The sequence below is a fragment of the Rosenbergiella epipactidis genome (assembly GCF_018494055.1).
GTDB classification, from domain to species: Bacteria; Pseudomonadota; Gammaproteobacteria; order Enterobacterales; family Enterobacteriaceae; genus Rosenbergiella; species Rosenbergiella epipactidis.
In genome coordinates this window covers 1-115,343 of the sequence record NZ_JABBFQ010000004.1, presented here as the reverse complement: position 1 = coordinate 115,343, position 115,343 = coordinate 1, and the positions used below count along the sequence as shown (strand labels likewise).

Genomic DNA, 115,343 nt, shown 5'->3' with positions numbered 1-115,343 from the left:
GTTACTGGCGATGAGTGATGTGGTCAGCTTACACGTTCCAGAAACCGCGAATACCCAAGATATGATCAGCAAAGATCAATTGGCAGCGATGAAACCCGGCGCATTATTAATTAATGCCTCACGCGGAACTGTTATCGACATTCCTGCGCTCTGTGATGCCTTGGAGAGTAAACACTTAAGTGGTGCAGCCATCGACGTATTCCCGGTTGAACCGGCTTCTAACAGCGATCCGTTCGACTCGCCGCTCTGCAAGTTTGATAATGTTATCTTAACCCCACATATCGGTGGTTCGACCCAAGAAGCCCAAGAGAACATCGGGATTGAGGTAGCAGGTAAACTGGCGAAATACTCAGACAATGGTTCAACCCTTTCTGCAGTCAACTTCCCTGAAGTCTCACTGCCGACACACAGTGCCTCGGCGAGTCGTATTCTTCACATTCACGAGAACCGCCCAGGTATTCTGACCGCGATTAACAATATCTTTGGCGATCAAAATATTAATATCGTTGGCCAGTACCTACAGACCTCGCCTCACTTAGGTTATGTCGTGATTGATGTTGATGCTGAGCAAGAAGTGGCAGATAAAGCGTTACAGCTGATGAAGGAAATTCCAGGCACCATCCGTGCTCGACTTCTCTACTAATGCTGAGACCAAAGAGGCCGTTAGGCCTCTTTATTGTTCCATTGCCATAACCGATTAGGCGTAATCACTGCAGGTAATGGGATGTCCCAAGATTCAATAGGTAGCGCTTCCTGAAGCTGGCAATCATGTGCCACCCCAATCGGAAAAACTGATGTCTTCTGCCAATCGGCGAGTAGGCGATCATAAAACCCTCCGCCCATCCCTAAACGCTGGCCAGTGCTATCAAACGCTACCAAAGGCACAATTACCACATCCAACTCAGTCAAGGCACAGATCTCCTCGCTATTTTCCTCAGGCTCCAACATCCCTAAGCGATGCTTTATCAAATTAGTGTGTGGAGTATATCGCTGGAAGATCAGGGAAGTAGGACTTGTGGGATCGATACGAGGGAGATAAACACTTTTCCCTAAATGCCATAACCGTGCAATAAGCGGTCGAGTATTAATTTCACCGTCCGTTGAGAGAAACAGCGCAATACGGTGTGACTGTTCAATCGGAGAGAAAAGAATAGCGTGTTCAGCGAGTTGCTGGCTGGCTTGGAATTGCTGAGTATCACTCAGTGAACGTCTGAGGCGACGCATATGCTGGCGTAAAGCTTGGCGCTGTTGAGCTAGAGATGAGTCCATGACATAACATCCTTGTGAGGGCACTCAAGGATAATAGGGCGATACATTAAGACAGTAAAGGAAAACTAAAAGGGAGAAGGGGGGATCTCCGAGATGCCGCTGCGAGCTGTAACCCTTGAACCCTTGGTTCAAGGTGAACATGTCGTCATACCTATCAGGCTTCTCGGACGAACCGAGCATGCACACAAGATATGAGGCGCCACGTTCTAGTAGTACTAAATATCGGCTCAGGGGACTGGCCCGCTTGCAAACATCTCAGAGAATACGTTGTTCAGGGATAATTATAGCACAGGATCCCTAAAACTATTATTCGAATTTACTTTCTGGGCGATCGCTGATACGCCCTTGTTCGACTAAAGCCTGTTCAATAGTCTGCTGCAGAACACGAATACGTTGTTCCATATTGCTCGCATAATCACGGGTCTTGTTCTTTTCTTGCGCAAGTTCGTGACAAATATTCAAAGCTGCAATGAACACTAATTGTTCAGTATTCGTAACGCGTGTTCTGTGTTTTAAATCCTGCAGGCGCTGGTCAAGATCTTCAGCCGCGGAAAGTAGAGCTTCTTTTTGTTCTGGAGGACAATTCACTCGCAGTGAACGACCAAAAATATGAATATCTACCGGTTGCGCAGACATGTTACCTTCCTGATAATTACGTTGTCCGCTCCCAAAGTCACTTGCTCTGGAAGGGCGCCACTATATCTACCTGAGGCAGAAGTTACAACCCCTTTTCTGGAATCGATGAGGGAGCTAATGGTAGCATAGACCTCACTTCACTTTCCTAAGACTATGGATAATTATGACTTCACCGAACTATAACACGCTTAATAGCGAACTCACGACACAAGGTGTCGGTATGACCGCCGCTGAGATGCATGGTTTACTCAGCGGAATTCTTTGCGGTGGGACTAAAGATCATAGCTGGAAAGCACTGGTTCATGACCTCACCAATGAAGGTATAGCCTTCTCCGTCCAACTCAATCAATCCTTGCAAGCGGTATACGATAATACATTGCACTCGCTAGAGGAAGACGGATTCAATTTTCAACTCTATTTACCGGATGACCAAGGTGATAACGTCTTTGAGCGCGCCGATGCACTCGCCGGCTGGGTAAACCATTTTCTACTAGGCTTAGGGGTTACACAGCCGAAATTAGATAAAGTGAAGGGAGAAGCCGGGGAAGCGATCGACGATCTGCGCACTATCGCTCAATTAGGCTACGACGAAGATGAAAATCCGGAAGAACTTGCACAATCTTTGGAGGAAGTCATTGAATATGTCAGAGTCGCTGCTTTACTCTGTCATGAAACCTTTAATACACCTCAATCGGATGCCTCAGCCGTCACACAGGGTCCAACATTACATTGATCCTCTCACGGTAAAATGGGTAACAGGGAGCTTAGGGTATGATTTCTCAGAAAAATTACTGTCAACGCCGTCAGGCCTTGCTTAAACAGATGGTACCGGGTAGCGCGGCATTAATTTTTGCTGCGCCAGAGGTTACCCGAAGTCGAGATACCGAATATCTCTTTCGCCAAAATAGTGACTTCTGGTACTTCACCGGCTTTAACGAGCCTGAGGCACTACTCATTCTGATTAAGAGTGACGAACAGCATAACCACAGTATTCTCTTTAACCGTTACCGTGATCCCCATGCCGAGATCTGGTTTGGTCGCCGCCTTGGTCAAGAAGCCGCAATCGATAAGCTTGGCGTTGACCGTGCGCTCCCATGGGGAGAAATAGACGAGCAACTGGCGCAGGTGCTTAATGGGTTAACCACGATTTATCATGCCAGTGGCGAATACGACTTTGCGGATAAAAAAGTTGCCGCTGCATTAAAAACCTTGCGTGAAGGATCGCGGCAAAATCTTAGCGCGCCGACCACTGTCATCGATTGGCGACCCATCGTCCATGAAATGCGCGTGATTAAAGATGAAGAAGAACTGGCGATCTTACGTGAGGCTGGGCGCATCAGTGCGCTCGCCCACCAGCGCGCAATGCAGCAATGTCAGCCCGGCATGCATGAGTATCAGTTGGAAGGCGAAATCCATCATGAATTCTCTAGACACGGGTCTCGATTCACCTCCTACAATACGATTGTCGGAGGGGGCGATAATGCTTGCATTCTTCATTACACTGAAAATGAATCTCAACTTAAACAGGGTGACTTAGTCCTGATCGATGCGGGCTGCGAGCGACATGGCTACGCAGGGGATATCACCCGAACATTTCCTGTCGACGGAAAATTTACCGCACCACAACGCCAACTCTACGAGATTGTTTTGCAAGCCTTAACGACTGCCTTATCCCTGTATCGTCCTGGCGTAACCATCGCTGAGGTGACAGAAGCGGTTGTGCGTATCAAGGTTGAAGGCTTAGTGCGCTTAGGGATTTTAGAAGGCGAGATAACGCAATTGATCGAAGAGAAAGCGTATCGTCCCTATTTTATGCATGGTTTAAGCCACTGGCTTGGTCTGGATGTGCATGATGTCGGCCATTATGGCGGCGCGGATCGTAGCCGAGTCCTAGAACCGGGCATGGTATTAACCGTTGAACCGGGTCTTTATATTGCCCCCGATGCCAAGGTGCCTGAATGCTATCGTGGCATTGGGATTCGTATTGAAGACGATATCGTGATCACCGAAACCGGGCATGAAAATTTAACCGAGCAGGTCGTGAAAGATCCTGATGCCATTGAGCAGTTAATGCAATCGGCGCAGGCACTTCGTCAAGGTGAAAATAAGCCACTATGAGCGTAATTATTGTCGGCGGTGGGATGGCTGGGGCAACGCTTGCGCTTGCGCTTTCCACCTTATCGCAGGGTCACATTCCGGTCACTCTCATCGAGGGGAGCTCCCCGCAGGATACCGCCCACCCCGGGTTTGATAGCCGAGCGATAGCGCTGGCGGCGGGAACCTGCCAGCAACTTGCGCGTATCGGTGTCTGGTCGGCACTGAAGCCTTACGCAACGCCTATTACCGACATCCATGTCTCTGACCGCGGTCATCTTGGCCAAGTCGAACTCTGTCGAGAAGATTACCATTTACCTGCCTTGGGTAACGTGATCGAACTGCAAGCGGCAGGGAAAGTTCTGTTTAAACAGTTACAACAGGCACCCGGTGTCACGCTGCTTTGCCCGGAAAAAGTGGTCGAGATGACCCGTACGGTACAGCAGGTATCGGTCACACTGGAAAGCGGTCAAACGCTAGACGCACAGACGTTAGTCATCGCCAGCGGCAGTCGATCTGCTTTGGCGACTCAAGCTGGCTTTACTTGGCAACGTGATGATTACCAGCAAGTTGCCATTATCGCGAATGTGAGTACTTCAACGCCACATAATGGCCGAGCGTACGAACGTTTCACTCAGCATGGGCCTATTGCCCTACTGCCGATGTCAGATAACCGTTTATCCTTGGTGTGGTGCGTATCAGCATCGACCAGTGAAAGGCTATTAGCGGCTGATAAGTCGTCATTCCTGCAGCAATTACAACGAGAGTTTGGCTGGCGGCTTGGGCAATTTACACAAGTTGGCCAGTGTGAATCCTATCCACTAAGCTTGCATCAAGCGCAGTCGTTGATCACACACCGCGCCGTAGTGATTGGTAATGCTGCGCAATCTCTTCATCCTATTGCAGGCCAGGGCTTTAACCTTGGGCTGAGGGATGTGATGAGTTTGGCCGAAACCCTAGCAGAAGCTGATAAACAGCAGCAGGATATGGGGCAGTTTAGTGTATTGAATCGCTACCAACAGCGAAGAGCACAAGACCGTGCAACAACCATTGCCATCACCGATGGTTTAGTCCGACTCTTTGCCAATGATAACCTGCCTCTCATTATTGGCCGTAACCTAGGATTACTCGCGATGGAACGCGTTACCGGGTTAAAGCACCACCTCGCTAGCCGAACCTTAGGCTGGGTTAAACGTTAAATTAAGAGAATATTCATGCAAAGCTACGATATTATTATTGCTGGTGGGGGAATGGTCGGCCTCGCAGTCGCGTGTGGTCTTAAAGAGTCAGGACTTAGCGTTGCGGTCCTCGAACAAGGGGCGGCGCCACACTTCAGCCCACAGGATCCCCTATCGGTGCGGGTGTCGGCAATTAACCGAGCAAGCCAACGTCTCTTAGAAAAATTGGGGGTGTGGCAAGATATTCTGCAAATGCGTGCCAGCTGTTATCACGGCATGAAAGTCTGGGAAAAAGATAGCTTCGGACATATCGCCTTCGATGACGGCGAGCTGGGTGGCCACGGCTTAGGGTATATCATCGAAAATTCTGTACTGCATGCAGCCCTATGGCGTCAGGCAGAAAAACTGTCGCATATTACGCTTATCCCTAATGCCGCCCTAGTCCAGACCGCCTTCGGTGACAACGAGACCTTTGTCAGCTTACAAGATGGCAGCATGATGACCGCCCGCTTGATGGTGGCAGCAGATGGCGCCCAGTCTTGGCTCAGAGCAAAAGCCGATATACCTCTAACCTTCTGGGATTACAAGCATCACGCGTTAGTCGCGAATATCCGTACCGAACAGCCTCACCAAGGTGTCGCCCGCCAAGTTTTCCACGGCGAAGGCATTCTCGCCTTTCTTCCTTTTGAAGACCCGCACCATTGTTCAATTGTCTGGTCCACAGAGCCGCAAACCGCGAAAAAGCTGAGCCTAATGGACGAATCATTATTCTGTCAGCAACTGGCTGTCACATTTGATATGCAGTTAGGACCTTGTACGCTGAACAGTGAACGTAGAACATTCCCGTTAACGGCGCGTTACGCCCGACAATTTGCCAGCCATCGACTTGTGTTAGTGGGTGATGCGGCACATACCATTCACCCGCTGGCGGGGCAGGGAGTGAACCTCGGCTTTATGGATGCTGCAGAGCTTATCGGCCAACTTCTTCGTCTACAGCAAGAGGGTAAAGATATTGGTCAACACCTCTATCTTCGCCGCTATGAACGCCTAAGAAAGCTCAGTGCAGCCAAAATGCTGGCGAGTATGCAAAGCTTCCAAGACCTCTTTGCAGGGCAACATCCACTGAAAAAAATGGTGCGTGATATCGGCTTAACCCTTGCGGATAAGCTACCTGGGATTAAACCACAGCTAATTAAGCAAGCCTTGGGTGAACACGATTTACCCGAGTGGCTGCGTAAATAGAAGGAGGGGAGATGGCTGATCGTTCGATTGCGATAGGCAATAATACGGCACTGCTTGTCGTCGATGTTCAAAACGATTTTCTGCCGCAGGGAGCGTTAGCGGTGCCTCGGGGAGATGAAGTGATCCCGGCCATTAACCAGATTGCACCGTTATTTCAGCAGGTGGTTATTACCCAAGATTGGCATCCTGCTGGCCATTCCTCCTTTAGTTCCTCTCATCCGGGGTATCAAGATTACCAAGTGATTGATATGCCCTATGGCCCGCAATGCTTATGGCCGGACCACTGTATACAGGGGAGTGTCGGGGCCGAGTTATCAAATGATTTATCCCTTCCTCATGCCAGATTGATTCTCCGTAAAGGGGTCCATCAATCCATCGACAGCTACTCTGCCTTTTTAGAGGCCGATCGCAGTACCTCAACCGGGCTTCTCGCTTGGCTGCAAGCGCAGGGGGTCGATCAGGTGGTGATAACCGGACTTGCCACAGATTTCTGTGTTGCATGGACGGCTATAGACGCAGCTCAAGCGGGATTAGCCACTTGGGTAGTAGAGGATGCTTGCCGAGCGATCGATATTGACGGGTCACTGCAACGCGCCAAGCTGGCGATGCAAGATGCTGGTGTGATTTTCCTCACATCTCAGCAATTGCACCAAGGTTGTGAAAGCTGATTTATTCTAATTATTGACCATTTCTACCCTTAGAAAAACTAATCCGAAAGCTAGTAAAATAGTCGGATTAAGATAAGTCAGTCTAAGAGTCTGTCTTAGCATTCTCTCTAGATGTCGGCTTTTGTCGCCATTTTCCTACTTATTCCCGCCCTATCTTATCAATCACCTCTGGTTAAGCGTATCTGCTCCATTTTGGTGCATCACGGGTTTGCCCCTATTTCACCTTATGGCTAAGCGATGGAATGAATGATAACGTGCAGTAAGGATAACGTTTGTGTTTCTAGTCCTAAAGCCCGACCTAAGCAAGCTAACTCACCGCGATGTTACGCGGCAGAAGGAGTGTTATGAGTCAACAAACCCCTCTCTTTGCACAACACCAAGCCTGTGGTGCACGCATGGTCGACTTCCACGGATGGCTAATGCCACAGCATTATGGTTCCCAGCTTGATGAGCATCATGCCGTGCGCCGTGCAGCAGGCATGTTTGATGTATCCCATATGACCATTGTCGACCTGGCTGGCGCTCGTACCCGAGAATTTCTACGTTATCTGTTAGCCAATGATGTGGCTAAATTGACGCAGCCTGGTAAGGCGCTCTATAGCGCCATGCTAAATGCCTCGGCAGGCGTTATCGATGACTTAATTGTCTATTTTATCGACGAGCAACACTTCCGATTAGTGGTCAACTCTGCAACACGCGAAAACGATTTAGCGTGGATCTCAGAACAGTCTAAAGAATATGGTATTCAAATTGAGGAGCGACGAGACTTAGCGCTTATCGCAATACAAGGCCCTGAGGCAATAGAGAAAAGCCAATCGGTGATGAGTGCTGAACAGCGAGCCGCCGTAGCGGAACTAAAGCCCTTCTTCTCAGTGGAAAGCGGCGGCTGGTTTATCGCGACCACTGGCTATACCGGTGAGCGCGGCTATGAAATCGCACTCCCTGCCGAGCAGGCTGCATCGCTATGGCAAGCGTTACTTGCGGTAGGCGTCAAACCTGCTGGCTTAGGGGCGCGAGATACCTTGCGCCTCGAAGCGGGATTAAATCTTTATGGGCAAGAGATGGATGAGTCGATTAACCCGCTTGCCGCGAATATGGCTTGGACGGTGGCTTGGCAACCGGAAGAACGAGAGTTTATCGGCAGAGCGGCGCTCGAACGTTTACAAGAGCAAGGCACTGAAAAACTGGTTGGTTTGGTACTGCATGAGAAAGGCGTCCTTCGCAATGCCTTACCTGTCTCGTTTACCGATATCAATGGAAATCCTCAGCAAGGCGTTATCACCAGTGGTTCTTTCTCCCCGACCTTGGGCTGCAGTGTCGCGCTTGCACGGGTGCCGGCAACGGTAGGGGATAAGGCTGTCGTATTGATCCGCCAGCGTGAACTGCCAGTGTCTGTTACTCAACCCTGCTTTGTCCGTGCAGGCAAATCATTGATTTAATTATGGAGAATAAAATGAGCAATGTACCGCAACACTTAAAATACCGTGATAGCCACGAATGGGTACGTCAAGAAGAGGATGGCTCGGTCACTGTGGGAATCACCGAACATGCACAAAGTTTACTTGGCGACATGGTGTTTGTTGATCTGCCTGAAGTCGGTCGTGAAGTCAGCGTTGGCGATGACTGCGCGGTTGCCGAATCGGTTAAAGCGGCCTCCGATATTTATGCGCCGGTCAGCGGCGATATCGTCGCAGTCAATGACGAACTTAATGACAGTCCTGAGCTTGTAAACACCTCCCCTTACGAGGCGGGCTGGTTATTTAAAATTAAGATCACTAACGAAAACGAGCTTAACCAATTACTTGACGCCGATGCCTACCAAACCTTGATCAATAAGTGAGTAAGACGATGACGCAAACACTCAGCCAGTTAGAACATCCCGATGCCTTTATTCGTCGCCATATTGGCCCGGATATCGATCAACAACAACAGATGTTGCAGCAGATTGGCGCAACGGATTTGCCGACGTTGATTGCGTCTATCGTACCCGAAAATATCCAATTATCCTCTTCGCCCCTGCAACTGCCTTCGGCCAGTGAGCACCAAGCGTTGGCAGAGTTGAAAGCCATTGCGGCAAAAAACCCTCGCTATAAATCTTGGATTGGTATGGGCTACAGCGCGGTGTTAACTCCACCGGTAATACTGCGCAACTTACTTGAGAACCCCGGATGGTACACGGCTTATACCCCTTATCAACCGGAAGTGTCACAAGGGCGGCTGGAAGCCTTACTCAATTTCCAACAGGTTACGCTAGATCTTACGGGAATGGACGTTGCCTCCGCCTCGCTGCTTGACGAAGCAACGGCTGCGGCTGAGGCCATGGCGATGGCTAAGCGGGTGAGCAAACGTAAAAATGCCAACACGTTTTTCGTCGCCGAGGATATTCATCCACAGACCCTCGATGTGATTAAAACCCGCGCAGAGACCTTTGGCTTTGAGCTGGTGGTCGATAGCGCTGAGAAGGCGCTAGACCACCAAGATCTCTTTGGTGTCTGCCTACAATATTGTGGCTCGCAGGGGGAGTTGCACGACTATCGTCAACTGATTGCAGCGTTAACGGAGCAGGGCGTAATCATTGCTGTCGCCGCTGAATTTATGGCCCTAGTGCTTCTTGAATCACCGGGGAAATTAGGGGCCGATATCGTTTTTGGTTCTTCGCAACGTTTTGGCGTTCCTATGGGGTACGGTGGCCCGCATGCGGCATTCTTTGCCACCAAAGAGACGTATAAGCGAGCCATGCCGGGCCGGATTATCGGCGTTTCACGTGATGTCCAAGGCAATATCGCGCTGCGAATGGCGATGCAAACGCGAGAGCAGCATATCCGCCGTGAGAAAGCCAACTCTAATATCTGTACTTCCCAAGTCCTGTTGGCGAATATCGCCGGTATGTACGCCGTGTGGCATGGTCCTAAAGGATTAACACGTATCGCCCAGCGTATTCATCGTTATACGCAAATCCTCGCAAAAATCGTGCAAGATAATGGTTTAACTCTGCGCTACGCGCAGTGGTTTGATACCTTAACGGTTGAGGTGCCCGATAAAGCCGAGGTGCTTAAGCGCGCAAAGCAGCAGCAGACTAATCTGCGCAGCGACCTCCACCATGCGGTGGGGATTACGCTAGATGAAACCACGCAACGCCAAGATCTTCTCGTTTTAATCGAGGTGCTGCTTGGACGTAAAATCACCGTTGATCTTGACCAAGAAGACAGTCTTGTCAGCGCACAAGCCATTATTCCAGCAGCATTACACCGTGAAGACGCTATTCTGACGCACCCTGTCTTTAATCAGTATCACAGCGAAACGGAGATGTTACGCTATCTTCACAAACTTGAACGTAAGGACTTAGCACTCAATCAAGCGATGATCCCCCTTGGCTCCTGCACGATGAAGCTTAATGCCGTCGCCGAAATGTTACCTATTACCTGGCCAGAATTTGCCGATCTTCATCCGTTCTGCCCGACGAATCAAGCCGCGGGATACTTGCAGATGATTGAACAGCTTTCTGAATGGCTGATCACCCTGACCGGTTATGACGCGCTCTGTATGCAGCCTAACTCGGGTGCACAAGGCGAATATGCGGGGCTGCTAGCTATCCGTCGTTACCATGAAAGCCGTCATCAAGCACAACGCCACATCTGCCTTATTCCTGCCTCGGCCCATGGCACTAACCCTGCCTCCGCGCAAATGGCCGGTATGGACGTGGTAGTGGTTGCCTGTGACAAACAAGGTAATATCGATCTTGAAGACCTCCGTACCAAGGCAAGCCAAGCAGGTGACCATCTCTCCTGCATCATGGTGACCTATCCCTCTACGCATGGGGTTTACGAGCAGACCATTCGTGAAGTCTGCGAAATTGTCCATCAGCACGGTGGGCAAGTCTATCTGGATGGCGCCAACATGAATGCACAAGTGGGGATCACCACACCAGGCCATATTGGTGCCGATGTCTCCCACCTTAATCTGCATAAAACATTCTGTATTCCCCACGGCGGTGGTGGGCCAGGAATGGGACCGATAGGGGTTAAAGCCCATCTCGCGCCGTTCGTGCCAGGACACAGTATCGTCCAGTCGACCTTACTCACCGAGCAAGGCGCAGTCACTGCAGCCCCTTTTGGAAGTGCGTCGATCCTGCCAATCAGTTGGATGTATATCAGAATGATGGGAGGCGAGGGCCTGAAGCAAGCTAGCTCCCTCGCGATATTGAATGCTAACTATATTGCTAGCCGGTTATCGTCAGACTACGACATTCTCTATACCGGACCAGAGGGTCGTGTGGCACATGAATGTATTCTCGATATCCGGCCCCTCAAAGAACGTACCGGCATCAGTGAGATGGATATCGCTAAGCGGTTAATCGACTATGGCTTTCATGCACCGACCATGTCGTTCCCTGTCGCCGGGACCTTAATGGTGGAGCCAACGGAATCAGAAAGCTTGATTGAATTGGATCGATTCGTCAATGCGATGTTGGCTATCCGTCGCGAGATTCAGCAAGTCGCAGAAGGTAAGTGGCCCTTGGACGATAACCCTCTGGTCAATGCCCCCCATATCCAGCAAGAACTGGTTAGCGACTGGCAACATGCCTACACCCGTGAAACAGCGGTCTTCCCTGAAGGCGTCGAGAATAAATACTGGCCAACGGTCAAGAGAGTGGATGATGTTTACGGCGACCGTAATTTATCTTGCTCCTGTGTACCGATCACGGATTATCAATAACGTTTATAACAGCCCTCTATCGCGAGGGGGCTGTTACACCTCCTCACAGTTTTATTTAAACTTACAAGTGTACTCTGAATTTATTCTCAGCTAGTCTACGTATTCATTCATCGGACGATAATGGAGTTAACACACCTGTTATGGCTAAGACACAAACTCATTCTCCCGGATACTCATTGGCGGAAGAAATAGCAAACAGTGTAAGCCATGGCCTAGGTTGTCTTTTTGGCGTTGTCGGCTTAGTCCTATTACTCGTTCAAGCAGTTGAGCGTGATGCCGACGTTATCACCTTCGTCAGCTATAGCCTGTATGGTGGCAGCATGATTTTGCTGTTTCTTGCCTCGACCCTCTATCATGCTATCCCCAATCAACAGGCTAAACCTTGGTTGAAGAAAGTCGATCACTGTGCGATTTATCTGCTTATTGCCGGGACTTATACGCCATTCCTGCTTGTCGGGCTGCGTTCGCCGTTGGCGGAAGGCCTGATGGTGGTGATATGGTCACTGGCTCTATTGGGGATTCTTTTTAAACTGGTGTTCGCTCATCGATTTAAAGTGTTATCGGTGGTGACCTATCTACTTATGGGCTGGCTCTCCTTAGTCGTGATCTACCAAATGGCGACTAAACTCTCGGCGGCAAGTGTATGGCTGTTGGCGATTGGTGGAATCGTCTACTCATTAGGGGTGATTTTTTACGTCAATCGACGGATACCTTTCAACCACGCGATATGGCACGCCTTTGTCTTAGGCGGCGCAATTTGCCATTTTTGCGCGATCTACTTCTATATTCGGTGAGTCGACCCACCGATAGACATTCTCGTTAGTACCCCCTCAACGTTTTAGCTTCGAATTGAGGGGGTAGGGGTTAAGGCATTAAGCTTCGTCGAGTGAATAAGGTAGTGGCTGGATCTGTAGCGCACTGGCCTCATCACCATCAAGACGAAATCTATCCTCTGTCCCCAAATCGTTATTCAGCACGACTTGTACCCACAGCGTAGTCGGGGCAACCATTACCGAACAGAGAACGGTTCCGGTTTTACGCCAATTCTCACCCATTTGTAATGCGACGGCGCTACCGGCTTCAACCGCTTGCTGCGCCGTACCGGCTAACCAATAGAGTGCGCGTTTGTTTGCCCCGCGATACTTGGCGCGAGCAACCATCTCTTGGCCGCTATAGCACCCTTTTTTAAAGCTTATCGCGTTCAATGCCTGAAGGTTGGTAGCTTGTGGAATAAATTGCGCAGTATTCGCCGCGTCAATCACCGGAATACCCGCGGCAATATCGGCGGCCAGCCAGTGCTGGGCATCACATACCGCCTCGGAGTGATCCTTAAGTAATACTTCTGCCTGAGAAGGCTCAGTAATGACGATGTAGCGGGCTTGCGGGGTGGGCAGCCACAATAGCAATGTATTGCCGACCTTAACCCGTGGTTGATCGGCATCCGGAAGCTGAGAAAAATATTGGCTTAGGCACTCAGCCGCTTTGCTGCCCATTACCCCCACTAGCGCCCGGCTATCATCGGCGGTAAAGGTAATCTTAGAGAACACGGCATATTTTTTTATTTCAGTCAGCTGTTGCTCACGCACGTCACGGCGTAATAGATAGCTATAGCCTTCGCCATCATGGAATATACGCAGATTACTCCACATCTTACCTTTGGCATCGCAATGTGCCGCGAGTTGGTGATCATTCTCGGCTAATTGGCTGAGATCTGCGGTAAGTTGGCCCTGCAGATAGGCGGTGGCATCGGCACCTTGAGCGGATACCAGCGCCCAATCGCTAAGCGAGCAAAGAGCCAGCGCTGAGTGATAGGCGGTAGTGGTGGGTTGAGAATTCATGACATCTCCTGTCGACCAACAGTGAAGGTGAAAGCGACCTAAGCCGCTTTACGAAATTGGTTTCATTATTCATTAAAGCGTAAAGCCTGAAAAGAGATTAGCAAGTACAAAAGTGCGAGCGCTGCCGAAGAGGTGGTGATTTGTACTGCCGTTCATCCGGGCTCTGCGGTACACTCTCCTTCTCTGGTTAAGGGTATTATTAAGGAAAAGCGTGTGGACTTAGCAGAAATAGGTATTGAAGACACTTCTCGTATTCACTGGGCGTGCCGCCGAGGCATGTTAGAACTGGACATCGCCGTACGTCCTTTTTTCGAACACGAATATCACACCTTAACTGACGCGCAAAAGCGGACCTTTATTGCGCTACTTAAGGCCGACGATCCCGACTTATTCAATTGGTTGATGGGGCATGGTCAACCCGCGAGCGACGAGCTCAAAGGGATGGTCGAACTGATTCGGACGCGAAACAGTGCGCGTGGACCTGTGGCAAACTGAGATCGGCCCCTCACGTAATGCCGTGATCCTGGTCAATGGCTGGGTGCTATTAACGCTAGCCGCGCTTGTGGCGACACCCTGGTTTGGGGCTTTTTATTTACTGAAGCCTTTAGCGATTATTGCGGTGATAATTGAAAGGTCGCGCAGCCTGAAAAGGCTCGCCTCACGGATTGGCCTACTGGCGATGGATGATCAAGAGACTTGGTTTTGGCAGCAGCAACAGTGGCGACTTAGCGCGCCGCTCTGTTGGCTACCCTGGGGAGTAATGATTCGCTGGCGATCGGCACAACAAACCCAGCATTTCTGGTTAATGGCAGACACCATGTCTGAAGAAGCGTGGCGTAACCTACGCTTCTATTGGCTAAAAGGACGTAATCGACAGTGGGAGTAGGGATTACAACAAATCCGCGACTTCTCCCAGAATCTGTTCACACCAGTTGGCAATGCGCTCATCCGTCTCTTCAAATTGATTCGCATCATCTAAGGCCAACCCGACGAAATGTTGTCCATCGGCAGTGAGGGGCTTCTGACTGATAAACTCATAACCGGTAATAGGCCAATAGCCGACGAAAGAGACGCCTTTTGGTAGCAATAAATCGTGCAGCATACCGAGGGCATCTAAAAACCATTCACTGTACCCGGCCTGGTCGCCCAGCCCATAGAGTGCGATGATTTTTCCTGAAAGATCGAGATCAGCCAGCGTTTGCCACTGAGCTTCCCAATCCTCCTGCAGTTCACCAAAGTCCCAAGTGGGCATACCCAAAATCAGCAGGTCGTACTGGTGCATGGTAGAGAGCGGCTCATCCTTAACATTATGTAAGGTCACCATCTCTTGGCCGATAAACTCTTGGATCTTCTCGGCGGCCATCTCGGTATAACAGGTGCTTGAACCGTAAAATAACCCTATTTTCATACTTGATTGACTCTTAGGTTCCTACTCTGCGTTGAGTGTATCAGAAAGCATACAGCGAGGCGTAGTTGATGCATAATAGTCTGCGTTTAGCGCAGGTAATCGGAAAACAAAGCAATGAAGAAATCGACGTCACTTCCGTCAATGGATCCCCTTCTCGAAGGCTTTATTGACCAATTGTGGATTGAGCGCAACTTAGCAGAAAACACCTTAGAGGCTTATCGCCGCGACCTCAAACAGCTGGTGGAGTGGCTTGAGGCGCATCATCTAGCGCTGCTTACTGTGAGCGCACCCGAATTACAAAGCTTCTTAGCAGAGAAACTCGAAGGGGGCTATCGAGCAACCAGTTCCGCCCGACAGCTCAGTGCAATGCGCCAGCTCTTTCAATATCTTTATCGGGAACAGCTGCGACTTGATGACCCGAGCGCATTACTCTCCTCGCCGAAATTACCGCAGCGGCTGCCAAAAGATCTCAGTGAAGCCCAAGTTGCTCGCCTACTTGAGGCGCCTTCCACCGAAATCCCGCTTGAGTTACGCGATAAAGCGATGATCGAACTGCTTTATGCGACGGGATTACGGGTATCAGAGCTAACGGGGCTGACCCTCAGTGATCTCAGTTTACGCCAAGGCGTGGTCAGGATTTTAGGTAAGGGCAACAAGGAGCGATTAGTCCCGCTGGGGGAAGAGGCGATCCATTGGCTAGAAAATTATCTGGAACATGGCCGGCCTTGGCTGATTAATGGCGCAAAAATTGATATAGTCTTTCCCAGTAATCGTGGGCAGCAAATGACTCGACAAACATTTTGGCATCGAATCAAACACTACGCCCTTATCGCTGGGATTGATAGCGCTAAGCTCTCGCCCCATGTGCTGCGCCATGCCTTTGCGACGCACTTGCTCAATCACGGCGCCGATTTACGCGTCGTACAAATGCTACTCGGTCACAGTGACCTATCAACCACACAAATTTATACGCATGTTGCCAATGAAAGACTCCGTCAACTGCATCAACAGCATCACCCACGCGCCTAGCGGGGTGGTTAATAAGGATAAGGAAATGCTGAAGAAATTATTACTCTCAATGGTCGCGTCATGCGCAATCTTTTCCAGCGCCAGCTATGCGAACAATGCTGCAATTATTCAATCCTTGACAAAATTAGGCGTCAATATCAGTGATATCCAGCCTTCACCCTTATCCGGTGTCAGCACGGTATTAACCGACAACGGCGTGCTCTACGTCACTGACGATGGTAAACAAATGATCCAAGGGCCGCTTTACGATATCAGCGGTAAAACGCCAGTAAACGTCACTTTCCAAACGCTAGACAAGAAAGTGGAAGCGCTAGCGCCAGAAATGATTGTCTATAAAGCGCCGAAAGAGCAGCACGTTGTGACAGTGTTTACCGATATTACTTGTGGCTACTGTCATAAGTTACACCAACAAATTTCAGACTATAACGCTCTGGGTATCACCGTCCGTTATCTTGCTTTCCCACGTGAAGGGTTGCAGGGCGATGTAGCGAAAGCGATGAAGAATGTATGGTGCGCCAAGGATGGTAAAGCAGCGTTCGATGCGGCGATGGGGGGTAAAACTCCCGCAGCGGCGAGCTGTAATATCGATATTGGTAAACAGTATCAGCTAGGGCTGTTATACGGTATTCAAGGCACTCCGGCGATCCTCACTAAAAATGGTGTAATGATCCCCGGCTATCAAGGTCCTAATGAGTTAAAACAGTATCTGGATCGTATCAACGCAGGATAATCCTTTGTCTTCACGCGCTATCCCTGAACTACAACGACGTCAGCAGCACGCTGACGTCGAGCTTTCGGCTACCCTTCCCCCTTTACTGCAACAACTGTATCGACAGCGTGGGATCACCGATGCCACGCAATTGGAGCGGGGCGCAAATCATTTACTGCCGCCACAGGGCTTAACCGGCATCGACCAAGCTGTACAGTTATTACATCAGGCGATGTGCGATAACCGCCATATCATGGTGGTGGGGGATTTCGATGCGGACGGCGCCACCAGTACTGCGCTCTCTGTGTTAGCACTGCAACAGTTTGGCGCGCAACGGGTCAGCTATCTGGTCCCCAATCGGTTTGAGCAAGGCTATGGACTTAGCCCGGAGGTCGTCGACTTGGCTCATGCCCGTCAAGCGGAGCTGATTTTTACCGTTGATAACGGCATCTCCTCCTTGAGTGGGGTAGAGCACGCCACGCAGTTAGGCATTCCGGTCATTATTACCGATCACCATCTTCCTGGTGAGGTCTTACCGGCGGCGGCGGCAATAGTTAACCCGAATCTCGCCCAAGCCACCTTTCCGTCGAAGAACTTGGCTGGGGTCGGTGTGGCCTTTTATGTCATGCTCGCACTCAGGGCTTATTTACGCCAGCAAGGATGGTTTAGCGGGTCGCCGCCCAATCTTGCTGACTTGTTGGATCTGGTGGCACTCGGTACGGTCGCCGATGTGGTCCCCCTCGATGCCAATAACCGAATTTTGGTGTGGCAGGGGCTGCAACGTATTCGTGCCGGGAAATGTCGTCCCGGTATCCGGGCATTACTCGATGTCAGCCAACGGCAAGGGCATCGTCTTAATGCCAGCGATCTCGGTTTTGCATTAGGTCCACGACTCAACGCGGCGGGGCGACTCGACGATATGTCCCACGGCGTCGAGTTACTGGTGACCGAGAGCGAGCCACAAGCGCGGATGTTAGCGAATGAACTCGATGCCTTAAACCAGACCCGTAAAGAGATCGAACAGGGGATGCAACAAGAGGCGCTGTTAATCTGCGAGCAGCTGGAAACGCAGCAACATCTTCCAAGCGGCCTAGCGTTCTACCATCCAGAGTGGCACCAAGGGGTGGTGGGGATCGTCGCATCACGCCTAAAAGAGCGTTTCCATCGGCCGGTGATTGCGTTTGCACCGGCGGGCGATGGCACCCTAAAAGGGTCGGGCCGCTCAATTACCGGCCTGCATCTGCGCGATGTCTTAGAACGTCTGGATAGCCAATATCCGGGACTCATTCTTAAGTTCGGCGGCCATGCGATGGCGGCGGGCTTGAGCCTTGCGGAAGAACAGTTCCCGCGCTTTCGTGACTGTTTTGCGCAATTGGTCACAGAGTGGCTGGATAACGACGCCCTGCAAGGGGTGGTCTGGTCTGATGGCGAGCTCGGCGCGCAGCATCTAAACGTGGAGACGGCGGAGATGCTGAGAAACGCAGGGCCTTGGGGACAAAGTTTTCCTGAGCCAATGTTTGATGGCGAATTTAAGCTCTTACAACAGCGACTCGTCGGGCAAAAGCATTTAAAACTGCTGCTCGAGCCGGTAAACGGTGGTCCACTGATTGATGGCATCGCCTTTAACGTCGATTTACGCCAATGGCCCGATCCCAGCATTCAACGGGCAACCTTAGCCTATAAATTGGATGTGAATGAGTATCGTGGGCAACGCAGCGCACAATTATTAGTCGAATACCTCTGGCCGAAAGCCTAAAAAGAGGTTACACGCCGAGGGGAGTTTCGGGTAGAATCTCCACCCTCTGTGTTACTTTTTTATCTTCAACTTAAGACAACAAACCATGTTTGAAATCAATCCGATAAAAAATCGTATTCAAGACCTTACCGAGCGCAGCGATGTTCTTCGGGGGTACCTTTGACTATGATGCAAAAAATGAGCGTTTAGAAGAAGTTAACGCTGAACTTGAACAATCTGACGTCTGGAACGAACCCGATCGCGCGCAAGCGCTAGGAAAAGAGCGTTCTTCTTTGGAAGCGATCGTCGAAACCTTCGACCTGCTTGCTCAAGGACTTGACGATGTCAGCGGGTTAGTCGAATTAGCGGTCGAGGCCGATGACGAAGAAACCTTTAATGAGGCGGTCGTTGAGCTGGAAGCGCTCGATAAGAAACTGGCTGAATTAGAGTTCCGTCGCATGTTCTCTGGCGAATACGACAGTGCCGATTGTTATATTGACCTGCAAGCAGGTTCAGGCGGAACTGAGGCTCAGGATTGGGCAAACATGTTGTTACGGATGTACCTGCGCTGGGCGGAAGCGAAAGGCTTTAAAACCGAAATCATCGAAGTCTCGGACGGCGATGTGGCAGGGATTAAATCCGCAACGGTGAAAATTATCGGTGACTATGCCTTCGGCTGGTTAAGAACCGAAACAGGCGTTCACCGTCTAGTCCGTAAAAGTCCGTTCGATTCCGGAGGTCGTCGTCATACCTCCTTTAGCTCGGCCTTTATCTATCCTGAAGTGGATGATGATATCGATATTGAGATCAATCCCGCCGATCTGCGCATCGATGTCTATCGTGCCTCTGGGGCAGGGGGACAGCACGTTAACCGGACCGAGTCCGCGGTACGGATCACGCACCTTCCTAGCGGTATCGTCACACAGTGTCAGAATGATCGCTCTCAGCATAAAAACAAAGACCAAGCGATGAAGCAGATGAAAGCGAAGCTGTACGAGCTGGAAATGCAAAAGAAAAATGCTGAGAAACAGGTGATGGAAGATAACAAATCCGATATCGGCTGGGGCAGTCAGATTCGTTCTTACGTGCTCGACGATTCGCGAATTAAAGATCTTCGTACCAGTGTAGAAACTCGTAATACGCAGGCCGTCCTCGATGGCGATTTAGACCGATTTATCGAAGCTAGCTTGAAAGCTGGCCTATAAGGAACCTTTATGTCAGAACAAACCCCCGCGCCGGCGGATCTCGCCCTCGAACTGAATAATGAATTGAGCGCACGCCGTGAAAAGTTAGACGCCCTGCGTGAGAAAGGAAACCCTTTCCCGAATGACTTCCGCCCAACCGATCGCTCTGATGTGTTACACCAGCGCCATGACGAGCAGAGTCAAGAAGAGTTAGAAGATCTCGGTATTGAAGTGACGGTAGCCGGCCGGATGATGACGCGCCGTATCATGGGTAAAGCTTCTTTTGCCACGCTGCAAGATGTTGGGGGGCGTATTCAGCTTTACGTTTCCCGCGATGATCTGCCAGAAGGCTACTATAACGAACAATTCAAAAAATGGGACCTTGGCGATATTCTTGGTGCGCGTGGCAAGCTATTCAAAACCAAAACTGGCGAGCTTTCTATCCACTGCAGCGAACTGCGCCTGCTGACCAAAGCACTGCGTCCGCTCCCTGATAAGTTCCATGGCTTGGCAGACCAAGAGACCCGCTATCGTCAGCGCTACTTGGACCTGATTGCCAACGAAGAGTCACGTCATACCTTCCAGATTCGCTCTAAGATTATGGCTGGCGTGCGTCAATTTATGGTCGACCGTAACTTTATGGAAGTGGAAACCCCGATGATGCAAGTCATCCCGGGGGGGGCTTCTGCGCGTCCATTTATCACACATCATAATGCGCTCGATATCGATATGTATCTGCGTATTGCCCCAGAGCTTTATCTGAAGCGTTTAGTGGTGGGCGGCTTTGACCGCGTCTTCGAGATCAACCGTAACTTCCGTAACGAAGGCATCTCACCACGCCATAACCCAGAGTTCACCATGATGGAACTCTATATGGCTTATGCCGATTACCGTGATCTGATCGAGCTGACCGAAAGTCTGTTCCGTACCTTGGCGCAAGATGTATTGGGTACCACAGAAGTAGCGTACGGCGAGCAAACGTTCGACTTCGGCAAGCCATTCGATAAGTTAACGATGCGTGAAGCGATCAAGAAATATCGCCCAGAGACAGAGCTAGCCGATCTGGATGATTTCGATAAGGCGGTCGCCATCGCACAATCCATCGGTATCAAGATTGAGAAAAGTTGGGGCTTAGGCCGCGTGGTCACCGAAATCTTTGAAGAGACCGCTGAAGCCCAACTAATCCAACCCACCTTTATCACCGAATACCCGGCAGAGGTCTCACCGCTGGCTCGTCGTAACGACGATAATCCAGAAATCACCGATCGCTTCGAGTTCTTTATTGGCGGGCGTGAGATCGGTAACGGCTTCTCCGAGCTTAACGATGCACAAGACCAAGCCGAACGCTTCTTACAGCAAGTTAATGCTAAAGATGCCGGCGACGACGAAGCGATGTTCTATGACGAAGATTATGTCACCGCATTGGAACACGGTTTACCGCCAACGGCAGGTCTAGGTATCGGTATCGACCGTATGGTGATGTTGTTCACCAATAGCCACACCATCCGCGATGTGATTCTGTTCCCAGCTCTTCGTCCAGGCAGCAAATAAGCCCTAACGTTGAGCCACTCTGTTAAACCCGCTTCGGCGGGTTTTTTTATGTCTATTGATAACCAAAATTTATAAAAAAAGTGTAAATTTTTAGAAATTAGGAATTAATCTGTATTAATCCCCGCCAACACCCTTTAATGTCATGACAAATTTTGACAAAAGTCACCTTTTAACGAAGAATAGGTTGACTTAAATCAAGTTAAATTTTTGGTAATTTACTGATTTACTGACAGAAAGGCATCCACTCACTACGTAATTAACTGTAATTATCGATATTACTTAATATTAACTATCGATGAATATTTTTCATTACGTAAAGTAAAATGGCTTTTCAAACGTCGACAAGAAACTGTTAGGATAAATCTCTAATTGAAACAAGATGTTGTAAAGGTACTCTGGTCGCCACACGCCAGGGGCGGCAGCGTGCCTAAAACGCTTGCTATAGAATTTTCGTCGGTAGTGTAATTTTTGTTAAATTTACCTTATTTAAAAGGTAAACTCCCCCACCGATAGCGCAATAACAATGCTAATAAAAATAATAAATTAAAAATAATTATATTTTCACCTTGGTCACCCGATACACCCGTCCCTCAGCCTTGACGTTGAGTGGTGGACTAACTTTATGGATGTTACGGAGAAACAGCAGATGCAGCGAGCGTCAGGTGGTAAACGTTTTAATCGACACTCTTTATTAGCCTTAGTGATTGGGCTTTCCCTTTATCCTTCCCTGAACGCCACTGCCGCTGGCCTGATCTTGCCTGATAGCGATTTACGCTCGGATCTCAGCTGGTTGGCCGATCGCGGCGTGATTAAATTAAGTTTAAGCACTTGGCCACTTAGCCAAGAAGCGATTGAACATGCGTTGGATAAGGCTCATCCTTCTTACGCCTCCGAACAGTTAGCAGTTGAACGCGTGCAGGAGCGCTTACAAAGTTTAAAATCGGATGTCCGGGTCAACGCCTATGCCGCTACCGACAATACCGGGCAGCCACGTAGCTTCGCGAACTCCGCAACAGCCGATACCAAACTTTCTGTCACCGCCAGCAATAGCGGCGAATGGTGGGATGTTAATCTACAAGGTAATCTCGAGGGAAATCGTCAGATCCAATCCCCATCCCACGCCAACCTAAATAACAGCTACGGTGCGGTGAAACTCTGGGGACAGTGGCTCTCTTTCGGTGAAACGCCACAGTGGTGGGGACCTGGCTACGAAGGCAGCTTAATTCGCTCCGATAACGCCCGCCCGCTAACCGGTTTTATGCTGTCACGCTCCAAACAGACCGCTCCCGAAACCTGGTGGCTTAACTGGATCGGTCCATGGCAGTACCAAATTTCTGCTGCGCAAGAGTCACAATATAGCGCCGTGCCGCACACCAAAATTATCGGCATGCGCCTAACGGTATCGCCGTTCGACTCCCTAGAGCTGGGTGCCAGCCGTATTATTCAATGGGGCGGCAAAGGCCGTCCACAGTCCCTAGGTAACTTCTGGGACGCCTTCTCCGGTAATGATAATACTGGTTATAACGATCCTAATGAACCCGGCAACCAGCTGGCAGGCTTCGACGGTAAGTTAAAACTCGAACCAACCTTAGGTATTCCAATTAGCCTTTATGGGCAGCTAGTCGGCGAAGATGAAGCGGGTAAATTACCTTCTTCCAATATGTATCTTGCGGGGATTGAAGGACACCACAGTGTTGGCCGAAATGCCCTAAACTGGTATATCGAAGGGCACGACACCCGTACCGACTTTAAAAATAAAAACTACAGCTACCAACACCATATCTATACCGATGGTTATTACCAACAAGGTTACGCCTTAGGGGATACGCTGGGCGGTGATGGTCGGATGCTGGTTGGCAAAACTGAATTGGTGACCGAAGATAACCAGCGCTGGAGCGCGCGGTTATTCTGGGCGAAGGTCAATCCAAATGACCAAACGCAAAACCGCACCTTCCCGCGCGCCGATACCCTTAAAGGCGTGACCTTGGGCTGGGGCGGCGATATCTATAAATCGGTACGCCTTAACCTCGCCACTTGGTATACCGATGCCAATCATAATGATAGTGATGACCTCGGGGCTAGCGCAGCAATCGAGATCCCTTTCCAACTATAAAATAACGGCTGCTAGCTAACTGGAATCGGTTCTGGCAGCGATTTACCCACTTTATTGAATATATTCTGATGAAAAAATTAGCACTTAAACTCTCTGCAGCCGCAGTGCTGACCGCACTGCTGAGTGGCTGTACCATTGTTCCTGGCCAAAGCCTTAATAGCTTACGTAAAAATACCGTTGAATTGCCGGATAGCGACTACGATTGGGACAAACTGGTTAACGTCTACCCGATGACGCCTGGATTAATCGATAAGCTGCGCCCAGCGCCGGTAATCTCGCAAGCTAATCCACAGCTGGATAAGCAATTACAAAACTATCAATACCGTATTGGCCCAGGCGATGTATTGATGGTGACGGTCTATGACCACCCAGAATTGACCAACCCAGCAGGGACCTATCGCTCTGCTAGTGATACCGGAAACTGGGTCGGCGCCGATGGCACCATCTTTTACCCTTATATTGGTAAGGTCTATGTAGCAGGTAAGACCCTAGCCGAGGTAAGACAACAGATAGCCTCCCGTTTAGCACAGTATGTTGAGAGCCCGCAGGTGGATATTTCGGTTGCCGCTTTCCGATCACAAAAAGCCTATGTGACGGGAGAAGTGAGCAAGTCGGGTCAACTACCAATTACCAATATTCCCTTAACAGTAGTCGATGCGATTAATGCTGCCGGTGGATTTGCCGAGAATGCCGATTGGCGCCATGTCGTGTTAACCCATAACGGTAAAGATACCGTGTTATCGATGCAGGCCTTAATGCAACGAGGTGACCTACAGCAGAACCGCTTGATGTACCCTGGCGATATTTTGTTTGTGCCGCGCAATGACGATCAGAAAGTCTTTGTGATGGGTGAAGTCGGCCAGCAATCAACCCTGAAGATGGATCGTAGCGGCATGACCCTCGCCGAAGCGCTTGGCAGTGCACAGGGCGTTAGCCAACAATATGCTGATGCGTCGGGAATTTTTGTTATTCGTCAAATTCCAAAAGATAAGAACGGTCGTATCGCCAATATTTATCAGCTTAATGCGAAAGATGCTTCGACCATGGTGATGTCTACCGAATTTGAGTTACAGCCCTACGATATCGTCTATGTCACTACCGCACCGCTGGTCCGTTGGAACCGTGTTATCTCGCAAATTGTCCCAACTATTACCGGCGTACACGATCTGACCGAGACAGTGAACTATTACAAGGACCTGAAATAATTATGTTTAACTCAATTCTTGTGGTCTGTACCGGTAATATTTGCCGTTCTCCTACAGGAGAACGGTTGTTACGCCAATTACTGCCGAATAAGAAAATCGATTCTGCGGGGACAGGGGCATTAAAAGGGCATGCCGCCGACGCTACCGCATGCTTGGTGGCAGAAAAAAATAACCTCTCCTTGGCCGATCATCAAGGTCAGCAGTTTACCCGACAGCTAGCTCAACAATACGATCTGATTCTAGTGATGGAGAAACATCACCAAGAAGAGGTCTCGGCTATTGCACCGGAAGCACGAGGTAAAACTATGCTATTTGCTCACTGGATCAATAATAAGCAGATCCCAGATCCCTACCGTAAAAGCGAAGAAGCTTTCGAGCATGTCTATCAATTAATCGAGCAAGCGGCACAGGCTTGGGCGACAAAACTGGGTACTAAATAGGAAGCGTTATGTCATCAGTGATTCAACATAAACCCACTAACCCCGATTCTGACGAGATCGACTTAGGACGTTTAATCGGCGAGCTGCTCGATCATAAGAAATTAATTATTGCCGTTACGGGGTTATTTACCTTTCTAGCGATTTTTTATGCGCTATTTGCCACGCCGATCTACCAAGCGGATGCCTTAATTCAGGTTGAGCAGAAACAGGGTAATTCGATTCTTAATAACCTTAGTCAGATGCTACCCAATAGCCAACCAGTGTCAGCTCCTGAAATTGCCTTACTGCAGTCGAGAATGATTTTAGGTAAGACGGTAGATGACTTAACCCTTCAAGCACAGGTGCAGCAAAAATATTTCCCCATTTTTGGCCGTGGTTGGGCGCGATTAACTGGGCAGCAACCAGGCCAGCTCACTATCAGTAGAATTTATGTCGCCAAGCAAGAAGGTAAAGTTCCAGTGCTGACGATTACAACAATCGATCAGCTGCATTACCTAGTAGAAGGTGGTGGTTATAAAATCGAAGGAGAAATTGGACAATCTATATCAGCCAAAGGACTTTCATTACAGATTGATAAGATCGATGCAGAACCTGAAACACAGTTTACACTAAACTATATCACTCGCCTTGATGCCATTAATGGTCTGCAGCAAATATTTACAGCAGCTGACCAAGGTAAAGACACGGGTATGCTTAATCTTACGCTCACAGATCCTAATCCCCTGTTAGCACAAAGTGAACTACAAAGTATTAGTGAGAATTATTTATCGCAGAATATTGCGCGCCAAGCCGCGCAAGACAGCAAAAGCTTGGAGTTTTTAGAGCGTCAATTACCGCAGGTGCGTAGTCAACTTGACGATGCAGAGAATAAGTTTAGTTCTTATCGTAAACAAAGCGACTCAGTAGATCTTAATTTACAGGCTCGTTCTGCTTTAGACCAGATTGTAAATGTTGATAACCAATTAAATCAATTGACATTTCGTGAGGCAGAGGTTTCACAGCTTTATACCAAAGACCATCCAACCTATATTGCATTATTAGCAAAACGTAAAACGTTAGAGCAGGAAAAAGCTAAGCTAAATAAGCAAGTTTCTGCAATGCCTGCCACTCAGCAGCAGGTACTGAAATTGAGCCGTGATGTAGAATCCGGTCGCGCAGTATATATGCAGCTACTGAATCGCCAGCAAGAGTTAAGTATCGCTAAAAATAGTGCAATCGGAAATGTAAGAATCATTGATGATGCAGTTACCGCACCAAAACCAGTTAAACCTAAGAAAGTAATTATAGTTCTTATAGGCGCAATTTTGGGGGGAGCTATTTCAATTGGATTAGTTTTATTAAGAGTACTGCTACGTAGAGGAATTGAGTCTCCTGAACAATTGGAAGAGTTAGGAATAAATGTTTATGCAAGTGTGCCGGTTTCGGAGTGGATGGCTAAGCAACAGCCTAAAGGAATAAAATCCAGAAAGAATAAACAGAAAGAGAATCTTAGTTTTCTCGCCATTGATAATCCTGCTGACCTCGCTATCGAAGCAATACGCAGCTTACGAACCAGTTTACATTTCGCAATGATGGAAGCATCGAATAATATCTTAATGATTTCTGGTGCTAGCCCCAATGCTGGTAAAACCTTTATTACCACTAACCTCGCAGTAGTATTGGCGCAGGGTGAGCAAAAAGTACTGTTTATCGATGCTGATATGCGTAAAGGTTATTCACATCAGATCTTTAATCAATCCTTAGAGCATGGTTTATCCGATATTCTTTCCGGTAAATCCAGTATCGAGCGGGGGATAAAATCAGTTAGCGGAGCTAATTTCGATTTTATCGCTCGTGGCAAGACTCCCCCTAATCCATCTGAGCTCTTGATGCATAGTCGTTTCCAGCAACTTTTGAATTGGGCGAGCGAAAATTACGATATTGTTTTAGTGGATACACCACCGATATTAGCGGTGACAGATGCGGCAGTGATAGGTCGCTATGTTGGCTCTACATTACTCGTAGCGCGCTTTGAAGAGAATACGGCTAAAGAGATGCAAGTCAGTATTAAACGCTTCGAACAGAGCGGAATTGAAGTGAAAGGTTGTATTCTTAACGGTGTAGTGAAAAAAGCCAGTTCCTATTATGGCTATGGCTATAGTCATTATGGGTATAGCTACGACGATAAAAAATAACTCTCCTGCCCCCCGTATAAGTGGGGGCTTAACAACTGTCGCTACAGCTCTGTGGTGAGGAATCTATGACACGGTTATCCCGAAATCTGCTAGCTAGCAGCGGATTAATTTTATCTGATTTATTCAGTTTACTAGTTAGCCTATATGTGGCTGAAGGGATTTTTGGAGATGATTCAGTATCACCAAAAAATCTTAATAATTGGTATCATCTACATTGGCTAATATCATTATGCTGTGTCGGTTGGTATGGTATGAGGTTACGCCACTATTTTTATCGCAAAACATTTTGGTTCGAATTAAAGGAAGTACTCAGAACTATAATTATTTTTTCAATTTTTGAAATTGCGATCATTGCGTTTACACAATGGTATCTATCGAGAATTACTGGGGTAATAACCTGGTTATTGATTGCTTTTTTTGTGCCGGTTATGCGATGTATTACTAAGTTTATTCTTGACAAAATTGGTGCATGGCAGCGCGACACTATTATCATTGGTTCTGGCCACAACGCTCAAGAGGCATTTAAGGCAATTGCTAGTGAAAAGAATCTTGGATTTAGAACGATAAGATTCATTGGGAGTGCTGATGATAATACTAACTATATAGGTAATATTCCTGTTAGTCATGAGATACCAAGTGAACTAACAAAAAAAATAGATAAACGTATGCAGTTTATTATTGCAGTAGAAAGCGATGAAAGTGAGTTACGTAATACTTGGCTACAGCAATTAATGCTTAATGGTTATCGCTACGTTTCAGTTATTCCAACTTTACGTGGTATGCCTGTAGACAGTACTGATATGTCGTTTATTTTTAGTCATGAAGTAATGATATTTAGGGTTCATCAAAGTTTAGCAAAATGGCCATCAAGGATCCTAAAGCGTAGCTTTGATATATTAGCATCGATTTTTATTATTGCGATGCTATCGCCAATCCTTCTTTATATAAGTCGTAAAGTGAAGAAAGATGGTGGACCAGCGATTTATGGGCATGAACGAATTGGGAAAAATGGCGTACCATTTAAGTGTTTAAAATTCCGTTCAATGTCAGTGAACTCTAAAGAACTACTCGCTGATCTATTAGCTAAAGATCCAGATGCTAAAGCTGAATGGGATGAAACCTTTAAGTTAAAAAATGATCCTCGCATTACTCAGATTGGTAATTTTTTACGTCGTACCAGTATGGATGAATTACCTCAATTATTTAATGTACTAAAAGGTGAGATGAGCTTGGTGGGCCCTAGGCCGATTATTCATGAAGAGCTTGAACGATATCATGACCAAGTCGATTACTATTTGATGAGTAAACCTGGGATGACTGGCTTATGGCAGGTGAGCGGACGCTCAGATGTGGATTATGAAACTCGTGTCTATTTTGATGCATGGTATGTTAAAAACTGGTCGATGTGGAATGACATAGCCATTTTATTTAAGACTTGTTCTGTTGTTCTTAAAAGGGATGGAGCATACTGATGAAAATAACAAGATTTTTTGTAAAAACACTTAAGAAAATTTCACAAATTTCTAAGTTAAGAACGCTTAACAAATTTGCGAATAATATTATGATGTGGCGTATTTATAATAAATATAATGATAAGAATTTAGATTACTCTAACTATTTGGAAAAAAAAGAATCTAAATATATTTGGATATGTTGGTTACAGGGGGTCGATAGAGCCCCAGAAATAGTTAAGCAGTGCATTAGTAGTGTGGAAAGGGAATTGGGTTGTGATTATAAGATAAACTATATTTGTGAAAAAAACTTTAAGCAGTTTATCAAAATCGATTCCAATATACTAGATAAGTACAAGAAGGGGGTCATATCTCAAGCGCAACTTAGTGATATTATGAGGCTAGAGTTATTACATACATACGGAGGGTTATGGATAGATGCGACTATATTTATAAGGAATGGTGGTTTTATAAAAAATATAAATCCTTTAGAGATATCGAGTTTCAAAAATACTAATTCAAAAATAGATTCCATATCGGAAGGTAAATGGTCTATATATTTCCTCTACGCACCTAAAAATAGTATTCATATTAAATATATGAGAGATTTGATATTTAGTTACTGGAGAAGAGAGGATTATTTATTTGACTACTTCTTGATCGACTATGTATTTGGTTCTACGAAGTACTTCGATAAATCATTTAATGAAAAAATAGATAATAATTTTATAAAAAATAATGAAAGATTTTTACTGGATGAGGTTTTAGAAAGTTCATCATTAGTTGAATTGAATGATGCTGAAATTATTGGTTGCTACAAATTATCTCATAAAAAAGAATACCTTAAATCGCCTAATGATCTTTTTTTAATCAGGGGGAGTGAGGTATGATAAAAGACTACAGGTTGAATTTTCGTAACTTTATATCATTTATCTTGTTTTGTATTAATCCTTTTATCTGTTATGTATATTCTACTTTATCCTATATAAAGGGAAGGGGTAAAAATAGTGTATTCTTTTTATCATTATCTTTAGCTATAATATTTATTTACCTACCAATAATGTACGACACTTCTGCCAACTTTTATAAAGTACATTATCTTATGGATGGGGAAATTCCAAACTTATACAATTGGTTTGCGGTTAAAATGAGAAGCTATATAACAATAGATTTCTATTATTTTATCTTCTTATATGTATTTGTGATTTTATACTCTTGGTTTAAATGTGTAGGTTATCAGTACGATACCTCAGAAAAATATAAAACCATATATCTGTTAATTGTGGCATTATTTAGTCTAAATTACAGAGATATTATGGATATAAACAGGAACTGTTATGCATATTCAGTTTTCTTGATTTACTATTACTATTTGAAAGATAGATTCCCTAATTTTAAAATATTTTTTCTACTTTTAACTTTATCAATTAGTATATCAATTCATATTTCAGCTATATTATTATGGTTGATATTTTTGATCACAAACATCAGGAAGTTTAAAGGAAGAGCTTTAGATATTGCTTTTTATATGTCTGTTGTTCTCGCCTTTGTTATGCCTATAATTCTAAATTTATCTCAAGGGATACTGGGTTCAATTGGTGGCGCATTTACCAGTCGGCTAATGTATTATTTATACGACAGTGGCTTTGCTGTTCAAGATTTCACCATCTCAACGTTAATGAAAAAAATACTTAATTTTATATTGATTTTTTTCATTGGTATACTCTGCATCCTAGATAGAAAAAGAAATAATGATTCACGTATTAATCTAATACTAATACTGTGTACATTATCACTGCTATTCTCATCTTATGTTACATTATTCGAGAGGATCTCATTGGCAGTGACTCTTTTATATTTTTATGCAATTTTTAAAATAAATGGTTTTCCAAACCTTAAAAAAATAATATTATTGCTAATAGTTAGTAGAACGGTAATACTAAACCTTTTGGTTTATTTTCCAATATTTATAGGTGATTATAGCAATGTTCTACCTAATTATAATAATAAGCTAGAGTTAGAGGCTAAGCCATTTTATTTAAATACTTTTTACTTGCTCGATATAGATAATGGTTATTCAGATAAGTATTTAATAAGAAACGATATTTGGGGTAAATAAATTGAAGAAGATTGCAGTTTTAATTCAAGCCCACAATAACATCGAAAGTATCATCTCATTCTCGAAAAGATTTAAAGAGATTAATTTTTATCTACATTACGACAAGAAGTCAATTATTGATAACAATCAATTATTGAAGATAGCCTCTAGTAATATATTGTTCATACAAGAAAGGATTGATGTGCATTGGGGGGGGTTCAGTCAAGTAAGAGCTACTCTAACTCTTTTAGAGCATGCTTTTTCAAATCCAGATAATCAATACTTCCATCTTATCAGCGGGGATTGTTTGCCTCTAATTTCGTTTGAGGAAATGAGTGATATATGGGATGGATATGGAGATGTAGCATGTATAGAAATTATGGATAGGCCGGATATATATTGGCGGTTAAATATCAAAGTACCGTTTTCTGATAACGGTAATTTGAGAAAACCTTTTTTTAGATGTTTAAATAAATTTTATAAATTTCTAGGGAGTATTTATAAGTTTACTTGTCTACCAAAAAAATATTATTGTTATGGTTCACAATGGTTCTCGTTGAAGAGAAGTCATGTCGCAATTGTCTTAAATGATGATAATAGGGAGTTTATTAATAACTTCGTAAATATATCTTGTGCTGATGAACATGTTTTTCAAATGATTTCAATTAAAGAGAATTTTCGAACAATTGGAAACCAGAGATTTATTAATTTTGAAAAAAAATCTAATAGCCCTAGTTTTCTGAGCTTAGAGCAACTCAATTTAGCTAAAAGTAATAATTTCTGGTTTGCAAGAAAAGTAAATATTTTTAATAAAGAAAGGTTTGAACGTGAGCGAAATTAAATTTTCAGTTTTAATGTCTTTATATAATAAAGAATTATCTAAAAACTTATTTCAGTGTTTAGATAGTTTAAATAGACAGACGCTTAAAGCAGATGAAGTAATCATAGTATACGATGGATTAATCGATTACGAACTAGATAGCCAGGTGCTAGCATTCAAGGATATCTTGAATATAAAAATAGTAAAGCTGAGTGAGAATCAAGGTCTCGGTAATGCTTTAAATCATGGATTAAAGTATGTTAGTCATAATATTGTAGCAAGGATGGATACTGATGATATATGTCTTGCCGAACGATTTGAAAAACAACTACAAGTCATACAAAAATTTCCTGATATTGATATTTTAGGATCTAGTGTTATTGAGTTCGATGACGAGAATAATACTTCTCGAACTAAAAATTTACCAATAGATAATTTGAGTATTGTGAAGTATGCGCTGTTCAAGAATCCAATCAACCACATGAGCGTAGTTTTTAAAAAAGATAAGGTTGAAAAAATAGGTGGTTATAAGCACCATTTATTTATGGAGGATTATAATTTATGGCTCAGAGGAATAAAAGCTGGTCTTGTGTTCGCGAATACCGATGAAAACCTCCTTCATGTTAGAGTCAATAGTGAAATGGTAAAAAGGAGAAAAGGCTCTAAGTATATCAGGAGTGAATTTCAGCTATTGAAAATTAAACTTAGTTTAAAAATATATCCAATTCATAAGGTTCTTATTTCTTTCATTATTAGAACATCAACTAGATTTTTACCAAATTTTCTTCTTAAAAAAATTTATTCAATGGATAGGAAATGATTTCGAATAAAAATCAGCCCGACATAACTGTTTACATAATTACTAAAAATAGGTTAAATTTATTAAAAAGATGCGTTAATTCAATTTTGGAACAAGACTTTAGTGATTTCGAAATTATTATTGTTGACGATGCATCTACAGATAAAACTCCAGATTATTTAAAGGAGTTAGAGATTAACAATGTTAAAGTAAGATGCTTTTTTAATGATGTTAGTAGGGGAGCTTGTTATAGTAGGAATATTGCTATTCAAGCAGCAAAAGGTAAATATATTACTGGTAGCGATGACGATGATTATTTTTTACCAAATAGACTGAGTGTTTTCTTCGGTAAACGACACCTTCTTGATGATTATATTTTCCTTCATAGCCATAATTTATTTTTAACTAAAAGTGGAATGAAGAAGTCAATACCAAATATGTTATCTCCGAAAGTAATTACTCATAGGCATTTGCTATCTTATAATTCCATCGGGAATCAGGTATTTACAAAGACAGATGTGTTAAAAAAATATCTATTCAATGAACTTCTACCCGCTTGGCAAGATTTTGAAATATGGTATCGAATTATGTTCAACGAGAATAGACACTCTATTTATCTAGAAAACTACTCGTATATTCAAGATGTTTTACATGACTCAATAAGAATAAGTGATTCTAAATTATCTAGAATATTATCAGCAATGGAAATTTTCAAAAATAATAACGATTTGAATGATTTAGAACTGAATGTTCTGAGCAATCATCTCAGAAGCTATGAAAATAATTCGAAATTAAGGAAGGAAAGCCTTATTGCATTAGCTAAATATTTCCCTAATTTATTTAATATTTTCCTAATAGCATTTTATACTTTGAAGTTTATATTCAATAAATTTCGCTAGGAGGTGCCGTGAAAAATTTGTTAATTATTACCTCATACATTTCGGGCCATGGTGGGATGGAGAGGATAATAAATAAAATAACTAATATTATCGAAAGCTCGCCATTGTTTACAGATGTTAAGATCAGTGTTGTTTCATTAAGTGACGGAGTGTATTTGAATAAAAAATTCTATTCCAAAGCAGATAGAAGTACTGATTGGATAGAGTGCAGTTCAAAAAAAATTATTGATGGTAAGTTTTCCATAACGAAGTTAAACAAACTTTATCATGTTTATCATATAGTTAAAGTTTTAAAAAAAGAAAAGTTTTCTCATGTTATATCTACTGGACCGGGGCTGTGTTATTTATTAAGTAAGGTAAGGTGGGCATTGAAGCAAGATTTCACTATTTTTGGTTGGCCCCACTTTTCATCGAGTTCTGGTAATGGAGAATTTAAGTTCTTTGGGTACTCAGATAGGAATCTATGTATAAGTAAGGGCATTATGCATGAACTGGATATACTGTTACCTCAAAGTAAAAATATACTTTTCCCTAACCCAGTAGATCATAATGAAATTAAAATTCAACATGATAAACCTGATGGTGTGAATTTTTGTTACATAGGAAGATTTATTTTTGAGGGGCAGAAGAGAATAAAGGATTTACTCGATGCCTGTTTACTATCAAAGACCAATTTTACTTTACATCTTATAGGTGATGGTCCTGATTATAAATTGATTGTAGATTATATCGATAAGTTTAAATTAAAAAATAAAGTAGTTATTCATAGAGGTTGGCACGATGATCCTTGGAGGATTTTGGAAAAAATTGATGCCTTGATACTTACTTCTGCTTATGAAGGACTTCCGACCGTTATAGGTGAGGCGCTATCTCGCGGAATACCATGTATTTCATCAGATTGTCCAACTGGTCCTTCTGATTTCATCAATGATCCAATAAATGGAAAACTCTTCAAGATTGGAGCTACTTTAGTTCTATCAAAAATACTTGATGATATCGTAAACAAGGAATTAAATTTCGACCCAATTGAGACTCAAAAAAGCATTGAATATTTCTATATAGATAATTTCGTTAATCGGCTACAATCAATATTATCTTAGGTCTGAATATGTCGTTATTTCGTTATAAAGTATTATTATTGGTTTTATTTTTTTTAAGATCAATTCCATCTATAGCATTAGTAAAACCTCCTGAATTTGATGATTCCAAAAAATATATTTCAGCTCATGCGGGTGGTGTCATAAAATTCAAGGGGCATTACTTTCTATATGGAGAGAATAGAAGTGATCATGAACAAGGAGTTTCAATCTACCAAAGTTCTAATATTTCAAATTGGAAATATAAGGGATTAGCCTTGGACATCAATGATGTTAACAAATTTGGTAAGGGTGATTACTTCGTTGAAAGACCAAAGATAATATACAATAAAAAATATGATGATTTTGTCATGTGGTTTCATGTTGAGGAAAAAAATCAGGGTTATAAAGCTGCATTAGTTGGAGTGGCTAGATCCAAGAATATTTTAGGGCCTTATTCTTTAGTTAGTATTTCAAGAATCAATAAATTGTTTCGTCCTATCAATGGTAATTTAGTAGGTGAAAGGAAAGCTAACTTAATTAATAGAAGGGATTTCGCGTCAGGTCAGATGTCCAGAGATATTGGCGTTTTTATCGATGATGATGATAAAGGTTATTTGATCTCTACTACAGAAGATAATGCGACAATAGCCATTTCGCAAATGGGTGATGATTATACTAGCTTAACGGGAAAATATATTCGAGTTCAACCGGGAAGATACGAAGAGGCTCCTGTTATGTTTAAGATACAAGGAAAGTATTATTTAATCACATCTGGAACAACAGGCTGGAAGCCCAATGGCGCCACACTTTATGAGTCTAATAAAGTTTTTGGTGCATGGAAAAGATTAGGTAGCCCCATAATCAGTAAAGATCCTCATGATATTAAGACTACTTTTCATTCGCAAGGAAGCAATGTGTTTAAATATAATGGTATATTAATATTTATGGCTGATAATTGGAATACAAATAATTTAGCAAAAAGTAGATATATTTGGAAATTAGTTCAATTAGACTCTTCCGGAAAACCAAGAATTTATGAATAGTAACTCGCGTGAAATGAAATTAAACTCATATTGTATATTAGCCCATAGAATTACAAATTCTTTAAAATTCACCTGTGAGTATCTGAGTAAGAGTGGAAATTGTTCGGTTTATATTCACGTAGATAGTAAATCTAATTTGGACGATTTTTTATTTCTCAAAAGTAGTTGCGTCCACTTAATTAAGGAAAGGGTTGATGTTAAGTGGGGGGATATTTCAATGGTGCTTGCAACCCTTAATTTATTAAGAAATCATACTGGGGATGGTTACGTTACTTTATTATCAGCAGATGACTTTCCCTTAGTTGATGTAAGCATTTTAAAAGATTTCTTGTTCCGATTGAATGGTCGTAATTTGATTCATTTCCAAGATAATCGTAATAATAATGTTGATGTCTTGAAACGATTTAAATTTATCTATCCAGTTATTTTTTTTCGTAAAGAAAATAATTTCTTCACAAAGGTTTTAAAAAAAATATATTCTCTTTATCCTTTTATGATTAATGATGAGGGTATGGTTTTTATTAAAAATCATGATATTAATATTTATAAAGGTACTCAATGGTTTTCTTTGTCTAGTGAGTCTGTTTCTCTTATTCTTGATTATTTAAAGAATAACCCAGGTTTTTTAAAATCTTTCGAAGGGACTTATTGCCCGGATGAAATGTTTTTCCATACATTAATAATGCATCTAAAATTACCTTTATATCATGATAAAAAAAGATTTAATGATTGCTTGCGATATATTGATTGGGATTCTGGTCCTCAATATCCTAAAATTTTAGATATGACAGATTATCCTCTACTAAAAAAATCCAAGTGTCTATTTGCTCGTAAAGCTTCAGATTCGCTCAATAGAGATGATTTTATACAGTTCACTAAGGCGGTCAAGAATGAATCATTATACTAATATCTTGATTTTAAGGTCGAATAATTATTCAAATAAATGGCATGGTATTTTAGATGGTTTGAATTCTAGTATATTACCATTAATTGTTTTGGATGAAAAAAATGATAATGTTAATTATGGCAATATTAAAACACTGATTTTCAGTAAAACTATTGTGGAAGACTTAAAGTTAGCTCATACCAACGATATGCAATGGCGATTCGGTGATTACTGCCTATATATAGTTAATGATTTTTTATCTAAAAATCATATAAGTTTTGACTATTTGTGGATGGTTGAACCTGATGTGCTAGTCACTGAGGAGTTCAGTGAGTTAATAAAACTATTTTCCGAAAACGATACTGATTTCTTATGTAGTTACTTAGATAAGGCTACAAGCGATTGGATGTGGTACAAATATAAAAAGGATTTCTCCAACTCAATAATTTATAGAACTTTCTTTCCTCTAATTAGAGTCAGCGCTCGAACTGTTGATTTTTTATATAATAGTAGGGTCAATAACCCAACGTTGGCTAATGATGAGGTTTTTGTAGCAACTACAATATCAAATAATAATTTTAAAACTTCCTGCTTCAATTCTTCGTCAAAAATAATCTACGATAGAAATTCTTTTTCATACATGTTACCTCATTATGTTCCATTTGTAGATCTATACAGAAAAAAAGCAACAATATACCATCCTGCATTTGACGATTTCTCTCAATATTTGTCACATCTGAAAAGGAGGGGGTCGTGGAAACATGTGATTAAAAGTATATTTGGGAAAAAAAATAAAGATTAAATATGAATATTAAAAACAAAATCATAAAGAATACTTTCTGGTTATTGGGTGAGAGGATTATAAATATATTAGGCTTGATTTTTGTCACTTCGTACGTGGCAAAATATCTAGGTCCAGATAATTTCGGTAAGCTCAGTTTGGCTACGTATATTTATTCTTTAATTCAAACAATCGCAATATGGGGTTCCGATACAATATCATTTAAAAGAATAAGTAGAAATAAATCCTCAGGTTTATCAATGCTTATGTCTTTAAGAATGATTAGGGTTCCTATATTTATTATTGCATTTATACCTACAGAGATATATATTTATATCACTTCCGATAAGCTGACGCTATACTATTCTCTGGCTGTGGCTTTATCTTCACTTATCGCTATACAAGATTTCTTTGTTATTGCTAATGATGCTACTTATAACTCTAAGTATAATGTTATTACGAATGTTATCGGTGTATTTATTAGTTTTCTTGTAAGGTATCTAATTGTTTTATATCAATTAGATATTGTATTTTTTTGTTTATCAATAGTCCTACTAAATCTTGTTCCTTACATGCTAAGATATTTTAATTTTAGAGTGAATAATAAAATAACCCTTAAGCTTGATAAATCAAGGCGTAAATTTTATTTTAAATATGTACTAGCTTCAGGTCTTCCGATAGTTATTTCAAGTGTTTCCGTGGCTATATATTTTAATACATCTAGATTAATGTTAGGCGCAGTAGAGTCGGTAAAGTCTTTAGGGATTTACTCTGTTGCTATTACCTTAGGCTCTTCTTGGGGATTCGTTAATAACGCGTTCATTACATCAATAACTCCAAAGCTTTATTCTAAGGATTCAGTTGATAAAATATGTTTCATTGCTGCTTTCATGTCCCAGTTCGTTATTGTGATTACTTTCTTATACGCTGTATTCTTTTTTTTATTAGGTAATTTTATCATTAACTCACTCTACGGTTATGAATATTTGAGCTCCTTCTACGTAACGTTCCCATTAATTTTATCAACGGGGTTGTCTGGTTTAGGTATGGTAACTACTCGATATATTATTAATTATGATGGTTACTCTTTTTTAGGAAGGAAAGCAACTTGTGTTTGTGTTCTTGGATTATTTATATCGTATTTTTTTATAAAGATTTGGGGCATGTTAGGTGCTGCAATCTCAACTTTAGCTATAGAGTTTATTTCTCTAACTGTAATGAATTACTTTTTCAAGGGCTGTTCTGTTTTTAAAATGCATTTAAGTGTCTTTAAGTTATTTAATTATAAAAATTTATAGTTGATTAATTTAAGTTTTTGATGGGTTTTAAGTTGGCCAACTCATTTTTTAATTGCAATCGGAGTTGGTTTTTTTTATTTTAATTCATATTTTTTATTTTAATAATTTCGTATGAAGTATGGCTTCCATACTTTTCAATGCTATTTTTTAGATACAATCTTAAATCCCAACCTAATATTTTTCAAGTTTTGAAGCTAAAAGTAATTACATTAAATCTTGTTAATTAATTGGTGTACCGAGAAAGAATGGTTCAAATGGCAACAAGGTTTTTAATGCATGGGTATTTAGTGAATACGGTAATAACTTTGTCAAAACCATGCTGCGTTTAGCGAAAGACCGTCCAGAGCTAGGCATTGTCGGCGATCAACTCGGTTGTCCTACCTATGCAGGGGACATTGCCAAGGCGATTCTTGCTACCTTGGAAAATTCCGCGCCAGGCGGTATCTACCATTTTTGTGGTGATGATCAAGTGAGTTGGGCAGAGTTTGCGTCGGCGATCTTCGAACAGGCGGAACAACAAGGTAAATTAGCGAAACAGCCAAAGGTGAATGCAATCACTACCGCCGATTTTCCAACACCAGCTAAGCGTCCTGCTTACTCGGTAATGTCTACGGCTAAGATTGGTGAGTTCACCGCCGCTTCTCCATGGCGGGAATCCTTATCCACTGTGTTATCGCGTTTAGATTAAGTATACCAAGACCACCTTCGGGTGGTCTCCTTCAGACTCTCCCCGAAATCCTCTCATCACCCTGAATTTCACTGATATTCCTCCTACACCTTATCTTTTAAGCTGGTTACTTTGCGACTTTGGAGGTGACTATGCCATGGATTTATCAGCAATCGACGGGACGTTTATATCACAATCAACAGTTTATCGAGCAAGGTTACAGTGGCTTCCCGCCTCATGTTAATCGTGCCGACTCTCAACATATCCCTAACTCAGGGCCTATCCCGATAGGGGACTATCGCATTGGAAAAGTTACCACTTCCCGCGGTCCTCTCACCCTCGTTTTACATCCCGCACCCCATACTATTATGTTTGGCCGGCACAGCTTTCGTATTCACGGCGACAGTTTGACTACGCCAGGTTATGCCTCACAGGGCTGTATTATCTTATCGGCTCGCACACGCCAACTTATCGCTAACTCAGCCGATCGACTCCTGAGGGTAATAAAATGAAAGCGTTTCTATTAGGTCTATTCAGTCTTTATTTTCTCTCAACGGCTTATGCGGCGCCGAGTATTGATTATTGTGCGACACCGCAAGCCTGGGCTGCACAAGTTACGCTGGCAACGCTTCGTCATCAAGGTTACGAGCCACAACCCTTACCAAAAGTCGAATTGCTGTCGCAACATAAACTCAGTGGTACGTCTGTGCTTCCCACCTCTAAAGTATTTGGCGAGCTCTATAGTCAAACGCTATTAATCACAGTGATCTCTGCTCGTGCGGATCGACCTAACAAACGCTTTATTGTTAATACGATAGTCTCTGATCAAGAGTGCTCAATGGCGAATCCCGTCCTTATCGATACCTCGCTAATTGGCGAAGCCCAGCCTTAAACAGATATGCGTGATGGTGTTCAACCTACGCTACGTAAGCCAATACCTTGAATAAGCTTTTTAATAACTCATCGTCACCGTAATGGTATCGCTATAACTGCCCGCCGGTTGGTTACTCTGGTTAGGATTGACGATGGCGGTATAGCTTAGCGTTTGTGTGCTACCCGTGCCAACTTAACATCCGAGCTTGTAAGTGGACCTCAGTAGTGCCGCGATTCTCTAACCACAGGGCGCTTCCTTGCTGATCGGCTTCGATTACCTGCAGGATCGGCCAGACCAGCAAAACATTCCCAGCGTGACCGAATGCCGAAACACATAATAGGGAAATTAGTAGCGAGAGTTTTTTTATTAGTTTCATGATTCAATACGCCAAAGTCACCGTAACGGTATCTGTGTAAGTCCCTGCGGCAGGAACGGTACTACTCGAAAATAGACGGCCATATACGGGATAAGTTTGAGTGGTTTGCGGAAAGGCGCTGATACTGTAGGCCAAAGAACCATTCCCCCAAACCGTACTGTGTGCGGCATCCTGGTAGAGCTGATACCCTAGTAACTGTGAGCCATTGGATAGATAACGCTTGGTCGCACTGCCACCGTTGACGCCATAATCCAATGAAATCGTTACCGCCGTTCCGGGTGTACAGGTCACCACAATCGACCCTGCCCCAGCGCTGCTGGTGGCATCAACATTATCGGATAGCGCTGCCTGGGTACCGAAGCTCAGTGTGCCAAGATCCGTTGTGTTACTTGCCGAGCTTACTCCTAGCGCACAACCGCTGGTAATGACCACCGATACCGTAAAGGTATCGGTGGTGGTGCTCGCCATAGCATTACGCACGCACATCACACCGATCATCAGGATCCATCCCCTTATGTCAGGCGCTCGGGGTTGGGACATTACCAGCTAAGCGTCGCGGTAACCGTATCGGTATAAGTACCGGCGGTTGGGGCGGTGGACGACTGATCAGCTGGAATAATTCGACCATAGATAGGGATATTTTGTGCAGTACCATCGGCCGTGAGGGCAATACTGCCATCTACCGCGATTTCGCTACTGTAAGACGAATCAGAATAGAGGCGATAAGGAATGGTGGTGCTGCCCGAAATCATGGCACGTAATGAGTCGGTTTCATTCACGCCACCATCGAGTTTAAGCGTTGGCGAAAGCCCCGAGGTACAGGTGACAGTAACGGTATCGGTACCATTTGAACCGAGTACAGTGCCGTTAATATATTTGATAAATCAGCATAGGTACCGAAATTAATACTGCCCCATTCGTTTACCGTACCACTGGAATTATTATTACCAACCGTACAGCCTTCACTGATCGTCACTTGGACACCAATCTGCCCGCTAAGTGTTCCTTCTGCCGCAAAAGCAGTAGGCGACAACGTCGCGACAGGAAATAGCGCGCATAGCAATAAAGCGGGTCTTAAATTCATTTAACACCTCATAGTATTAATTATATTTTTTTATTTTTTAAGAACGTCATAATTAGTAATTAAGAATAATTTTAGCTTGAGGGAATTAAGTCAATAAGAGGGGGGGGATAATTAATGAAAGTATTTTGTTAGGATTTGGTAAATTTCAAAATAAGATTATTAAGTTATAACTAAAAGCATTATCAGATTAACCATGATCAGGGGGTAGTGTTGGTGTTAATGAACATTTATTAAGATAATTAACTCGATAAAACAATGGTTTATTGAGATGTGCAATCATATAAAGTATGGCTTAGTTGTAGGTAAGAGAATAGTGGCTTGTACTGATCAGCAAGAAAAAGGTTATATCTTCACAGCTAATACCATGAAAAATTTTGCTCAAAATTTAGGGTGACAAATATAATTTAAACGATTCTTTGATCGGTTCACCATTCCAATAAAATTATATTTGAATAAATATCCCCCATAAAAAATGACTCAGCGGTTGTTTACAGGGTGAGTTCTCCATCAATTTGATCAAATTTTAATAACACTATCCCGACTCTGTCTATTTTATCTCATTCTGGCATCGCTAAACCGATAAATTAATTCTATCCATCCTTGGGTTAAGGCAGTAACAACCTTTGATGAATGCTGCAAAAATATCCGTGTAGAGGCTTAGTCGCGCAGAGGCTTGCACGCAAATGCCGCGCAAGAAGGGAGTGTCTGTCATTGACGCTTTCCCACATCGACAGCTATCGGGCCTGAAGTAGCCCTGATTAAAGGTACAGTAGTGGTCTATCCTCACGCTTCGGCTGCGAAGTCCCTCATTGATCATCGATGCGATACTCATGATTGCTTGTGATACTAGGGGGGCCAGCATTGTGACGAGTATCCGGTTTCTCGTCTTTCAGCCTATTTTCGAAGTATAAATTAGCCATGGTTCACAGTTTCATTCAGCCAACTGGCGTAGCAATAAGGTGGTCAAACTCGTAAGGGAAGTCCCGTCATCAGGAGGATACTGTGCCAAGCTATTATGTTAATACAGGACAACTATTTCCCTGTTTAATCAGCGCTCATCCAGAAAGGATTAAACAATCTATCTCGCTTAAACTTTGTGTAAGCCCAGTCTCTTCACCATCGCTATTTTGGATGGCACGCCATGTATAAATTGCAAAATTACGTACAGCGCTATGCATGGGGCTCGCCGACCGCGCTGACCGAGCGTTTTGGTTTCGCCAACCCTGATCGATTACCGATGGCTGAAGTGTGGATGGGGGCGCACCCTAGTGCCAGTTCTAAGGTCGTTATCCGAGGAAATTGGCAGAGCTTAGCGGCTGAAATTGCGGCGCATCCACTGTCGATGCTGGGACAAACTACCTATCAAACCTTTCAACAACTGCCTTTTTTGGTCAAATTGTTGGCAGCAGATCGGCCCTTATCGATTCAAGTTCATCCTATCCGATACGCCGCTCAGCAGGGATTTAGACGTGAAAACGAGGCACAGATCCCGCCCGATGCCTCGACACGAAACTATCGTGATGCGAATCATAAACCAGAGGTGATTTACGCGTTAACGCCTTTCAAGGCGCTAAAAGGCTTCAAACCTTTCGACGAGATCGCTAGAGCTTTTCAGCGGCTCAAGTGGGATCATCGCGCCGTTGAAGTATTTATCGACAATCCAACCAGTGACTCACTGCAACAGCTGTTTACTACCTGTCTGCGGCTTGCTGAGGATGACAAACAGCGAGTCTTAACACACCTACTGCACAGCGTAGCGCAGCAAGAGCAGCCCATTGGGCAGACTGTAAGAATGATGGCGGAGGTGTGGCCCACCGATCTTGGGCTATTAATGCCCTTATTCCTGAATATTATCGATCTGCAGCCGGGAGAGGCTCTCTATTTAGCCGCCGGTACCCCCCATACCTATCTACAGGGCGTCGGCATGAAAGTTATGGCTAATTCCGATAATGTGCTGCGGGCAGGGTTGACGACTAAACATATTGATATCGAAGAATTGGTGGCTAATGTGCAGTTTCAAGAAGATAAGGCCGAGCAGCGTCTTTTAGCTCCCACAATTAGCGTTAACCAGTACCATTACCAAGTACCCGAGACAGACTTCAGCCTATCAATTATTACCATTACCTCGCCATGTAGCATTTTGACCCTAGGCCTACCTCAACTGATACTGTGCATGGAGGGCGTTCTTAACTTGAGTTCGGCGCAGCAAGCCTTAACGCTATCGCTCGGTGAATCGCTCTTTATACCGGCAGATCAAGAGGCTTATACAATTAAAGGGGAGGGGCAGATTGCGTTAACAACGGTGGGATCATGCCAGGCGCCGATCACTATTACACCAATCGATGGTAGCTGCTAAATGTGATCGATCACAAATATATGGCTCGACCTTATTGAGTTTATAGAGCAATAGACGGTTCAAATCACATCTTTACGCTTGATTAGTGCATACACTGCTTTAGTTTTCTAGGCGTTAGGATTTATCGATCCTTTCCCCACTGACCGATGAACGGACTACAGAACAGGGGGGCTCTTGACGATAGCAATTATCATCGCAACGCACGGACGAGCAGCCGCTGAAGACAACGGAAATGTTATTAGGTGAACAAGACAATGTTGGCTTTATCGATTTTATTCCCGGCGAAAATACGGAGACATTGATTGATAAATACAACAGCCAGCTATTACGTCTTGCGACCACACAGGGCGTGATCTTTCTTACCGATACTTGGGGAGGAAGCCCGTTCAATGCTGCTACCCGCTTAGCCAGTGAGCATCCCGATTATAGGGTGTTGGCCGGCGTCAATATTCCCATGTTAATTGAAACCTTAATGGCCCGCGATGACGATCCTAGCCTTGAACAGCTGGTCGACATTGGTTTGGAAGCCGGAAGAGAGGGGGTTAAAGCCTATCAACATCCCGCATCATTCGCCGCCAAACCGTCATCTGCGATGCCCGCGCCTCCGGTCAGCTCGCCCATACCGTCACAGCACGGCGTGATGCAATTTGGCTTAGTACGAATCGACGATCGACTCATTCACGGTCAAGTCGCCACGCGCTGGACTAAGGAGACGGGGGTCTCACGAATTATCGTTGTGAGCGATGCGGTGGCGGCCGATGACGTCCGTAAAACATTGCTAAAACAGGTTGCTCTTCCGGGTGTCACGGCGCATGTCGTGGATATCGCTAAGATGCTACGTGTCTATGTGAATCCCAAATATGCCGGTGAACGTGTCATGTTGTTATTTACCAATCCTACGGACGTATTACGCGTTGTCGAAGGTGGGGTAAAGATTGACTCGGTCAACATTGGCGGTATTGCGTATCGAGAAGGTAAAACCATGGTGACTAATGCCGTTTCTGTCGATCAGCAGGATATCGACGCATTTCATCAACTGGCTGCCAAGGGCATCGAGCTTGAGGTGCGTGAAGTCTCTTCCGATACCCGAGTAGGGATGATGGATTTACTTAAAAAACGTTGAATATAAGGCGTTACGGCACATTAGCCTTAGGGGTAATTATAGAGGAGAAGCTCAATGGAGATTAGCACGCTTCAGATCGTACTGGTATTTATCGTTGCTTGTATTGCTGGAATGGAATCCATACTCGATGAGTTCCAATTTCATCGTCCGCTGGTGGCCTGTATGCTTATAGGTCTCGTGTTAGGAGATATTAAGTCGGGTATCATCATTGGCGGGACGCTAGAGATGATTGCCTTAGGTTGGATGAATATCGGGGCAGCGGTTGCGCCCGATGCGGCCCTTGCCTCCATTATATCGACGATTTTGGTTATTGCGGGTCAACAGAGTATTGGTGCAGGCATCGCCTTGGCTATTCCTTTGGCCGCAGCAGGCCAGGTCTTTACCATTATCGTCCGTACCCTGACAGTGGGCTTTCAACATGCGGCTGACCGTGCGGCAAATAAAGGCCAGTTAACCTCGCTCTCTTGGATTCATATCTCGGCGCTCTTTCTACAAGCCATGCGGATTGCGATCCCCGCTTTGATTGTCGCCATCTCTGTAGGGACCAGCGAAGTCCAGTTGTTATTAAGTAAAATCCCGGAAGTGGTGACGAATGGGCTGAATATTGCCGGAGGGATGATCGTGGTGGTCGGTTACGCCATGGTCATTAATATGATGCGAGCCGGTTATCTCATGCCGTTCTTCTACCTAGGCTTTGTGACGGCAGCCTTTACTAATTTTAACCTAGTGGCCTTGGGGGTAGGTAATAGGTGCGGTGATGGCGATACTCTATATCCAACTTAGCCCTAAATATAATCGTTCAGTAGCCACTTCCCCTGCCACGTCGCAGGACATCGATAACGAATTGGATTAGGGGTAAAGATATGGTCGAAAACACTCAGCAAACTGAAAAAAAACTGACGAAAAGTGATATTCGCGGCGTCTTTATACGTTCTAATTTATTTCAAGGTTCGTGGAATTTCGAACGGATGCAAGCCCTAGGATTTTGTTTCTCAATGATCCCGGCGATAAAACGGCTTTATCCTGAAAATAATGATGCTCGGCGCCAAGCGATTAAACGCCACCTTGAGTTCTTTAACACCCATCCTTATGTCGCCGCACCGATTTTAGGGGTCACCCTCGCGATGGAAGAACAGCGAGCCAATGGCGCACCGATTGATGATGGGGCAATTAATGGAATTAAAGTGGGGCTAATGGGCCCTTTAGCTGGAGTGGGCGATCCCATCTACTGGGGAACGGTTCGCCCAGTTTTTGCCGCATTAGGAGCAGGAATTGCCATGAGTGGTAGCCTTCTCGGCCCAATACTGTTTTTTGTCCTGTTCAATGCGGTGCGTTTACTCACCCGATATTATGGGATTGCCTATGGGTATCAAAAAGGCATTGATATCGTGAAGGATATGGGAGGCGGTTTCCTACAAAAATTGACGGAAGGCGCATCGATCCTCGGCTTATTTGTATTAGGTGCGTTGGTGAATAAGTGGACGCATGTCAATATACCCTTGGTGGTGTCAAGAGTGCCTGACGCCGCGGGCGGCGAAACTGTCACCACAGTACAAAATATTCTCGATCAACTTATGCCGGGGCTGGTTCCTCTCCTCCTCACCTTCGGCTGTATGTGGTTGTTACGCCATAAAGTGAATGCGCTATGGATTATCATGGGGTTCTTTATTATCGGTATTCTTGGCTATTGGTCTGGATTACTGGGCGTTTAAGGTATTGCCTCAGCGGAAAGCTGAGGCAAAGTTTGGGGAGGCATTATGGCACTGCAGACAGTTATTCTCGGTATTATCGTGATCCTCTGTTTAGCCTTAGCGGTCTATAGCGAGTGGCTAAGACCGTTGCGGTATCCGCTGACGCAATGGACCATCCCATTACGTCGATTATCACGTAAAGATTGGGGAATAGTCACTGTGCTGCTGCTGGTGGTATTTATTCAGCAGCGGTTGCGTGCAGAGGGCTATCTGAATAGCGGATTACTGTTAGGGTTGATTTTGCTGACGCTTTGGTATGGCTGGATACGCCAGCCCATCGCGCGGGTCAGCGCTGAGGGGATAGTGATTAATGGACAATTTATTCGGTGGGCCCACATTAAGCGTTACCACCTTACCGCAGAAGGAGCGTTAATTCTGACACTGGCACAGCAGAAGGTCACACTCTGCGCCCAACACGCCGATGATTTGCAACGTCTTTATCAGCATATTATTGCGCAGCCTAATCAATAACCTTCACTAAGGATCACACTAGGTAAGATTTTTCCCCGCAATCACCTCAATACTCTCACTTAATTGCTGTATGACTCGCTGTGCAGCACGGGACAATTGACGAGAAGGCGCAACACATAATGCTAGGGTGAGTGGTGACGTCGGATTATTGTGCAGCGGAATAAAGGCCAAGTTATTCTGCTCTACATCATACTGAACATCGATTCGGCTAAGCATCGCAACGCCACTGTTTTTCATTAGAAAGCGGCGAATCAAGGCAATATCGTTACAGACTATCGCATTTTCTATGGATAATGCCGCCCGCTGATACAGTGCGAGGACCCTACCATGTACCACAAGATCTTCACCCGGCAAGATATGCCGCTGCGCATGCAGATCACTGACCCGTAATGTCTTTTCATTAGCCAACGGATGCTGAGGCGAGAGGGCGACCCCGACCTCTAACTCACAAAAACTTCTCACCTCTAAACCGGCCACTTCGCCAGGATCGAGTAGTAGCCCAACATCCAGATTCGCTGCACGAAGCTGCTCGCCGATCGCTTGGCTGCTATCGATCACAATCTCTAACGTCAGTGAGGGGTATTGCTCGACTAAGCGTGCCAAACAGTCGGCAATCTCCCCTTGGTTAAGGGCTTGCACCAAACCGATCTTAACCTTACCTCGTTGTAAGCCTTGAATTTCATCGAATCGTTGCCGAGTAACCTCGAATTCCCGTTGCCAGCGCAGTAGGTCGGCATAAAGCAGTTCGCCCGCGGTGGTCATCCTTAGGCCTTCGGCCAACCGCTCGAACAGCGGCGTGCCTAACGATTCCTCTGCCTGCAAAATCTGCCGATTAATGGCCGAGGCAGAGATATGTAACTGCTCAGCGGCCTTACGCAGACTGCCATGACGCACCACGGCGAGATAATAGAGGGCAAAGCGTGAAAATGGACTCATGATTACTGTTCTCTTTTTTGCAACACTGGTCTGAATTCTTGCTGATGGATTAGAACAGTTAAAAGGTTTATCACTAATTGCATAACAAAAACAGCTTTACGTACGAGTAAGGAATTGATTATGAGCAAAGTCACCCCTCCCGCACACTGTACTTTCGAGCCAGACGATTGGCTGAAACTGGCCGCCCAATGGCATCCGGTCGCGCGAGCGATGGATATTGCTGGTGCACCCGTCAAAGCGGTTCTCCTCGACGAACAGCTGGTGCTATACCGTATTGGCGGAGAGGTGGTCGCGGCACGAGATGTCTGTCCTCATCGCGGGGTTCCCTTAACCTTGGGCTTTCATGATGAAGCAGGTATCGTCTGCCCCTATCACGGCCTGCGCTTCGGCGAGGGGGGAAAGTGTAATCGTATCCCATCGAGTCCCGGTCAGCCCATTCCGGCCAAACTTAACCTCTCGACCTTTGCGGTGGAAGAGCGTTATGGCCTGATCTGGGTCTGCCTAGCGCCAGATAGCGAGCGGCCGGCTAAACTGCCCGTGATGCCTCACTGGCAAACGGCGGGTTTTCAGCAGATCAACTGCCCAGGCTTCGAGGTCAATGGCTTTGCCGGTCGACAAGTCGAAGGCTTCCTCGATGTTGCCCATTTCGCCTGGATCCATACCGAGACCTTTGCCGACGCCAATAACCAACAGGTCCCTGACTATCAAGCGGTAGAACGAGAATACGGTTTCGAGGCCGATTACTGGAGTACCGTTGGTAATTATCCGGCCAGTAGCGAGTTTCGTGCGCCTGAAGGGTTTAAGTGGTTGCGCCATTTCGAAATGCATCTGCCTTTCACCGCCACCTTGACCATTCACTTCCCGGGTGAGGCCCGATTAGTGATTATGAATGCGGCTTCGCCAGTATCGGCGCGTAAAACGCGAATGTTTGCGCCGATAGCGCGTAATTTTGATCTCGATATTCCGGTAGAAGATGTCTATGCCTTTAACCAGCGCGTCTTTGAAGAAGATCGGCTGATGGTGGAAACCCAGATGCCAGAACGTCTGCCTCTCGATCTCAGTCTAGAGGCGCATATTCCTGCCGACCGTAGCTCCATCGCTTATCGCCGTGGACTAAAAAAGATGGGCTTTGGTGACTTCTTCTTAGTATGAGGTGTGAAATGGAACAGTTATCGGTCATCGTAGAGAGTCTGTGTTTGCAGGGAACGGGTAACTTAGCCGTCAGCTTTGTACCGGACACAGCGAATACCTTATTACCTGCATGGGAGGCGGGGGCACATATCGATGTGCACCTTGCTCCCGGACTGATTCGCCAATATTCATTGACCGGATCTTGCAACGATCGCCGGCGCTACGAGATTTGTGTGGCCCATGACGCGGCCTCTCGGGGGGGATCGCGTTATGTGCATCAACAATTACGGCCCGGCGATCGCCTCACCCTCTCTGCGCCACGTAATCTCTTCGCACTGCAGCCCGCGCAGCGAGTACTGCTAATCGCTGCGGGAATCGGTATTACCCCCCTCTATGCGATGGCCCTACAATTGGAGCAGCAAGGTATTGCCTTCAGCCTACACTACTATTGTCGCCATGCTCAGCAGGCTGCTTACCAATCGGTATTGTCTGCACCTTGGCAATATGGGAAATGTCATCTGTGGTTAAGCGAGGAGGGTAACAGTCCTCGACACCATCAGCCCGCTGAATTGGCGCAGCCAGATACCGACACATTGATCTATCTCTGTGGCCCTGAAGCTTTTATGCAGCATCAACGAGAATCCGCGCGGGCTTTAGGCTGGGCTGACGAGGCAATCTATACCGAAGCCTTTAAACCGCCAGTGGCTAGCCGTGAGGTGGGAGATGACGAGACGTTTATCATTACTCTGGCATCGACTGGCCAACAATGGCCAGTGAGTGCACAGCAAACCATCGCCCAAGTCTTGGAAGAGCAAGGCGTATCAATACCGCTTTCCTGCGAAATGGGCATGTGTGGGGCCTGTTTAACCAATGTTATTTCGGGAGAAGTTGACCATCGCGATACGGTACAGAGTGAGCAAGAGAAGAGTGGAGCGCAGCAGCAGGTGGCCCTGTGCTGTTCACGCAGTCGCAGTGAAGTGTTGGTCTTGGATCTTTGACAGGGCAGGTCCTATCCAAGGATAGGACCCAGACCCTATCGACTAGGGTGAAATATCGTTTTTCAGATCTTCTGCACTTTCTTTGGTTTTATCCCAGCCTTTCTCGGCACCTTGCTTAGTGCTGTGCCAGGCTTTTTGCGAGCCTTCAGAAATTTTACTGCCGGTGGAGTTCGCTTTCCCCTCAGCGGCATGCTTCGCTTTAAGTTTCTGCTGTGCGCCAGTATTTTGCGCTTGATGCAGTTTCTCTTTAGCGGTATCCGCCCCTTTATGTGCAGTGGCTAATGTCTCTTCACTTGCCTGCGTCGCAGCAAAGGCGCCAAAAGAAAGGGTCAAGGCTGAAGCAAGAATCACTATTTTTTTCATTCTCATTCTCCATAAGGGATATATCGTTTTTAATTATAGTTCAGACATCATCTCGTGTGGTGCACTAATGATAAAAAGAGATTACTCTGACCGGCTTGCCAAGCCTTCATTCGGCCGATGTGCGTTTTTGCCAACCGATCTCAATAGCGCAACGGCACTTTTTCTCTTCAGTAGAGCATTAAAGGCTTTTAACATTTTACACCTCGACCTTTTACGGAAGAAAGGAACCAAAAGAGATGGAAAATCTTCTTTCAATCTGAAAATTAACGAGTTAGGCAATTTGTTTTCGCAGAAAATAAATAATGCAGGCATACTATCGGCCTAAAAAAATTAAATATATTAATTATTCGACCCCAAATACAGGAAATCAGGTAATGAAGATTGCTATTGCTGGCACTGGTTATGTTGGACTTTCGAACGGCCTCTTACTTGCACAACATAATGAAGTGGTGGCGTTGGATATAGATCAGCAGAAGGTTGAAAAATTAAATAATAAACAATCGCCGATTGTCGATAAAGAAATTGAGTTTTACCTCGCAAATAAGCCGCTCAATTTTACCGCGACCACCGATAAACATTTTGCTTATCAGGATGCTGACTACGTCATTGTGGCGACACCTACCGATTACGATGTGGAGTCCAGCTACTTCAATACGCACAGTGTCGAATCGGTCATCAACGACGTCTTAGCCATCAATCCGCAGGCGACCATTATCATTAAATCTACCATTCCGGTAGGATTTACCCGCGCGCTAAAAGATAAATTAGGCGTTGAAAATATTATTTTCTCACCCGAGTTTTTACGTGAAGGTAAGGCCCTGTACGATAATTTACACCCTTCGCGCATCGTGGTTGGCAGCCAAAGCGCAGAGGCTAAGAAATTTGCACAGTTATTAGCGGATGGGGCAGAGAAGCAAGATATTCCAGTACTCTTCACCGATGACACTGAAGCGGAAGCAATTAAACTCTTCGCTAACACTTATCTTGCCCTACGTATCGCCTATTTTAATGAGTTGGATAGCTATGCTGAACACCATGGCTTGGATGCTCGCCAAATCATTGAAGGGGTAAGTCACGACCCACGTATTGGTAATCACTACAATAATCCATCCTTCGGTTACGGTGGTTACTGCCTACCGAAAGACACCAAACAGCTTCGTGCAAACTACGAACAGGTGCCTAACAATATTATCAATGCGATTGTCGATGCCAACCGTACCCGTAAAGATTTTATTGCTGAAAGTATTCTGAAAAAGCAGCCGAAACGCGTGGGAATTTATCGTTTGGTGATGAAAGCAGGATCCGATAACTTCCGTGCTTCCGCCGTCCAAGGCATTATGAAACGCCTTAAAGCTAAGGGCATCGAGGTTATGGTTTACGAACCGGTATTAAATGAAGAAACCTTCTTTAACTCACCGGTTACCCATGATCTGCAACAGTTAACACAGCAGTGCGATATCATCATTGCAAACCGTCTGGTTGAAGCGTTGCAGGATGTTCGGGATAAAGTTTATACCCGTGATCTGTTTGGCAACGACTGATTTTTAAGACGAAAAAAGGCTGACTTTTGTCAGCCTTTTTTATTTTGTACGGTACAATACACGCTGTTAATGAATTGAACCCATCACAGGGAAGAAAAATGAGAATAGCGGTTACGGGCGGGGCGGGGTTTATCGGCTCTGAAGTTGTCAGGCAAATTATTGAACAGACTGAACATCAGGTGTTAGTCATTGACGCCTTAAGTTATGCAGGTAATCTCCAATCGCTGGCGCCAGTCAGTTCCCATCCCCGCTATCGTTTTAGTCATACTTCCGTGTGTGACCGGCAGGCACTCAGCCAGCTATTCACTGAGTTCCAGCCTCAGGTGGTGATGCATCTTGCTGCAGAAAGCCACGTCGATCGGTCCATATCCGGACCCGATAACTTTATGGAAGCGAACATTATCGGTACCTTCCAGCTGTTAGAGGCTACGCGCGCTTATTACCAGCAACTGCCTGCCGCGGAACAAGCCCTATTTCGCTTTCACCATATCTCAACCGATGAAGTTTTTGGTGATTTAGCTGAGACTAATGACTTTTTTACTGAACAAACGCCTTATGCGCCGAGCAGCCCTTACTCCGCCTCGAAAGCTGCAAGCGATCATTTAGTGCGTGCATGGCATCGTACCTACCAGCTGCCAATCGTTGTAACCAATTGCTCGAACAATTATGGTCCTTATCAGTTCCCGGAAAAACTTATCCCACTGGTCATCCTCAATGCCTTACAGGGCAAGCCCCTGCCTATTTATGGCAAGGGGGAACAGATCCGCGATTGGTTATATGTGGCCGATCATGCCAGAGCATTATTGCGCGTGGCGTTTGAGGGGGAAATTGGTGAAACCTATAACATCGGTGGGCATAATGAAAAACGTAATATCGATGTGGTCAACACTATCTGTCAAATTTTAGATGAACGTTTCTCAACCAAACCGCAAGGGTTGACGAGTTTCTCGCAACTTATCCAATTTGTGACCGACCGCCCTGGCCATGATAAGCGCTATGCCATCGATGCCAGTAAAATTGCTCAGCAACTCGGTTGGCAGCCACTGGAAACCTTTGAATCCGGATTACGAAAAACGGTTGAATGGTATCTGGACAATCAGAGCTGGTGGCAGGCGGTGCAGGACGGTAGCTATGCAGTGATCGATACCCCCTCTTATCAACAACAAGGCGATAAGTCATGAAAGGAATTGTACTTGCGGGTGGCTCCGGCACACGTCTTTACCCGATCACTCAAGGGATTTCCAAACAGTTACTCCCTGTTTACGATAAACCGATGATCTACTACCCGCTGTCGGTATTAATGATCGCAGGGATCCGCGATATCCTGATCATCACAACACTCGACGATTTGACCTCATTTCAACGTTTGTTGGGGGATGGGCAACAGTTTGGTTTACGTTTGACTTATGAAGTGCAGCCGAAACCAGAAGGACTCGCGCAAGCTTTTCTTATTGGTGAGGATTTTATAGCCGGTGAGGATTGCGCGCTGGTACTGGGGGATAACGTCTTTTTCGGGCAAGGATTTGGCAGTAAGTTGGTATCGGTTGCTGAAAATTTATCCGGTGCGACGGTTTTCGGCTATCAAGTTCGTGACCCTGAGCGCTATGGGGTGGTGGAATTTGATCAACAGTTTAAAGCGCTTTCTCTAGAAGAAAAGCCGACGCTGCCACGATCTAACTGGGCGGTCACCGGTCTCTATTTTTATGATCACCAAGTCACCGAGATGGCCAGACAGGTTAAACCTTCTTCACGGGGTGAATTAGAAATTACGGCGATTAACCAGATGTATTTGGAAAAAGGCCAGTTAAATGTCGAAAGACTCGGCCGAGGGTTTGCGTGGTTAGATACTGGAACACACGAAAGTTTACTCGATGCCTCTCAGTTTATTCATACGATTGAAGAACGCCAAGGTTTCAAGGTCGCGTGTTTGGAGGAAATCGCTTACCGTCAGGGGTGGCTGAGCCGAGAACAGGTATTGGCGCAAAGCCAACGTCTAGCTAAAACACGTTACGGCGAATACCTGGCGACAGTGATTGAGCTAATATAATGATATAGAAGGGGCGATAGTTTTGCCTCTTCTATTTATCGGATTATAAATCTATCACTGTGTTGAGAGTGATAAGGTTTGAATAATATCTATCCTTTTTCGTATCCAGATAGCAGTTTACGGCATAACTATCTTTATAGGTTTTTTAATAAAAACAAATCCTCTCTAGAAATAATCCCAGTTATAAATTCCCAACTTAGCCTAAAAATTCTGATGGTAAAACCAATAATAGATCCTTTTATCACGTTTTACGGATTATTACTGAAAGAACAATCTATATTCTTAATAAGCAAATAGTGAAGCTAATAACCGCTTTCTCTTTATTGTGATAAAGCACAAGGAACAGGAGTAAAGTTTCTATTTTCGATAAATAGCCCTGTATTTATATCGTGCGACCTTGTTATCGTGATGCTGAATCGATGAAGTGATGTAGTAAACAATAAAACGTGTAACAGGATGGTTACGCGCTCAACACGAAAGGGAATCTCGTGGCCTATCACTCAATTTATCCCCGCTACCGATTAATCGTGGCATTAGGTCTACTCTGTGCGCCAGTTCAGAGTGAAGCCTCTTCTTATCCATTGCAGCCCGATGCGCTGCATCTAGGGCAGCAGGTATCGAGTTTTTCACCCCCTGACGATGACCAGCAACGTATTCATCAGCAAGCCCAGCAGCGGGCGTTAGAACAGCGCTTAGCACCAGAACAACAGACCGTTCATCTCAAGCTGCCCACTTCCCAGCCTCTGCCCACAGGCTTTCCGCAAGAAACGCCCTGTTTTCCGGTCGATCAAGTCACCCTTAAGGGGATAGAGGCTTTACCGAGCTGGCTGACTTTACAGCCACTCGCCAATACGGCGGTAGGGCACTGCTTAGGAGGAGAAGGGATTAATCTTCTTATGCGTCGCCTGCAGAATCGGCTGATGCAGCATGGCTATGTGACTACGCGCGTACTCGCTCCAGAGCAGGATCTGACCGAACGGCATCTTCAGCTAATGATCGTGGCGGGTAAGCTTGGTCTGCTAACGCGCACCACGCAATCCGCTCAAGGCGTCTCCCTTAGCAGCGCCTTTCCGCTGCACGCGGGTAGTCTGCTCGATCTTCGCGCCTTGGAGCAGGGATTAGAAAATCTACAGCGTCTGCCGACCGTGCAAGCGAATATGGAGATCGTGCCCACCGAACGGCCAGGGCAGAGCGATGTTATCGTGACGTGGCAGCAGTCGCGTAAGTGGCGGTTCGGACTGTCCCTCGATGACTCAGGAACGCGTAGCACGGGTCGCTATCAGGGCGGAACTACACTCTATCTCGATAACCCCCTGACACTGAGCGACAGTCTTTACCTTTACGCTGGCAGATCCTTGTTACCCGGTGCAGGGAAGGGGACGCATAACTATACCGGACAGTATTCGCTGCCTTATGGCTACTGGCTGGTCAGCGTGACAGGCAGTTATAACGACTACACGCAGACCATTGCGGGGCTAAATGCTGATTACCGTTATCGTGGTCAAAGCCAGCAGGTTGCGTTGCAACTGGGGCGGGTTATTCATCGCGGGGCCGATCATAAAACTCGCTTGACGGCAGAGATCGCACTGCGTGAAGCCAAGAATTTTATCGATGATACGACTATTGATGCCCAGCATCGTAAAACTACCTCATGGAAAGCGACGCTGCAACATCAACAGTTCATCCATCGTGCCATACTGAATCTTGGTATCAGTTACCAGCAGGGAACGCGGTGGTTTGGCGCATTGGCGGCCAGCGAAGAGGCCTTTGACGACGGGACGGCACTCAGCCGTATCGTTCAGCTTACTGCCGACCTGACTGTCCCCTTTACTCTCGCCAACCAGCCGTTCCGCTACCAGCTGCTGTATCAACAGCAATTTACCGCAACCAAGTTGACCCCCTCCGAGCAATTCTCGCTGGGCAGCCGCTGGACGGTGCGTGGTTTTAATGGCGAGCGCTCACTTAGCGCTGACCGTGGGCTATTGGTTCGTAACGAATGGAGTTGGACCACGCCCCTTAGCGGACAGCAGCTCTATCTGGGCGTCGACTATGGAACGCTTAGCGGGCGACGCACCTCCCCGCAATTGGGACGTTCTCTCGCCGGCGGGGTGGTAGGGGTTCGAGGACAGCTCTGGTCGACTGGCTACGATACCTTTATCGGCACGCCACTATTGGCCCCAAAAGGGTTTATGCCGGATCGTTTTACCCTCGGCTTCACGGTGAATTGGCACTATTAAGGATTCAAGGATGAATAAACATTGCTATCGTATAGTCTATAACCACGCCCGCGGGATGGCGATGGTCGTCGCCGATATTACTGTCTCGGCTTCTGCGCTCACCGCACCCTGCGCCGCGCCGCCCCTTATCCCCTCTTCGAAGGCTTTTAGCCTGACTCGGTTAAGCCTAGGAACCCTATTCGCCCTAGGTGCTATCTGCTTGCCGGTACAGGCCAAGGTGGTTGCCGATCCGCAGGCAGCAGGTCACCAGCAGGCGACTGTCTTGCAGACGGCAAACGGTATCGAGCAGATCAATATTCAAGCGCCGAGCCGCGCTGGCGTATCACATAACAAGTATAGCCAATTCGATATTGAGCATCGTGGGGCGATTATCAATAATGGCCGTACCACCAGTCAGACCCAGCTCGCCGGGCAGGTCGCCGCCAACCCGTGGCTGGCCAAGGGGGAGGCAAAAGTTATTCTTAACGAGGTGAATAGCCGCGATCCTTCGCTGCTCAATGGCATGTTGGAGGTTGCAGGCCGTCAAGCCGATATCATCATCGCCAACCCCGCAGGGATCACCTGCGATGGCTGCGGCTTTATCAATGCTAACCGAACCACCCTCACTACGGGTCAAGCGCACCTCACGCAGGGGCAACTCAGTCATTTTGCCGTACAGCAGGGGACGATCCGTATCGAGGGTAAGGGGATGGATAGCTCGCGCCAAGATAGCACCGAGCTGCTGGCCCGAGCGGTAAAAATTAACGCCTCCCTGCAGGCAAAAGCGCTATCGATCACTACCGGGCAGAACAGGATTGATGCCGACAACGGCGCGCTAACCGTCCAGACGGATCAGCAGAGCGAACGCCCACAGTTTGCCTTGGATGTCTCTGCACTCGGCGGTATGTATGCCAATAAGATTATGCTGCGCGGTACCGAGGCAGGCGTTGGGGTGCGTAATGCCGGAACGATTGGCGCGGCGGCGGGCGATGTGGTGATCACCAGCCAAGGCAGGCTTACCCACAGTGGTCATCTGCAAGCTAGCCAACATATCCAACTCACCTCGGCGGGCGAGCTCTCGAGCAGTGGCACCCTCGCTGCTGGGGTGCAGCGTGACGGGCAAGCCAGCCCAAGCGGTGATCTACAGCTGCGCAGCGCAAAGGCCATTACGCTTAGCGGCCATCAATCTGCCACGGGGCAGGTGGCGGTTAAGGCGAGCGCCATCACGGCCACGAGCAGCCAGACGCAGGCCCATAGCGTCGAGTTTGTCGCCACGCAAGGCGATATCGAGACACAACAGGCTGTGGTGATGGCACAGCACATCAGCGTAGATAGCGCCGGACAGCTGATTAATGACCAGGGACATCTAAATGGAGAAACGCTATCGATTCGGGCAAGGCGGCTTTCTAATCGTTCCGGCACGCTGCAGCAGCGCGGTGAACAGGCCTTAACCTTGTCCCACCGCGAGGGCATCGATAATCATCAAGGTCGTATCATCACTCATAGCCAGCATCTCGCCTTGGATGGCTCGCAGCTTATCAATACTCAAGGACAAATCAGTGGGACGGCGGTTGCGATCACTACCGCTTCGTCGAGCCTTGATAATCAGCAGGGCGTGATCCACGCCAGTAAAGATCTCAGTCTGATCAGCCAAGGGGTCAACAACGACCAAGGGCTGATCCAAGCCGGTGATGCACTGACCATTGCCGCACAACAGGGCGGGATCAGTAACCGAGAAACGTCGCAGAGTGGCGGCATTATCAGTCAGGGACGGTTAACGCTTAGCGGCGGTGACTTGGCTAACCAACAAGGCGTTATCGCCTCGCGCCAGGCGGCACAGCTCACCCTAGCGGCCTTGGATAATCAGACGGGTACGCTGGTCAGCGGCGGCGATCTTATTGTTCACACTCGCGGTGTGAACAATACCCAGGGGCGGGTCCAAGCGGATCACAACCTAGCTCTCACCACCTCGCAGGCCACCCTCGATAACACCCAAGGCGAACTACTGGCCGGTAAGGGGCTTTCCCTCGACAGTGGTAGGCTAAACAATCATCGAGGACGGATCGCCAGTAAGGCGGATATCGCCATCCAGACCACAGGTCAAGAATTCGATAATACCGCGGGGCAGTTAGCAGCAGGTAACCGTCTGCAACTCGACGCTGGGCAATTGACCAATCACCAAGGGTCGATCCAAGCCTTCGGCGATGCAAAGCTAAGTGTTACGGGACAGCTTGACAATAGTCAGGGATGGCTGCGCAGCGGCCAAGCGATGACGCTGACGGCGGCAGCTCTTACTAATCGTGGCGAGAAGCCTGGTCAACAGGGCATTGAAGGACAGTCGGTCACGCTGCATAGCCAGAGTCTTGATAATTCGGGGGGCGCAGTACGTAGTCAAGGCGACTTAGTCCTGAGGATCGATAAAGACCTGACTAACCACTCGGGACTGCTCAGTGCTGGGCAGCAGCTGTTAGTGCAGGGGACGTCAGACACGATAGTCGATAATCAGGTGGGAACCTTAGTCGCCGACCAGTATTTAGCGATCGACGCTGGGGCGCTGAGCGGGGTGGGCGAGCTGCTCTCTCACTGTGCAATGCAGCTTAGCTTCGATAAGCGCTTTCTCCATCGTGGGCGGATACTCGCCAAGGGGGACATTGCTGCATCGTTTCAACAAGGTCTCGATAACCAAGGGCTATTGAGCGCGGGCGGCTTGATGACCCTGCGCCTGCCTACGCTGACCAATCAGCACAACGGTGAGATCAACGCCCGTCAAACCACTATTCAGGTACAAAATACCCTGCTTAATCAGGGGCTGATTGATGGCGGGGAGACACTTATCCACGCGGGACAGCTCGATAATCTCGCGGGAGGGCGACTCTATGGTGACCACTTGGCGATAGAGACTCAGCGCTTTACTCAGCGCCAAGAGGCTGGCCTATCGCCGATTACTGCGGCCCGTCAGCACTTATCGATCGCCACACAGAGCCTGAATAATCTTGCAAACAGTATTATTTTTAGCGCCGGGGAGTTAGTGGTCGGGGCTAAGCTTGATGCGCAACGGCGTGCACAGGGTCAAGCCGCAGAATTACGTAACACCAGTGCCACCCTCGAGGCATTAGGGGCAATGACACTCAATAGCCAGCTTATTACTAATCATAACGAGACCTTAACCACGGCCTTAGTCGAGGTAGAAAATGCGACATACCATGAGGCGGCACTCAGTGGCTCTGCACAGCGTTATGATTGGCAGGAGGTTGATACCCGCTATAAAAATAAGTACGGAGTCCATACGGCAAAAATGCCGGACGGCACACAGGGTGAGGATTTTTACGAGTATCACTATCAGCGTACCGTACTGGAAACACAGATCGTAAAAAGTGACCCCGGAAAAATCATTGCGGGGGGCGATTTAACGCTCAACAGTCAACAGGTGACCAATCAAGACAGTATCGTGATCGCGGGCGGAAAATTACTGGGAGTTATCGGTTCGCTGAACAATCTCGTGACCTGGGGGGAGCGGATCACCACCGATATTGGCACGGTCACCCGTTGGTATGCGAAGAAAAAGGATAGACCTATCGGCGGCACCGTCACCAGTCAAGGCAAGCGCACGAACGGTTACGTCCCTCAGCCCACCACAACGACGATCGATTTTCAGCAGCTGCGTTGGCAAGAATACCGCAGCGGGCAGGGCACTGGACAGACAATGGCGGGGCGAACCTCGCAGGTGGTGACCACCGAGGTGGCGGCCGCAAGCGCCCTCGATAGCAATAGCCTGCAACAGCCTGATGCCCATCAGGCGATTAACCGCGTCGTAAGCGAAACAGGGAAGGTGATTCAGTTTGTACCAGCGAACGTGGCGATACCGGATAATGCCCTCTATCAGCTACGGCCAGCGACTGATGTACCGTTCTTAATTGAAACCGACCCCCGCTTTACCCAGTCAGCACAGTTTCTCAGCAGTGACCGGGTATTCGATCAACTCTCATGGACGGAAGGACGACTAACTAAGCGGTTGGGCGACGGCTTTTATGAGCAAGCCTTGGTACGTGAACAGATAACAGCCTTAACCGGAAGCCGTTTTTTACAAGGATTTGATAACGATGAGCAGCAATACCGCGCGTTACTGGATGCCGGGGTCGCCTTCGCTCAACGCTTTCACCTCACCCCGGGGATTGCCTTAACCGCCGAGCAGATGGCGCAACTGACCAGCGATATGGTGTGGCTGGTTCAGCAAGAGGTCACTCTCGCCGATGGCTCCCGGCATAAGGTGTTAGTGCCTCAAGTCTACGCACAGGTCCAAAGCGGCGATGTGACTCGCCAAGGTGGGTTACTCTCTGCTCAGCAGACGCAATTACAGCTCACTGGCGATCTGGTGAATAGTGGTACTCTGGTTGGTCGCGAATCAGTACAGATCAAGGCTGAAAATATTACCCATCGCGGCGATCTCCTTGGTCGTGAGGTAGCATTGACGGCGATGCGCGATATCACTCAGCTGGGAGGACGACTGCAAGCCGAGCAGAGTCTCTCGCTGTCAGCAGGACGGAATATCACCAGTCAAACGGTGATGGCGGAAGAGGGGGAACATCGCTGGCGTGATCGTCCGGCCTCCATTTTTGTGCAGAACGACGGTGGGAGCTTAAGGTTACATGCACAGAACGACCTCATCTTGGCAGGCAGTTTGGTCGAAAATAGGGGTAAAGGTAGCCATACTCAGTTATCGGCGGGCAATGATCTGCAACTGACAACCGTGACGGCCACAAGCCACGAGTCGCTAAATTGGGGGAAAGGCAACGATCGACGCATTACCCAGACGAGCGAGTTGGGGAGCCATATCGAGGGGAAGGGACAGATAACCTTACTCGCGGGACGCGATATCAGCCTGCAGGCGGCGAAGGTGAGTGCGGGGGATGCCCTAAGTCTGACGGCGGGGCGTGATCTCACGCTGAAAAGTGGTCAGTCGCAACAGTGGGTGACAGAAAATAGTCAGCAACGTAGCGCCGGGTGGTTATCCAGTAAAACGCAGACGCGCCATGATAGCGTCTCGACGACACAGGCATTAAGCAGTGCAGTGGAAGGAGAGCAGGTCTACCTGCAGGCGCGGCATGATCTGAGCTTAGTCGGCAGTCGTGCCATTGGCTCGCAGCAGGTGGTTGTACAAGCCGGTAATGACCTGAGCTTGACCCAGGCAGAGAACAGTCGCCAAGAGGTCCATCGTTACGAACAAAAACGCAAGGGCCTATCGGGCACCGGCGGAATTGGGTTCAGTTATGGTCAACAGACCCAACGCCTAACGGATGAAGGTCGTTCGGTAAGCCATCTTGGCAGCTTAGTGGGCAGCAGCGAAGGCAGCGTGACGATGACGGCAGGGTCGGGGCTGACCCTGAGCGGCGCCGAACTGTTGGCAAAACGCGATATCCATTTGGCTGCCAAAGAGGTAACAATCGCGGCCAGCGAACAGCACAGCAGCCAGAGCCACTTTTCAGAGCAAAAAAGCAGTGGCTTCACCTTGGCACTCTCCGGTAGCGTTGGGGCGTTAGTCAATCAAGCCATTAGCCAAGCGACCTCCGCAAGCGAGGAGGACTCAGGGCGTTTAGCGGCCTTAAAAGGCGTACAGTCAGCCTTGACCGGAGTCCAAGCTTACCAAGCGGTACAGGCTAACGGATTGAGTTCGGAGCCTGCGGGGACCATGGTGGGGATTAACCTCTCTTGGGGAAGCCAATCATCGACCTCAACCCAGACTCACGCAACGCAGCAACATCAAGCCAGCCAACTGAAAGCAGGCAATAATATTACGATTACCGCCGATGACGGCGATATCCGCCTGCTGGGAAGCCGCGTCCAAGCGGGGCAGGATATCAGCCTTAAGGCGACAGGCGATGTGGTGCTGGAGTCAGTGACAGATCGCCAGCAAGTCAGCGGAAAAAATAGCAGTCAGGGGGGCTCTTTAGGTATTGGGGTTAACTTTGGCAGTGGAGCCAAAGGGATTTCTGTCAGTGCCAGTCTTAATACGGCGAAAGGCCGCGAGAAGGGGAATACCCTTTCCCATAGTGAAACGACCCTTGATGCCGGGGAAAAGCTGAGTATCGTCAGTGGTAGGGATACCCATCTCACCGGCGCGCAGGTAAGCGGTAAGACGGTTGAGATGACAGTAGGGCGTCACCTTACCCTGACCAGCGAGCAAGATACCGATGATTACGCCTCGATGCAGACCAGTGCCAGCGTAGGGGGGAGCGCAAGTATGGGCGGTGGCTCTCTCTCGCTCAACCTCTCGCGCGATAAAATCGACAATACTTATGCCTCGGTATAGGAGCAAACAGGGATTTTTGCCGGACAGGGCGGATTTAAGATTGAGGTCGGTCAGCACACCCAACTACAGGGGGCGGTCATTGGCTCGACCGCCGCCGCACAGAATAATCGTCTAGATACCGGCACACTTGGGTTTACGGATATCCGTAATCATGCGCAGTACAAGGTTGAACATCAAAGTGCCGGCATGAACTCGGGGGGCGATCCGGCAGGGCAGCTGATTAAGAACGCCGCGACCTCTTTACTGGCAGGGGCACAGGGCGCTGGGAGTGCTGAATCAGTCACCCATTCAGCGATAAGCCAAGGAACGCTTGTGGTGCGTGACTTGGCTGAGCAATCACAGTCTTTAGCTTCGCTCAGTCGCGATGTCGAACATGCTCACCAGACACTTAGCCCGATATTCGATAAGGAAAAGGAGCAAAACCGTCTACGCGAAGCGCAATTGATTAGCAGTATTGGTGCACAAGTGGCGAATATTGCTGAGACCCAGGGCAAGCTTTCGGCGACTAAAACGGCGCAAGAGAAACTCGCCCAGCTCACCCCCGCACAGCAGGAAGAGATCAAGGCGCAGTGGCTTGAGCAGCATCCTGGTCAACAACTCGATGAGCGTAAATGGGTAGAGTCCGTCTATCAGCAATTTTATCAACAGGCGATAAACGACTCGGGCCTCGGTGTCGGCGGCAGTGTTCAGCGAGCTATCCAAGCGGCGACCGCGGCGGTGCAGGGTCTTGCTGGTGGAGAGTTTGGCACAGCGTTAGCGGGCGGCGCCGCCCCCTATATAGCGAATTTTATTGGCCACAGTGACCTCGATACCTTGGGTAAGCAGTTAGCCCATGCAACGGTGAATGCGGCGCTGGCCGCGGCACAGGGTAAGGATCCTTTAGCCATGGCGGCCGGGGCCACCAGTGCAGAGCTAGTGGGGATTATCGCCAGCCAAGGCTTTGGCCTAGAGGCTAATCAGCTTGATGAGGATAAGAAGCAGACGGTCAGCGCCCTAGCCACCCTTGCCGCCGGTTTGGCGGCAGGCTTAGTGGGGGGCGATACGGAGAGTACCTTAGCAGGGATGCAGGCAGGGAAGGTGACGGTTGAGAATAACTGGCTGCATGTAGATGAAGCCGAGCGTAAGAAAGCATTGGAGCAAAAACGCGACATACTGAAAGAGTCTCTGACACCGGCAGAAGAGAAAGAGCTGGCTGGAATAAAGCAGACTGATAAAGATCGCGACCAGGCCATAAAAGATGCGTGTACGCAGGGCAACAAAGGTAGCTTGGCCTGTGGAGGGCTAGTTAACGAGGCGCAGTCTGCATTAGCGAAATATGGCGATAATGTAACTTACTCGCTGATTTACAGCGATTTATATCCGCAGGATGAGGCAAATATTGAAAGCATCCTGAAAGGATTAGATCCTGACAGTATTACCCGTGATGTAGTCATTAAAGGTATCTTTGATGCCAACGGCGGTAAGCTTAGCTGGTCGGATGTTGAAACCCGCTACGATGCGATGACGATATCCGTTGAAATCGTCCGGGCGCTGGTTGGTAGAAAAGGGAAAGTTCCTGAAAAATTGGAAATTACGGGGAAAATTCCTCATGTTAATCCAAACACTACAATTGCAACGGGACAAACGGTCGGAGCCTTTGAAAAAAGCCTTGCTAGCCTCCCTCCAAGAGAGCGTGTCGCAATAGTAAAACAGGCTGCTCCGAAAGCAGCAGCTAAGCACGGTATGGTAAAAGATAATCTGTTGACTAAAAAGAACGGCGGGCGTGATGTGTACCGCGGTCAGGATGGAAATCTCTATGCCCTTGATACGCAGCACGGGCGGTTTGAAGTAGTTAGTCCAAAAGGTAAGCATTTAGGTGAAGTTGATTTTGCTATGCAAAAAATACCTAACAGCATAGATAAGTCAGGCGGTCATGATTTAAAGGTGAAATAATGAAACTTATTGATTATATGAATAAATCTATTAAAAGAGGAACTGTCTTTAGGTTGCCGGCTGTCTGGCCATATGAAGAATGGGTTGATTTTATGGTTATAGATTTATTCGAAACCCATGGATTGGTTGTATCTTCTGGTCACAAAGCTGGCCTAATTTTAATATCTTTACCAATCGAAAGTATGTCAGCTGAAGATAGAGCATTGAGTACAGAGTGGGTTATTACCAATTGGGATAAGTGGATATATCCAGAATGTAATGTTGAAAATGTTAATATCCTTGATGAATATGTAGCAACTCCCATTACGTAAATGAAGATCTCGGCCAATTGAGCCGGGATTTTTTCAAATGCTGATCACTCATCAATTAACCGAAAAGGGTATTTGCGTCTTTTTGTGAGTCCGGTTATGTCGGTGTTCTTATTTTAGGTGTTTGTCTCTGGATCAAATTTTTTGTTAAGGAATATAAAGAGAGGGAAAATAGTAAAAAGGATTAAATGACCTTATTACCGACCTTCGTAGAGGATTTATATTTTGGTGTAATGAGTTGCGTGAGTGAGATGGAAACCCAGCAACAAGATAAATAACTGTTTGGTTATAAAAGTAGGGTAGCGACTTATTTGTAATGGAAATAGTGATTTATGGCCATGCGGTAATTTAGTGCAACCTGTATAAGGTAAGTAATAATTCAATGCAGGAGCAGACTCAAGACCAAATAAACCGAATCATTGTTGGTGAAGTGCAATACTGTTAAAGGAGTATTTATAGATCTTTTTCATAGTACTAGGTACAGGCGATCGAAAAGATAAAATATTATTATGGATATAAATAAGGAGCTAAGGATGCTTAAGAAAATAGCTATGCTTTTTTCAATTATTTTATTATCAGGATGCAGTATGCTTTTTCCTGTCCCCACAAAGTATGAACCCCCGACAAGTATCGACGATGTTGCAAAAATAAGATTGATGGGTAATCCATTTGATTACTCAATTAGACAAAAAAACGATTCAGGCACTTTGGTGGGGGGATTTGTTATAGAGCACAACAGATACCTTAACATTGGGTTTGGCAGTACTGTTGATATGGGATTTCCCAAAATACAGGGGAAGGATTACACCGGGAAGTACTTTGAAACGCTCGTTATCGCAGACCGTAAGACAGAGATAACTTACCTTGCGCCAAACTGCAGTGTCACGCTCGATGTTATCCCCAAAAAAGATGCTACCTATGAGGTACATTACAGTGATACAGACCGGACAGGATATTGTGTTCTCTATATACGCCCAGTTGTCTTTGATGAAGTTAATTCGATCTATATAGAGGGGAGGCACTAATGTCCAAGATAAGAAAAATTATAGTATTAACCCTGCCATTTTTACTTTCAGCTTGCATGGTGAATCTTGACAGAACGCGTGCTACCGAACTAAATCGATATTCTGAATCATCAATTAAAGAAAAGTTAATCATAGGGAGCTCAACGAAAAAGGAAGTATTGTTGCTATTGGGTGCGCCAAACTTACCTAAGGATTACAATAATGCCAGTGAATGGGTGTATAAATCCGTCCAGATTCACAGGGGAATATACCTACTCATTCCATTTAATAATAATAAAGACCAAGTTTTAATAGTAAAGTTTAACGAGGTGGGCGTCTTATCATCTTTAGACTATATAGATAAGGCTTCCAAAAAAATTTTTAAATAACGATACCAACGTCTACAAATGGATAAAGCTACTAGGCGGGTAGCGAATCTGGTGTAAAGAATCCATTATTGATGATATCTGGGGAGCTTGTCTGAATTTCACAATAAAGCTTTCACCGACAATAGAGTTAGAACGGGCGACAGATTCAGTCGCTGATCCAAATAGGTAGGGTAAATGGACTCGGGGGGTGGGTTACTCGATGGCAACATGACAACAGTGAGCACAGGGGGGATAGAGATCGGAAAAGCATCTCTTAGCGGCTAACTGGATTCACCATTACTACCAAAACATGGACGAAATTGGAGTGAGAAATGAAATGTATAGAATGTAAGAGATTCTACGCAAATAAAGAGTCTGGACTCTGTAATGCCTGTGAAAATATAGAGTTAAGAAAAATTAATGGACTGCTGTATCTTCCTGCCATAGGGCTTATTCTCGCAATTGTTCGTAGTGCACAGGAACTTTACAGTTTCACTATAATTGTGATTGATCATTTCGATGAAATGAGTTTCGTGTCTTTTGACGTCATGGCGGCAGTTGCGTTCCTGATCGCTGATTTTCTTACCCCTCTTTATGCATCCCTATCCTTTTTTAGACGCAAGAAAAACACTCGAAAAGTCATGATAATTTACTATTTGATAGGGATGATCAGCGCGTTATATTTTACTGTTCTTCATGTTGCCGTTGATAACGCTCACTATGAAAAGGAGGATGTAAAGATATTAGTGAATGGGCTTTTTGGAGTTGTAATATGGATCCCTTACTTTTTGCTTTCCAAACGGATTAATATTGTTTTTTGTCGGTAGTCTATTTGTTCCGCTAACGCTTAATATTCCTATCTCCAAACCAAAGCCAGAATATTGGACTGACCCCTTAAAGTTGGACAGTTCATATTAAGCGGCTTTTTTACATCAAGACCTAGCGTTTTTTCTTGGTTCCCTGAACGGCTTTAAAACGCGGGTTGCTCTTACAAATTACAAAGACCCGGCCGTGGCGATGAACGATTTTGCAATCGGGATGACGCTGTTTTGCCGATTTCAGTGAGCTGAGGACTTTCATTATTTATCCTTTTTAGTGTGTTCGAAAAAACGGCCAAAGCGTTGGGCAAAGCGCGCGGCGCTGCCTTCTTTAGCGAACTCTTTCTGCTTACCGGTATAGAAAGGGTGCGAGTGAGCAGAGACATCCAAGGTGACGTAGGGATAGATTTCGCCTTGGTATTCGACTGTGCGGTCGGTCTTAATCGTTGATCCGATCACCATATAGTGATCGGCCCCCAAATCGTGGAATACCACCTGACGATAGGTAGGGTGAATCGAGGGTTTCATAAGTGCTCCTAAATGCAATGTTATAATATAACAATAAAGGATCGTTAAACGCGTTGCAAGCCTCTTGCTGCAAATTTATTGGATGATTAAGTGAGCGCTTGCTCGATACGCTGCTGTAAGTTGGCGCTCGTCATTCGTAAATAGTGGCTAAACATAGTGCGGGCGGCTGAGTCAGGACGATGACGGGGGGTCACAACACTGACGGTAAAGGGCACCGAGACAATGAATCGGCGCATCACCACGTTATGGGGCAAGTAATCGATAGCGGTCAGCGGATTGATGATCGACACGCCGCAGCCTTGTCCTACCATGGCACAGACAGAAGCCGCACTGTGGGTCTCGAGGGTAAGACGGCGCGATACGCCTTCTGCTTGAAACAGTTGGTCGAGCAGTTGTCGGTAGCTATCGGTTCGCGACAGGCTAATAAAAGGTAGCTCACAAAAATCGTTGGGATTAAGCAGGTTACGCGAGGCCAAAGGGTGATCGCCGGGCAGTACACAGACTTCATCGACCGTCAGTAAATTATCAATCTCGCAGCCCTCAGGCACCGATTGCGTCTCGGTGATACCAAGATCGAAACGTTGTGCCGTTAACCACTCTTCAAGTAAAGGTGACTCTTGCGGGGTGATAGTCATACTCGCGCCGGGGTAGTCGCGTAAATATTCTGCGCAGGCATGGGGCAGCAGAGATTGTGAGAACGCGGGTAAGCAAGCGATGGTCATTTCCGATTGTTCAAACTGCGCCAGACCGGCAGCCGTTTCTTGAATGCGCTGACGGCCGTACCAACTGCGCTGCACTTCTTCAAATAACCGGAATCCTTGCTGAGTGGGGTGCAGACGTCCTTGGCTACGTCGAAACAACGGCACGGTGAGCTGTTGCTCGAGGCGTGCTAGCTCTCGGCTTAATGTCGGCTGAGAGGTGCGCAGCAGCGCGGCCGCGCTGGTCAAGGTGCCTTGGGTCATCACCGCATGAAAGATTTCGATTTGTCGCCAGCTTAATGGGGTCATCACGCTTCTCGTTATCACTATATCAAAAATGAATAGAGTATCGATTAAATGATATTTTTCAATATGGAAAGAGTATGGCTAACTGTGAGTCTTGCTTAAGGAGAATAGAATGCCTACCCCGATCACTGACCCTGCAACCGCCTTACACCAGACGCAACTGCTGGCTTTAGCTCAGCATTATCAAGGGCCATTCTGGGCCTATGATGCGCAAATTATTCGTCAACAAATCGCCAAGTTACGGCAGTTTGATGTGATTCGTTTTGCGCAGAAATCGTGTTCGAATACACATATCCTGCGCTTAATGCGCGAGGAAGGGGTTAAGGTCGACTCGGTATCGGTAGGGGAATTGACCCGTGCGCTCCAAGCGGGTTATCAGCCGCAAGGTGATGATATCGTCTTTACCGCTGACCTGCTTGATCGCGAAGGTCTGGCGCGAGTGGTCGATCTTAAGGTGACGGTCAATACCGGCTCCATCGATATGCTCAAGCAACTGGCTGAGTGCTCGCCGGGACATCGCGTCTGGTTACGCATCAATCCGGGGTTTGGACACGGGCATAGCCAGAAAACCAATACCGGTGGTGAAAACAGTAAGCACGGTATTTGGTACCAGCAACTGCCCGATGCGCTAGCCGTGATTCAGCAGGCAGGTTTGCAGCTTGAAGGCTTACATATGCACATTGGCTCAGGAGTGGATTATCAACATCTGCAACAGGTCTGTGATGCGATGGTCGAGCAAGTGCTAAGCAGCGGCTGTGATCTGCAGGCGATCTCGGCAGGTGGCGGCTTATCGACGCCTTACACCTTTGACGATCAAGAGATCGACCCTGCCCATTATTTCTCATTATGGGATCAGGCTCGCCAGCGTATTGCCGCTCATCTCGGCCACCAAGTAACCCTCGAGATCGAGCCTGGGCGCTTCCTTGTTGCCCAATCGGGGGTTTTGGTCAGCGAAGTGCGAGGCACCAAATGGATGGGCAACCGTCATTTCACCTTAGTCGATGCGGGATTTAGCGATCTGATGCGCCCGGCGATGTACGGCAGTTACCATCATATTTCGGTGATGCCTGCAGACGGGAGTGATGCCAGTGTGCGGCCTCAGCAACAGACGCTGGTGGCGGGACCGCTCTGCGAATCAGGGGACGTCTTTACTCAGCTAGCGGGCGGAGAAGTTGAACCGCGTGACCTGCCACAGACTCAGGTGGGGGATTATCTGGTTTTTCATGACACCGGCGCTTATGGGGCCTCGATGTCGTCGAACTACAATAGCCGTCCACTAATCCCGGAAGTCTTACTGGATCAAGGCCGTGCGACCGAGATCCGTCGTCGGCAAATGCTGGATGAGCTACTGGCGTTAGAGAGTGCCCAGCCTCTTCGCTGTTAAGCGGTCTCGATTACAGTTCTTCTAAGCGCGCTACCGAATGACGAATGACTAAGGTGGGTTGGAAAAGATGCGTCACCGGGGGTGGCGCTAACCCGTTACCTAAGGCTAACGCTAAGTGTGCCGCCTGCTGAGCCATCGCGACCACAGGGTAACGAACGGTCGTTAAACGTGGGCGAACATAGCGGGAGACGTGGACATCGTCGAAGCCAACCATCGAGATCTGTTCCGGCACGTGTAAGCCATTGTCGGTGAGAGCGGCCAGTGCACCGGCTGCCATCGAATCGTTGTAGCAGGCGATCGCCGTTAAGTGTCGGCCCTGTGCCAACAGTGACACCATCGCTTGCTCACCGCCATTCTCATCCGGTTCACCATAAGCGATAAGCTCGCTCTGTGGGGTCAATCCATGATCACGCAGCGCATCGTGATAGCCGGCAAGGCGTTCTTTCGCGTCAGAAATCGTGTGGCTAGAGCAGATATAGGCGATTTTTTGGTGGCCCTGACTGATCAAGTGACGGGTTGCCAGCCAGCTCCCATAACGATTGTCGAGGGCGATACAACGCGACTCGAACCCCTTCACTACGCGATTATTAACCACCATTCCCGGAACCTGACGCATTAGGGTTTGTAAGTCTTCATCACTGATCATCTTGGCGTGAACGACTAGGCTTTGGCATTGGTGGCGGATCAACTGCTCGATGGCTAATTTTTCCTGCGAGGCGCGGTGGTAACCGTTACCGATCAATAAAAAATTCCCGGTCTGAATCGCGACTTGGTCCACGGCCTTCACCATCGCGCCGAAGAAGGGGTCAGAGACATCATTGACCAGTAAGCCTAAGGTGGCTGTTGATTGCTGCGCAAGGGCGCGGGCATTCGCGTTAGGAATATAATTTAGCTGTGCCATCGCCTCGGCCACGACTTTTTGTGAGTGAGCACTAGCTTTAGGAGATTGATTGAGGACACGCGACACCGTTGCGACGGAAACCCCCGCCAATCGGGCGACATCCTTAATAGTAGCCATAGTAAAACTTCCAGGGTAAACGTTTACACTGCATTATGTTACGTCAATCACTGGGCGATGTAACCACGATAAATGCCGCGCAGATCTCAGTTTTGTTCTAAAGTCCGAGCAATTCGCGTGAAAACGTTACGATGCTAAATGTTAGTTACATTTTGCCGGGTTCTGTTGCGTTTTAAGACTGGCTGTTGTTGATCTGTTTTCAGTAAAGTAACTCTCCCAGAGGTATTAATCGGTGAACATCTATCCATGGATTACACCAGCCTGCGCGTCCGCGCAGGTTTTTTTTTCTCTAAAAAAGGCCTTAATTGTTATTTTTCATAACGTTACGGGATATTGCCAGCTTCAATTACGAACTGAAACACAGTTTTCGGACCGAATAACGGCTTTTTGAGGTAAACTACCGATAAATTTATCTTTACTTTAAACCTATCGGACTGCTATGCCCCGGATGAAAAAGAAAACAGGAAAAGACTCAGCTAAATCGCCGTTTAACTCATTTCGATTTCGTCTGGTCTGCCTCGGGGTCGTGGCCTGCTTAGGATTGTTACTGTTGCGTGTCGGCGATCTCCAGCTGGTCGACCAACCGATGCTGGAGCACGAGGCTGATCAACGTTCGCTGCGTACAGTGACCTTACCCACCAATCGCGGAACCTTATTAGACCGCAACGGTGAAACCGTTGCCTTAAGCGTCCCGTCCCGCGATATCATTGCCGATCCGTTAAAAATCCTTGAAGCGAATCCTAATTTCTACAGCCCTAAGTGGGCCTATCTGGCCAACGCCTTAAATATGCGTCCAGAGCAGTTGGCTAACCTGATCATGGCTAACGCCAAAAAACGTTTCCTCTATCTGGGACGTAAAGTTGAACTAGGCATCGCGAAAGATATCTCTAGCTTGCATTTGCAAGGCTTGACCTCGGTCTATGACGATAGCCGTTATTACCCGATGGCCGAGGCCGCAGCACCACTCATTGGCATTGTCGGTGCCGACAACAAAGGCCTGAATGGATTAGAGCACAGTTTCGATACCCTATTACAAGGGGTGCCGGGCAAAGAGAAATACCGCCAAGACCGTCACGGTAATATTATCTCTATGCTGAGCTATCAGCCGCCGACGCAGCCACCGACGGTCCAACTGAGTATCGATAAATTTATTCAATACACCATGTTTTCGAAATTACGTGATGGTGTCTTGCTAAATAAGGCTGACTCTGGCGCGGCTGTGATGGTGCGGGTAGATACCGGCGAGGTATTAGGGATGGCCTCTTATCCCTCCTATAACCCCAATAATTATGAAGGGGCGAATGCCGCGCAGATGCGTAACGTGGCGATTAACGACAGTTTTGAACCGGGATCGACCGTTAAACCTTTAGTCGTAATGGAAGGGTTACAGCGTCATTTGGTCCGTCCTGACTCAGTTATCGATACCACGCCTTATAGCGTTAACGGTCACTTAATTCGCGATGTCGGCCACTGGCCACGTCTGACCATGACCGGGATCTTACAAAAATCGAGTGATATCGGCGTCTCGCATATCGCCCTCGCGATGCCAGCAGATGTGTTAGTGAATACTTACCGTTCCTTCGGACTTGGTCGCTCGACCGGCTTAGGATTGACCGGAGAAAGCGTGGGGTACTTCCCACTGCATCGTCAACGCTGGGCAGATATTGAGCGGGCTACGTTCTCGTTCGGCTACGGCTTACGGGTAACCCCGCTACAGATTGCGCGCGAATACGCCACACTCGGCTCATTTGGGCTTTATCGTCCACTGTCGATTACTAAAGTTACGCCGCCCGTTGTCGGCACCCGCGTAGCAGATGAAGACGTGGTGCGCAGCGTAGTGCATATGATGGAGAGTGATGCCTTACCCGGTGGTTCAGGGGTTCGTGCCGCAGTCCCCGGCTATCGTCTCGCGATTAAGACCGGTACGGCCGAAAAAATGGGCAGTAACGGTAAATACGATGGCGGTTATATCAACTACACCGCAGGGGTTGCGCCCGCCAGTCATCCGGTGGTGGCCTTAGTGATTATGATTAACCACCCCACCGCAGGCGACCACTTTGGCGGAAGCGTTGCGGCACCGGTATTCGGAAATATTATCGGCCCAGTATTGAAGCATATGAATATTGCGCCCGATGCCATCTACACCCCGCAAGATCCTCAAGCGCAACACTAAGCTTCTCGATAAAGACAGGACGGTCAATGGGCCGTCCTTTTCTTTTTCCGGGAGGATGTTTACGCTGGCAGAAATAATTTAACGCCTTCCTTACTAATTTATTCTGGCAACTCAGCGTCAGCTTGCTAATAATGAAGGCTACTTTGACCTCCCTGTTGGCCGCTGCGCGACAGAAGGTTGTTTGTGTCTCCTGATGATTAAGAAGAACCATGACCAATACTTCTCAGCGACCGGCGCGTCGTGCTTGGCTCAAAAAACTGGCCATTATTGTTATTATTATTGTGCTGGCAGTGATTGCTTGGCGTCTGTTCTTTACGCACTCTTCATCTTCTTCTGCAGGGGGCGCACCCTCGGGAAGACATGCGATGGGGCCTGGCATGGGGGCGAGGGCAGCCACCATTGTTCACGCGGTAAATGCCCAACAAGCCGATGTCCCGGTCTATGTGTCGGCACCAGGTACTGTCATTCCTAATGCCAGCGTAACGGTTACCAGCCGCATCACCGGTCAGCTGGATAAGGTTCTGTTCACCGAGGGACAAAAGGTAACTGCCGGGCAGTTATTGGCACAGATCGATGACCGTGACTATCAAGCCACCTTAGCGCAGTACCAAGGCGCCTTAGCAGAAAACCAAGCGCTGCTTAAGAACGCCGAGTTAACCTTAGCGCGTTACCGTAAGCTCTACGCTCAGGACTCCCTCTCTAAACAAGATTTGGAAAGCCAGATTGCGACGGTTGGCCAGTATCGCGGTACCGTGCAGCAAGATATCGCTCAGATTAACAATGCGAAGGTGAGTATTAGTTACGCACGGATCACCGCGCCCGTAACCGGACGGGTTGGTTTACGTCTGGTCGATGCAGGTAACTTAGTGCAGAGCGGCGATACCACCGGTATTGTCACCATTACCCAGATGCAGCCCGCAGCGGTCACCTTTAGCGTGCCGCAAAGTTATGTCGGACAACTCGCCAGTAAGTTACATCAGGGCCAAGCCTTACCGGCGACTGCGCTCGATCAAGACGGTTCGACGGTATTGGCACAGGGTGACGTTCGCTTTATCAGCAATACCATCGATACCAGTACGGGTAGCGTCGCGCTGAAAGCGATGTTTGCCAACCAAAATGAGGCGCTGTTCGCCAATCAGTTTGTCAACTTACGCCTGCAAATCGACCTGTTAAAACAGGCAACTGTGGTGTCGACTCAAGCGATTCAGCTAAGTAGCGATGGCAGCTTCGTGTTTATTATCCAACCGGATAATACCGTGGTGCGTCAAGCCGTGAAGACCGGGCCACTATTTGGTGATGACCAGCAAGTCATTCTGTCTGGAGTGAAACCTGGCGATAAATTAGTCTCTGATGGCATTGATCGACTGACGACCGGGAGCAAGGTCACGGTGGCCGATGCAAAAGCGACACAGTCGGCAGAAAACAAGGCTGAGTAATGAATCCATCTCGTCTCTTTATCCAACGTCCGGTAGCCACCGTCCTGTTAATGGTGGCCGTACTGCTGTCGGGGATCTTTGCTTATCGGTTCTTATCGGTCTCGGCGTTACCGCAAGTAGATTACCCGACGATTCAGGTTACCACGCTCTATCCAGGGGCCAGCCCAGAAGTCATGTCCACCTCGGTGACGGCGCCGCTAGAGCGTGAGTTAGGCGAGATGAGTGGCTTAAGTGCCATGACGTCAAGCTCATCTTCCGGTTCCTCACTGATCACGCTACGCTTCGGCTTATCCACCTCGCTTGATGTGGCGGAGCAAGAAGTGCAAGCGGCGATTAACTCGGCGAACAGCTTATTGCCCAGTGATCTGCCCAATCCGCCGACCTATAAAAAGGTTAACCCAGCGGATACCCCGGTAGTCACTATTGCCGCGACCTCCGACAGCCTGTCGTTGACGCGGGTGCAAGACCTGTTAAATACCCGAGTAGCGCTTAAGCTCTCGCAGATTTCAGGCGTCGGACTGGTAAGCCTAGACGGCGGTAATAAACCGGCGATCCGTATTCAGTTAAACCCAACGGCCCTTGCCGCCCATAACCTCACCTTAGAAGAAGTGAACACTGTGGTGGGGAACAGCAACGTCAATGGCTCTAAAGGCGGCTTTGACGGTAAGTTCCATTCGGTCACCATCGATGCCAACGACCAACTGCGCACCCCTGAAGAGTACGCTAATCTGATTATCACTTGGCAGAATGGCGCGGCGCTGCGGTTAAAAGATATTGCCACTATTACCCAAGGGGCTGAGAACACCTTCCAATCGGCTTGGGCAGATAATCATCCGGCAATCATTATGAACGTGCAGCGACAACCCGGCGCTAACGTAATTCAGGTGGTGGATGATATTAAGGCGCAGTTACCGAAACTCCAGCAGACCTTACCTGACGGTGTAAAACTCCAGATTGTCGCGGACCGTACCCAAACTATTCGGGCCTCAATCAGTGATGTCCAATTTGAGATGGTGCTGTCGATTGCCTTAGTGGTGATGGTGACATTCCTGTTTCTACGCAATATCGCGGCGACGCTGATCCCGAGTGTTGCCGTGCCACTCTCGCTGATCGGGACTTTCGGCGTGATGTACCTCCTAGGCTTTAGCCTGAATAACCTCTCGTTGATGGCGTTAACTATCGCCACTGGCTTCGTTATTGATGATGCGATAGTGGTGGTGGAGAATATTTCTCGACGTCTGGAAGAGGGCGAGTCGCCGATGCAGGCGGCGCTCAAAGGATCACAACAGATTGGTTTCACCATTATATCGTTAACGTTCTCGTTAATTGCTGTGCTGATCCCGCTGCTGTTTATGGGCGATGTAGTCGGCCGTTTATTCCGTGAGTTTGCGATCACGCTGGCGGTATCGATATTGGTCTCGATGTTTGTCTCCTTAACCCTGACGCCAATGCTCTGTGCTTACTTACTGAAGCACACGCCTGCCGAGCAACAGTCACGCTTTGCGCAGAAAGGCGAGCAATGGTTTGAGAAGATTGTGCGGGGTTACGACCGATTACTCAGCGTGGTGTTGAATCATCAGAAGTTGACGTTACTGGTGGCAGTCGGGACCTTTGTGCTGACGGCGTTACTCTATCTGGTGGTACCGAAAGGCTTCTTTCCACAACAAGATACCGGCATGATCCAAGGTATTACCATTGCCTCGCAAGATGTGTCGTTCCAAGAGATGGCGAAACGGCAAAAGCAACTAGCCGCGATCATCCTTAAGAACGACAATGTTGATGCCTTAACCTCGACCATCGGTATTGATGGGACAAATACCAGCCTAAATAGTGGGCACTTACAAATTACGCTGAAATCTTTCGAGGACCGCAGCGAGCGGGCCGATAAGGTGATCACCGACTTAAAACAGGCGGCTAAACAGGTACCGGGGATTCAGCTGTACTTACAGTCGTCACAAGACTTAACCGTTAACGACCAAGTGACGCCTAACCAATACCAATTTACCCTTACCGATCTCAGCAGTGAAAACTTAGTGAAGTGGACGCCTCAATTAATTGCGGCGCTTGCCAAGCGGCCAGAATTTAGCGATGTGGTGAGCAACCTGCAGGATCAAGGCCGCATTGCCTATGTCGATTTAGACCGTGATAAGGCATCGCGGTTAGGGATCACTGCGTCGGACGTCGATACGGCACTGTACAATGCCTTCGGCCAACGCTTGATCTCGACGATATTTACCCAGTCTAACCAGTATCGGGTAGTCCTAGAGGTGGCACCAAAATACCAGCAAACCCCCGCTTCCTTGGATGATATTTGGCTGAAAAGCTCGGTGACCTCTAACAGTGCCGCCAGCAGCAGTACGTCGAGTAGCACAAGCTCCAGTTCTAGTTCTAGCTCTAGCACCACCTCGACCTCTACCGAGAGTGGTATGGTCAAATTGACCGCGGTGGCGACGGTGCATCAACGCCTCGGCTCGCTGATGAATATGCGCCTTAATCAATATCCTGCGGTGATGGTCTCTTTCAACTTAGCGGACGGGTACTCGATTGAGGAAGCGCAGCAAGCTATCAATGAGGTGAGTCAACAGCTCGCTCTGCCAGACAGTATCTCCTTGCAGTACCAAGGTGAGGCCTCTTCGTTCCAAAGTGCCACCAGCAACACATTGTGGTTGATTCTCGCGGCGCTGCTGACCATGTATCTGGTGTTGGGGATCCTCTATGAAAGCTTTATTCATCCGGTCACCATCCTCTCGACTCTGCCTTCGGCGGCGATTGGTGCGCTATTGGCACTGCTGCTGAGTGGCAGTGAATTCAGTCTAATTGCGCTGATAGGCGTGATCCTGCTGATTGGTATCGTAAAGAAAAATGCGATTATGATGATCGATTTCGCCCTGCAGGCGGAGCATGTAAAGCATCTATCGCCGCGTGATGCGATCCACCAAGCCTGTTTACTGCGTTTCCGTCCGATTTTAATGACCACCATGGCGGCATTGCTGGGGGCATTACCCCTAATGTTAGCCAGTGGTTCGGGTGCCGAGCTGCGTCAGCCTCTAGGATTAGTGATTGTCGGCGGGTTGATTGTCAGCCAATTCCTAACGCTTTTCTCGACGCCAGTCATCTACCTCTGGTTCGATCACTGGTCTGAACGTGGACGCCGTTTCATTGCAAGGAAACAACAACGTCGTCGGGATGAACGATGAATATTACGCGCTTATTTATATTCCGCCCGGTCGCGACATTATTGCTGACCGCGGCGTTGGTACTGCTGGGCTTTTTAGGCTATCGGCTCTTGCCGGTGGCCCCCTTGCCTCAGGTCGACTTCCCGACCATTATGGTCTCGGCAAGCTTACCGGGGGCAAGCCCTGAAACCATGGCGGCTACGGTGGCCACGCCGTTAGAGCGGGCGTTAGGGCAGATCGCTGGGGTGTCAGAGATGACCTCCAGCAGCTCGCAAAGCTCAACTCGAGTCGTGCTACAGTTCGATCTTGACCGGGATATTAACGGTGCTGCCCGTGATGTTCAGGCAGCGATTAATGCCTCGCGGAGTTTGCTGCCAAGCAGCATGCCGTCGTTACCGACCTATCGTAAAGCCAACCCGTCTGATGCGCCGATCGTCTTACTGGCACTCACCTCGAAAATCCGCACCGCAGGCCAGCTGTACGATATTGCTGAGAGTGAAATCGAGCAAGTCTTGGCGCAGGTGAGTGGGGTCGGTGAAGTCTCGCTAATGGGCAGTGCCTTACCGGCTGTGCGCATTGATCTGCAACCTAATAAATTGACGCAGTATGGCGTTTCCTTGGACGAAGTGCGTAAAGCGGTCGCCAATAGCACCTCGAATCTGCCGAAGGGGATCATTCAAGGCCCACACCTCTCTTGGGCGATTGACGGAAACAGTCAATTAGATAAAGCCGCGCTCTATCAAGATCTGATCATCCGTTATCAGGGGGGGAAAGCATTACGTCTGAAGGACGTGGCGACCATCTATGACGGGGTACAAGATAAGTATGTCGGCGGTGCGCTAAATGGTAACCCTGCGGTGATGCTCGGGGTGACTCGCCAAGCGGGCGCCAACATGCTGGTGACCATCGACGAGATTAAAGCCAAGCTGCCGCAACTGCGTGAACAATTACCGGCGGATACCTCCTTACAGCTGGTGTTAGACCGATCGCCCAATGTCCGCTCGTCCCTTTATGAAACCGAAGAGACCTTACTGGTCGCCGTGATGCTGGTGGTTGCCGTAGTGTTTATCTTCCTACGAGATTGGCGTTCGGTTTTAATCCCGGCGTTAGCGCTGCCGGTATCGCTAATCGGCACTTGCATCTTTATGTACCTGCTCGGGTATAGCCTCGATAACTTATCGCTGATGGCATTGATTATCGCCACCGGCTTTGTGGTCGACGATGCGATAGTGGTCTTGGAAAATATCATACGGCATATCGAAGAAGGATTGAGTCCGGTACGGGCAGCGATCCGTGGCGCCAAGGAAGTGAGCTTTACGGTGCTTTCGATGACCGCCTCGCTGATTGCCGTTTTTATTCCTATTCTCCTGATGGGCAGCATTGTTGGGCGGCTATTTAGGGAGTTTGCAGTCACCCTATCGATCTCGTTAGTGATTTCGATGTTTGTCTCGCTCAGTCTGACCCCAATGCTCTGCGCACGCTTACTTAAACGCCGCCCGCCGGTGACCCATCGTCCCCATCCGGTTTTCCAATGGATTGAAGGTCGATTAACCGCGTTATTAGCGCTGTATAGCCGTGGATTGAAGTGGGTACTTGCCCACCAGAAAATAACCATGCTCGGCCTGCTGGCGACAGTGTTATTAAATTTCTATCTGTTTACCGTGGTACAGAAAGGCTTCTTCCCCGACCAAGATACCGGAATGTTGATGGGGATGGTCAGGGCTGACCAAAGTGTCTCGTTCGAGGCGATGACGCCGAAGGTCAATCAATTTACCCAGCTGATCTTACATGACCCTGATGTCGATGCGGTGATGTCCTCGCGCGGCGGTGGCATGTTTGGCTCGCGCAGTTCAGCGACGTTCTTTGTGAAACTCAAATCCCTCGATCAGCGTAAAGCATCCGCGACCGAAATCGCTAACCGCCTCAGTATGAAAGGCAGTCAGATCGCTGGCGCACAGATGTTCTTAATGGCGGCACAAGATTTACGCGTCGGCGGCCGCAGTGCCAATGCCTCCTACCAATACAGCCTACAGGCGGATGATCTGGCGCTATTACGCGAGTGGACGCCAAAAGTGCAGAAGGCGTTTAGCGCCTTACCGCAATTGACCAGTGTCGACTCCGATTCGCAAACCGGTGGTCAGGAGGTGATGATCACCATCGATCGTGACGCGGCAATGCGCCTTGGCGTCGACGTCAATATGCTGGACACTATGCTGAATAATGCCTTCAGTCAGCGGCAAATTGCGACCATCTATAAAACCCTAAATCAGTATAAAGTGGTGATGATGTTGCAAAGTAGCAACACGCAGGATGCGAATGAGCTGTCGAAGATCTATGTGCTTAACGATGATGGCGACCGTATTCCGCTTTCCGCGATTGCCAAATTTAGTGGGGCGAATGCGCCGTTATCGGTGGCGCACCAAGGGCAGTCGGCAACCAGCACCATCGCGTTTAACTTAGCCGATGGCGTCTCGCTCGAACAAGCGCAGGCGCTGATCAAGCAGACGATGGCGAAGATCGGTGTCCCCGATACCATTGCCGCCAGTTTCCAAGGAACAGCGCAAGCCTTTAGCCAATTAACGGCAACCTTACCGTGGTTGATCCTCGCGGCCTTGGCGGCGGTCTATATCGTCCTCGGGATGTTATATGAGAGCTATATTCATCCGCTGACGATCTTATCTACGCTGCCCTCTGCCGGGGTCGGGGCACTGCTATTGTTAATCTTAACCAATACCCAGCTGACGGTTATCGCGCTGATCGGCATTATCTTGCTGATTGGTATTGTGAAGAAGAACGCCATAATGTTGATCGATTTTGCGCTGGATGCCGAGCGTCGCGGTATGACGCCGCAACAAGCGATCACCGAAGCCTGCTTAAAGCGTTTTCGTCCGATTATGATGACCACCTTAGCGGCATTTTTCGGTGCGCTGCCGATGGCATTAGGGAGTGGCGGTGATGCTGACCTCCGAAGTCCGTTGGGGATTGCGATTGCCGGAGGGTTGGCACTCAGTCAGCTCTTAACACTCTTCACCACGCCAGTCGTGTATCTATGGCTAGACAAAGTGAGTCAGGTGACTCGTCAACGCTGGCACCGTTTTCGTCATTCAGGAAATGCGTCATGAAATTAGCTTTTAACCTCTCGACCCTCAGTGTGATACTGATGCTTACTGGGTGTATGGTCGGCCCAGACTATCATCGCCCCACGCAGTCTATGCCGCTGGCGTTTAAAGAAGCCAAAGGGTGGCAGCAAGCGCAGCCACAGGATAGCGTACAGAAAGGGGAGTGGTGGCAGGTCTATCAAGACCCACAGCTGAATCAGTTACTCTCGCAAGTGGCGGTCTCTAACCAAAACGTCGCAATGTATGCGGCACAGTATCGGCAAGCGTTAGCGCTTACCGATCAAGCCACGGCTAACCTCTATCCAACAGTCACTGGCGCGGTACAATCGACGCGCAGTGGCAGCGCTAGCTCGGGTCAACGCACCACCAGCAATAGGCACTCGGCACAACTCAGCGCCAGCTGGGAGCTGGACTTATGGGGAAAATTACGCCGACAAGCGGCTGAAGACAGAGCAAGCGCACAGTCTAGCCAAGCCGACTTAGCCAACGCCACCCTCAGTGCACAAAGTACCTTGGCGCAAGATTATTTCCAATTACGTATCCTAGACCAGCGTATCGCGCTATATCAGAAAAGCATTGATGCTTACCAAGGCTACTTGCGGATTATCAATAATAAATACCAAGCGGGCAGTGAGAACCGGGCAACGGTTGCGCAAGCGCAGATGCAATTACAGAGCGCACGGTCAACCTTACTCGGAATTACCTGGCAACGGGCGCAGTATGAACACGCCATTGCCACGCTGTTAGGGAAAACGCCAGCAGAGTTCTCCTTAGCCGCTGCGCCGCTCACCGCGACGTTACCGAAGATACCGGTGATGGTACCTTCCAAGCTATTACAGCGCCGTCCGGATATCGCGGTAGCCGAACGCTCAATGGCGGCGGCGAACGAAGCGATTGGGGTGGCGATTGCCGGTTATTTCCCTGATCTAACGCTGAGTGCCTCCGGTGGGACCAGTGCCAGCGAATTGCATAACCTGTTCTCTCTCCCTTATCGGGTTTGGTCACTCGGCCCCGAACTGAGTGGGACGATTTTGGATTTCGGCGCGACCAAAGCCTCCGTGGCCCAAGCCCGCGCTGCCTATGATGCGCAAGTGGCCAACTATCGACAAACGGTGTTAACGGCGATGCAAGATGTCGAAGACAACCTGGTTGAACTTAACACGCTCGATGAGGAGATTATCGCGCAACAAGCCTCCGCCCAAGCGGCGATGACCTCTGCCCAAGTCACTCGTAATCAATATGATGCCGGAATGATCGACTACCTCGACGTGGCGACCACCGAAAACAGTAGTCTCAGTGAACAACAATCGTTGCTGCAGTTACAAAGCCAACAGTGGGTAAGCAGCGTTGCCTTAATTGCCGCCTTAGGCGGTGGTTGGCATGCGCCCGAACAGTGATTATCACTATAAGTCATTAAATTAGTTAACCTATATTTCACGACAAAATTTGTCAGCAGAGCGTTAAACGTGTTTAATCAAAGGTATCGAACTCTGATACCTTTGATCTTTACAGGGAAAACATGTTGCTCAAATTTTTGCGGTGGGTGTGTCAACTCGTCTGGCGAGTTGAAGTACAGGGAGAGACTTCCTCTTTTACTTCCCAAAAAGTGATTATTACGCCGAATCACGTCTCCTTTCTTGATGGTATCCTTCTTGCTCTTTTCTTACCGGTCAAACCGGTCTTCGCGATAACGGCGACTTATGCGGACCATTGGGCGCTACGCAGGGTTAAGCGCTGGGCCGATGTAGTCGCCTTGGACCCCGCTAGACCGATGACCATGAAGCGCTTGGTCAAAGAAGTGAACAGTGGCCGACCGGTTATCATCTTTCCTGAAGGGCGTATTTCCGTCACCGGATCATTGATGAAGATTTATAGCGGGGCCGGTTTTATTGCCGCAAAAACCGCGGCAACGGTTATTCCCGTTCGTATCGAAGGCGCTGAATACACGCCCTTTAGTCGCTTACCGGCTAAACGTCGCTTATTCCCTAAAATTCGTCTCTTTATCTTACCGGCGACACATATCCCTATGCCGCAAGCCGCCAAAGCCCGTGAGCGACGGGTGTTAGCGGGTGAACATCTCGCGCATATCATGCAAGAAGCACGCATGGCTGTCCGCCCGCGTGAAACCTTGTATGAAGCCTTTATCCATGCCGCGCAGCGTTTTGGCTGGTCTCATGGCTGCGTAGATGACATTAATTTTTCCGTTAACAGCTACCGGCAGCTGCTTAAGAAAATATTGGGCGTGGCCTGTATCATAGAAAAACAGACTCAGCCGGGACAAAATATCGGACTACTGTTACCCAATAGCGTGGTGACTGTTGCCACCGTCTTAGCGGCGTCCGCACGGGGCCGTGTTCCTGCCATGCTCAACTATTCGGCGGGAAACAGCGGTTTGCAGGCGGCCGTCAAGGCTGCGGAAATCACTACCATCTTTACCTCCCGCCAATTCCTCGATAAAGGGAAATTACACTATTTAGTCGAGAATGCGCCGCATGTTCGCTGGCTGTATCTTGAAGACTTAAAAGAGACACTGACCGGTGAAGACAAGTGGTGGGTAGCTAAGCATCTGTTCTTCCCTAAAGCTGCGCAAGTTGCCCAGCAGCCAGAAGACGCCGCCGTAATCCTGTTCACTTCTGGATCCGAAGGTGTGCCGAAGGGCGTGGTACACAGCCATAAAAGTTTGCTCGCCAATGTTGAGCAGATTCGTACCGTCGCCGACTTCTTGCCACGAGACTGTTTCTTATCTGCGATGCCGCTCTTCCATGCCTTTGGCCTGACAGTCGGCTTACTGTTACCCCTCTCTACCGGCGCTAAAGCCTTTCTCTATCCAAGCCCCTTACATTATCGAGTCATTCCCGAACTGGTCTATGACCAAGACTGCACGGTGTTGTTCGGCACTTCGACGTTCTTAAACTATTATGGGCGCTTTGCCGACGGTTACGACTTCGCACGTTTACGTTATGTGGTCGCCGGGGCGGAGAAGCTCCAAGAGAATGTCCGTAAGCTTTACGCCGAGAAATTCGGTATCCGTATTTTAGAGGGGTATGGCGCAACAGAATGCGCGCCAGTCTTATCGATCAATCTGCCGATGGCGGCTAAGATTAATACGGTTGGTCGTTTACTGCCCGCCATGGACTTCCGTCTGATCGCGGTACCAGGGATTGAACAAGGCGGCCGTCTTCAGGTACGTGGCCCGAATATTATGAAAGGCTATTTACGCGTGGATAACCCAGGGCATATCGAGCCACCTGCCGCGGATAACGGCGAAGGGCAACTCGATGCCGGTTGGTACGATACGGGCGATGTTGTCAGCTTCGACCAAGATGGCTTCTGCCGGATCCAAGGTCGGGTGAAACGGTTTGCCAAATTAGCGGGTGAGATGGTCTCACTGGAAAGCGTTGAATCTTTAGTGATGGCGGTCTCTCCTGATAAACAGCATGCGGTGTCGGTAAAAGAGGACGCGCAGAAAGGGGAGGCGTTAGTGCTTTTCACCACCGATGCGCAATTGCAACGCGACGCATTATTGAGTGAAGCCAAGGCGAAAGGCCACAGCGAACTTCTGGTGCCGCGAGATATTCGTGTTGTTGATAGTCTACCGGTACTCGGTAGCGGTAAACCCGATTATGTCTCTCTTAAAGCGATGGCAGCAGAGCCAGCGCGTTCACATTCTCAAAATGGGTAACAATGAAATTATCTGCAGAATCACCCCTTAAGGTACCGGGTCTCCGCCCGGTTTTACTGGCGCAATTTTTCTCTGCATTCGGGGATAATGCGCTGCTCTTTGCAACCTTAGCCCTGCTTAAAAATGCCGAGTACCCCGATTGGAGCCAGCCGATCCTACAAATGGTGTTTGTTATTGCCTACATCTTGTTGGCACCCTTCGTCGGGCACTTTGCGGATCGCTTCTCGAAAGGCCGTGTCATGATGGTGGCGAACAGCATCAAGCTGATTGGCGTGATTGCCATTGGCGTAAACATTAGCCCTTTCCTCGGCTATAGCTTGGTCGGTATTGGCGCAGCGGCCTATTCCCCAGCCAAATATGGCATCTTGGGTGAATTACTGCCGACCAAACAGCTGGTGAAAGGTAACGGGCTTATGGAGGGATCGACCATCGCTGCCATTCTACTCGGCTCGGTTAGTGGGGGTATCTTGGCAGATTGGCATGTCTCTACCGCACTCCTGGTCTGTGCCATTATCTATGCGCTAGCGGTAATGGCAAACGTCATGATCCCCAAGCTGGAGGCGGCACGGCCGTATGGCAATTACCATCCGAAACGTTTAGTCGATCAGTTTTTTAAGGCGTGTCGTACCTTATGGCAAGATAAGACCTGCCGCTTTTCATTGATTGGTACCAGCATGTTTTGGGGTGCAGGCGTCACCTTGCGTTTCCTCTTGGTGATCTGGGTACCGGTAGCGCTTGGCATTCAGGATAACACCACCCCGACCACGCTTAACGCGATGGTCGCGATAGGGATTGTTGTCGGCGCATTTGTGGCGGCGAAATGGGTTTCCTTACAGCATGCGGGCAAAGCCTTACCCGCAGGTATCGCGGTAGGATTATTAGTGGTGGTGTTCGCACTGGAAACGCACCTGCTGCCCGCTTACGGTTTATTGGTGTTAGTCGGCATCTTTGGCGGTTTCTTCGTTGTGCCGCTCAATGCACTCCTTCAAGAGCGTGGGCAACATACGGTGGGAACCGGCAGCGCCATTGCCGTGCAAAACCTAGGAGAGAACAGCGTAATGTTGGCGATGTTAGTGCTGTATAGCGCGGCGATTTGGTTGGGGGCTTCGGCAGTAGTGACAGGTGTCGCCTTCGGCATTTTATTTGCGTTAGCGATCACCTGTTTATGGATGTGGCAGTTAAAACGAAAAGCGTAGCCTTATTGATCAGGGAGCAGGATTAGGAAAACGGCGATGGATCGCCTCAATACCCGCCAACACTTCTTCACTTAGCGTTACCTCATAACTTTCAACATTTTGCTCAAGCTGCGCTAAGGTTGTCGCCCCTAAAAGCGTGCTGGCGACGAAAGGCTGTTGCCGAACGTAGGCTAGCGCCATCTGTGAAGGATCTAACTGATGCGCCTGAGCGAGCGCAACGTACTGCGCAATGGCTTGTTCGGTATAGTCGCCGTTATAACGGGTAAAGCGGCTAAACAGCGTGTTACGGGCCTTCTCTGGGCGCTTACCGTCAAGGTATTTACCGCTCAATGTCCCAAATGCCAAGCAGGAGTAAGCCAGTAACTCGACGCCCTCAAACTGACTGATCTCGGATAAACCAATCTCAAAGCTGCGATTGACCAAGCTGTAGGGGTTTTGAATTGAGACAATACGCGGCAGATCATGCTTTTCTGCGAGGTGAAGATAGCGCATCACTCCCCATGGCGTCTCATTCGACACACCGATATAACGGATCTTTCCCGCGCGAACATGTTCAGACAGCGCATCGAGCGTATCGAGAAGGGTGACAGGCACATTGTCATCGCTGTATTGATATTCAAGCTTACCGAAACAGTTGGTAGGACGCTGCGGCCAATGTAACTGGTAGAGATCCAGATAGTCTGTGTTCAGGCGGGTAAGGCTTGCTTCTAGCGCCTGACGGATATTTTTCCGGTCTAACGCCTGCTGTGGGCGGATCGAGGCATCGTTTCCGCGTACCGGCCCGGCCACTTTGCTGGCAAGGATGATTTTGTCACGTTGACCGCTTTTCTTTAACCAGCTACCGATATAGCGTTCTGTGAGGCCTTGGGTCTCTGGGCGCGGGGGCACAGGATACATTTCGGCAGTATCAATCAGATTAATGCCACGCTCACGGGCATAATCAAGTTGTTGATGGGCATCCGCTTCGCTGTTTTGCTCACCGAAGGTCATGGTACCCAAGCCTAATTGACTGATCTCGAGACTACTATGGGGGATACGGTGATAATGCATGCACAGTCCTTATTATTTTTTAATAATACTGGAAATATCGTCGCTATTAATTTGTGTTGTATGGCCCTGTTGATCGGTATATTCGACCAGCCCAGTCTCTTTATCGATAATGGGTTTTCCTTCGGTCAGCAGCATTTTTCCATCTTTCGTTGCCATCACGTAATCACTCGAACAACCACTCAGTAATAGGCTGCCAGTTACGCCGACTAATAATAAAACAACTTTGATCATCTCTTTTCGTCCTCTTTTCGTTAGCGCAACAGTTAAGCGATGATAACGGTTAGCATAAACCAGAATTGTCTGTATTCCTCCGAGCAAGCGGAGAGGGAGCGCAATACCTGGCAGGGCGGGTCACGATTCTATCGAGTATAGTGACCTAATTATCTGAAATATAGATAAAATAATATTAGGTGCCAAGAGAGGGCACGCGCGATAAAAACGTAAAGAGACATGTCTTACTGACTCACGATAATGCGATTAGAAAGAGAATTATTACGCTTACACATCAGTAAGCTAAAGCCAAATGGCCTATTTGGCAAGTCTGAGTGACGTGGCAAGTTATCCAAAATGTTGGGCGAGTAACGGTGCCGTGAAGCGTTTCTTTAGATAAAAGCCACGGGGGAGCGTGAGGATCTTCTCACCCGCAGGCCCGATCGCCTCGGTTAGCGCGCGGTTGTTGGCGGCTTTAGGGCGAATTTGCAGGTATTCCCCTTGTCGGGCAGTGATTGCCTCAACACGCCCTAGCGCAATCATCTCCATAAGCTCTTCCCAATCCGCTTCGAGCTGCTGATCTTCTTGCTCGGAGGGTTGCCACAGTAGCGGGGCGCCAATACGGCGATCGGCCAGCGGGATATGTCGCTCACCTTCTATTGGGATCCACAAGACTTTGGCAAGCTTTTGGCGAACGTGGCTATGCTGCCACGTTACCCCGATATTGCCAGTTAACGGCGCGACGCAGACGAAGGTGGTTTCCAAAGGCTCGCCCCGAGCATTGATTGGAATGGTTTTTAATTCGATCCCGAGGTGAGCAAAATCCTGCTCCGCTTTACTGCCAGCCTGTGCGCCTAATGCCAACTCGATAAGATTACCGACCCATCCTTTGTTACGTTGCAGATTTGCAGGCACCTTTATATGCCGTTCAACCGCGACTTCCGCAAAGGTTTTTCCCGCGATCTGTTGTGCACGGTACAGCAGTTCGGCTTCGGATTCGGGGGGTGATAAGTAAGCAATAGACATCGTGCACTCTTTGTATGAAAAGTAACCAGGCTTGAGTCGGGTTGTGTGGCCACGTTGACTCAACCGATAGATTGCGAATAATAGCATGAAAAACCATGGTTTTTTAAGCTTAACCCCTGGGCAGTTTAAGGGATTTTATCGGGTTATCCCAGTTTCACGGGATTCATAAACAGGTTTGTCACCCTACTTATCCACAGAAAAATTGGATAACTCCGGTAATTTGAGAGTACTGTTTCTATTTACAGCCTTGACAGCAAGGTTTGTTCAGTTTTTTTTCGACTTATGCGTAACATTCAGGCATGTTCTGTGGATAATTTATAAAATGGTCAATTTTTAACCTGTGCGTTAAGTATCGTTGAATCAATACACGAAAAACCTGATAAAATGTTGTTTATAAACCTAATAACTTCATGTAATTTAAGGTCTTTATAAATTCAAATTAGACAGCCTAAAAGGGGGGTTAAAAATGATTATTCAATTGAATCCCATCTTTTTCACAAAGCTATCCACAGAAAAGGTGAATAAAATAGGTTAACTCTGTGGTAATTTGTTTATAACTTTACTTTTACCCCTTAGTTATCCCACTAACGCTGGTCATTATTGGCGTAAGGCAATGGTTTACCGCCCGAGTGGAGTGTGAAACAATCAGGTTATCTAAAAAGAATATCGAGGTAGTCCAGTGATCGATGATGATGGCTACCGCCCTAACGTGGGTATTGTAATTTGTAATCGTCAAGGACAGGTGCTGTGGGCACGACGATTTGGTCAGCACTCTTGGCAATTTCCGCAGGGCGGGATTAATGCAGGAGAAACCGCAGAGCAGGCGATGTACCGTGAATTATTTGAAGAAGTGGGATTGCATCGTAAAGATGTGCGTATTCTCGCTTCGACGCGTAATTGGTTGCGCTACAAATTACCCAAACGTTTAGTGCGATGGGATACACGGCCAGTCTGTATTGGCCAAAAGCAGAAATGGTTTCTGCTGCAACTCCAGTGCCAAGATACAGCTGTCAATGTTCAGCGCAGTAGCACTCCGGAATTCGATGGGTGGCGTTGGGTGAGCTTTTGGTATCCGGTCCGTCAGGTGGTCTCGTTTAAGCGGGATGTCTATCGGCGGGTAATGAAAGAATTTGCAACATCGTTAATGGCCCAACCGGAAGGGGGAGGGCAGCGTTCGAATTATTCAGGACGGCGTAAAAGGGGATGATCGATGGCACTGAAGCTCACACAGTTACGGGATATTGTTGAAAAAGTCGCGAGTGCTCCACGGCTCAATGATGCACTTGAAATTCTCGTAAATGAGATTTGCCATACGATGGAAACAGAAGTCTGTTCAATCTATCTGGCGGATCACGAGCGCGGTTGTTATTACCTGATGGCCACGCGGGGCTTAAAAAAGCCTCGCGGTAAAAATATCACCCTCGCCCTCGATGAAGGGATTGTCGGCCTAGTCGGGCGGCTCGCTGAGCCGATTAACTTGGCCGATGCCCCTTCACACCCCAGTTTTAAATATATTCCCTCCGTCAATGAGGAGCACTATCGTGCTTTTCTCGGCGCACCCATCGTCTCCCGTCGTACCGTTTTAGGGGTACTGGTCGTGCAGCAGCGCGAAACCCGTCAGTATGACGAGAGCGAAGAGTCCTTCTTAGTGACGCTGGCCACGCAGGTCGCCACACTCCTCTCGCCCTCACAACTGCGTCAGCTATTTGGTTTGTACCGCCAAAGCCGTCTACAGGGCGTTGCTGCTTCCCCAGGCGTAGCGATTGCCCCGGGGTGGGTCGACCAAGTGCAACCGCTGCTAGAGCAGGTAACGCGCGCTTCCGCGCTAGATATTGAGCAAGAGCAAGAGCGCCTACTCTTGGCGATGTCTGAGGCAGGTGAGGAGTTTCGGCGTTACAGCAAACGCTTTTCAGGTAGCGCACAGAAAGAAAGTGCAGAGATTTTTAACCTCTATTCGCATCTACTGAGCGAACCGCGGTTGAAGAAAAGCCTGCTGGCGGAAATCGAGCAAGGCATCGTGGCAGAGTGGGCGGTTAAAGTCGTTATTGAGGAATTCGCGGCACAGTTTTTGGAGCTGAAAGATAACTATCTGCGCGATCGAGCCAATGACTTACGTGAATTAGGCCAACGCTTGCTCTTTCACCTCGATGATTCCTTACAAGGCAGCAACAGTTGGCCGGAGCGCTTTGTCTTAGTTGCCGATGAATTAACCGCGACCTCCCTTGCGGAGATCCCGCAGGATCGTCTGGCAGGTATCGTCGTACGCGATGGTGCGGCGAACTCGCATGCAGCGATTTTAACGCGCGCCATGGGTATTCCGACCGTTATGGGCGTCGATATCCGACCCGAACAACTCGATAAGCGCCAGCTAATTGTCGACGGTTACCGTGGGGAAGTGCTGATTGAGCCTGAACCGATACTGATTAAAGAGTATCAACGCCTGCTCAAAGAGGAGAACGCGCTCAGCAAGACCGCAGAAACAGCGGCCGAGTTACCTGGCGAGTTGAAGAGTGGTGAGCATATCGCCATCATGCTTAACGCTGGATTAAGTGCTGAGCTGGAGCTGGATCAAGATAAATGGGTCGAGGGCATTGGTCTGTATCGCACCGAAGTCCCGTTTATGCTGCAAAGTGGTTTTCCTTCGGAAGAGGAGCAAGTGGCGCAGTATCAGGGGATGCTACAGCTGTTCCATCAAAAACCGGTCACGCTGAGAACCTTGGATATCGGTGCTGATAAGCAACTGCCGTATATGCCGATCAGTGAAGAAAACCCGGCATTGGGATGGCGCGGCATTCGCTTAACCCTAGATCAACCCGAAATCTTTTTGGTGCAGATCCGCGCGATGTTACGCGCCAATGCAGCATCGGGTAATTTGCGGATCCTGCTACCGATGATCACCAGCATCGAAGAGATCGATGATGCGCGCCACCTGATTGATCGCGCGATTTATGAGGTTGAAGAACTACTGGGTTATGAGATCCCTTCGCCAGAGGTCGGCATTATGCTTGAGGTGCCGTCGATGATCTTTCTGATCCCGCAATTGGCACGCAAGGTCGACTTTATTTCGGTGGGAACCAACGATTTAACCCAATACCTGTTAGCGGTGGACCGTAACAATACGCGGGTAGCGAATTTATATAGCGCGCTACATCCCGCGGTGTTACAGGCCCTCTATCGCATCATGACGCTGGCGACGCGTGTCAATCTGCCCGTTTGCTTATGTGGCGAAATGGCTGGCGACCCAACTTGTGTGCCGTTACTGGTGGGGATGGGTTACCGCCACTTAAGTATGAATGGCAAAAATATCCCTCGGGTAAAATACCTATTACGGCACTTGGAATGTAACGAGACCGAACAACTCGCGGCGCAAGTTTTGCAATCCAGCACCACCAGCGAAGTCCGCTACCAAATCTCGGTCTTTATGGAACGTCGAGGATTGGGTGGATTGATTCGCGGCGGTCGTTAATACTCCGCTACATTTCTGGCCCGCAATTTTGCGGGCTTATGCTATGATTTCGCCCAACCTATTTGTTCACCCCCTCAAGAATGAGGCGCGAGTGATTGATTTAACAACCAATGGTGCAAGATGACTGCGAGCTATCTTAAGTTTCCACAATTTGACCCGGTAATTTTTTCTATCGGTCCAATCTCCCTTCACTGGTATGGGTTGATGTACTTAGTCGGCTTTATTTTTGCCATGTGGTTGGCCACTCGGCGTGCGAATAAGCCCGGCAGTGGCTGGACTAAAACGGAAGTTGAAAATCTCCTTTACGCCGGTTTCTTAGGGGTATTTTTAGGTGGCCGTATCGGTTACGTCTTATTCTATAACTTACCGCTATTCCTCGAAAATCCGCTCTACCTGTTCAAGGTGTGGGACGGAGGCATGTCGTTCCACGGCGGGTTGATTGGTGTTATTGTGGTGATGTTAGTCTTTGCCCGCAGAACCAAACGGGCTTTCTTCCAAGTTTCTGATTTTATTGCCCCCTTAATTCCTTTTGGCTTAGGCGCAGGCCGCTTAGGTAACTTTATTAATGGCGAGTTATGGGGACGTGTTGACCCGAACTCATCGTGGGCGATGCTATTTCCCGGCTCGCGCGATGAAGATCTGGCCTTAATCCCAAGCCATCCTCAGTGGCAATCCCTACTAGAGACCTATGGCGTACTGCCACGTCACCCTTCACAGCTATACGAATTAGCGTTAGAAGGTGTGGTGCTGTTTATCATTCTGAATCTGTTTATTCGTAAACCGCGTCCAATGGGCAGTGTTTCGGGCTTATTTCTGATAGGCTATGGCGCTTTCCGTATTATCGTCGAGTTTTTCCGCCAGCCTGATGCTCAGCTCGGGTTATTTGGTGGGGTGATCAGCATGGGGCAGATCTTGTCTATCCCAATGATTGTCGCTGGAGTGATAATGATGATTTGGGCGTACCAACGCCAGTCAAAGACTGTAACGAGTGAAGTAAAATGAATCAATATTTGCAACTGATGCAGAAAGTCCTCTCTGAAGGCGCGGTGAAAGACGACCGGACCGGTACCGGCACCTTATCCATTTTCGGTCACCAAATGCGCTTCGATCTGCAACAGGGCTTCCCCTTAGTCACCACGAAAAAATGCCATCTGCGCTCGATTATTCACGAGCTGCTGTGGTTTTTAAAGGGAGACACCAATATCGCTTACCTAAAAGAGAACAAGGTAACGATTTGGGATGAGTGGGCAGATGAGCAGGGCAACTTAGGTCCGGTTTATGGTCAACAATGGCGTAGTTGGCCAGCTGCCGATGGCCGCCATATCGACCAAATTAGCGAAGTGATCCGTCAGATTAAACAGGACCCTGATTCGCGCCGCATCATCGTATCGGCATGGAATGTTGGAGAGTTAGATAAAATGGCGCTGGCACCTTGCCATGCCTTTTTCCAATTCTACGTCGTGAATGGCAAACTCAGTTGCCAGCTCTACCAGCGCTCTTGCGATGTCTTTTTAGGCTTACCCTTTAATATCGCCAGCTATGCGTTACTGGTCCATATGGTCGCTCAGCAGTGTGATCTCGAAGTCGGCGATTTTGTTTGGACAGGGGGCGATACGCACCTCTACTCCAATCACTTAGAGCAAGCACACTTACAATTAAGTCGTGAGCCTCGTGCACTGCCTAAGTTGGTCATTAAACGTAAGCCGGACTCTATTTTCGATTACTGTTTTGACGATTTCGAGATAGAAGGCTACGATCCGCACCCTGCGATCAAAGCGCCCGTCGCGATTTAAGTCGCTCAGCCGCATTGTCCGCGAGTGAGTGATAAAGGCTAAAACCGTAACCTGCTTCAGGTTGCGGTTTTTTTATTTCTCAGGCGCTAACCACTATTTAGTAGCCAATTCTTAATTCACAATCGCCAGTAAATCAAGGCGTCGACGCAGTATTTATTTTAGGGTAAAACAGGGGCAATATTTGCAGAAAACGGATCCCCCCATATACTTATCGTTAAGTCATGACCGAGCTGATCAATTATAGTTTCATTATTTATTATTACTCTGTTTGGAGGGGTTTTAATGGACCAGGTTCCACTTATTACAGGTTTTACCCTAATGTCGCTGTCGACATTATTAATTTATTTTTCAGGAAGAAAAAAATCCCCAATTAAAAATCACGTTATGATGCATGCTCTGGTTACGTTTATCGCCGCAACTGCTTATTTAGCCATGGCATTAGGCGTCGGCAATTACCTTTCTGATAATGGAACAACTATTTATTTCGCAAGATATCTCGATTGGTCGGTCACTACGCCTATTTTATTGGCTGGATTAGTCATGATCGCCTTTCATGAATATGGCCCTTCTAGCCAAATGAATGGATATTTAACGGCGATTATTGGGTTAGATATTATTATGGTTATCACCGGCTTATTATCTTCGCTTGCCGACACCGTTATGGTGAAAGCCATCTGGTATTTATGGTCCTGTATCGCCTTCTTAGGAGTCCTATTTTTACTGTGGAGACCTTTACGTAGAATTGCCGCGACCCGCGAACTCACCACTGCAGGCGGATACTATAAAAATATCACCTTGCTAACGCTCGTCTGGTTGCTCTACCCAGTGGTCTTTGTTATCGGGCCTGAAGGATTACACATTATTAGTGATGCTGCCTCGGTCTGGAGCTTCCTAGTATTGGATGTGATAGCAAAAGTCTTCTACGCGTTTTACGCCGCAAAAGTGCTATCGAAATCCTTCCAGACCACGACGATTGACAGCACCGCGGTATGACCAACGATCCAAGGCAAAAAAGTGGTTGGAGTGTACTCTACGGGGCAGCGTTAGCTGCCTCGTTTTGTCCGATGGTTTACCAGCTACTTTTTGCCTCGGTGGCCATTGGCCTGTTAGGGATGGCGCATGGCGCGAGCGACTTAGCGGTTATTCGTCGCGGAAAAAAAAGGCTATTCCTCAGTGGCTATTTAGCCCTTATGGCACTCTGTCTGCTAGTTTGGCAGACCCATCCCGCCAGCGCCTTACCCATTTTTTTACTCGCCTCCGCAATGCATTTTGCGATTGAGGAGCCACAGGCAAGCGGTTGGCCTAGGCGATTAGCCATAGGGATAGGGTTGATCACGCTGCCAGCGGTGTTCTACCTCCGTGAGACCGCCGTTTTACTCAGCGATGCGGGATTCCCCACGCACTCCCTCGCGCTGGTTATGACAATTATGCAGGGGGTAGGGATACTCTGCGCAGCCCAATTATTCATTACCGGCTCTTTGCAAAGAGATTATCGAATCCTCGCGGGCGTGTTATCACTGCTCTTTTTTCCGCCGTTAATCGGGTTTTCGCTAGGGTTTTTAATCCTCCATGCCTTTCCCCAAACGTGTGTGCGGCGTCATCTTTTGGGCTGTAACAATAATTATGATTATCTGCGATTAACCTGGCCTATTTTATCTGGCGCATTGCTCTTTTCGTTAGTAGCGATAATATTTATTTTACCTGAGGCGAAAAATAATGTGCGGATACTTTTCACCTTACTTACCGCGCTATCATTACCCCATCTGATTATTACACCTTTTTTCGAATCGAGTAAAAATTAACAGTCAGTCTCTGACGTATTTTATTCTCTATTTTCCACGAGAGTGCTTTTCGTTCTGTTATTTAACCGTAAGGGTTAAATCTTCGCAGGAGAATAATTTATTTTTTCTGATTGGCTACTCATTAAATTTAAAATAATACTAACCGATAAATAAATCATTTAATCCTGCTCGCAAAATTATCAGGTGTGATCTGTTCGATTGCCGCAGCCGGCGTAAGCTCTCCCCATGCGATCATTTTCTTATTCTTCACGCGCTGGCTTCACCCTAGTAGAGGTGCTGATTGTGCTAGCCATCACTGCGATATTGACCGGTTTGGCGAGCCAGTCACTTACGCAGTGGCAATACCGTCAACAGGTTAAGGCCACCGCGAGTGATTTAACCCACTTTTTAAATCGGCTGCGTCAGCAGGCTTATCACTATCACAGGACAATTTCGTTTATCCCGTGGTTGGATAATGAAGAATCCTTAGTGAGAGCGGTCAGCGAGCCTCGGGCAGGGAAGGTCGAGCAGTGGACATGGAAACCCAGTACGCCTCAAGTCAAGCTGTTGGCAGTGATCGGTGAGCCTCGTTTTTTTGGAAAGCATGGCACCGCCTGGCCGGGGAGCTTTGAGGTCGGAAATGAGGTGACGCGCTGGCGGGTCATTATATCTGCTCATGGCCGAGTTCGTTACTGCGAGGGGCAGGATAAGGGGTGCCAATGAAGTTGATAACCTCTCATCAAGCAGGCTTTAGCCTGATTGAGGTACTGATCGCGCTAACGCTTGGCGCGATACTGTTACTCAGCGCTGAACGTCTGTTACCCCTTTTATGGCAACAGTCGGCAGCGATGGAGCAGCGTTACTGGGTACGAGAAGAAATACAGCGCCTTCTGCTGTTAGTCGAGAAAGCCGTTCGCCGTGCGGGATTTTGTCAAGGTGATCACTGTGGCGGGGTCAGTATGGAGATAAAGGACGAAGGTAAGTGTTTACTTTTACGCTGGGACGATAATGCCAACGGTCAGTGGGAAGGACCCGGCCATTTACATAGCGACTATTTTGGCTATCGACATCGCGGGCTGGCGATAGAGTACGCGCGAGGGGTGGCTGATTGTCGCACTGGCCAGTGGTCGCGTTTGACTCAACCCGCCCAAGGACAGGTGATCGATTTTCGTGTCAAGGCACTCGCTCAGCAGGTTGATATTCAACTGACCCTGAAAGCAGGTAAGTACACACTTAGCCGTCAACATCGAGTTAATCGGGAGAATGATTAGATGAAGCGCCTATTACGTTCTTCCGCACCCCAAGGCAACGTCACCTTGTTAACGGTTTTATTAACGATGGCATTAGCCAGTGGCGTTTTACGTTTAACGAGTGATTCACTTCGTTATGGGGCACAGCAGGTCAATGATGAGAAATCTTATTATCAAGCGTTCTATCAAGCTCAGTCAGCGCTGGCTTGGGGTCGCACATACTCGTGGTCGACGGCACCAGCATGGCAATGTGCTTTATCGCCCTCAAACGCTTTTTCTGTCTGTTTTTGGCGAGCGTCGAAAAATGAAGGTTGGTTACGAGGGGTTTCCGAAAAAAGTGAGTGGTTACTTTGGCAGAGGGTTATTGTCAATGAGGGACCGCCCTTGCGCTTACAGCGACACCCCCGCGGTTGGACCGACGACTGCCCCTTATCCGCCGAGCAGTGCGGCGCACTATTGCCAAGGGATAAGCCTCGTTGAAGTGCTGATGGCCTTAACACTCTTGTCGATCAGTAGCTTACTGATGTTGCACTATATGGGCAGTTTACAGCGTAGTGAACAGACGCTTTGGCAACGTCGCGAAGTGTGGCAGCAATTAGCTCAGAAGCTTGAGGGCAGTGAGAAGCCTAGCCAACCCATTGAAGAACAACGGATTGCGGCAATGAACGGGTGCTATTGGCAGCGAGTGACTTGGCAAGCCGCGGATCTTTCGCCACAGTCTCTGCAGCGTTTACGCTGTCCGTAGGAATTGTATCAGCAGGTCGTGATTAAGGGCGAGGCAAGGTATACTGCTGCCCTAGGATGTGGGAGAAGAGGTCACTATGTTTCGTGTTTGGCATTCAAATCGTCTTGATTTATTAAAAGATCTGGTCACCTCGATAATGGAGAATGACCCACTGCCTGATCCTCTAGAACAGGAAGTGGTGCTAGTACAAAGCCCCGGCATGGCGCAATGGCTACAGATGGAATTAGCCTCTGGCTTCCAATCGCGTATTGCTGCGAACATCAGCTTCCCGTTGCCAGCGACCTTTATTTGGCAGATGTTTGTCGCGGTATTACCCAATATTCCGGCTGAAAGTGCTTTCACCAAAAGCGCGATGAGCTGGAAACTGATGCACCTGTTGCCTTCCCTACGCGAGGAGCCAGCCTTTCAGGTATTGAGTGATTACCTTGCCGAGGAGGGTGATCCGCGCAAGCTCTACCAACTCTGTGCCCAAGTTGCCGACCTCTTTGACCACTATCTCGTTTATCGTCCCGATTGGTTGGCGTTATGGCAGCAAGGGGAGCGTGTCGCCGAATTAGGCAGCGCCCAAGAATGGCAAGCGCCACTTTGGCAAGCCTTAGTTAATTATACGGCGCAGATCGGCCAACCTGAATGGCATCGTGCTAATCTCTATCAACGATTTATTCAGCGTCTAGCGGACGATACGCTTGATGCGCTGCTACCTAAACGCGTATTTATTTGCGGGATCTCCTCCTTACCGCCTATCTATCTGCAGGCGCTGGAAGCCTTGGGCCGACACTGTGAAATCCACCTGCTTTTTACCAATCCCTGCCAACACTATTGGGGGGATATTCAAGACCGAGCATTTCTTGCTCGACTCCTGACTCGGCGACGTAAGGTCTATGCACTGAAACAGCAGCAGTGGCAGGAAACAGGGGAGCAGCGGCCTTTATTTAAGGCACCCGATATGGCGCCACAGCTTTTCAGCGAGGCGGGCGAACAGGCGCTTCCCAATCCTTTGCTGGCCTCATGGGGACGGCAAGGACGTGATAATCTCTATCTGCTTGCGCAGATGGAAAGTGTGAATGATGAGATCCATGCCTTTGTCGAGAGCGAGCCGACCCATCTGCTCTCGCAGTTGCAGCAAGATATTCTACTGCTGGAAGATCATTCGGTGGTTGGGCTGAATGCTGAACAGTTTATGACCAGTACGACTAAACGCCCCTTAGCGCATGATGATCGCTCAATCACCGTTAGCAGTTGTCATAATGCGCAGCGTGAAGTCGAGGTACTGCGGGACTATCTCCTTACGCTGCTCGATCAGGACCCTCAGCTCAGTCCACGCGATATCATCGTAATGGTTGCCGATATCGATAGTTATACCCCCTATATTCAAGCGGCTTTCTCAAGAGCGAATAATGACGCTTATTTGCCTTTTTCTATCTCGGACCGCAGTGCCAGTCACGCACATCCTGTGGTTCAAGCATTTATTCAGTTACTGATGCTACCCGATAGTCGCTTTACCTCAGAACAAGTGTTGGCGCTTCTTGAAGTGCCTGCGCTGGCAGAACGCTTTGCGATCACGGAAGAACAGCTTCAGCGCCTGCGTCATTGGGTTGAAGAATCGGGCATTCGTTGGGGCTTAGATGACGAAAGCGTCGCCAACCTGGCACTTCCGGTCACCGGTCAACATACTTGGCAGTTCGGGATCCAGCGTATGTTACTCGGGGTCGCTATGGACAGCACGCTGGGCGATTGGCAAGGTATATTACCGTTCGATGAAAGTGCAGGCTTAATGGGGGAGTTGGCCGGTCAATTAGCCGAGTTCCTCGCGGCGCTGAGTGAATGGCGTGAACGGCTTACCCAATCTTATACGCTGGAAGAGTGGTTACCCTATTGTCGTCAATTAACTGAACGTTTTTTTATTGGCGATGCAGAGAGTCAAGCGGCCTTGGAAGTGATTCACGAACAGTGGCGTAAGGTGATCCAAGAAGGAATTACGGCACAGTACACGCAACCTATCCCGATGACGCTTTTACGTGATGAATTACGGGGTAGGCTGGAACAACAGCGTATTAGCCAGCGATTCTTAGCGGGGCAGGTGAACTTCTGTACGTTAATGCCGATGCGTTCCATTCCTTTTAAAGTGGTCTGCCTGTTGGGAATGAATGATGGGGTCTACCCGCGCACTTTACTGCCTTCGGGGTTTGATCTTATGCCCAAGCAACCGCGAAAAGGGGATAGAAACCGCCGTGATGATGACCGCTATCTGTTCCTAGAAGCCCTTACCTCGGCACAGCACTATTTTTATGTCAGCTATGTCGGGCGATCGATACAAGACAATCAGCCTCGCCTTGCGTCGGTCTTGGTCACGGAATTGTTGGAATATATCGGACAGAGTTTTTACCTCGAGGGTGATGCGCAGTGTGATGTTGATGAGAGCGCGCGGCGTGTCCAGCAACATCTGGTTTTGGCCCAAGCCCGCACCCCATTTTCGAGTGAAAATTTCAGTGAACAGAATCCCTGGCACTCCTTTGCCCAGCAATGGACCGCAGCGGCGAACCGTGAAGGGACGCCACAGCCGCAGTTCTCACAGCCGCTCGCACCTAGTGTACCGGAAGAGCTTACCCTGAACGCCTTCGCCAGTTTTTGGCGGCATCCGATTCGCGCCTGGTTTACGCGGCGCTTAGGCGTCTATTTCCAGCGTGAGGAGGTGGGCCTGCCGGAGAGCGAACCCTTTATTCACGATAATCTCACTCGGTATCAGCTTAATCAGCGATTACTCAATACCTTGATCGAACAACAGCCCACCGAGAAGCTTTATCGCCATTATCGTTTATCAGGACAATTGCCTTATGGGGCTTATGGCCGACTTATCTGGCAGCGCCAATGCGCGGAGATGGAGAAAATTGCCGATACGGTGGTGGCCCAACGCCATGCCACCCATAGCCTTGAAGTGGATCTGATGCTACTGGAAACCCGAGTGGTCGGATGGTTGCCACAGGTCCAGGCCGATGGCTTACTGCGCTGGCGTCCCGGTAAACTCAATCTAACCGATGGATTACTGTTATGGATTGAACATCTGTTCTATTGTGCGATGGGCGGGCAGGGGATCAGCCGATTATATGGTAGGGACGAGACCAGCTGGCGTTTTTTACCGCTGCCTATCGATCAGGCGAAGGCAGAACTGGAAAGAATGATGCAGGGCTATTACCAAGGCATGGCCGAGCCGCTCTGGTTATTAAAAGAGAGTGGCGGCGGATGGTTACAAGCTGGATTGCTTAAAAATAGCCAACCTCCGGTTATTGATTGGCAGGAAAGTACGCAAAGCCGCGCCTTGGTACGACTGCACAGCGCATGGCATGAAGGCTATTTGATGGACGGAGAGGGCAGCGATCCCTACCTACAACGTTTAGCGCCCCAATTAACCGCCGAACAGGTGACGGCTATTTGTCAGCAAGCTGAGTGTTGGTATTTACCGGTTTTACAGGCCCATAGCCCAGAGACTTCGGAGGAAGTAGCATGAGTCACCCCTCATCATCGAGGATTCTGGATCCCTTTACGCTCCCACTCCAGGGGCAACGATTGATTGAAGCCTCCGCGGGAACAGGCAAAACCTTTACCTTGGCCATCCTTTATTTACGGCTGCTATTAGGATTAGGCAAAGATAACGCCTGGTCGCGATTATTATCGGTGGAAGAAATTTTAGTGGTGACCTTTACCGAAGCAGCCACTGAAGAGCTTCGGGGACGTATACGTGACAATATCCATCAGTTACGTATTGCCTGTATTCGGGGTCATTCCGACCATCCGGTAATGGGCCAACTGTTGGCAGAAATCGACGATAAAGCGCAAGCCGCAATGATTCTGTTATTAGCCGAAAGGCAGATGGATGAATCGGCTATTTATACGATTCATGGTTTTTGTCAGCGGATGCTTAATCTTAATGCCTTCGAGTCGGGGATGTTGTTCCAACAACAGCTTTTGGAAGATGAACAACAACTGTTACGGCAAGCGACAGAGGATTTTTGGCGGCGCTATTGCTATCCGTTAGAGGAGGCAATAGCACAAGAGGTTATGGCGCTGTTTAGTGGCCCTGAGCATCTTCTTCACTCGGTTAAAGCATGGTTGCAGGGCGATGTCCCGCAACTGAAACGCCCACTGCCCACACAAGAGTTAACTGCCTGTCATCATGAGAACTGCCGTCGTATCCTAGCGATGAAACAGCAATGGCGTGAGGTCTCTGCCGAGGTCTATCAGTGGGTAATGCACTCTGATGTCGATAAACGCAGTTATTCTTCGTTACATGTGCCTAACTGGATCAATGCCATAACACTCTGGGCAGAAAGTGACGATACCGGTTATCAGCTTCCGCAAAAAGAGCTGGAAAAATTTGGCCAAGCACAGTTAGTCGCCAAAACTAAAAAAGGGCAAGCGCCTCAACAGCCGATTTTCGAGGCAATAGACCATTTTCTTGCGACACCCATTTCGCTCTATGAGCCGCTGGTAACTTTAGCGCTACACGATATCCGCGCAAACCTACAGCAAGAGAAGGAGCGCTATGCGCTGCTCAGTTTTGACGATCTTTTAACCAAGCTTGATCGGGGTCTGCAAACGCCACAGGGTGAAACCCTTGCTGAGGCGATCCGGCAGCGTTATCCGGTCGCCATGGTGGATGAATTCCAAGATACCGATCCGACTCAATACCGGATTTTTAGCCGTATTTATGCGCAACCCTCCGACACGGCTTTGCTGCTGATTGGTGATCCTAAGCAGGCGATCTATGCGTTCCGTGGCGCAGATATTTTTACCTATATTAAAGCCCGGGATGAGGTCACGGATCACTATTCGCTGCATACTAACTGGCGATCTTCCCCCGGAATGGTTGAAACCGTTAATCGACTCTTTCAACGGGTCGAACATCCTTTCCTTTTTGCCGATATTCCTTTTTTACCGGTCGCTTCTGCCCCGAACAATCAGTCCCTCAGTGTGTGGCGAGAGGGTAAACAGCAACCGGCGATGCGCTGGTGGCTAAAGGAGGGCGAGGGGTGCAATGTCTCGGACTATCAGCAGACGATGGCGCAGTATTGCGCTAATGATATCGCACAATGGCTGACGGCCGGGCAACAGCAACAGGCTTGGTTAGTCAGAGGGGAGACATGCCGCAGCGTCAGTGCCGCGGATATTACGGTGCTGGTACGGAGTCGTCGTGAAGCCAGTCTGATCCGCGATGCGTTGCAACAGCTGGGTATTGCCTCGGTATATCTCTCAAGTCGCGATAGCGTCTACCAGACGGTCGAGGCGCAAGAGTTGCTCTGGGTTTTAGACGCGATTTTACATCCTCAGCAAGAGTCACTCTTACGTACTGCGTTAGCCACTCAGCTACTCGGTTATTCAGCGGCTCAAATCGAAGCGCTGAACCATGATAGTGGCCAATGGGATGCGCTGACCGATCAGTTTACTGAATGGCAGCAGCAATGGCGTAAATTCGGTTTCTTACCGATGTTTCGGCAAATATTGCATGATTACGGTCTAGCGGAAAATGTGTTATCGAGCACGCGCGGCGAACGGCGTCTGACGGATTTGATGCACGTCAGTGAACTGTTGCAAACGGCCTCTTCGGAACATGATACCCCCCATGGCTTACTACGTTTCTTCGCTCAGCAAGTCGATCAACCGGATGATAATGCCCGTAGCCAGCAATTACGTTTAGAGAGCGATCGCGATCTCGTGCAAATCGTCACAATCCATAAATCTAAAGGCTTAGAGTATCCGCTTGTTTGGTTGCCTTTCATTGCGAGCTATCGAGAAACCAAGCAACCGCTTTACCACGACCGCGAACATTTCTCGGCGATACTCGATTTGCAGGGGGATGAAGAGAGCCTAACGCTCGCGGAAGAAGAACGGCTGGCAGAGGATTTACGCTTGCTCTACGTCGCCTTAACGCGTGCGATTTGGCACTGCAGTATTGGTATTGCGCCGTTATTCTATCGTAAACGTAAATATCAAGGGCCTACAGAGCTGGAGCACAGTGCTATAGGTTATTTGGTACAACAAGGTGATGCCGCAACCGCAGAACAGTTGGCGGAGGCGTTGGCAACGATGGCGGACGCTGAGTGTGAAGTCGTGCTCGCAAGCGACTCGCCTTCTATCCACTATCAAACCGAGGCTACAGACTCGACAGAGGTCACGGCGAAGGTCTTACAGCGATCACTCCAGGATAATTGGCGTGTCACCAGTTACTCCGCCTTAACGCATCATGCCAGCAGTCGGCAGTTGTATGTGCCAGGGTTTGATGTCGAAGTGATTGCTGAGAGGAGTGACGAGCTTTCACCGCTGTCGACGGTACACCAATTTCCGAAAGGCGCTGCACCCGGTACTTTTTTACACCACCTTTTCGAAAATCTGGATTTTACCGCATCTCCAGACGCACAGTGGGTAACAGAACAGTTAGTCGCTTGGGGCTATGAAGAGGCGTGGGCGCCAGTGGTACAGGGTTGGATCGAGCGTGTTTTAGCGCAACAACTCCCCGGCGCCGAAACATCGCTGTCGACGATTGGCCGCAGCGATCGTTTGATCGAAATGGAGTTCTGGATCCCGGTCGAACAGCCACTGAATGCCGCTCGCCTGGATGCTTGTATTAAGCGTTTTGATCCTTTGTCAGCACAGGCGGCGAACCTGATTTTTTCTGAAGTTCAAGGAATGTTGAAGGGCTTTATCGATCTTGTGTTTCGTTGGCAGGGGAAATATTACATTGCCGATTACAAATCGAATTGGCTAGGCGCTGACAGTCAGGCCTATACCCAACAGGCTATGGAAGGGGCGATGGTTGAGCATCGTTATGATTTTCAATATCAATTATATACTTTGGCGTTACACCGCTATTTACGCCATCGTCTACCTCATTACGATTATGAACAACATTTCGGCGGGGTCTATTACCTCTTTTTACGGGGAATGGCTGATGATCTTCCTGGAAATGGTATCTATTACACACGCCCTCCTGCTGCGTTGATCGAACAGTTGGACCATTTATTCAGCCAAAAGGAAGAGATCAATGCATCCTATTGATGAGGTGATTGCCTACGCTCACGCCACACAATTGTTTCGTTCTGTTGATCTGCAATTTGCTAGACTCCTGTGTGAGGGCGATCGGCCCGACTATTTTCTGGCGGCGGCTTGCGTTAGCGCCAGTGCCGGTGAGGGGCATGTCTGTCTACCCTTGGCTGCATTAACCCCGGACGCCTTATGGACAGGGGCGCAGCGGATAGCCGCTCAACAACTCTGGCAATTATGCCAAGCACCTGAGGACGCGCAGGGGTGGCAGAGCCAGCTTGCCGCATGGTCCGCGCTCTCCTCGGCGACGCAGATAGGGCCATTGTGTTTAGTCGATCAGCAGCTTTACCTTCAGCGTGCGTGGCACCAAGAGCAACAGGTCGCGACGTTCTTTAACGCATTACCGGAACAGCAGTTAAAGGATGAAAACCAGGCGCGACAGATCCTCGACCACTTATTCGGGTCGTCAGCGCGTGATGATCAAAAAGTGGCTGCTGCGGTGGCCTTGACGGCGCGTCACGCGATCATTTCAGGCGGACCGGGGACTGGCAAAACGACCACGGTAGCCAAATTGTTGGCGGCGATGATCCAGTTAAGCCCGTTTAAGTTACGGATCCAAATGGCGGCACCGACAGGGAAAGCGGCGGCGCGATTAACCGAATCATTAGGCAAGGCATTGCTTGCCTTAGAGGTTGATGAAACGGTTCGCCAACGTTTTCCTCGGGAAGCAACCACCCTTCACCGTTTATTGGGGGCGCAAGCGACAACACGGCAGCTGCGTTATCATGCGCACAACCCGCTCCATCTGGATATTTTAATCGTCGATGAAGCCTCGATGGTCGATTTGACCATGATGGCGAACTTGATTGCCGCACTCCCTGAACAGGCACGGGTTATTTTCTTGGGTGACCGCGACCAACTTGCTTCCGTTGAGGCGGGGGCGGTTCTCGGGGATATCTGCCGCTGTGCGGAGTATGGTTTCAGTATGGCACGAGCCGCGCAGTTATCACGCCTTACCGGTTGTATCGTTGAAGGTGCTGAGTCGCCGCAAGCCCCTCAATTGCGGGATAATATCTGCTTACTGAAACATAGCTATCGATTCGATGCGAAATCTGGAATTGGTCAGCTTGCGAGGGCGGTCAATCTAGGTGAGACCTTACAGACACAAGCGCTGTTAAATGCAGATCTTGCTGATATCCATTGGCGTGGATTGGCGGATGAGGCGGACTGGCGAACCTTACTGCGCGAAGTCTGTGAAGGGTACCAGCCGTTTTTAGCCTCGATTGCGCGGGGGGATACACCGCGTCAAATTGTTGCACAATTTTCACATTACCAGCTGCTTTGTGCCCTTCGCGAAGGCGCTTTCGGGGTCAAAGGGCTAAACCAGAGTATCGAGACCGCCTTACGTCAACGGGGACTGCTCTCTGTCTCTACGCAACAAGATTATGTCGGGCGACCAATAATGATCACTCGTAACGACAGTGGACTCGGATTATTTAATGGTGATGTAGGAATTACCTTATTGGACAGCGACCAGCAGCTAAAAGTGTACTTTCAACTGCCGGACGGTGAACTCCGTGCGGTACAGCCTTCGCGGCTACCGGCCCATGAAACGGCTTGGGTGATGACCGTGCATAAATCACAAGGATCTGAATTTACCCATACTGCACTGGTGTTACCACGACAGTTTAGTCCTGTTCTCTCACGTGAACTGATTTATACCGCCATTACTCGAGCGAAATCGCAGTTAACGCTGTATGGCGAGTCGGCAATTGTTAATCGCGCCATCCTAAATCAGACTTCACGCCGCAGTGGACTTACCGCCGCCCTACGCTAAGGCGGCGGTCGGTATTTTACTGATTAAGGTTAAGCATTAAGATTTTAGAACGACGCTGATAATTATAAAGTTTCTGCTTACTTTCTGGCAGGAATTCGATATCGACCGGCTGGAAGCCGCGTTCTTGGAACCAGTGAATACTGCGTGTCGTCAGCACGAAAAGTTTTTCTAAACCAGACTGCCTCGCTTGCTGGCTCACTTGTTGAAGTAACACATCGCCCCGAGAAGAGCTGCGGTAATCGGGGTGTACTGCTACGCAGGCCATCTCGCCAATTTTCTCATCCTCGAAGGGATAGAGGGCAGCACAGGCAATCGTTAATTGATCGCGTACGACAACCGTAAACTTATCGATCTCCATCTCGAGTTGTTCACGGGACCGTCTAACCAAAATACCTTGTTGTTCAAGGGGACGGATAAGGTCCAAAATGCCGCCAATATCGTCAATCGTCGCCTTACGGACTTGCTCGGCAGAGGCCATCACCACTTGTGTACCTATCCCTTCACGGGAAAAAAGCTCTTGCAGTAACGCACCGTCTTCTAGGTAGCTAATCAGATGGCTACCCGGCACGCCACTTTTGCAAGCTTGCATCGCACCGCGTAAGAAACGCACGGTACCAGACAGATAATCGCCAGCAGATTCGTATTGTTCAATCCGTTGTTGGGCTTGGTCCGGGAACATCTCCGAGATAATTTTCCCTTCTTCATCAGGAACACCTTGCTCTGAGCAAAAGCCAATCATTTTCGCAGCATTAAGCTTGATGGCGACTTGGGTCGCGATCTCTTCAGAAGTCAGATTGAAACTTTCGCCGGTTACCGAGACGGCGACTGGACCGATCAAAACGATCGCGCCGGTATCCAATTGCTGATTGATCGCTTGATAATCGATACGACGAATACGACCAGAGTGGCAGTAATCGACGCCATCATCGACACCCAGAGGCTGAGCGATAATAAAGTTACCGCTCACCACATTGATATGGGCGTTTTGCAGGGGAGTATTGCCCAAGCTCATGGAAAGGCGGGCAGTGATATCTAATTGCAATCTACCTGCCGCTTGTTTGACTAACTCCAAGGATTGCGCATCGGTAACCCGAGTATATTTATGGTAAGTCGGCTCAATATTATGCTCGAGTAGATTCGCATCAATTTGCGGGCGTGCACCGTAAACGACGACAAGACGAATACCTAAACTGTGTAGAAGACCAATATCGCTCACAATACTGAGGAAGTTTTCGTGGCAGATTGCTTCGCCACCGAGCATGATGACAAAAGTCTTGTTACGATGGGTATTGATGTAGGGGGCGGTATGCCGAAAACCTCTAACCAGTTCGGTGCTACGTTCTGTCACAGGAACTCCAAGTGAATTTTTATTCGTTATAAGTGTATTTTTATGCTTAATGGGCATAAATTGCAAGTTGTGATTGTGATAAATTACAAACTTATCTTTAGGGAAAAGGATATGTTGTTTCAAAAAGGATCGGCAGGGTATCCATACTGGTTACCAAGCCTTGCTGTGCTTGCTAGTCTCATCAGCTTAACCCCCCCGGCGCGAGGGGCAGAAGCAATGCAGTTCACGGCAACCCGGGTATGGCCCTCCACGCTCTATACCCGTCTCACCTTTGAGTCGTCGACGCTCCCTCACTATCGCTATTTTATGTTGGCGTCACCACGTCGCTTGGTGATTGATATCGATGACTTCGGTCTCAGTCCCTTACTGCATAAATTAAGCCAGCAAGTCAGGGCGACAGATCCTTTTATTAGTAAGATCCGTGTCGCTAAATTCGATACTAAAACCTTACGGATAGTGGTTGATCTTAAACAACCGGTCAGGGCGGATATTTTTAATCTCAAGCCTGTGGCTAACTTTCAGCATCGACTCGTGGTCGATCTCTATCCGAAGTTGAAGGGTGATAACGATCCACTCAGCCTTTTTTTGGCCAATACTCCCTCTATCCACAGTCCATTTAAGCCTGGCACTCCCTCCGGACAGTCCGCTCCCTTTATCGTGATGATCGATCCTGGACATGGTGGGGAAGATCCCGGGGCGCATGGGTTACGTAACACCTTAGAAAAAAACGTTGTCTTACACATCGCGCAGCGCTTGAAGAAACTCATCGATAAACAGCCCGGTATGGCTGCCGTTATGACACGTAGCGATGACCATTTCGTTCCGTTAGCAATGAGGGTGGCAAAAGCTCAGCAGCATAAGGCAACGATTTTTGTCTCCATACATGCCGATGCCGTGGCTAACCGGCAGGCGCGTGGGGCCTCGGTCTTTACCTTGTCAACACGGGGCGCAACCTCTGCAGCCGCCCGTTTTCTGGCTAACTCGCAAAACCAGTCAGATTTAATCGGCGGCGTTAGCCGTAGCGGGGATAGCTATCTGGACAGTACCTTATTGGAGTTGATTCAACACCAAACCTTGCACGACAGTGCGATACTCGGCAGCGCAGTGCTTGAGCAATTACACAAAATTAATCCGCTGCATAAGTCTAGGGTAGAACGGGCAGGGTTTGCCGTATTGAAAGCCCCAAATATCCCGTCAATTTTAGTGGAGACTGCCTTTATTAGTCACCCTGAGGAAGAGCGAAAATTAAGGACAGCTCGCTATCAACAACAGGTGGCTGAGGCGATTTTGGCAGGGATTCAGCGTTATAAAGCTAAGCACGACGAGCCATAAAAAACCCGCCTCCAGTAGGGAGAGGCGGGTAGGGAGGAGGGGTTAGCGTTGGGACAGTTGGTGCTCTTTCTCACGTCCGGCGATGAAGCCATAGAAGATGTAGCCGATCATTGTGATAATAGTGCCGCCGAATACCGCCTCTACCCCACAAGAGTAAACACCGTAAATACTGTAAAGCACGGCGGCAGTACTAACGATAGAAGCAATACGGTATTCCGATGCGCTGACTTGGCTCTTCTGTAGCATCACTTGTAGGCCAGTCATCGACAGTACGTAAGGCACCATGTTGATAAAGACGGCCAGGTTAAGCAACATATTGAACTGTTTCAGTAAGTTTGGTGAGATAGTCATGGAAGCCAGCAACAGTTCCAAGACGAGCATGATGAGCATACCCGCTATCGGCGCGTCATCCTTACTGAGTTTGCTGAAAATAGCCGGGAATAAGTGGTCATCGGCGGCAGATTTAGAGACTTGCGCGTTGGTAAACTGCCAGCCTAATAGCGAACCGATACAAGCAATAACAGCCAGTCCGGTCACGACCATACCGATGGTTGGGTTAAACATTTTAGCGAAAACCAGTCCAAAGGGGGCGTTACTTGCCGCAAGTTCGGCATTGGGAATAATCCCTTGAATAACGGTGGTGGAAGCAATATAGACAATAGCGGCAAAGCCCGTACCAAATAGACATGCCAGTGGCACATTACGTTCTGGGTTTTCCACGGCATCAGAGTTGGCCCCAGCCGATTCTACCCCTAAGAAAGCCCACAAGGTCAGGGAAATACCTGATGAAATCGCGCCACCGGTGGTTAAACCATGTGGATTCCAAGCAGAACTGAAGATAGCTGGGTCAAACCAGAACCAGCCAAGAATTGATAAGCCAGCGACCGGAATAATAATTCCCCACACCGTGATATTAGAGATACGCCCTGTGATCTTCGGACCTTTGAAGTTTGCAACCATCGTGACCACTAGAATGGCCACAACGGTAATAAAGGTATGGACCGGCGTTTCTTTAATCCATGGGGCGAAGGGCGCCATGTACCCAGTGGCGGAAACCGCAATCGCCACACAACTGATGACTAAACAGATGTAGTAAGTGTAAGACGCGATGAAAAAGGCTGATTTACCGTGTGCTTCGGAGGCGTAAGCCGACATCCCGCCCGATCGCTTACACAAGGCACCGCAGCGGGCAAAAGTATAAGCGATACACATTGCCCCCACTACGGTGACCATCCAAGATAAGACCGAAATCGCCCCGGTTTCCGCTAAACTGGCGGGCAGCATAATAATACCTGAGCCCATCATATTAACGGCAACCAATACGGTTAGGTCCATTACCCCCATTTTTTTTGATTTAGTGGTCATAAACTTTCTCCTAATGTTGAAATAGTACCCTTTTATGTTGGAATTTATATTATTAATAGCGGATATAAATATTCATTCGTTATTAATTAAAAGGGTTTTCATACTTTTTAAATTACGACTTAATCCCGGGTTTTGTAATTGATTAATATCAATTTAACTAGCGCTAAAATTATTTTTAGATAATTATTCACTAGGGTTTTTTTGGTTAATAAATGAGTTAACTTATTGTTTTATATTGATTTTAATGGTCGACTTTAAAGGTTTGTTTATATTTAAAGTCACGATTACTCAATAAGTATCTAAAAATATTTTTTCGATGAAAAATGGGCTGGAATTAATTTTAAATTGGGGGTAGGTTTTTATCATCTTCCCGGTTTTAGTCATTGGTAATCCTATTTACGGATAATCGAATAACCGGAGTGAATTGATTTAAAATAATAACGAGGTCTATATGTGTGACAAAAATTATTTAGTCGCCCTACACCAGGCGAGAATGCAACAAAACAGTTTGACGCCTCTTGAAGAGACGATTGATACCATCAGCCACTTGCTGCGCAGTAAAGGTGAGCACGTTAAATTTACTCACCACTACCAAGAAGCGGCGACCTATGTCAGCTCGATGGCGCCAATTGACTGTATTATGATTGAGTGGGCTCCTTCGCAAAAAGAGGCCATTTGTCACCTCCTCAAGCAGTTAAGAATCCGTCATGAAAAGGTCCCTGCATTTTTGCTCGTCAATACTCACGATGAAGGAAAAGCGATTCCTGCCGAAGTGATGAGTAATGTGGTTGAGACCTTTTTGGTCCTCGATGATACTACTGACTTTATTGTTGGCCGCTTGCAAGCAGCGGTGGCTCGTTACGAAAAAATCATTATGCCGCCGCTGATGTCTGCCATGATGAAATACGCTAAAGAGAAAGAGTATTCCTGGTCGGCACCGGGCCACCAAGGGGGGATTGGTTTTTGTAAGACGCCTGTTGGCCGTAAGTTCTTCGACTTCTACGGTGAAAATATCTTCCGTACCGATATGGGGATTGAACGGGCTTGCCTCGGTTCAATGCTTGATCATACCGGTGCCTTTGGAGAGAGTGAAAAATATATCGCAGAGGTATTCGGGGCGCATCGGTCCTACTCCCTAGTGGTCGGGACCTCTGGCGCGAACCGCACAATTATGCAGGCCTGCTGTACCGATAACGATATCGCGATCTGTGACCGTAATAGCCATAAATCTATCGAGCAGGGGTTAATGTTAACCGGTGTTGCGCCGGTGTATATGACGCCGACCCGTAACGCTTATGGGATTATCGGGCCCATTCCAAAAGCGCAAATGACGCATAAAGCCATTGAACAGCGTATTGCGGATAACCCTTTTGCCAGCAAAGCACTGAATAGCCGCCCAGTCTATAGCGTGGTAACCAACTGTACCTATGATGGGCTTATCTACAATGGTGACGCTATTCAGCAATTATTGGGTGAAAGCTGTGATCGCATCCATTATGACGAAGCGTGGTTCGGTTACTCGCGCTTTAATCCGATTTATCAGCACTTCCATGCAATGCGTGGGGACAAAGCGGCGCACAGTGCTGATCAACCGACTATTTTCGCTACCCATTCTACGCATAAATTATTGAATGCATTATCACAGGCTTCTTACATTCATATGCGTGAAGGCCGGGGATCGATTAAACCCGCACAGTTCAGCCAAGCCTATATGATGCATGCGACCACTTCGCCTCTTTACTCTATCGCCGCCTCGAACGATGTGGCTGCCGCGATGATGGAGGGGAATCAGGGCATTAACCTGACAACGGAAGTGATTGAGGAGGCAGTTGAGTTCCGTCAAGCGGTAGCCCGCGCGCATCAGCAAGCAAACGCTGAGAATAGCTGGTTCTTCAAACCTTGGAATCCTGAAGTGGTGACCGATCCGGGTACTCAGCAAAGCTATGACTTCGCTGAGGCGCCACGCGATTTATTAGTCAAAGAGCAAAGCTGCTGGATGCTCAATCCTTCGGATCGCTGGCATGGTTTTGAGGGCCTGGATGAGAACTGGGTGATGTTAGATCCCGTTAAAGTCAGTCTATTAACGCCGGGATTGAATGATGACGGATCATTACAAGAAGAAGGTGTGCCTGCTGCATTAGTGACCGCTTACCTTTCAAGTCTCGGTATTGTTCCAACGCGTACCACCGATTTCCAAGTGATGTTCTTATTCTCGATGGGAGTAACCAAAGGGAAATGGGTCACCCTAATGAACAGCTTATTATCCTTCAAAAAACATTACGACGCGGATGCGCCATTAAGCGAAGTGTTACCGGGGCTTGTCGAGACTGACCCTGTTCTGTACGGAACAATGACGATGCAACAACTGGGTCGCCGGATGATTGCCTTCCTGAAAAAACATAATCCAAGCGACCAGTTGAATAAAGCGTATTCAAGTCTTCCGCAAATGGATATGTTACCGCGCGATGCTTACACGCAACTGGTGAAAGATAATGTCGAGCTGGTCTCTATCTATGAACTTGCCGGCCGGACCGCAGCGAACTCCGTCATTCCTTATCCACCAGGAATTCCAATGCTGATGTCAGGAGAAAACTTCGGTGATCAGCACAGCCCACAAATCGCTTACTTACAAGCGCTGCAAGCTTGGGATGATGCCTTCCCTGGATTCGAACACGAAACAGAAGGTGCTGAAAAAGAAGACGGTGTTTACCATGTGATGTGTGTTAAGCAATAATCGCTAAGTCATCTTAAATTTATTAACATTAATTGCTCTAGGGTAACAATAATTAAGTTGTTACCCTTTTTTATTTAATAAGTGTCTGGGTTTTAATTAAGATCAAAAATTATTTTTTTAAAAATTAATAGGTAATTTAGGGGCGATATTTAATCTCCTTTCTTATGATTAAGGTCAATGTCATTGGTGTGAAAGGCTTCTTTTAATAATCTAAGTATTTAATAATGAGGGAGTGGCATTCATTTGTGCCGATTGTAAAAAGGTAATGGTTTTATGTTGAAGAAAAATAAATGTCTTGACCTAGATCGTGTATTTAAGAAGTTATTAGAAGATGAATGTATCGGTTCACAATCAGATTTTGTTGAACATTTAACACAGCAAGGTTTTGAGCATATCAATCAATCAAAAATCTCCCGAATGCTCACCAGTTATGGCGCCGTCCGCAAGCGTAATGCACGCATGGAAATGGTCTATAGCTTACCCGCTGAACGAGGCGTGCCAACCGCTAAAACTACCCTCAAAAGTTCCGTGTTAAGTGTTGAGTACAATCAATGGATGGTGGTAATTCACACCGTTCCCGGGGCGGCTCCGCTTATTGCCCGATTACTCGATTCCTGTGGAAGGAATGATGGAATACTCGGTACTGTCGCGGGGGATGACACTATATTTACCGTCCCCGTTATGGATACAGAAATTAATGAAATCTATCAATCTATCATGCAGATTTTAAATTCTGATGATAATTAATGCGTAATTAAAATATCTTGCGTAGAGGGAAATATGAATATATCAGCACTACTCTCAACTTATGCCCAAGAGGCTTTACAGCACCTAAAAATCACTCCCGTTGTCGCCATTACGGCTAAAGTCTCTTTACGCCCTGATTTGGCTGATTATCAAATCGACTCCATGCTTCCTCTTGCCAAAATATTACAGATGCCGCCTCGTCAATTAGCGGAGCAAGTGGCTGGGCAGATGAAAAAAAATCCCGCTTTCAGTGCGATGATACAAAGCGTTGAGGTGGCTGGCGCAGGCTTTATTAATATTCGGCTAAATAATAGCTGGTTGGCGGAGGCGATAGCGGGAATCGCTAAGGATGCACGATTGGGTGTCGCCCTGCAGGCCCCGACCCATATTGTTATCGATTACTCGTCGCCGAATGTCGCGAAAGAGATGCATGTTGGCCATTTACGCTCGACAATTATCGGCGATGCCAGTGTGCGTACGCTCACGTTTCTTGGGCACAAGGTAACAAAAGTTAATCATATTGGTGATTGGGGAACGCAATTTGGCATGTTGATCGCTCACTTAGAGGAAGCGGAAAGTCATGATCAACTTTCGCTCTCGGATCTCGAAGGATTCTATCGCGAGGCGAAAAAACGTTACGATCAAGATGCTGACTTTTCTAAACGCGCCAGACAGTACGTGGTTAAGCTGCAGCAAGGTGATGAGTATTGCCGCCACATGTGGCAGCGATTAGTCGAAATCTCTATGCACCAGAACCAGCAGAACTACGATCTTTTGGGCGTTTCCCTTACGCCGGACGATATCCGCGGAGAAAGTGCTTATAATACGATGCTGCCAGAAATTATCGATGATTTATTGCAACGCCGTATTGCACAGGAGGAGCAGGGGTCGGTTGTGGTTTATCTGGATGCTTATAAGAATAAGCAGGGTGAACCGATGGGAGTGGTGATTCGTAAGCAAGATGGTGGCTATCTCTACACCACCACGGATATTGCCTGTGCGAAGTATCGCTACGAAACTCTTAAGGCAGACCGCGTGTTGTACTATATCGATGCGCGCCAACATCAACATCTAATGATGGCTTGGGCGATCGTGCGTAAGGCCGGTTACGTACCTGAAGACGTCGCGTTGGAGCACCATAAGTTTGGCATGATGTTGGACAAGCAAGGACAGCCTTTCAAGACGCGCGAAGGGGGGACGATAAAATTATCAGAACTCCTGGCGGAGGCGGTAAGTCGAGCGAAGCGGATTATCGAGCAGAAATCGCCGCAGATTACTGGGGCTGACTTGGATGAGCTCGCGACTATTATTGGGATTGGTGCGGTTAAATATGCCGATCTCTCAAAAAATAGAACGACTGACTATATCTTTGATTGGGACAGTATGTTGAGTTTTGAAGGTAATACTGCGCCTTATATCCAGTATGCCGGGGCGCGGATTCGCTCTTTACTTGAAAAAGCTCGCCTACAAGGATTGAGTTGGCAGGACCCTCAAGGATTAACGGTGACCACTGACGAAGAGCGTGCCATTGCTTTAGCTATTTTACAGCTCGAAGAGCGCTTTAACTTGGTGGCGAGAGAAGGGCTGCCTAACATGATGTGTCAGTATCTTTATGAACTCGCCTCACTGTTCTCGCGTTTCTACGCGAATACCCCGATCTTAACTGAACCGGACGAGGCGAAAAGAAAAAATCGTCTCTATATCACTCAGTTAACGGGGGATGTTTTGGCACTGGGATTATCGACCTTGGGCATTCGAGTACCCGAGAGGATGTAAAAAAAAGCTTATCAAATTGAATTTGATAAGCTTTCTTATGTTGGTTGCGGGGGCCGGATTTGAACCGACGACCTTCGGGTTATGAGCCCGACGAGCTACCAGGCTGCTCCACCCCGCG

95 protein-coding genes, 1 tRNA gene, 1 other RNA gene and 2 pseudogenes (1 of these 99 running past the window's edge) are annotated in these 115,343 nt (G+C 47.8%); 77 read left to right on the top strand and 22 right to left on the bottom strand.

What is annotated here, in order from left to right; translation table 11 throughout:
- Window positions 1–643 carry the 3' portion of a phosphoglycerate dehydrogenase gene (serA, locus tag HGT71_RS08580; RefSeq protein WP_214217418.1) on the top strand. Its footprint begins 596 nt before the window's first position, so 643 of the gene's 1,239 nt are visible here — the last part of the coding sequence; the start codon falls outside the window, past its left edge; its stop codon occupies window positions 641–643.
- A 20-nt stretch (window positions 644–663) separates the two neighbouring features.
- Here the strand turns inward: serA and HGT71_RS08575 are convergent, their stop codons facing one another.
- The 3 genes from HGT71_RS08575 to zapA form a co-directional block, all read right to left on the bottom strand.
- Complete coding sequence (locus HGT71_RS08575) at window positions 664–1,269, bottom strand: 5-formyltetrahydrofolate cyclo-ligase (protein WP_214217417.1); 606 nt, start codon at window positions 1,267–1,269, stop codon at window positions 664–666.
- Between the two features lie 81 nt (window positions 1,270–1,350).
- Window positions 1,351–1,534: non-coding RNA, 6S RNA (gene ssrS / locus HGT71_RS08570), on the bottom strand.
- Between the two features lie 41 nt (window positions 1,535–1,575).
- A complete protein-coding gene (gene zapA, locus HGT71_RS08565) occupies window positions 1,576–1,905 on the bottom strand; it encodes a cell division protein ZapA (RefSeq protein WP_048912634.1) in 330 nt (109 codons plus the stop codon).
- 163 nt (window positions 1,906–2,068) lie between these two features.
- On the opposite strand from zapA, the gene HGT71_RS08560 reads away from it, so the two are divergent.
- From HGT71_RS08560 to trhA, 9 genes are all read left to right on the top strand, one after another.
- The gene (locus HGT71_RS08560; RefSeq protein ID WP_214217416.1) at window positions 2,069–2,638 is read left to right on the top strand and encodes a YecA/YgfB family protein; all 570 of its coding nucleotides are present in this window, start codon (window positions 2,069–2,071) and stop codon (window positions 2,636–2,638) included.
- A 38-nt stretch (window positions 2,639–2,676) separates the two neighbouring features.
- Complete coding sequence (gene pepP / locus HGT71_RS08555) at window positions 2,677–4,023, top strand: Xaa-Pro aminopeptidase (protein WP_214217415.1); 1,347 nt, start codon at window positions 2,677–2,679, stop codon at window positions 4,021–4,023.
- Window positions 4,020–5,198: a 2-octaprenyl-6-methoxyphenyl hydroxylase gene (ubiH, locus tag HGT71_RS08550; protein ID WP_214217414.1), complete on the top strand. Its 1,179-nt coding sequence runs from the start codon at window positions 4,020–4,022 to the stop codon at window positions 5,196–5,198. Before pepP ends, ubiH begins: the two co-directional genes overlap by 4 nt.
- 15 nt (window positions 5,199–5,213) lie before the next feature.
- Window positions 5,214–6,419: an FAD-dependent 2-octaprenylphenol hydroxylase gene (gene ubiI / locus HGT71_RS08545; protein WP_214217413.1), complete on the top strand. Its 1,206-nt coding sequence runs from the start codon at window positions 5,214–5,216 to the stop codon at window positions 6,417–6,419.
- Between the two features lie 11 nt (window positions 6,420–6,430).
- Window positions 6,431–7,087, top strand: a complete 657-nt coding sequence (gene pncA, locus HGT71_RS08540; RefSeq protein WP_214217412.1) for a bifunctional nicotinamidase/pyrazinamidase — start codon at window positions 6,431–6,433, stop codon at window positions 7,085–7,087.
- A gap of 344 nt (window positions 7,088–7,431) precedes the next feature.
- On the top strand, window positions 7,432–8,526 hold the full coding sequence (gcvT, locus tag HGT71_RS08535) for a glycine cleavage system aminomethyltransferase GcvT (RefSeq protein WP_214217411.1): 1,095 nt from the start codon (window positions 7,432–7,434) through the stop codon (window positions 8,524–8,526).
- A gap of 14 nt (window positions 8,527–8,540) precedes the next feature.
- A complete protein-coding gene (gene gcvH, locus HGT71_RS08530) occupies window positions 8,541–8,927 on the top strand; it encodes a glycine cleavage system protein GcvH (RefSeq protein WP_214217410.1) in 387 nt (128 codons plus the stop codon).
- Between the two features lie 8 nt (window positions 8,928–8,935).
- Complete coding sequence (gene gcvP / locus HGT71_RS08525; RefSeq protein ID WP_214217409.1) at window positions 8,936–11,803, top strand: aminomethyl-transferring glycine dehydrogenase; 2,868 nt, start codon at window positions 8,936–8,938, stop codon at window positions 11,801–11,803.
- Between the two features lie 140 nt (window positions 11,804–11,943).
- The gene (gene trhA, locus HGT71_RS08520; protein ID WP_214217408.1) at window positions 11,944–12,597 is read left to right on the top strand and encodes a PAQR family membrane homeostasis protein TrhA; all 654 of its coding nucleotides are present in this window, start codon (window positions 11,944–11,946) and stop codon (window positions 12,595–12,597) included.
- 78 nt (window positions 12,598–12,675) lie between these two features.
- Here the strand turns inward: trhA and ygfZ are convergent, their stop codons facing one another.
- Entirely contained in the window at window positions 12,676–13,641 is a 966-nt protein-coding gene (gene ygfZ / locus HGT71_RS08515; RefSeq protein ID WP_214217407.1) for a tRNA-modifying protein YgfZ, read from the bottom strand.
- A gap of 228 nt (window positions 13,642–13,869) precedes the next feature.
- Here ygfZ and sdhE point away from each other — a divergent pair, with 228 nt between their 5' ends.
- Both sdhE and HGT71_RS08505 read left to right on the top strand, forming a co-directional pair.
- Window positions 13,870–14,136, top strand: coding sequence for an FAD assembly factor SdhE (gene sdhE / locus HGT71_RS08510; RefSeq protein WP_048912650.1), 267 nt, complete (start codon window positions 13,870–13,872; stop codon window positions 14,134–14,136).
- On the top strand, window positions 14,111–14,527 hold the full coding sequence (locus tag HGT71_RS08505) for a protein YgfX (protein ID WP_214217406.1): 417 nt from the start codon (window positions 14,111–14,113) through the stop codon (window positions 14,525–14,527). Before sdhE ends, HGT71_RS08505 begins: the two co-directional genes overlap by 26 nt.
- Before the next feature lie 3 nt (window positions 14,528–14,530).
- On the opposite strand, the gene fldB is transcribed toward HGT71_RS08505, so the two are convergent.
- Window positions 14,531–15,049 carry a flavodoxin FldB gene (gene fldB / locus HGT71_RS08500; RefSeq protein ID WP_214217405.1) on the bottom strand — a complete coding sequence of 173 codons (519 nt, stop codon included), beginning with the start codon at window positions 15,047–15,049 and terminating at the stop codon, window positions 14,531–14,533.
- 141 nt (window positions 15,050–15,190) lie between these two features.
- Between fldB and xerD the strand changes: the two genes are divergently transcribed.
- The 23 genes from xerD (at window position 15,191) to HGT71_RS08385 (ending at window position 39,902) form a co-directional block, all read left to right on the top strand.
- On the top strand, window positions 15,191–16,078 hold the full coding sequence (xerD, locus tag HGT71_RS08495; protein ID WP_214217534.1) for a site-specific tyrosine recombinase XerD: 888 nt from the start codon (window positions 15,191–15,193) through the stop codon (window positions 16,076–16,078).
- A gap of 28 nt (window positions 16,079–16,106) precedes the next feature.
- Window positions 16,107–16,808: a bifunctional protein-disulfide isomerase/oxidoreductase DsbC gene (gene dsbC / locus HGT71_RS08490; protein WP_425328669.1), complete on the top strand. Its 702-nt coding sequence runs from the start codon at window positions 16,107–16,109 to the stop codon at window positions 16,806–16,808.
- A gap of 4 nt (window positions 16,809–16,812) precedes the next feature.
- Window positions 16,813–18,543, top strand: coding sequence for a single-stranded-DNA-specific exonuclease RecJ (gene recJ / locus HGT71_RS08485; protein WP_244986464.1), 1,731 nt, complete (start codon window positions 16,813–16,815; stop codon window positions 18,541–18,543).
- Window positions 18,544–18,628: 85 nt separating this feature from the next.
- Window positions 18,629–19,727 (top strand): peptide chain release factor 2 gene (prfB, locus tag HGT71_RS08480; RefSeq protein WP_214217403.1). Its coding sequence is split into 2 segments (ribosomal slippage): window positions 18,629–18,703 and window positions 18,705–19,727, totalling 1,098 coding nucleotides; the frame shifts between segments, so codons are not numbered across the junction.
- Window positions 19,728–19,736: 9 nt separating this feature from the next.
- Entirely contained in the window at window positions 19,737–21,257 is a 1,521-nt protein-coding gene (gene lysS / locus HGT71_RS08475; RefSeq protein WP_048912618.1) for a lysine--tRNA ligase, read from the top strand.
- Between the two features lie 646 nt (window positions 21,258–21,903).
- Complete coding sequence (locus HGT71_RS08470; protein ID WP_214217532.1) at window positions 21,904–23,370, top strand: capsule assembly Wzi family protein; 1,467 nt, start codon at window positions 21,904–21,906, stop codon at window positions 23,368–23,370.
- 68 nt (window positions 23,371–23,438) lie between these two features.
- Window positions 23,439–24,575, top strand: coding sequence for a polysaccharide export protein (locus tag HGT71_RS08465; protein WP_214217402.1), 1,137 nt, complete (start codon window positions 23,439–23,441; stop codon window positions 24,573–24,575).
- A 2-nt stretch (window positions 24,576–24,577) separates the two neighbouring features.
- Entirely contained in the window at window positions 24,578–25,015 is a 438-nt protein-coding gene (locus tag HGT71_RS08460) for an arsenate reductase/protein-tyrosine-phosphatase family protein (RefSeq protein ID WP_214217401.1), read from the top strand.
- Window positions 25,016–25,023: 8 nt separating this feature from the next.
- Entirely contained in the window at window positions 25,024–27,189 is a 2,166-nt protein-coding gene (locus tag HGT71_RS08455; RefSeq protein WP_214217400.1) for a polysaccharide biosynthesis tyrosine autokinase, read from the top strand.
- A gap of 65 nt (window positions 27,190–27,254) precedes the next feature.
- On the top strand, window positions 27,255–28,661 hold the full coding sequence (wbaP, locus tag HGT71_RS08450; RefSeq protein WP_214217399.1) for an undecaprenyl-phosphate galactose phosphotransferase WbaP: 1,407 nt from the start codon (window positions 27,255–27,257) through the stop codon (window positions 28,659–28,661).
- The gene (locus tag HGT71_RS08445) at window positions 28,661–29,530 is read left to right on the top strand and encodes a capsular polysaccharide synthesis protein (RefSeq protein WP_214217398.1); all 870 of its coding nucleotides are present in this window, start codon (window positions 28,661–28,663) and stop codon (window positions 29,528–29,530) included. The genes wbaP and HGT71_RS08445 overlap by 1 nt, the downstream gene beginning before the upstream one ends.
- Window positions 29,527–30,759: an EpsG family protein gene (locus HGT71_RS08440; RefSeq protein ID WP_214217397.1), complete on the top strand. Its 1,233-nt coding sequence runs from the start codon at window positions 29,527–29,529 to the stop codon at window positions 30,757–30,759. Before HGT71_RS08445 ends, HGT71_RS08440 begins: the two co-directional genes overlap by 4 nt.
- 1 nt (window position 30,760) lies before the next feature.
- Entirely contained in the window at window positions 30,761–31,579 is an 819-nt protein-coding gene (locus HGT71_RS08435) for a beta-1,6-N-acetylglucosaminyltransferase (protein ID WP_214217396.1), read from the top strand.
- On the top strand, window positions 31,566–32,378 hold the full coding sequence (locus HGT71_RS08430) for a glycosyltransferase (RefSeq protein WP_342355447.1): 813 nt from the start codon (window positions 31,566–31,568) through the stop codon (window positions 32,376–32,378). Before HGT71_RS08435 ends, HGT71_RS08430 begins: the two co-directional genes overlap by 14 nt.
- Window positions 32,375–33,256 carry a glycosyltransferase gene (locus HGT71_RS08425; protein WP_214217395.1) on the top strand — a complete coding sequence of 294 codons (882 nt, stop codon included), beginning with the start codon at window positions 32,375–32,377 and terminating at the stop codon, window positions 33,254–33,256. The genes HGT71_RS08430 and HGT71_RS08425 overlap by 4 nt, the downstream gene beginning before the upstream one ends.
- 8 nt (window positions 33,257–33,264) lie before the next feature.
- Window positions 33,265–34,356 (top strand): glycosyltransferase, encoded by a 1,092-nt coding sequence (locus tag HGT71_RS08420; RefSeq protein ID WP_214217394.1) that lies wholly within the window; start codon window positions 33,265–33,267, stop codon window positions 34,354–34,356.
- Window positions 34,357–34,364: 8 nt separating this feature from the next.
- Window positions 34,365–35,378: a glycoside hydrolase family 43 protein gene (locus HGT71_RS08415; protein WP_214217393.1), complete on the top strand. Its 1,014-nt coding sequence runs from the start codon at window positions 34,365–34,367 to the stop codon at window positions 35,376–35,378.
- Entirely contained in the window at window positions 35,371–36,285 is a 915-nt protein-coding gene (locus HGT71_RS08410; RefSeq protein ID WP_214217392.1) for a beta-1,6-N-acetylglucosaminyltransferase, read from the top strand. Before HGT71_RS08415 ends, HGT71_RS08410 begins: the two co-directional genes overlap by 8 nt.
- Window positions 36,269–37,066 (top strand): hypothetical protein, encoded by a 798-nt coding sequence (locus HGT71_RS08405; RefSeq protein WP_214217391.1) that lies wholly within the window; start codon window positions 36,269–36,271, stop codon window positions 37,064–37,066. The genes HGT71_RS08410 and HGT71_RS08405 overlap by 17 nt, the downstream gene beginning before the upstream one ends.
- A 2-nt stretch (window positions 37,067–37,068) precedes the next feature.
- Window positions 37,069–38,343 (top strand): oligosaccharide flippase family protein, encoded by a 1,275-nt coding sequence (locus HGT71_RS08400; protein ID WP_214217390.1) that lies wholly within the window; start codon window positions 37,069–37,071, stop codon window positions 38,341–38,343.
- Window positions 38,344–38,659: 316 nt separating this feature from the next.
- Entirely contained in the window at window positions 38,660–39,031 is a 372-nt protein-coding gene (locus HGT71_RS08395) for an SDR family oxidoreductase (protein ID WP_214217389.1), read from the top strand.
- A gap of 131 nt (window positions 39,032–39,162) precedes the next feature.
- On the top strand, window positions 39,163–39,522 hold the full coding sequence (locus HGT71_RS08390; protein WP_214217388.1) for a tlde1 domain-containing protein: 360 nt from the start codon (window positions 39,163–39,165) through the stop codon (window positions 39,520–39,522).
- Entirely contained in the window at window positions 39,519–39,902 is a 384-nt protein-coding gene (locus HGT71_RS08385) for a hypothetical protein (RefSeq protein ID WP_214217387.1), read from the top strand. Before HGT71_RS08390 ends, HGT71_RS08385 begins: the two co-directional genes overlap by 4 nt.
- A 60-nt stretch (window positions 39,903–39,962) precedes the next feature.
- On the opposite strand, the gene HGT71_RS15830 is transcribed toward HGT71_RS08385, so the two are convergent.
- Genes HGT71_RS15830 through HGT71_RS15820 form a run of 5 tightly spaced genes read right to left on the bottom strand, consistent with a single transcriptional unit; the run spans window position 39,963 to window position 41,344 of the window.
- Window positions 39,963–40,037 (bottom strand): hypothetical protein, encoded by a 75-nt coding sequence (locus HGT71_RS15830; RefSeq protein WP_342355450.1) that lies wholly within the window; start codon window positions 40,035–40,037, stop codon window positions 39,963–39,965.
- A gap of 25 nt (window positions 40,038–40,062) precedes the next feature.
- Window positions 40,063–40,260 (bottom strand): fimbrial biogenesis chaperone, encoded by a 198-nt coding sequence (locus HGT71_RS08375; RefSeq protein WP_214217386.1) that lies wholly within the window; start codon window positions 40,258–40,260, stop codon window positions 40,063–40,065.
- Window positions 40,261–40,263: 3 nt separating this feature from the next.
- Window positions 40,264–40,758, bottom strand: coding sequence for a Csu type fimbrial protein (locus HGT71_RS08370; protein ID WP_244986463.1), 495 nt, complete (start codon window positions 40,756–40,758; stop codon window positions 40,264–40,266).
- Between the two features lie 41 nt (window positions 40,759–40,799).
- Window positions 40,800–41,132 carry a Csu type fimbrial protein gene (locus tag HGT71_RS15825; protein ID WP_342355449.1) on the bottom strand — a complete coding sequence of 111 codons (333 nt, stop codon included), beginning with the start codon at window positions 41,130–41,132 and terminating at the stop codon, window positions 40,800–40,802.
- Entirely contained in the window at window positions 41,036–41,344 is a 309-nt protein-coding gene (locus HGT71_RS15820; protein ID WP_244986462.1) for a Csu type fimbrial protein, read from the bottom strand. Before HGT71_RS15820 ends, HGT71_RS15825 begins: the two co-directional genes overlap by 97 nt.
- Before the next feature lie 1,141 nt (window positions 41,345–42,485).
- Between HGT71_RS15820 and manA the strand changes: the two genes are divergently transcribed.
- The 5 genes and pseudogenes from manA (at window position 42,486) to HGT71_RS08340 (ending at window position 47,045) form a co-directional block, all read left to right on the top strand.
- Entirely contained in the window at window positions 42,486–43,700 is a 1,215-nt protein-coding gene (manA, locus tag HGT71_RS08360; RefSeq protein WP_214217384.1) for a mannose-6-phosphate isomerase, class I, read from the top strand.
- Between the two features lie 174 nt (window positions 43,701–43,874).
- Window positions 43,875–44,823 (top strand): annotated as a pseudogene (manX, locus tag HGT71_RS08355) (PTS mannose transporter subunit IIAB).
- 54 nt (window positions 44,824–44,877) lie between these two features.
- Window positions 44,878–45,676, top strand: a pseudogene (locus HGT71_RS08350) (PTS mannose/fructose/sorbose transporter subunit IIC).
- 10 nt (window positions 45,677–45,686) lie between these two features.
- Window positions 45,687–46,535, top strand: a complete 849-nt coding sequence (locus HGT71_RS08345) for a PTS mannose transporter subunit IID (protein WP_214217383.1) — start codon at window positions 45,687–45,689, stop codon at window positions 46,533–46,535.
- Window positions 46,536–46,580: 45 nt separating this feature from the next.
- Window positions 46,581–47,045 carry a DUF986 family protein gene (locus tag HGT71_RS08340; RefSeq protein ID WP_214217382.1) on the top strand — a complete coding sequence of 155 codons (465 nt, stop codon included), beginning with the start codon at window positions 46,581–46,583 and terminating at the stop codon, window positions 47,043–47,045.
- Window positions 47,046–47,063: 18 nt separating this feature from the next.
- On the opposite strand, the gene HGT71_RS08335 is transcribed toward HGT71_RS08340, so the two are convergent.
- Entirely contained in the window at window positions 47,064–47,981 is a 918-nt protein-coding gene (locus HGT71_RS08335) for a LysR family transcriptional regulator (RefSeq protein ID WP_214217381.1), read from the bottom strand.
- Window positions 47,982–48,101: 120 nt separating this feature from the next.
- Here HGT71_RS08335 and hpxD point away from each other — a divergent pair, with 120 nt between their 5' ends.
- Both hpxD and HGT71_RS08325 read left to right on the top strand, forming a co-directional pair.
- Complete coding sequence (hpxD, locus tag HGT71_RS08330; protein WP_214217380.1) at window positions 48,102–49,133, top strand: molybdenum cofactor-independent xanthine hydroxylase subunit HpxD; 1,032 nt, start codon at window positions 48,102–48,104, stop codon at window positions 49,131–49,133.
- Window positions 49,134–49,141: 8 nt separating this feature from the next.
- Window positions 49,142–50,110 (top strand): PDR/VanB family oxidoreductase, encoded by a 969-nt coding sequence (locus tag HGT71_RS08325; protein ID WP_241597160.1) that lies wholly within the window; start codon window positions 49,142–49,144, stop codon window positions 50,108–50,110.
- A gap of 42 nt (window positions 50,111–50,152) precedes the next feature.
- Here the strand turns inward: HGT71_RS08325 and HGT71_RS08320 are convergent, their stop codons facing one another.
- Window positions 50,153–50,473, bottom strand: a complete 321-nt coding sequence (locus tag HGT71_RS08320) for a hypothetical protein (RefSeq protein ID WP_214217378.1) — start codon at window positions 50,471–50,473, stop codon at window positions 50,153–50,155.
- A 374-nt stretch (window positions 50,474–50,847) separates the two neighbouring features.
- Between HGT71_RS08320 and HGT71_RS08315 the strand changes: the two genes are divergently transcribed.
- From HGT71_RS08315 to HGT71_RS08245, 10 genes are all read left to right on the top strand, one after another.
- Window positions 50,848–52,014, top strand: a complete 1,167-nt coding sequence (locus HGT71_RS08315; RefSeq protein WP_214217377.1) for a nucleotide sugar dehydrogenase — start codon at window positions 50,848–50,850, stop codon at window positions 52,012–52,014.
- A 98-nt stretch (window positions 52,015–52,112) separates the two neighbouring features.
- Complete coding sequence (rfbB, locus tag HGT71_RS08310; RefSeq protein WP_214217376.1) at window positions 52,113–53,195, top strand: dTDP-glucose 4,6-dehydratase; 1,083 nt, start codon at window positions 52,113–52,115, stop codon at window positions 53,193–53,195.
- Window positions 53,192–54,061 carry a glucose-1-phosphate thymidylyltransferase RfbA gene (rfbA, locus tag HGT71_RS08305; protein WP_214217375.1) on the top strand — a complete coding sequence of 290 codons (870 nt, stop codon included), beginning with the start codon at window positions 53,192–53,194 and terminating at the stop codon, window positions 54,059–54,061. The genes rfbB and rfbA overlap by 4 nt, the downstream gene beginning before the upstream one ends.
- Before the next feature lie 488 nt (window positions 54,062–54,549).
- The gene (locus HGT71_RS08300; protein ID WP_241597154.1) at window positions 54,550–56,298 is read left to right on the top strand and encodes a ShlB/FhaC/HecB family hemolysin secretion/activation protein; all 1,749 of its coding nucleotides are present in this window, start codon (window positions 54,550–54,552) and stop codon (window positions 56,296–56,298) included.
- 10 nt (window positions 56,299–56,308) lie between these two features.
- Complete coding sequence (locus HGT71_RS15815) at window positions 56,309–62,584, top strand: two-partner secretion domain-containing protein (protein WP_244986461.1); 6,276 nt, start codon at window positions 56,309–56,311, stop codon at window positions 62,582–62,584.
- A 186-nt stretch (window positions 62,585–62,770) separates the two neighbouring features.
- Complete coding sequence (locus HGT71_RS08265; protein ID WP_244986460.1) at window positions 62,771–64,516, top strand: VENN motif pre-toxin domain-containing protein; 1,746 nt, start codon at window positions 62,771–62,773, stop codon at window positions 64,514–64,516.
- Window positions 64,516–64,827: an Imm45 family immunity protein gene (imm45, locus tag HGT71_RS08260; RefSeq protein ID WP_214217374.1), complete on the top strand. Its 312-nt coding sequence runs from the start codon at window positions 64,516–64,518 to the stop codon at window positions 64,825–64,827. The genes HGT71_RS08265 and imm45 overlap by 1 nt, the downstream gene beginning before the upstream one ends.
- 530 nt (window positions 64,828–65,357) lie before the next feature.
- The gene (locus HGT71_RS08255; RefSeq protein ID WP_214217373.1) at window positions 65,358–65,849 is read left to right on the top strand and encodes a hypothetical protein; all 492 of its coding nucleotides are present in this window, start codon (window positions 65,358–65,360) and stop codon (window positions 65,847–65,849) included.
- The gene (locus tag HGT71_RS08250) at window positions 65,849–66,217 is read left to right on the top strand and encodes an outer membrane protein assembly factor BamE domain-containing protein (protein ID WP_214217372.1); all 369 of its coding nucleotides are present in this window, start codon (window positions 65,849–65,851) and stop codon (window positions 66,215–66,217) included. Before HGT71_RS08255 ends, HGT71_RS08250 begins: the two co-directional genes overlap by 1 nt.
- 311 nt (window positions 66,218–66,528) lie before the next feature.
- Window positions 66,529–67,023, top strand: coding sequence for a DUF2569 domain-containing protein (locus HGT71_RS08245; protein WP_214217371.1), 495 nt, complete (start codon window positions 66,529–66,531; stop codon window positions 67,021–67,023).
- A gap of 112 nt (window positions 67,024–67,135) precedes the next feature.
- On the opposite strand, the gene ykgO is transcribed toward HGT71_RS08245, so the two are convergent.
- From ykgO to HGT71_RS08230, 3 genes are all read right to left on the bottom strand, one after another.
- A complete protein-coding gene (gene ykgO / locus HGT71_RS08240) occupies window positions 67,136–67,276 on the bottom strand; it encodes a type B 50S ribosomal protein L36 (protein WP_214217370.1) in 141 nt (46 codons plus the stop codon).
- A complete protein-coding gene (locus HGT71_RS08235) occupies window positions 67,276–67,542 on the bottom strand; it encodes a type B 50S ribosomal protein L31 (protein WP_214217369.1) in 267 nt (88 codons plus the stop codon). Before HGT71_RS08235 ends, ykgO begins: the two co-directional genes overlap by 1 nt.
- 86 nt (window positions 67,543–67,628) lie before the next feature.
- Window positions 67,629–68,549: a LysR family transcriptional regulator gene (locus HGT71_RS08230; RefSeq protein WP_214217368.1), complete on the bottom strand. Its 921-nt coding sequence runs from the start codon at window positions 68,547–68,549 to the stop codon at window positions 67,629–67,631.
- A gap of 109 nt (window positions 68,550–68,658) precedes the next feature.
- On the opposite strand from HGT71_RS08230, the gene lysA reads away from it, so the two are divergent.
- Window positions 68,659–69,930, top strand: coding sequence for a diaminopimelate decarboxylase (lysA, locus tag HGT71_RS08225; protein WP_214217367.1), 1,272 nt, complete (start codon window positions 68,659–68,661; stop codon window positions 69,928–69,930).
- A 10-nt stretch (window positions 69,931–69,940) separates the two neighbouring features.
- Here lysA and galR read toward each other — a convergent pair whose 3' ends face one another.
- Entirely contained in the window at window positions 69,941–70,948 is a 1,008-nt protein-coding gene (gene galR / locus HGT71_RS08220; RefSeq protein ID WP_214217366.1) for an HTH-type transcriptional regulator GalR, read from the bottom strand.
- A gap of 439 nt (window positions 70,949–71,387) precedes the next feature.
- On the opposite strand from galR, the gene HGT71_RS08215 reads away from it, so the two are divergent.
- The 7 genes from HGT71_RS08215 to lplT all read left to right on the top strand — a co-directional run bounded on the left by HGT71_RS08215 (window position 71,388) and on the right by lplT (window position 85,730).
- On the top strand, window positions 71,388–73,121 hold the full coding sequence (locus HGT71_RS08215; RefSeq protein ID WP_214217365.1) for a penicillin-binding transpeptidase domain-containing protein: 1,734 nt from the start codon (window positions 71,388–71,390) through the stop codon (window positions 73,119–73,121).
- A gap of 209 nt (window positions 73,122–73,330) precedes the next feature.
- Complete coding sequence (locus HGT71_RS08210; protein ID WP_214217364.1) at window positions 73,331–74,557, top strand: efflux RND transporter periplasmic adaptor subunit; 1,227 nt, start codon at window positions 73,331–73,333, stop codon at window positions 74,555–74,557.
- Window positions 74,557–77,754 (top strand): efflux RND transporter permease subunit, encoded by a 3,198-nt coding sequence (locus HGT71_RS08205; protein ID WP_214217363.1) that lies wholly within the window; start codon window positions 74,557–74,559, stop codon window positions 77,752–77,754. The genes HGT71_RS08210 and HGT71_RS08205 overlap by 1 nt, the downstream gene beginning before the upstream one ends.
- The gene (locus tag HGT71_RS08200; protein WP_214217362.1) at window positions 77,751–80,855 is read left to right on the top strand and encodes an efflux RND transporter permease subunit; all 3,105 of its coding nucleotides are present in this window, start codon (window positions 77,751–77,753) and stop codon (window positions 80,853–80,855) included. The genes HGT71_RS08205 and HGT71_RS08200 overlap by 4 nt, the downstream gene beginning before the upstream one ends.
- Window positions 80,852–82,249, top strand: coding sequence for an efflux transporter outer membrane subunit (locus HGT71_RS08195; protein WP_214217361.1), 1,398 nt, complete (start codon window positions 80,852–80,854; stop codon window positions 82,247–82,249). The genes HGT71_RS08200 and HGT71_RS08195 overlap by 4 nt, the downstream gene beginning before the upstream one ends.
- Window positions 82,250–82,371: 122 nt before the next feature.
- Complete coding sequence (gene aas / locus HGT71_RS08190; protein WP_214217360.1) at window positions 82,372–84,534, top strand: bifunctional acyl-ACP--phospholipid O-acyltransferase/long-chain-fatty-acid--ACP ligase; 2,163 nt, start codon at window positions 82,372–82,374, stop codon at window positions 84,532–84,534.
- A 2-nt stretch (window positions 84,535–84,536) separates the two neighbouring features.
- Window positions 84,537–85,730, top strand: coding sequence for a lysophospholipid transporter LplT (lplT, locus tag HGT71_RS08185; protein WP_214217359.1), 1,194 nt, complete (start codon window positions 84,537–84,539; stop codon window positions 85,728–85,730).
- Between the two features lie 9 nt (window positions 85,731–85,739).
- Here lplT and HGT71_RS08180 read toward each other — a convergent pair whose 3' ends face one another.
- From HGT71_RS08180 to mutH, 3 genes are all read right to left on the bottom strand, one after another.
- On the bottom strand, window positions 85,740–86,780 hold the full coding sequence (locus HGT71_RS08180) for an NADP(H)-dependent aldo-keto reductase (protein ID WP_214217358.1): 1,041 nt from the start codon (window positions 86,778–86,780) through the stop codon (window positions 85,740–85,742).
- Between the two features lie 12 nt (window positions 86,781–86,792).
- Window positions 86,793–87,011 (bottom strand): YgdI/YgdR family lipoprotein, encoded by a 219-nt coding sequence (locus HGT71_RS08175; protein WP_214217357.1) that lies wholly within the window; start codon window positions 87,009–87,011, stop codon window positions 86,793–86,795.
- A 327-nt stretch (window positions 87,012–87,338) separates the two neighbouring features.
- Entirely contained in the window at window positions 87,339–88,016 is a 678-nt protein-coding gene (gene mutH, locus HGT71_RS08170) for a DNA mismatch repair endonuclease MutH (RefSeq protein ID WP_214217356.1), read from the bottom strand.
- Window positions 88,017–88,695: 679 nt separating this feature from the next.
- Between mutH and rppH the strand changes: the two genes are divergently transcribed.
- The 13 genes from rppH to recD all read left to right on the top strand — a co-directional run bounded on the left by rppH (window position 88,696) and on the right by recD (window position 105,923).
- A complete protein-coding gene (gene rppH, locus HGT71_RS08165; protein ID WP_048912606.1) occupies window positions 88,696–89,223 on the top strand; it encodes an RNA pyrophosphohydrolase in 528 nt (175 codons plus the stop codon).
- A 3-nt stretch (window positions 89,224–89,226) separates the two neighbouring features.
- On the top strand, window positions 89,227–91,482 hold the full coding sequence (ptsP, locus tag HGT71_RS08160) for a phosphoenolpyruvate--protein phosphotransferase (RefSeq protein WP_214217355.1): 2,256 nt from the start codon (window positions 89,227–89,229) through the stop codon (window positions 91,480–91,482).
- 120 nt (window positions 91,483–91,602) lie between these two features.
- Entirely contained in the window at window positions 91,603–92,484 is an 882-nt protein-coding gene (lgt, locus tag HGT71_RS08155; protein ID WP_214217354.1) for a prolipoprotein diacylglyceryl transferase, read from the top strand.
- Window positions 92,481–93,275, top strand: coding sequence for a thymidylate synthase (thyA, locus tag HGT71_RS08150; protein ID WP_048912602.1), 795 nt, complete (start codon window positions 92,481–92,483; stop codon window positions 93,273–93,275). The genes lgt and thyA overlap by 4 nt, the downstream gene beginning before the upstream one ends.
- A 282-nt stretch (window positions 93,276–93,557) precedes the next feature.
- Window positions 93,558–94,268, top strand: a complete 711-nt coding sequence (locus tag HGT71_RS08145; RefSeq protein WP_214217353.1) for a bacteriorhodopsin — start codon at window positions 93,558–93,560, stop codon at window positions 94,266–94,268.
- Window positions 94,265–95,077, top strand: coding sequence for a Brp/Blh family beta-carotene 15,15'-dioxygenase (locus HGT71_RS08140; RefSeq protein WP_214217352.1), 813 nt, complete (start codon window positions 94,265–94,267; stop codon window positions 95,075–95,077). The genes HGT71_RS08145 and HGT71_RS08140 overlap by 4 nt, the downstream gene beginning before the upstream one ends.
- A gap of 225 nt (window positions 95,078–95,302) precedes the next feature.
- The gene (locus tag HGT71_RS08135) at window positions 95,303–95,779 is read left to right on the top strand and encodes a prepilin-type N-terminal cleavage/methylation domain-containing protein (protein ID WP_214217351.1); all 477 of its coding nucleotides are present in this window, start codon (window positions 95,303–95,305) and stop codon (window positions 95,777–95,779) included.
- A complete protein-coding gene (locus HGT71_RS08130; RefSeq protein WP_214217350.1) occupies window positions 95,776–96,327 on the top strand; it encodes a prepilin peptidase-dependent protein in 552 nt (183 codons plus the stop codon). Before HGT71_RS08135 ends, HGT71_RS08130 begins: the two co-directional genes overlap by 4 nt.
- The gene (locus tag HGT71_RS16010; protein ID WP_214217349.1) at window positions 96,328–96,786 is read left to right on the top strand and encodes a DUF2509 family protein; all 459 of its coding nucleotides are present in this window, start codon (window positions 96,328–96,330) and stop codon (window positions 96,784–96,786) included. It abuts the gene before it with no gap.
- 7 nt (window positions 96,787–96,793) lie between these two features.
- Window positions 96,794–97,051 carry a hypothetical protein gene (locus HGT71_RS16005; RefSeq protein WP_214217348.1) on the top strand — a complete coding sequence of 86 codons (258 nt, stop codon included), beginning with the start codon at window positions 96,794–96,796 and terminating at the stop codon, window positions 97,049–97,051.
- Window positions 97,052–97,127: 76 nt separating this feature from the next.
- Window positions 97,128–100,556, top strand: a complete 3,429-nt coding sequence (recC, locus tag HGT71_RS08115; RefSeq protein WP_214217347.1) for an exodeoxyribonuclease V subunit gamma — start codon at window positions 97,128–97,130, stop codon at window positions 100,554–100,556.
- Window positions 100,553–104,101: an exodeoxyribonuclease V subunit beta gene (recB, locus tag HGT71_RS08110; protein WP_214217346.1), complete on the top strand. Its 3,549-nt coding sequence runs from the start codon at window positions 100,553–100,555 to the stop codon at window positions 104,099–104,101. The genes recC and recB overlap by 4 nt, the downstream gene beginning before the upstream one ends.
- Entirely contained in the window at window positions 104,088–105,923 is a 1,836-nt protein-coding gene (recD, locus tag HGT71_RS08105) for an exodeoxyribonuclease V subunit alpha (protein ID WP_214217345.1), read from the top strand. The genes recB and recD overlap by 14 nt, the downstream gene beginning before the upstream one ends.
- Before the next feature lie 16 nt (window positions 105,924–105,939).
- On the opposite strand, the gene argA is transcribed toward recD, so the two are convergent.
- On the bottom strand, window positions 105,940–107,328 hold the full coding sequence (gene argA / locus HGT71_RS08100; RefSeq protein WP_214217529.1) for an amino-acid N-acetyltransferase: 1,389 nt from the start codon (window positions 107,326–107,328) through the stop codon (window positions 105,940–105,942).
- A 54-nt stretch (window positions 107,329–107,382) separates the two neighbouring features.
- On the opposite strand from argA, the gene HGT71_RS08095 reads away from it, so the two are divergent.
- The gene (locus tag HGT71_RS08095; protein ID WP_214217344.1) at window positions 107,383–108,603 is read left to right on the top strand and encodes an N-acetylmuramoyl-L-alanine amidase; all 1,221 of its coding nucleotides are present in this window, start codon (window positions 107,383–107,385) and stop codon (window positions 108,601–108,603) included.
- A 42-nt stretch (window positions 108,604–108,645) separates the two neighbouring features.
- Here the strand turns inward: HGT71_RS08095 and potE are convergent, their stop codons facing one another.
- Window positions 108,646–109,968: a putrescine-ornithine antiporter gene (potE, locus tag HGT71_RS08090; protein ID WP_214217343.1), complete on the bottom strand. Its 1,323-nt coding sequence runs from the start codon at window positions 109,966–109,968 to the stop codon at window positions 108,646–108,648.
- 451 nt (window positions 109,969–110,419) lie between these two features.
- On the opposite strand from potE, the gene adiA reads away from it, so the two are divergent.
- The 3 genes from adiA to argS all read left to right on the top strand — a co-directional run bounded on the left by adiA (window position 110,420) and on the right by argS (window position 115,225).
- The gene (gene adiA / locus HGT71_RS08085; protein WP_214217342.1) at window positions 110,420–112,702 is read left to right on the top strand and encodes an arginine decarboxylase; all 2,283 of its coding nucleotides are present in this window, start codon (window positions 110,420–110,422) and stop codon (window positions 112,700–112,702) included.
- A 273-nt stretch (window positions 112,703–112,975) separates the two neighbouring features.
- A complete protein-coding gene (argR, locus tag HGT71_RS08080) occupies window positions 112,976–113,449 on the top strand; it encodes a transcriptional regulator ArgR (protein ID WP_214217341.1) in 474 nt (157 codons plus the stop codon).
- Between the two features lie 33 nt (window positions 113,450–113,482).
- Window positions 113,483–115,225, top strand: coding sequence for an arginine--tRNA ligase (gene argS / locus HGT71_RS08075; protein WP_214217340.1), 1,743 nt, complete (start codon window positions 113,483–113,485; stop codon window positions 115,223–115,225).
- A gap of 41 nt (window positions 115,226–115,266) precedes the next feature.
- Here the strand turns inward: argS and HGT71_RS08070 are convergent.
- Window positions 115,267–115,343: transfer RNA gene (locus tag HGT71_RS08070), tRNA-Met, on the bottom strand.

Coding starts and splice junctions, on each gene's coding strand:
- HGT71_RS08575 (WP_214217417.1), bottom strand. CDS start 1,269: ATGGACTCATCTCTAGCTCAACAGCGCCAAGCTTTACGCCAGCATATG.
- zapA (WP_048912634.1), bottom strand. CDS start 1,905: ATGTCTGCGCAACCGGTAGATATTCATATTTTTGGTCGTTCACTGCGA.
- HGT71_RS08560 (WP_214217416.1), top strand. CDS start 2,069: ATGACTTCACCGAACTATAACACGCTTAATAGCGAACTCACGACACAA.
- pepP (WP_214217415.1), top strand. CDS start 2,677: ATGATTTCTCAGAAAAATTACTGTCAACGCCGTCAGGCCTTGCTTAAA.
- ubiH (WP_214217414.1), top strand. CDS start 4,020: ATGAGCGTAATTATTGTCGGCGGTGGGATGGCTGGGGCAACGCTTGCG.
- ubiI (WP_214217413.1), top strand. CDS start 5,214: ATGCAAAGCTACGATATTATTATTGCTGGTGGGGGAATGGTCGGCCTC.
- pncA (WP_214217412.1), top strand. CDS start 6,431: ATGGCTGATCGTTCGATTGCGATAGGCAATAATACGGCACTGCTTGTC.
- gcvT (WP_214217411.1), top strand. CDS start 7,432: ATGAGTCAACAAACCCCTCTCTTTGCACAACACCAAGCCTGTGGTGCA.
- gcvH (WP_214217410.1), top strand. CDS start 8,541: ATGAGCAATGTACCGCAACACTTAAAATACCGTGATAGCCACGAATGG.
- gcvP (WP_214217409.1), top strand. CDS start 8,936: ATGACGCAAACACTCAGCCAGTTAGAACATCCCGATGCCTTTATTCGT.
- trhA (WP_214217408.1), top strand. CDS start 11,944: ATGGCTAAGACACAAACTCATTCTCCCGGATACTCATTGGCGGAAGAA.
- ygfZ (WP_214217407.1), bottom strand. CDS start 13,641: ATGAATTCTCAACCCACCACTACCGCCTATCACTCAGCGCTGGCTCTT.
- fldB (WP_214217405.1), bottom strand. CDS start 15,049: ATGAAAATAGGGTTATTTTACGGTTCAAGCACCTGTTATACCGAGATG.
- xerD (WP_214217534.1), top strand. CDS start 15,191: ATGGATCCCCTTCTCGAAGGCTTTATTGACCAATTGTGGATTGAGCGC.
- lysS (WP_048912618.1), top strand. CDS start 19,737: ATGTCAGAACAAACCCCCGCGCCGGCGGATCTCGCCCTCGAACTGAAT.
- HGT71_RS08470 (WP_214217532.1), top strand. CDS start 21,904: ATGCAGCGAGCGTCAGGTGGTAAACGTTTTAATCGACACTCTTTATTA.
- HGT71_RS08465 (WP_214217402.1), top strand. CDS start 23,439: ATGAAAAAATTAGCACTTAAACTCTCTGCAGCCGCAGTGCTGACCGCA.
- HGT71_RS08460 (WP_214217401.1), top strand. CDS start 24,578: ATGTTTAACTCAATTCTTGTGGTCTGTACCGGTAATATTTGCCGTTCT.
- HGT71_RS08455 (WP_214217400.1), top strand. CDS start 25,024: ATGTCATCAGTGATTCAACATAAACCCACTAACCCCGATTCTGACGAG.
- wbaP (WP_214217399.1), top strand. CDS start 27,255: ATGACACGGTTATCCCGAAATCTGCTAGCTAGCAGCGGATTAATTTTA.
- HGT71_RS08445 (WP_214217398.1), top strand. CDS start 28,661: ATGAAAATAACAAGATTTTTTGTAAAAACACTTAAGAAAATTTCACAA.
- HGT71_RS08440 (WP_214217397.1), top strand. CDS start 29,527: ATGATAAAAGACTACAGGTTGAATTTTCGTAACTTTATATCATTTATC.
- HGT71_RS08425 (WP_214217395.1), top strand. CDS start 32,375: ATGATTTCGAATAAAAATCAGCCCGACATAACTGTTTACATAATTACT.
- HGT71_RS08415 (WP_214217393.1), top strand. CDS start 34,365: ATGTCGTTATTTCGTTATAAAGTATTATTATTGGTTTTATTTTTTTTA.
- HGT71_RS08410 (WP_214217392.1), top strand. CDS start 35,371: ATGAATAGTAACTCGCGTGAAATGAAATTAAACTCATATTGTATATTA.
- HGT71_RS08405 (WP_214217391.1), top strand. CDS start 36,269: ATGAATCATTATACTAATATCTTGATTTTAAGGTCGAATAATTATTCA.
- HGT71_RS08400 (WP_214217390.1), top strand. CDS start 37,069: ATGAATATTAAAAACAAAATCATAAAGAATACTTTCTGGTTATTGGGT.
- HGT71_RS08395 (WP_214217389.1), top strand. CDS start 38,660: ATGCTGCGTTTAGCGAAAGACCGTCCAGAGCTAGGCATTGTCGGCGAT.
- HGT71_RS08390 (WP_214217388.1), top strand. CDS start 39,163: ATGCCATGGATTTATCAGCAATCGACGGGACGTTTATATCACAATCAA.
- HGT71_RS08385 (WP_214217387.1), top strand. CDS start 39,519: ATGAAAGCGTTTCTATTAGGTCTATTCAGTCTTTATTTTCTCTCAACG.
- HGT71_RS08375 (WP_214217386.1), bottom strand. CDS start 40,260: ATGAAACTAATAAAAAAACTCTCGCTACTAATTTCCCTATTATGTGTT.
- HGT71_RS08370 (WP_244986463.1), bottom strand. CDS start 40,758: ATGATCGGTGTGATGTGCGTGCGTAATGCTATGGCGAGCACCACCACC.
- HGT71_RS15820 (WP_244986462.1), bottom strand. CDS start 41,344: ATGAATTTAAGACCCGCTTTATTGCTATGCGCGCTATTTCCTGTCGCG.
- manA (WP_214217384.1), top strand. CDS start 42,486: ATGTATAAATTGCAAAATTACGTACAGCGCTATGCATGGGGCTCGCCG.
- HGT71_RS08345 (WP_214217383.1), top strand. CDS start 45,687: ATGGTCGAAAACACTCAGCAAACTGAAAAAAAACTGACGAAAAGTGAT.
- HGT71_RS08340 (WP_214217382.1), top strand. CDS start 46,581: ATGGCACTGCAGACAGTTATTCTCGGTATTATCGTGATCCTCTGTTTA.
- HGT71_RS08335 (WP_214217381.1), bottom strand. CDS start 47,981: ATGAGTCCATTTTCACGCTTTGCCCTCTATTATCTCGCCGTGGTGCGT.
- hpxD (WP_214217380.1), top strand. CDS start 48,102: ATGAGCAAAGTCACCCCTCCCGCACACTGTACTTTCGAGCCAGACGAT.
- HGT71_RS08325 (WP_241597160.1), top strand. CDS start 49,142: ATGGAACAGTTATCGGTCATCGTAGAGAGTCTGTGTTTGCAGGGAACG.
- HGT71_RS08320 (WP_214217378.1), bottom strand. CDS start 50,473: ATGAAAAAAATAGTGATTCTTGCTTCAGCCTTGACCCTTTCTTTTGGC.
- HGT71_RS08315 (WP_214217377.1), top strand. CDS start 50,848: ATGAAGATTGCTATTGCTGGCACTGGTTATGTTGGACTTTCGAACGGC.
- rfbB (WP_214217376.1), top strand. CDS start 52,113: ATGAGAATAGCGGTTACGGGCGGGGCGGGGTTTATCGGCTCTGAAGTT.
- rfbA (WP_214217375.1), top strand. CDS start 53,192: ATGAAAGGAATTGTACTTGCGGGTGGCTCCGGCACACGTCTTTACCCG.
- HGT71_RS15815 (WP_244986461.1), top strand. CDS start 56,309: ATGAATAAACATTGCTATCGTATAGTCTATAACCACGCCCGCGGGATG.
- HGT71_RS08265 (WP_244986460.1), top strand. CDS start 62,771: ATGAACTCGGGGGGCGATCCGGCAGGGCAGCTGATTAAGAACGCCGCG.
- imm45 (WP_214217374.1), top strand. CDS start 64,516: ATGAAACTTATTGATTATATGAATAAATCTATTAAAAGAGGAACTGTC.
- HGT71_RS08255 (WP_214217373.1), top strand. CDS start 65,358: ATGCTTAAGAAAATAGCTATGCTTTTTTCAATTATTTTATTATCAGGA.
- HGT71_RS08250 (WP_214217372.1), top strand. CDS start 65,849: ATGTCCAAGATAAGAAAAATTATAGTATTAACCCTGCCATTTTTACTT.
- HGT71_RS08245 (WP_214217371.1), top strand. CDS start 66,529: ATGAAATGTATAGAATGTAAGAGATTCTACGCAAATAAAGAGTCTGGA.
- ykgO (WP_214217370.1), bottom strand. CDS start 67,276: ATGAAAGTCCTCAGCTCACTGAAATCGGCAAAACAGCGTCATCCCGAT.
- HGT71_RS08235 (WP_214217369.1), bottom strand. CDS start 67,542: ATGAAACCCTCGATTCACCCTACCTATCGTCAGGTGGTATTCCACGAT.
- HGT71_RS08230 (WP_214217368.1), bottom strand. CDS start 68,549: ATGACCCCATTAAGCTGGCGACAAATCGAAATCTTTCATGCGGTGATG.
- lysA (WP_214217367.1), top strand. CDS start 68,659: ATGCCTACCCCGATCACTGACCCTGCAACCGCCTTACACCAGACGCAA.
- galR (WP_214217366.1), bottom strand. CDS start 70,948: ATGGCTACTATTAAGGATGTCGCCCGATTGGCGGGGGTTTCCGTCGCA.
- HGT71_RS08215 (WP_214217365.1), top strand. CDS start 71,388: ATGCCCCGGATGAAAAAGAAAACAGGAAAAGACTCAGCTAAATCGCCG.
- HGT71_RS08210 (WP_214217364.1), top strand. CDS start 73,331: ATGACCAATACTTCTCAGCGACCGGCGCGTCGTGCTTGGCTCAAAAAA.
- HGT71_RS08205 (WP_214217363.1), top strand. CDS start 74,557: ATGAATCCATCTCGTCTCTTTATCCAACGTCCGGTAGCCACCGTCCTG.
- HGT71_RS08200 (WP_214217362.1), top strand. CDS start 77,751: ATGAATATTACGCGCTTATTTATATTCCGCCCGGTCGCGACATTATTG.
- HGT71_RS08195 (WP_214217361.1), top strand. CDS start 80,852: ATGAAATTAGCTTTTAACCTCTCGACCCTCAGTGTGATACTGATGCTT.
- aas (WP_214217360.1), top strand. CDS start 82,372: ATGTTGCTCAAATTTTTGCGGTGGGTGTGTCAACTCGTCTGGCGAGTT.
- lplT (WP_214217359.1), top strand. CDS start 84,537: ATGAAATTATCTGCAGAATCACCCCTTAAGGTACCGGGTCTCCGCCCG.
- HGT71_RS08180 (WP_214217358.1), bottom strand. CDS start 86,780: ATGCATTATCACCGTATCCCCCATAGTAGTCTCGAGATCAGTCAATTA.
- HGT71_RS08175 (WP_214217357.1), bottom strand. CDS start 87,011: ATGATCAAAGTTGTTTTATTATTAGTCGGCGTAACTGGCAGCCTATTA.
- mutH (WP_214217356.1), bottom strand. CDS start 88,016: ATGTCTATTGCTTACTTATCACCCCCCGAATCCGAAGCCGAACTGCTG.
- ptsP (WP_214217355.1), top strand. CDS start 89,227: ATGGCACTGAAGCTCACACAGTTACGGGATATTGTTGAAAAAGTCGCG.
- lgt (WP_214217354.1), top strand. CDS start 91,603: ATGACTGCGAGCTATCTTAAGTTTCCACAATTTGACCCGGTAATTTTT.
- thyA (WP_048912602.1), top strand. CDS start 92,481: ATGAATCAATATTTGCAACTGATGCAGAAAGTCCTCTCTGAAGGCGCG.
- HGT71_RS08145 (WP_214217353.1), top strand. CDS start 93,558: ATGGACCAGGTTCCACTTATTACAGGTTTTACCCTAATGTCGCTGTCG.
- HGT71_RS08140 (WP_214217352.1), top strand. CDS start 94,265: ATGACCAACGATCCAAGGCAAAAAAGTGGTTGGAGTGTACTCTACGGG.
- HGT71_RS08135 (WP_214217351.1), top strand. CDS start 95,303: ATGCGATCATTTTCTTATTCTTCACGCGCTGGCTTCACCCTAGTAGAG.
- HGT71_RS08130 (WP_214217350.1), top strand. CDS start 95,776: ATGAAGTTGATAACCTCTCATCAAGCAGGCTTTAGCCTGATTGAGGTA.
- HGT71_RS16010 (WP_214217349.1), top strand. CDS start 96,328: ATGAAGCGCCTATTACGTTCTTCCGCACCCCAAGGCAACGTCACCTTG.
- HGT71_RS16005 (WP_214217348.1), top strand. CDS start 96,794: ATGGCCTTAACACTCTTGTCGATCAGTAGCTTACTGATGTTGCACTAT.
- recC (WP_214217347.1), top strand. CDS start 97,128: ATGTTTCGTGTTTGGCATTCAAATCGTCTTGATTTATTAAAAGATCTG.
- recB (WP_214217346.1), top strand. CDS start 100,553: ATGAGTCACCCCTCATCATCGAGGATTCTGGATCCCTTTACGCTCCCA.
- recD (WP_214217345.1), top strand. CDS start 104,088: ATGCATCCTATTGATGAGGTGATTGCCTACGCTCACGCCACACAATTG.
- argA (WP_214217529.1), bottom strand. CDS start 107,328: ATGCCCATTAAGCATAAAAATACACTTATAACGAATAAAAATTCACTT.
- HGT71_RS08095 (WP_214217344.1), top strand. CDS start 107,383: ATGTTGTTTCAAAAAGGATCGGCAGGGTATCCATACTGGTTACCAAGC.
- potE (WP_214217343.1), bottom strand. CDS start 109,968: ATGACCACTAAATCAAAAAAAATGGGGGTAATGGACCTAACCGTATTG.
- adiA (WP_214217342.1), top strand. CDS start 110,420: ATGTGTGACAAAAATTATTTAGTCGCCCTACACCAGGCGAGAATGCAA.
- argR (WP_214217341.1), top strand. CDS start 112,976: ATGTTGAAGAAAAATAAATGTCTTGACCTAGATCGTGTATTTAAGAAG.
- argS (WP_214217340.1), top strand. CDS start 113,483: ATGAATATATCAGCACTACTCTCAACTTATGCCCAAGAGGCTTTACAG.